This is a genomic window from Pseudomonas lyxosi (genome assembly GCF_047758685.1).
Classification (GTDB): Bacteria; Pseudomonadota; Gammaproteobacteria; order Pseudomonadales; family Pseudomonadaceae; genus Aquipseudomonas; species Aquipseudomonas lyxosi.
Genome location: NZ_CP180481.1, coordinates 3,299,099 through 3,414,441 on the forward strand (window position 1 = coordinate 3,299,099; position 115,343 = coordinate 3,414,441).

Below are 115,343 nucleotides of genomic sequence, written 5' to 3' on the forward strand. Positions count from 1 at the left end.
CGGGCATTTTTTTTTCGCTGTGAAAACCCGGGGGTTTAGCCGCGGTATTCGCACAGGTAAGCGGTGTCGACGGCCACTTTCAGCTGGAACTTGCTGTTGGCGGGCACGTTGAACTGGCTGCCGGCGGCGAAGGTTTCCCAGTCGTTGCTGTCCGGCAGTTTGACGGTCAGGGCGCCGGACACCACGTGCATGATTTCACGCTGGCTGGTGCCGAATTCGTATTCGCCCGGTGCCATGACGCCAATGGTCGCAGGACCTTCAGCGGTGCCAAAGGCGATCGACTTGACGGTGCCGTCGAAGTACTCGTTGACTTTAAACATGGGCGATTCCTCGAAAAGGGCTGAAAAGGGCCGGCCAGTATGCACAAGGCCCATGCCGGCGTCACCTCTCTAAAGTGGAAGAACCAGTGGCAATAATCGCGCGGTATTGCGCGCATCTTCCAGCGCCCGATGCTGTTGGCCACTGAACTGCATGCCCGCCAGTTGCAGCGCGCCGTTGAGCCCCAGCGGGCGTTCCAGCCGGCGAGCCTTGGCAAAGCGCTGTTTGAGGTTCATGTGCGGTACCCGGCTCAGGGCGCTGTCGAGTTGCAGGCGCTCCCACTCCTGAACCAATTGTTTGCGATCGTAATCACCCCAGCTGACCCAGCCTTCGAGGCGCGAGTGATGCAGGCCGAGCCAGTGCTCGAACGACGCCCAGACCTCACTCAGAGGCTGCGCGGCGTCGATGTTGGCCTGGGTGATGCGGGTCAGTTGCCGGCAAAACGGCGTCAGCAAGGGCCGACGCAGCGGCCGCACGAAACGCTGGAACGAGTCCAGTTCTCGCCCTTTGCGATCCACCAGGGTGGCGCCGATTTCGATGATTTCCATTTCCGTTACTGGCCAACCGCCCTCATCGGTGGTGGCTTCTAGATCAATGACCAGCCAGTGAGGCATCGCAGGGTTCCTGGTATCCGCGTCCTGATAGGGCTTGAGCGTAGCCAAACCCGGCGGATCCGCCTAGCGGCTTATTCGACCTCCAACAAAATCTGACGATTTTTCACCTGGTCACCGACCCTGACCTGCAAGCGTTTGAGCACGCCGTCGATGCCCGACTTGAGCGGATGCTCCATTTTCATGGCCTCCAGCACCACCAACAACTGGCCTTTACTGACCGGGCTGCCCTCAGTTACCAGCACGTCGACGATCGCCCCGTCCATCGGGGCCTTGAGGGTGCCGGTGCTGACGCTGGACTGACTGCTGACCAACGCCTGGGTCCGATCCACCAGCCGCACACTGCCGGGACGGGTGTACAGCCAGAGTTGCCCGGCCTCGAGACGGTAGGCGTGACGTTGGCGGATGCCGTCTATTTCCAAGGTGGCCCAGCGCCTATCGCACTGGATGATCGCTAATTCAAGGTTTTGCTCAACGACTTGAATCCGGTAGGGCGCGCCAGGCACAGCGTTCAATTGCACCGGCCAATCTTGCTCACCCAGACCGATGCGATAGTTCAACGGCACGCTGGCGTTATTGCGCCAACCGGCCAGTGGCGCGTGATGAACCTGCGCCGAGGCCTGATAGAACAGCGCAGCAGCGATGGCCAGTTCTTCGGCGCTCGGCACATGCGCATGCAGGCAGGGATGCTCGGCGAAGTGTGCCGGGATGAACCCGGTGCTGAACTCGCCACTGATGAACTGCGGGTGTTCAAGCAGGCTGGCGAGCAAGCGCTGATTGCTCTGCACGCCGAGCAGTACGCTGTCCTGCACCGCCCGCAGCAACTTACGCCGGGCTTCTTCGCGGGTGGCGCCGTGGGTGATGATCTTGCCCAGCATCGGGTCATAAAACGGGCTTATTGTCTGGCCTTCGATCAGGCCATGATCTATCCGCACACCGCCCTGCAACGCAGGCTCCCAGGCGGTGATGCGACCGGTTTGTGGGAGAAAACCCTGTGTCGGATCTTCGGCGTATAAACGGACTTCCATGGCATGGCCGCTGAGCTGCACCTGCTCCTGGCGCAACGGCAGAGGCAGTCCTTCGGCGACGTGCAACTGCCAGGCCACCAGATCGAGGCCGGTGATCAACTCGGTCACCGGGTGCTCCACTTGGAGTCGGGTGTTCATCTCCAGAAAGTAAAACTGCCCACGCGCATCCAGCAGGAACTCGACGGTGCCAGCGCCGACGTAATTCACGGCGCGACCCGCCTTGAGCGCCGCTTCACCCATGGCCTGACGCAACTCGGCGTTCATCACCGGGCAGGGCGCTTCTTCGATGACTTTTTGATGGCGACGCTGGATCGAACAGTCGCGCTCGCCAAGGTAGATCAGGTTGCCGTGCTGGTCGCCGAACAGTTGAACTTCGACGTGACGCGGGTCGATCAGCGCTTGCTCGAGAATCAGTTCGTCGCTGCCAAACCCATGCAGCGCTTCGGAGCGGGCGGTGCGCAGTTGTTCGAGCAAATCATTGGCCTCGTGCACCAGGCGCATGCCACGCCCGCCACCGCCGGCACTGGCCTTGATCATCAGCGGATAGCCGATGCGTGCGGCTTCGCGGCTCAGGGTTGCATCGTCCTGTTCTTCGCCCTGATAACCCTTGATGCACGGCACACCGGCATCGAGCATGGCGAGTTTCGACAGGCGTTTGCTGCCCATCAGTTCGATGGCTTCGGGGCTGGGGCCGATGAAGGTGATGCCGGCATCCTGGCAGGCGCGGGCGAACCCGGCGTTTTCCGAGAGGAAGCCGTAGCCCGGATGGATCGCGTCAGCGCCGGTGCGCCGGGCGGCGTCGAGAATGGCCGGAATATTCAGATAGGACTGCTGCACCGGGGCCGGGCCGACGTTCACGGCTTCGTCGGCCATCTGCACATGCAGCGCATCGGCGTCGGCATCGCTGAAGATTGCGACCGTGCGATAGCCCAGGGCCTGTGCGGTGCGCTGGATGCGGCAGGCGATTTCACCGCGGTTGGCGATCAGGATTTTGCTGAATCCGGGCATGGGGGTTTCCCTTTTGTTTTGCGGTGGATGTGATGGCCTCTTCGCGAGCAAGCCCGCTCCCACATTTGAAATGCATTCCCCTGTGGGAGCGGGCTTGCTCGCGAAGCTTTTAAGAGGCCCACCCCGGTTTACGCTTTTGTACGAAGGCCATGGTCCCCTCAATACCTTCAGCCCCGGTCACCGCCTCGCTGAACCACTCGGCCGCTTCATCCAGCAACGCATTCGATGGCTGCCCGGCACTTGCCAGCAACAGCTTTTTGGTCGTCGCATTCGCTTCCGGCGCGCAGCACAACACATGGGCCAGAATTTCATCGAGACGCTCGGCCAACGCTTGCGCGTCATGCTCGACAAAATGCACCAATCCCATGCGCCGTGCGTGTGTGCCATCGAAACGTGCCGCGGTCAGCGCCAGTCGGCGAGTCTGAGTCAGGCCGATGCGCTGCACCACGAACGGCGCGATTTGCGCTGGCAGCAGACCGAGGCTGGTTTCCGGCAGACCGAACTGCGCATTGTGATCGGCCAAGGCGACGTCGCTGACGCAAGCCAAACCAAAACCACCGCCGAGCACCGCGCCTTGCAGCACCGTGATCACCACTTGCGGCGCGTGTTGCACCTCTTGCAGCAGCGCACCGAACGCGCGATTCAAGTCGCGATAGGCGCTCGGGCCTTGAGCGCGTGCGTTGGCCATGTCCTTGATGTCGCCACCCGCGCAAAAATGCCCGCCGGCACCACCGATCACCAGCGCGCGAATGGCTCGGTCGTCACGCACCGCCGCCAGCACCGCGCGCAGCTCAGCGACCATCTGCAAGCTCATGGCGTTGCGGCTTTCGGGGCGGTTGAGGGTGATGTGCAGGACACCGTTATGCGATTCGAGCAGCAAGGTCTGGCAAACCGGCAGGGTGCTCATTTCTTTTTCCCCGGCAGGATGCCCATGAGTTTGCAGATGATCCCCAGCATGATCTCGTCGGCACCGCCGCCGATCGACACCAGCCGCACGTCACGGTAAGCGCGGGCCACCGGGTTATCCCACATGAAGCCCATGCCGCCCCAATATTGCAGGCAGCTGTCGCTGACCTCGCGGCCCAGACGCCCGGCCTTGAGTTTGGCCATCGACGCCAGACGGGTGACGTCCTGGCCTTTGATGTACTGCTCGGTGGCCTGATAGACCAGTGCCCGCAGGCATTCGATTTCGGTTTGCAATTCGGCCAGACGGAAGTGGATGACCTGATTGTCGATCAGCGCACTGCCGAAGGTTTTACGCTCCTTGCAGTACTCGATGGTGCTGTCGACGCAGTACTCCAGGCCCTTGATCATGTTCGCCGCACCGAACAGCCGTTCCTCCTGGAACTGCAGCATCTGCATCATGAACCCCGCGCCTTCATGGCCGATGCGGTTGCGTTGCGGCACGCGCACGTTGTCGAAAAACACCTGGGCGGTTTCCGAACTGCGCATACCGAGCTTGTCCAGGTGCGAGCTGAGGCTGATGCCCGGCGTGTTCATCGGCACCATGATCAGCGACTTGTTGATGTGCGGTTTGTCGTCCGAGGTGTTGGCCAGCAGACAGATGAAATCGGCGCTCGGCGAGTTGGTGATCCACATCTTGCTGCCGTTGATCACGTAGTCGTCGCCGTCCTTGCGGGCGGTGGTTTTCAAACCGGCCACGTCGGAACCGGCGCCGACTTCGGAAACACCGATGCAGCCGACCTGCTCGCCAGTGATGGCGGGACGGAGAAATTCTTCACGCAATTCATCGGAGCCGAAACGCGCCAACGCCGGGGTGCACATGTCGGTCTGCACGCCGATGGACATCGGAATGCCGCCGCAGTGGATGGTGCCGAACTCTTCAGCCGCGACGATCGAATAGCTGTAATCGAGCCCCATGCCGCCAAACTTTTCCGGTTTTGAAATCCCCAGCAGGCCGAGGTCCCCGGCCTTGCGGAAGATCTCGTGGATAGGAAAGCGCCCGGCCTTTTCCCATTCCTCGACATGAGGATTGATCTCGTGATCGACGAATTGGCGGACGGTGCGGCGCAGTGCTTCGTGTTCCTGGGTGAAGATCATTTTTATTGTTCTCCTTATCGTCCTTAGACGCGGGCTACACCAAAACTGTTGGATTGCAGCGGCCGCACTTCAGCCTCATGACAGATATCCAGCAAGTACCCGAGCAAGGTCCGGGTATCCCGAGGATCAATCAACCCGTCGTCCCACAAACTGGCGCTGCCATAGAGTGCGGTGGACTGACTGTCGAGTTTCTGCGCGGTGACCTGTTCCAGCATGTCGAGCGTTTTCGGGTCGGGCACCAGACCGTCCTTGGCCTGTTTGGCCTCGGTGACGATCCGCAGCACTTTGCCGGCCTGGGCGCCGCCCATCACCGCCGTGCGGCTGTTGGGCCAGGCGAAAATGAAGCGTGGGTCGAGGCCGCGGCCGCACATCGCGTAGTTGCCGGCGCCGTAGGAGCCACCGACGACGATGGTCAGTTTAGGCACGCGGGCATTGGCCACTGCTTGAATCATTTTCGCGCCGTGTTTGATCACGCCTTGCTGCTCTGACTCGGTGCCGACCATGAACCCGGTGGTGTTGTGAAAAAACAGCAGTGGCGTCTGGCTCTGGTCGCAGAGCTGAATGAACTGCGCCGCCTTGCTCGCACCCTTGGGCGTGATCGGTCCATTGTTGCCAATGAACCCACAGGCGCGGCCCTGAATCTGCAGATGACCGCAGACGGTTTGCTGATCGAACTCGCCCTTGAATTCGAGAAAGTTCGAGCCGTCGGCAATCCGCGCGATGATTTCGCGTACGTCATAGGGTTTTTTCGGGTCATCGGGAATCAGCCCGAGCAATTCTTCGATGGGGTAGAGCGGTTCTTCCCACCGACGTTCGGGTACCCAGGGCAACTGATCATTCCACGGCAAAAGGCTGACAATCTCGCGCACCTGGCGCACGCCATCGGCATCGTTCTCGGCCAGGTATTCCGCGGTGCCGGCGATTTGCGCATGCATCTCGGCGCCGCCCAGTGCTTCATCGGTGGCGACTTCGCCGGTGGCCGCCTTGAGCAGCGGCGGGCCGGCCAGAAACAGCTTGGCCTTGCCACGCACCACCACCACGTAATCCGACAACCCTGGCTGATAGGCGCCGCCCGCCGTGGCCGAGCCATGGACCACGGTGATTTGCGGCAGGCCCATGGCCGACATCCGCGCCTGATTGGCAAAGCTGCGGGCACCTTCGACGAAAATCTCCGCCGCGTAATTGAGGTTGGCGCCACCGCTTTCGGCCAGGGTAATGATCGGCAGTTTGTTCTCCATGGCGATCTGTTGCAGGCGCAGGGATTTTTTCAAACCGCTGGGGGAAATGGTCCCGCCCTTGATCGCACTGTTGTTCGCCACCACCAGCACCCGCACGCCGGACACGTAGCCGATTCCGGCGATCAAACCGCCGCCTGCCGAGCTGCCGTCCTTGTCGTCATGCAGTTTGTAGCCGGCCAGACTGGCCAGTTCGAGGAACGGGGCGCCGGGGTCCAGCAGCAGATTGAGGCGTTCGCGGGGCAACAATTGGCCGCGCTTGTCGAACCTGGGCTTGGCCTCGGCCGCCTTGTTCAGCAGGTTCTGTTCGAGCTGGCGGACCTGTTCGATGCCGACCAGCATCGCCGCGCGATTGCGGGCGAACTGTTCGCTGAACGGGTCCACTTGCGACTGAATCACCGGCATGACTTATTCCTTATCCTTGAGCACGTCCGGCAAGTAGGCACGGTGAAAACCGTTATACGACTCGCTGATCTGCGCCTTGTGTATCGGCCAGGCGCGCCCGCCCAGGCTGGCGGCGCCGTCGATGCGCAAGGTGCTGCCACTGATAAACGCTGCGGCCGGGCTGAGCAGGAAAACGATCGCCGCGCTGACTTCCGATTCGGTGCCGATGCGTTTCAGTGGAACGTGCTCGCGCAGCGTCGGGATCACCGCTTTGAACGCGCCTTCGTAGGTGTCCATGCCACTGGACGCGATCCAGCCCGGCGCCACGGCGTTGACCCGCACTCCGGCATAACCCCATTCGAACGCGGCGGTCTTGGTGAGGTTGTCCATGCCTGAACGCGCCGCGCCCGAGTGGCCCATGCCGGGCATGCCGCCCCACATGTCGGCGAGCATATTGACGATGGCGCCACCGTGCGTGCTCATGGACTGGTTGAACACTTCCCGGGCCATCAGGAAGCCGCCCATCAGGTTGGTGCGCAACACCGTATCGAAGCCTTTTTGATTGATCGACGCCAGCGGCGACGGGTACTGCCCGCCGGCATTATTGACCAGACCGTGAATCGGTCCGTACTTGCGGATCAACTCGCTGACCACATGCTTGACCGCTTCTTCCTCACGAATATCGCAGACCATCCAGTCAGCCTTGCCGCCATCTTCGGTAATCTCGGCCACGACGTTTTTCAGCTTGTCGGCCTTGCGCCCGAGCAGCAGCACATGGGCGCCGAGGGCCGCCAGTTCGTGAGCGGTGCAACGACCGATGCCGCTGCCGCCACCGGTGACGATGATGTTTTGGCCTGCAAACAAATCGGCTTTGAAAATCGAATCGTAAGCCATGGCGACAGTCCTCTAGTTGACCTGGTCGGCGATGCGCTGAGGCACCGGTATCTGGATTTCCAGCAGTTGCTGGGCGAAGGCTTTGCCTTGCGGATCGATCCGCAGGCTGGCCACGCCACCGCCTCCCAGGGCGTTTTCCAGCAGAAAATTAAGGCTGTGGGTGCCCGGCAGGTACCAGCGTTCGACACGGCCGTGGATCGGGTCGAGGACATGACTCATCCAGTCGACGATCACTTCCGGCGTCAAGGCTTCGGCAATCCACGGCAGGTACTCCGGCTCGCGGGCCATGACGCCGATGTTGCTGTGATTGCCCTTGTCACCGGAGCGCGCCACGGCGAGTTTGACCAGGGCCACGCTGGCATCGGCCCGGTCTGAGGGTTTCGGTGGGGCGCACGCCACGGGCAAGTCGGCGGTGTCGAGCACATCAACGGCGGGCAGGGTGCAGGGGTGGCGCTGGCCCTTGAGATCAATTTCCAGCGTGCAGGCGGTTTTGTCGATAAGGAACGAGAACAGCCGGATCAGCGGATACACCGTCGGCCGTCCCCCGACAATCCCGGTCAGTCCCGGCGCCATGCCGGTGGCGGCCTGGGCGATCTCACGGGAGAACACAATCAACGCCTGTTTGCCCGGATGGCGCACCGCGAGTTTGATCACCACTTCGCGGCTGTCCTGACGCTGACCGTGGGGGCCGTAAGTGGCCTCGCTGCCGAGCAGCTCGATGTTCACTTCGCTGTAGGGTGGCCAACCGCGCTGGCTGAAGATTTCCGATGTCTTGTTGATGATGGCTTCGCTGACTCGACGCGCCTTGTCGACCGCATCGATCCCGGCGATCAGGCAACTGGCGGTGCAGCGGAAACCGTCCGGGTACGTCGCGCTGACCTTGTACTGATCGGTCGGCGGCAAGCCTTTTGCGCCGTGCACCTGAACCGCATTTTTGCCTTGTTGCACAAGTTTGACTTCAGTGAAATCGCAGACCACGTCCGGCAGCAGATACGCCTGCGGGTTACCGATTTCATACAGCATCTGCTCGCCGACCGTCAGGGGTGTGACCAGTCCGCCGGAGCCTTCGGGTTTGCTGACGATGAACTGGCTGTCGGCGCTGACTTCGACGATGGGGAAGCCGATGTGTTCGTAGTCGGGCACCTCGCGCCAATCGGTGAAGTTGCCGCCGGTGCATTGGGCACCGCATTCGATGATGTGCCCGGCCAATGCGGCCTGGGCGAGGTTGTCGTAGTCGTGCCACGACCAGCCGAACTCATGCACCAGCGCGGCGCTGACCACGGCGCTGTCGACCACGCGGCCGGTGATGACGATGTCGGCGCCCAGACGCAGGGCTTCGACGATGCCCGGTGCGCCGAGGTAGGCGTTGGTCGAGACGCACATCGGCGGCAAGGGCACGCCGCTGAACATTTCATGGATACCGCTGCTGCTCAGCTGTTTGAGCTGCGGCTGCAGGTCATCGCCCAGCAGCACGGCGATTTTCAGCGTTACCCCGGCCTTGTCGCAGGCCGCTTGCAGGGCGGCGGCGCAAGCTTGCGGGTTGACCCCGCCGGCGTTGCTGATGACGCGGATTTTCTGTTCGGCGAGTTGACCGAGCAGTGGGCTGAGGACTTCGATGAAGTCGCTGGCGTATCCGGCCTGGGGATCTTTCATCCGCGCGCCGGCCATGATCGACATCGTGATTTCGGCCAGATAATCGAAGACCAGATAGTCCAGGCGCCCACCTTCCACCAGTTGCGCGGCGGCGGTCGAGGTGTCGCCCCAGAAGGCGCTGGCGCAACCGATGCGGATTGTTTTTGGCACAGTCAACTCCATAACCACCCCCGACAGAAGTACATCGAGACTACCAAGCAAGCGCTTGGTTTGTAAACGGCTGAAATATCTTCTTCCCGAGCGCTTGCTTGGTTGCCCTCGCCAGCTTAAATTGCCCGCGCAACCCCGCAGTTTTAGCGGCGAGCGGCGTATTTGATTGATCGACTGTAGGAGAGAACGGGTGGACGAGCAAAAAGCCCTGAGGGTGATGCGCGAATTGGTCGACAGCGGCCAATTGACCGACCCGGACAGCGCCCGCGGCAAACTGCTGCAAGTGGCGGCTCACCTGTTCCGCAACAAAGGTTACGAACGCACCACCGTGCGCGATCTGGCCGGCGCCGTGGGGATTCAGTCAGGCAGCATTTTTCATCACTTCAAAAGCAAGGACGAGATCCTGCGGGCGGTGATGGAGGAAACCATTCGCTACAACACCGCGTTGATGCGTGCAGCCCTGGCAGAAGCCGGCAGTGTGCGCGAGCGGGTACTGGCGCTGATTCGTTGTGAGTTGCAGTCGATCATGGGCGGTAGCGGCGAGGCCATGGCGGTGTTGGTGTATGAATGGCGCTCGCTGTCCGCAGACGGGCAGGCGCAGGTGCTGGCGCTGCGTGATATTTATGAAGAACTCTGGCTGCAAGTGTTGGGTGAAGCCAAGGATGCCGGTTTTATCCGCGGCGATGTGTTCATTACACGTCGTTTCCTGACCGGGGCGTTGTCCTGGACTACCACCTGGTTTCGCGCCGGCGGCAGCATGAGCCTCGATCAATTGGCCGATGAGGCGTTGATTCTGGTGCTGGAAGAGAAACAATAGCTTTCCAAGTCAAAAGGAAACTGGCTAAGTAGCCGAAACCGCCTAGCTTGAATGCATTGAAGCGTATTTTTTTGGGGAGTGGATTGTTTTGATGTCTTCGCCAATTCGGACGGCTTCGCGGCTTTTGCTGGCGACGCTTGCGGTGTTATGCGTGGTTCCATCCCAGGCCGCACAGCAGGTGCGGGTCGGTGCCGCACATTTTCCCCCTTATACCGTGCGCCCGGAATCCGGTGCCGACACCGGTTTGCTGCCGCAGCTGGTCGAGGCGCTCAATGCCTTGCAGAGCGACTATCAGTTTGTATTGGTTCCCACTTCCATTCCCCGGCGTTTCGGTGACTTCAAGCAAGCCCGGGTGGATATGGCGATTTTCGAGAACCCGGACTGGGGCTGGAAGGACATCCCGCACACCACTGTCGACATGGGGCTGGAAGACGCCGAGATTTTTGTCGCACAACGCCAGCCCGATGGCCAGCCGGTTCGTCAGCAGAGTTATTTTGCCGACCTCGCCGGCAAGCGCCTGGCGCTGTTCAGCGGCTATCACTACGAATTCGCCAACTTCAATGCCGATCCAAAATTCCTCGCGCAAAACTACAACGCCACGCTGACGTATTCCCATGACAGTAACCTGCTGATGGTGCTGCGCGGGCGTGCCGACGTTGCCCTGGTGACACGCTCGTACCTAAGCGATTACCTGCTGCGCAACGAGAAAGTCGCCGATCAGCTGCTGGTGTCCCAGCGTATCGATCAGGTTTATCACCACTACGCCATCCTCAGTCCGGCCGCGCCCATCAGTGGTGAGGCGTTCGGCAAGTTGCTGCAAGGGTTGCGGGACAATGGCCAGATGCTGAAGATTTTCGATCCCTACAAGATCGCCGTGGTGCCGGTCCCGGGTAGCTGAGATCGCGCGACAGGTCGCGTATTTGCCGACTTCTCTTAAATTTCCCGCACTGGCTCACGTCACCTCGTTGAACTGTCGACGATTAACGTGAGCCCGACCCATGTCCAATCTGAATCACCTGACTGCCCTGGCCTTGCCGACAGGAAGCCGTCTTGTAGCTGATGAAACCGAAAGCCGCCTGTGCCTCAGCCTTGAAGGGCAGCCGCTGATTCGGTTGCGCCTGACTCGCGAGCCCGCGCTGCAAGTGCAAGTAGAAGAGCGCTTCGACCACGCCGACAATCAGGCCGTCTGGGCGGCCTGTTATTGGCTGTTTGCCCGTGACCCGGCCTGCCAGCGCCTGACCTGGCATCTCGATGAAGCCCCCACCGAAGCATTGCTCAGCGGGTTGCTGATCCCTACCGAAGTCGTCGGCCTGTATCGCTGCGAGCGCACGTTGTTCTGGCAGTTGCCTCAGCCTTGGCTTGGCGTGTCACAGACATCGAGCTATCCGCAGCAAATGGTCATCAGTGGCGGCAAGCGTCATCCGCTGCGGCCGGTGAAACCGCGGGGTGAAGTCTATCGGCGTTTTGATGCGTGCCTCGGTGCCTGGGTTTCCCTGCGCACAGTGGACATCGACCTGGACCTGGCGCGTTTCAATCGTTGGCAGAACAGCCCGCGCGTGGCGAGTTTCTGGCAGGAGGAGGGCAGCCTCGAGCAGCATCACGAGTACCTGAGCAAACTTGAAGCCGATCCCCACACCCTGACGCTGATCGGTTGTTTCGATGACCAGCCGTTCGCCTACTTTGAAGCGTATTGGGCCAAGGAGGATCGCATCGCGCCGTTCTATGACGCCGGCGATTACGACCGCGGTATTCACATGCTGGTGGGTGAAGAAAATCACCGTGGCCCGCATAAGGTGGCGAGCTGGTTATCGGCGTTGACCCATTACCTGTTTCTCGACGATCCCCGCACTCAGCGAGTGGTTGCCGAGCCTCGCGCCGACAACGCGAAGATGATCGGGCATATGCAGAACCAGGGCTTCCACTGCGAGAAAGCGTTCGACTTCCCGCACAAGCGCGCGGCGCTGATGGTGTTGGGGCGTGAGCGGTTTTTTGATCGGTGTGCGTTGGCTTGATGCGTAAGACTCAAGATCTGCTTCGATCTTGAGTGCCCCATCGCGAGCAAGCTCGCTCCCACATTAGATCTTCTGTGAACACACTTTTTGTGAATGCCAGTGATCAAGTGTGGGAGCGAGCTTGCTCGCGATTGGGGGCGACGCAGATTTCAGATCTTAGCGACGGGCAAAGGTATCCACACGACTGCCCGACACCTTGCGGCAGTGCACCAGCGCATCGCGAATCATGAAGTTCACCAGGGTCGGCGAGACGCCAAGCTCCTTGGCGATGTCCTTTTGCGGCACGCCGTGCAGGCGGTACATCTCGAAGGCGTAGCGGGTGCGGCTGGGCAGCTCGGTCAGCGCGTCGGCGATGTGTTCCAGCGTCGAGAAGTTGATGTGCGAGGTTTCCGGCGAAGCACCTTGAATCACCACGTTCAGGCCTTCCTCTTCAGGGCCCGAGTACTTTTGCTCCAGCGCCTGTTTGCGGTAGTGATCGATCGCCAGGTTGCGCACGATCTGGAACAGGTAGCTGAGCTGAGCCTTGAACGAGGACGTGATCTGCGGCGCGGATTGCAGCCTGAAAAACGCATCCTGCACTACGTCTTCAGCACGCGACCGGCAACCGGTAATGCGGGCTGCAATCTTGACCAGAATCAGTCGATTGTCGACGAATGCCTGAAGTAGCGGTGAATCGCACCTGCTTGTGGACACTTGTTCCGTCATGGAAATCACCTTGCTGCCAATAGGTTCGTGGGACGGCAAGCGGGGGCTGGCCGTCCAACACATCGAGCGACAAATTATTCTTAATGATAATGATTGTCAAATGAGAAAGAGAACTAATGCTCCGCAAAGGTGCAGAGTGAGAACTGCGACACGCTGCCGCACCGCAGTCCCATTGGCGATCAGGCCTTCCGACTAATTATTTCAAGAGGTCAACCGTTCTCATTGGTGAATGGTTCCGGCTAGCGGCTGCGGCCAAAACAGTATTCCCAAGCCTTGCGCGGTCGGCGAAGACCGCGCCCTGCACGCCCTCGAAGGGGCGTGACGTCAGAAAACCGATTCCACTTGCAAGCCGAATTCAGGCAGGAAACCTCATGACCGACGCGTTCGAACTCCCCAGCACACTGGTCCAAGCCCTTCAGCGCCGAGCGGCCCTGACGCCGGACCGGGTGGCCTTGCGTTTTCTCGCCGAAACCCAGGATCAGGCTGTGGTGCTCAGTTATCGCGAACTGGACCAGCGGGCGCGGACCATTGCTGGCGCGTTGCAGGTCGAGGCTGCGTTTGGCGATCGCGCGGTGCTGCTGTTTCCCAGCGGCCCGGATTACGTCGCGGCGTTCTTCGGCTGCCTGTACGCCGGTGTGATCGCGGTGCCGGCCTATCCGCCGGAGTCGGCCCGCCGTCATCATCAGGAGCGTTTGCTGTCGATCATCAGCGATGCCGAACCGCGTCTGCTGCTGACCAGCGCCGGTCTGCGCGATGCGTTGCAGCAAATAGAGGGCGCGCCACCGTTGCTGTGTGTCGATACGCTCGACAGTGCATTGGCCGAACGTTGGGTGGCGCCGGAACTTGCAGACGACCACATCGCGTTCCTGCAATACACCTCCGGTTCCACCGCGTTGCCGAAAGGGGTGCAAGTCAGCCACGGCAACCTGGTGGCCAATGAACTGCTGATTCGTCACGGCTTCGGCATTGATCTGAATCCTGACGACGTGATCGTCAGCTGGTTGCCGCTGTACCACGACATGGGCCTGATCGGCGGTCTGTTGCAGCCGATTTTCAGCGGCGTGCCGTGCGTGTTGATGTCGCCGGCGTATTTCCTTGGCCGGCCGTTGCGCTGGCTGGAAGCGATCAGCGAGTACGGCGGCACCATCAGCGGCGGGCCGGATTTTGCCTATCGGTTGTGCAGCGAGCGGGTCAGTGAATCGGCCCTGGAACGCCTCGACCTGAGTGGCTGGCGCGTAGCGTATTCCGGTTCTGAACCGATTCGCCTCGACACGCTGGATCGCTTCGCCGAGAAGTTTGCGGCCTGCGGATTCACCCCGGACAGTTTCATGGCGTCCTACGGGTTGGCCGAAGCGACGCTGTTCGTGGCCGGCAGCCCTCGCGGTCAGGGCATTGGCAACCTGCGCGTGGACGATCAAGCCCTGGCACAAAACCGTGCGAAGCCAGGCGAAGGCAGCGCGATCATGAGTTGCGGCATCAGTCAGCCGGATCACGCGGTGCTGATTGTCGATCCAACAGCCCTCAACGAGTTGGCTGACAACGCGGTCGGCGAAGTATGGGCCGCCGGGCCAAGTATCGCCCACGGTTACTGGCGCAACCCGGAGGCCAGCGCTAAAACCTTCGTTCAACACGCTGGCCGTACTTGGCTGCGCACCGGCGATCTGGGCTTTATGCGCAACGGTGAACTGTTCATCACCGGGCGCCTGAAAGATATGTTGATCGTTCGTGGCCACAACCTTTATCCACAGGACATCGAGCAAACCATCGAGCGCGAAGTGGAGGTGGTGCGCAAAGGTCGTGTCGCCGCATTCGCCGTCAACATCGAGGGTCAGGAAGGCATCGGCATTGCGGCGGAAATCAGCCGCAGCGTGCAAAAAATCCTCCCGCCCGACGCCCTGATCAAAGCCATCCGCCAAGCCGTGGCCGAGGCGTATCAGGAAGCGCCAAGCGTGGTGGTGCTGCTCAATCCGGGTGCGTTGCCCAAGACCTCCAGCGGCAAACTGCAACGCTCGGCATGCCGCAATCGTCTGGCGGACGGCAGCCTCGACAGCTATGCACTGTTCCCGTCGGCAGACATCGAAAGTAAATCCGCAACTCAATCAGGTTACGAACTGCAAACCCTGATCGGCCAGATCTGGTGCGAGCAACTGCAGGTCAAACAGATCAGCGCCGACGATCACTTCTTCCTGCTGGGTGGCAACTCCATTGCCGCCACTCAGGTAGTCGCACGTCTGCGCGAATCACTCGGTCTGGAGCTGAACCTGCGCCTGCTGTTTGAAGCGCCGACCCTTGGCGCGTTTGCCGCCGCAGTCGCTCAGCAACAACAGGACGGCGGACTCGCCCAAGGCGCGATCACCTCGTTGTCGCGCACCGAAGCCATGCCGCAATCGCTGGCGCAAAACCGTCTGTGGATCACCTGGCAACTCGACCCGCAGAGCAGCGCCTACAACATTCCCGGCGCCTTGCGCCTGCGCGGCGAACTGGATGAAGACGCCTTGCGCGCCAGTTTCCAGCAGCTGATCGAGCGTCACGAATCCCTGCGCACGCGATTCTTCGAACGTGATGGTGTGGCGCTGCAACAGGTCGATGCTGCGAGCGAATTCAACCTGCAGCTGATCGACATCAGCGACCTGCCGGTGGCCGAGCGTGAAGCTCGCGCGCAGCAGATTCGTGAAGATGAAGCCCGCACTCAATTCGATCTGGAAAAAGGACCGCTGCTGTGGGTGACCTTGGTGCGCCTCGATGAAGAGGACCATCAATTGTTGGTGACGCTGCATCACATCATCGCTGACGGCTGGTCGCTGAACGTGCTGATCGACGAGTTCTCCCGCCTGTATGCCGCCGCGTCCCAGGGACAAAAGGCGACGCTCGCGGAATTGCCCACGCAATACGCCGACTACGGCAGCTGGCAGCGTCAATGGCTGGCGCAAGGGGAGGGCGAGCGTCAGCTGGCTTACTGGAAAGCGCAATTGGGCGTTGATCATCCGACCCTGAGCCTGGCCACCGACCATCCGCGTTCGGCGCACCACATTCACACGGCTGCCCGCCATTCTGTGAAGCTGGGCGCGACTCTGAGCGATGCCATTCGCCAGACCGCCCAGGCCCATGAATCCACTTCGTTCATGCTGTTGCTCGCCGCGTTCCAGAGTCTGCTGCACCGCTACAGCGGCCAACGCGACATCCGCATCGGCGTGCCGAACGCCAACCGTCCGCGCCTGGAAACCCAAGGGCTGATCGGCTTCTTCATCAACACCCAGGTGCTGCGCGCCGAACTGGATTCGCAGCTGCCATTCGTCGAGCTGCTGGCGCAAACCCGTCAGGCCGCATTGGGCGCACAAGCTCATCAGGATCTGCCGTTCGAACAATTGCTCGAAGCCTTCCCGCAAGCCCGCGGACAAGGTTTGTTCCAGGTCATGTTCAACCACCAGCAACGGGACTTGAGCGCATTGCGTCGCCTGCCTGGGTTGCTGGCCGAAGAGCTGCCGTGGCACAGCCGCGAAGCCAAGTTCGACCTGCAACTGCACAGCGAGGAAGACCAAAAGGGTCGCCTCAGTCTGTCCTTCGACTACGCCAACGAACTGTTCCACGTGGCGACCATCGAGCGTCTGGCCGAGCATTTCAGCAACCTGCTGCGAGCCGTTTGCGAACAACCGAAAACCGCCATCGGCGATCTGCAATTGCTGACCTCGTCCGAGCTCGATCAGCAAGCCTCGTGGAGCTCCGTGCCGTGCACACCGGCCAGCGTTTGGCTGCCCGAATTGCTCAACGAACAAGCACGCCAAACCCCGGAGCGCACCGCCTTGACGTGGGACGGTGGCGCCATGGACTTCGCCGAACTGCACACCCAATCCAACCGCCTGGCCCATTACCTGCGCGACAAAGGTGTCGGCCCGGACGTCTGCGTGGCCATTGCCGCCGAGCGTTCGCCGCAGTTACTGATCGGCCTGCTGGCGATCATCAAGGCCGGTGGCGCCTACGTGCCGCTGGACCCGGACTACCCGGCCGAGCGCCTGGCCTACATGCTCAGCGACAGTGGCGTCGAAATGCTGCTGACCCAAACCCAATTGCTTGAGCGCTTGCCGGCCACCGATGGCGTCAGCGTGATCGCCATGGACGCCTTGCATCTGGAGAGCTGGCCGAGCCACGCACCGGGCCTGCACTTGCACGGCGACAACCTGGCGTACGTGATTTACACCTCCGGTTCCACCGGCCAGCCGAAGGGCGTCGGCAACACCCACGCAGCCCTCGCCGAACGCCTGCAATGGATGCAGAACACCTATCGTTTGAACGACACCGACGTGCTGATGCAAAAGGCACCGATCAGTTTTGACGTGTCGGTGTGGGAGTGCTTCTGGCCGCTGATTGCCGGTGCACGCTTGCTGATTGCCGGTCCCGGCGAACACCGCGATCCGCACCGCATCGCGCAACTGGTTCAGCAATTCGGCGTGACCACGCTGCACTTCGTACCGCCGCTGCTTTCGTTGTTCATCGACGAACCGCTGACCGCCGAATGCACCAGCCTGCGCCGTGTATTCTCCGGTGGCGAAGCCTTGCCTGCCGAATTGCGCAACCGCGTGCTGGAACAACTGCCAGCCGTGCAATTGCACAACCGCTACGGCCCGACCGAAACCGCGATCAACGTCACTCATTGGCACTGCACAGCGGCCGATGGCGAACGCTCGCCGATTGGTCGTCCGTTGGGCAATGTGCTGTGCCGCGTGCTCGATGAGGCACTCAATCCCGTTCCGGCCGGTGTGCCAGGTGAACTGTGCATCAGCGGTATCGGCCTGGCCCGTGGCTATTTGGGCCGTCCGGGCCTGACTGCAGAACGTTTTGTCGTTGATCCATTGGGCGAGCAGGGCGCGCGTCTGTACCGCACCGGCGACCGCGCACGGTGGACCGCCGATGGTGTGATCGAATACCTCGGCCGTCTCGATCAGCAGGTCAAACTGCGTGGCTTCCGCGTTGAACCGGAAGAAATCGAAGCACGATTGCTGGCTCAGGACGGCGTCGCTCAAGCCGTGGTACTGGTGCGCGAAACGGCGGCCGGCGGACAGTTGATCGGTTACTACACCGCAACCGATTCCACAGAAGATGTTGATGCTCAAACCGCACGCCTGAAAACCGCGCTGGCGGCTGAGTTGCCGGAATACATGGTCCCGGCGCAGCTGATGCGCCTGGACGAAATGCCCCTGAGCCCCAGTGGCAAACTCGATCGTCGTGCCTTGCCGGAACCGCAATGGCAAGTCCGCGAGCACGTCGAACCAGTCACTGCCCTTGAGCAACAAATCGCCGGCATCTGGCGTGAAGTATTAGGCCTGGCGCAAATCGGTCTGCGCGACGACTTCTTCGCCCTCGGCGGCCATTCCTTGCTGGCCACGCAAATCATTTCCCGCACCCGTCAGGCCTGCGACGTCGAGTTGCCGCTGCGCGCGCTGTTCGAAAACAGTGAGCTGGGCGCCTTCGCCGAACAGGTTCAACTGATCCAGGCCAGCGGCAAAACCAACCAGCAACCGGCCATCGAGAAAGTCGACCGCAGCCAACCGGTGCCGTTGTCCTATTCCCAGCAGCGCATGTGGTTCCTCTGGCAGATGGAACCGGACAGCCCGGCCTACAACGTTGGCGGCATGGCGCGGCTGCGCGGGGTGCTCGATGTCGGGCGCTTCGGAGCCGCGCTGCAAGCACTTATCATGCGTCATGAAACCCTGCGCACCACGTTCCCGAGCATCGACGGTGTGGCGCAGCAACGGGTTCACCCGGAAACGGGGATGCGCATGGGCTGGAAGGACTTCTCCGCGCTCGACGTTGATCGCCGCGAACAACGCGTCCAGCAACTGGCCGACGACGAGGCGCATAAACCCTTCGATCTGGAAACCGGACCCCTGCTGCGCGCCTGCATGGTCAAGACCGCCGAGCACGAACATTATCTGGTGCTGACCCTGCACCACATCGTCACCGAAGGCTGGGCGATGGATATCTTCGCCCGGGAACTGAGCGCGCTCTACGAGGCTTTCGTCGATGACCACGAATCGCCGCTGCAACCGCTGCCGGTGCACTACTTGGATTACAGCGTCTGGCAGCGTCAGTGGCTGGAGTCCGGCGAACGTCAGCGCCAACTCGATTACTGGACCGCGCAATTGGGGCGTGAACATCCGCTGCTGGAATTGCCCGCCGACCGTCCACGTCCGCCCGTGCAAAGTCATCAGGGCGAACTGTTCCGTTTCGACTTGAGCGATGAACTCGCCGCTCGCGTTCGTGCCTCCAATGCACAAAACGGTCTGACCCTGTTCATGACCATGACCGCCGCGCTGGCCGTGCTGCTTTACCGCTACAGCGGCCAGACCGACCTGCGCATCGGCGCGCCGGTGGCCAACCGGATTCGTCCGGAAAGTGAAGGGCTGATTGGTGCGTTCCTCAACACTCAGGTGCTGCGTTGCCAGCTTGACGGGCAGATGTCCGTGGGCGAATTGTTCGAGCAGGTTCGCCATACCGTGATCGAAGGCCAGTCCCACCAGGACCTGCCGTTCGATCATTTGGTGGAAGCCTTGCAGCCACCGCGCAGCGCCGCTTACAACCCGTTGTTCCAGGTGATGTGCAACGTGCAGCGCTGGGAATTCCAGCAGAGCCGCACACTCGCTGGCATGACCGTCGAGTACCTGGTCAACGATGCTCGCGCAACCAAGTTCGACCTCAACCTGGAGGTCACCGACCTCGACCATCGCCTGGGTTGCTGCCTGACCTACAGCACCGATCTGTTCGATGAACCACGCATTGCGCGGATGGCCGGGCATTGGCGCAACCTGCTGGAAGCGCTGCTGGCCGATCCGCAACAGCGCCTCAGTGAGCTGCCGCTGCTGGAAGCCAGCGAACAACAAAACCTGCTCGACAGCCTCGGCGTCGAGCCGGGCGAACATCGCCTCGACCAGTGCATTCATCACCTGTTCAGCGAGCAGGCGCTGGCACGCAAAGACGCACCGGCACTGACCTTCGTCGGGCAAACCCTGAGCTACGCCGAACTCGACAGCCGCGCCAATCGCCTGGCCTGGATGCTCCGCGAGCGGGGCGTGGGACCACAGGTTCGGGTCGGTCTGGCGCTTGAGCGTTCGCTGGAAATGGTCGTCGGCCTGCTGGCGATCCTCAAGGCGGGCGGCGCCTACGTGCCGCTGGACCCGGAATACCCGCTGGACCGTTTGCACTACATGATCGAAGACAGCGACATCGGTTTGCTGCTCAGCGATGCAGCAATGTTCGAAGCGCTCGGCGAATTGCCATCGACCGTTGCGCGTTGGTGTCTGGAAGTAGATGCCGCCACACTGGCCAACTACCCGGCCACGGAGCTGCCGTTTATCAGCCTGCCACAGCATCAGGCGTACCTGATTTACACCTCAGGCTCCACCGGTAAACCGAAAGGCGTGGTGGTGTCCCATGGTGAAATCGCCATGCATTGCCAAGCGGTCATTGAACGCTTCGGCATGCGTCCGGACGACTGCGAGCTGCACTTCTACTCCATAAACTTCGACGCCGCGACCGAGCGTTTGCTGGTGCCGCTGTTAAGTGGTGCTCAAGTCGTTCTGCGCGCTCAAGGCCAGTGGGACGCGGAAGAAATCTGCGGTCTGATTCGCCGTCACAACATCAACATCCTCGGCTTCACCCCAAGCTACGGCAGTCAATTGGCGCAGTGGCTGGCGACCCAGGGCGAAATTCTGCCGGTGCGCATGTGCATCACCGGCGGTGAAGCACTGACTGGCGAGCACTTGGCGCGGATTCGTGCGGTGTTCAAGCCGAGCCTGTTTTTCAACGCCTACGGCCCGACCGAAACCGTGGTCATGCCGCTGGCCAGTCTGGCGCCCGAGCAGCTTGAAGAGGGAATGGGCAGTGTGCCGATCGGCAGCGTGATCGGCGCTCGCGTGGCCTACATCCTCGACGCTGATCTGGCGCTGGTGCCGCAAGGCGCGACCGGCGAGTTGTACATCGGCGGCGCTGGTCTGGCGCAGGGTTATCACCAGCGTCCGGGTATGACGGCCGAGCGTTTTGTGGCTGATCCGTTCGCCGCCAATGGCGGGCGTCTGTACCGCACCGGCGATCTGGTACGCCAGCGCGCCGATGGTCTGGTGGAATACCTCGGACGTATTGACCATCAAGTGAAGATTCGTGGCTTCCGCATCGAGTTGGGCGAAATCGAAACCCGTCTGCTGGAACATGAATCGATCCGTGAAACCGTGGTGCTGGCGCTGGACGCCCCGAGCGGCAAACAACTGGTCGGCTATCTGGTAACTGAAGTCGCCGAGCAGGATGAAGCGCAACAACACGCACTGCGTGAGGCGTTGAAGGCGCACCTCAAATCCCAGTTGCCGGATTACATGGTGCCAACGCATTTAATCCTGCTGGCCAGCATGCCGCTCACCGCCAACGGCAAACTCGACCGCCGCGCATTGCCGGCGCCGGACCCGGAGCTGAACCGTCAGCATTACGTGGCACCGAGCAACGAGCTTGAACTGACGCTGGCCGCCATCTGGTGCGAAGTGCTGAACGTTCTGCAGGTCGGCCTCAACGACAACTTCTTCGAACTGGGCGGCGATTCGATTCTGTCGATCCAGGTGGTCAGCCGTGCACGGCAGCAGGGCATCCACTTCAGCCCGCGTGACTTGTTCCAGCACCAGACCGTGCAGACCCTGGCTGCCGTGGCGACCCGCACCGAGCAGGTCACCGCCGAACAAGGTTTGCTGACCGGCGAATCGCGTCTGACGCCGATCCAGCACTGGTTCTTCGACACCGATATCCCCGAGCGCCAACACTGGAACCAGGCATTGCTGCTGGAACCGACCGTGGCGCTGGAGCCCCATCGTCTGGAGCAAGCGCTGCTGGCGGTGATCGAACAGCACGACGCCTTGCGTTTGCGCTTCTCTGAAATTGCAGGCCAATGGCAGGCCGAGCACCAGGCGGTTTCCGACACGCCGGTGCTGTGGCAAGTGCGTGTTTCGTCCATGGACAAATGCGCGGCACTGTTCGCCGATGCCCAGCGCAGCCTCGATCTTGAGGAAGGGCCGCTGATGCGCGCGCTGTTGGTCGATGGTCCTGAGGGGCAACAGCGGCTGTTTTTCGCCATTCACCACTTGGTCGTGGATGGGGTTTCGTGGCGGGTGTTGCTGGACGATTTGCAAACGGTGTATCGCCAACTGGACGCGGGGCAGTCGGTAAAACTGCCGGCGAAAACCAGTGCCTTCAAGGACTGGGCGGCACGTTTGCAGGCATATGCCGGCAGCGAATCCCTGCGTGAAGAACTGAGCTGGTGGCAGTCGCATCTGGCCGGTGAAAGCGCCGAATTGCCGTGTGATCGCCCCGAGGGTGGCCGGCAGAATCGTCATGTACAAACCGTCAGCGTGCGCCTCGATAGCGAGCGCACTCGCCAACTGCTGCAACAGGCGCCGAGCGCCTACCGCACTCAGGTCAACGACTTGCTGCTGACCGCATTGGCCCGCGTGCTGTGCCGCTGGAGCGGTCACGAATCGGCGCTGATTCAACTCGAAGGTCACGGCCGCGAAACGCTATTCGACGAGATCGACCTGACCCGCACCGTCGGCTGGTTCACCAGCGCTTATCCGCTGCGGCTGATGCCAGCGGACGGGCAGGGCGCCTCGATCAAGGCGATCAAGGAACAACTGCGCGCGGTGCCGCACAAAGGTCTGGGTTATGGCGTGTTGCGTTATCTCGCCGATGACTCGAGCCGGCAGACCATGGCGGCCTTGCCGGTGGCACCGATCACCTTCAACTACCTCGGTCAATTCGACCAGAGCTTCGGCGCGGACGCCTTGTTCCGTCCTCTCGATGAAGCGGTCGGCGCGGCCCATGATCCTCGTGCGCCGCTGCCCAATGAGCTGAGCGTCGACAGTCAGGTCTATGGCGGTGAGCTGGTGCTGCGTTGGACCTTCAGCGCCGAACGTCACGACCCGCAGACCATCACCGACCTGGCGGACGCCTACCTCGGCGAATTGCAGAGCCTGATCGAACATTGCCTGCGCGACGATGCGGGTGGCCTGACGCCGTCGGACTTCCCGTTGGCGAAACTGACCCAACTACAACTCGACGCGCTGCCGATCCCGGCCGCCGTCATCGAAGACGTCTACCCGCTGACGCCGATGCAGGAAGGCATGCTGCTGCACACCTTGCTGGAACCGGGCACCGGCCTCTACTACATGCAGGATCGCTACCGCATCAACAGCGAGCTCGACCCGCAACGTTTCGCCCAGGCCTGGCAAGCGGTGATCGCCCGCCACGAAGCCTTGCGCGCGTCGTTCTGCTGGAATGTCGGCGAAGACATGCTGCAAGTTATCCACAGGCCGGGCAGCACGCCGATCGAGTACCTGGACTGGACGGCAATCGCCGAAGTCGAGCAGGAGCCGAAGTTGCAGGCGCTGCTCAAAAGCGAGCGCGAGGCCGGGTTCGATCTGATCGACCAGGCACCGTTCCACCTGCGCCTGATCAAGGTCGGCGCGGCGCGATACTGGTTCATCATGAGCAACCACCACATCCTCATCGATGCCTGGTGCCGTTCGCTGCTGATGAACGATTTCTTCGAGATCTACACCGCACTGGGCGAAGGCCGGGAAGCACAACTGGCCGTGCCACCGCGTTATCGCGACTACATCGGCTGGCTGCAACGCCAGAGCCTGGCCGAGGCGCGGCAGTGGTGGAAAACCAACCTGCAAGGCTTCGAGCGGACCACGCCGATCCCGAGCGACCGGCCGTTCCTGCGTGAACATGCCGGCGAAAGCGGCGGCATGATCGTCGGCGATCGCTACACACGGCTCGATGCCTGTGACGGTGCGCAACTGCGCGATCTGGCTCAGGCTCATCAGCTGACCATCAACACCTTTGCCCAGGCGGCGTGGGCGCTGGTGCTGCGACGTTTGAGCGGTGATCGCGACGTGCTGTTCGGCGTCACGGTGGCCGGGCGTCCGGTGGACATGCCGGAGATGCAACGCACGGTCGGGCTGTTCATCAACAGCATCGCGCTAAGGGTGAAAATGCCGGAAGACCATCAGCGTTGCAGCGTTCGTCAATGGTTGAGCGGCTTGCTCGACAGCAACATGCAACTGCGCGAGTACGAATACCTGCCGCTGGTGAGCATTCAGGAAAACAGCGAACTGCCCAAGGGCCAGCCGTTGTTCGACAGCCTGTTCGTGTTCGAAAACGCCCCGGTGGAAGTCTCGGTGCTGGACCGTGCGCAAAGCCTCAACGCGACCTCGGATTCGGGCCGCACCCACACCAACTTCCCGCTGACGGCGGTCTGCTATCCGGGCGATAACCTGGGCTTGCACCTGTCTTACGACCAGCGTTATTTCGATGAGTCGACCGTCGAGCGCATGCTCGGCGAGTTCAAGCGGTTGCTGCTGGCACTGGTCGAAGGTTTCCACGGCGACATGGCCGATCTGCCGTTGCTGGGCTTTGATGAGCAAGACTTCCTGATTCACGGATGCAACCAGAGCGAGCACGATTACCCGCTGGAGCAGAGTTATGTCTCATTGTTTGAAGCGCAGGTTGCCGAGCATCCACAGCGCATTGCAGCCAGTTGCCTCGATCAGCAGCACAGTTACCTTGAGCTGAACCAGCGCAGTAACCGTCTCGGTCATGCCTTGATCGCCGCTGGCGTGAGGCTGGATCAACCGGTGGCGTTGCTGGCTGAACGTAACCTCGGTCTGCTGGGCATGATCATCGGCAGCTTCAAGGCTGGCGCGGGTTATTTGCCGCTGGACCCGGGCCTGCCGAGTCAGCGTCTGAGCCGGATCATCGACCTGAGCCGCACGCCATTGCTGGTGTGTTCTCAGGCCTGCCGCGAACAAGCGCTGGCGCTGCTGGATGAGTTCGGTTGCGCCAACCGGCCCACGTTGTTGGTCTGGGAAGAGGTGCAAGCGAGCGATGTTTCGGTTGCGAATCCGGGCATCTACAGCGGCCCGGACAACCTCGCCTACGTGATCTACACCTCGGGCTCGACCGGTTTGCCGAAAGGCGTGATGGTCGAACAGCGGGGCATGCTCAACAACCAGTTGAGCAAGGTGCCGTACCTGAACTTGAGCGATGTCGATGTGATCGCCCAGACCGCCTCGCAAAGTTTCGATATTTCGGTCTGGCAGTTCCTCGCCGCACCGCTGTTCGGCGCTCGGGTGGACATCGTGCCGAACACCATCGCCCATGATCCGCAAGGGTTGCTGACGCATGTGGCGGCCCAGGGCATCACCGTGCTGGAAAGCGTTCCGTCGCTGATTCAGGGCATGCTCGCTCAGGAACGCATGAGCCTCGACGGCTTGCGCTGGATGCTGCCGACCGGTGAGGCAATGCCGCCGGAGCTGGCGCACCAGTGGCTGCTGCGCTACCCGGAGATCGGGTTGGTGAATGCTTACGGTCCGGCGGAATGCTCGGATGACGTGGCGTTCTTCCGCGTCGACATGGCGTCGACTCGTGGCAGTTACCTGCCGATCGGTACGCCAACCGACAACAACCGCTTGTACCTGCTGGATGGCGCGCTGGAACTGGTGCCGCTGGGGGCGGTGGGCGAGTTGTGTGTCGCCGGCACCGGGGTAGGGCGCGGTTATGTGAGCGATCCGCTGCGCACCGCGCAGGTGTTTGTGCCGAATCCGTTTGGTGAACCGGGTGATCGTCTGTATCGCACCGGCGACCTGGCCCGTCGGCGCGGTGACGGCGTGCTGGAATACGTCGGGCGGATCGACCATCAAGTGAAGATCCGCGGTTACCGCATCGAACTGGGTGAAATCGAAGCGCGTCTGCATGAGCAACCGGAAGTGCGTGAAGCCGCAGTCGGCGTGCAGGAAGGCGTCAACGGCAAGCACCTGGTTGGCTATTTGGTGGCGGCTGATTCTTTGATCAATCCAACGGAGCGACTGGAACGCATCAAGCAACGCCTGCGCGCTGAACTGCCGGAATACATGGTGCCGCTGCATTGGTTGTGGCTGGAGCGGATGCCGCTGAATGCCAACGGCAAGCTTGATCGCAAGGCTTTGCCGGCGCTGGAGATCGGCCAGTTGCAGAGCCAGGACTATCAGGCACCGCGCAATGAGCTGGAGCAGACGCTGGCGGATATCTGGGCCGAGGTGCTGAAGGTCGAGAAGGTCGGTATTCGCGACAACTTCTTCGAGCTGGGCGGGCATTCATTGCTGGCGACGCAGATCGCCTCGCGGGTGCAGAAAGCCCTGCAACGTGATGTGCCGCTGCGGGCGATGTTTGAATGCAGCACGGTGGCGGAGTTGGCCGAATACATCGACGGATTGGCGGCGAGCGATATCACTGAGGAGAAGGTGGATCGCCTCAATGACCTGATGGCAGAGTTGGAGGGGTTGTAGTTCTCTAGCGTCTGTCATGTCCCCATCGCAGGCAAGCCAGCTCCCACATTAGTCCTGCGTAAACAGATCAAATGTGGGAGCGGGCTTGCCCGCGATGGGGCCATCACAGACGCCACAGGGTTGACTTGCTGACCGCCGGCGGCACAGTCTTCCCGCTCCAGTTTTCACAAAGGAGATAGTCGATGCCCTTTGCAACGGTCGACGGACAACCCCTTCACTACATTGATCAAGGCACCGGCCCTGCCGTTCTGCTGGCCGGCAGTTATCTGTGGGACCAGGCCATGTGGGCGCCGCAGATCGCCACCCTGTCGCAGCAATACCGGGTGATTGCTCTGGACCTCTGGGGCCACGGTGAGTCCGGGCGGATGCCCGAGTGCACGCACTCGCTGGATGACGTAGCGCGCCAGGCACTGGCGCTGCTTGATCATCTGGACATCGACCGTGTCACGCTGGTCGGTCTATCGGTCGGCGGCATGTGGGGCGTGCGTCTGGCGCTGTCGGCACCGCAGCGCATCAACGGTCTGGTGCTGATGGACACCTACGTCGGCGTCGAACCCGAACAGACTCGCCAATACTATTTTTCGCTGTTCAAACAGATCGAAGACACCGGCGTGATTGCGCCGCAGTTGCTCGATATCGTTGTGCCGATCTTCTTCCGTCCGGGCATCGATCCGCAGTCGGCGCTGTATCAGGACTTCCGCGCCAAACTGGCTGCATTGCCGCCAGAGCGCCTGCGCGAGAGCATCGTGCCGATGGGGCGGATTACGTTTGGGCGTGATGATCTGTTGCCGCGTCTGGGCGAGTTGAATCCTGATACCACGCTGCTGATGTGTGGCGATCAGGACAAACCGCGGCCGCCGTCGGAGACAAGAGAGATGGCCGAACTGATCGGTTGCCCATCTGTTCTGGTGCCGGAGGCGGGGCATATTTCCAATCTGGAAAACCCCCAGTTCGTCACCGAAGCGTTGCTTAAGTTTCTGGCAACACTCAAGTAAAGATCGTTCCCACGCTCTGCGTGGGAATGCATCCTGTGGCGCTCTGCGCCACGCTCTTTGGTCACTTCGGCCCGAGAATTTGCACCAACTTGTCCGGTGAAGGCGCGCCTTGTTGTTGTTGCAGCTCGCCCTTGTCGTCCATGTAGAAAATCGCCGGGGTGGCCTGCAGCTCCAGGTCTTCCATCAGCTGCATGTTCGCCGCCAGCTTCGCCTGAATTGCCGGTGGCACGTTTTTCAGGGCTTTTAGCGAGCTTTCCTTGCCTGACTTTTCATGGTCTTCCAGCGCTTTCTGCGGATCCTTGGCGGCCAGCAGTGCAGCTGATTTCCCCGGACTGTCTTCGCGAATGATGCCGACCATGATGTGCCGCAACTGCACCTTGCCAGCCTTGACCCATGGCCGCGCCTGTTCCCAGAACACGTTGCAGTAAGGGCAGTTCGGATCGCTGAACAGGTACACGATCCGCGGTGCATCTTTCTTCCCGTCGCCGATCCAGTTGCTGGCTTCCATCTTGCCCCAGACTTCCTTGGACATCGGTGCGTAAACCAGCTTCTGCAACGGCGCGCTGCTCAGGTCGTTGCCGTCGGCGTCGTACAGATTGCCGAGCAGCACATGCTTGCCATCCGGGGTCAGGTACAACGCTATGCCACGGTTCTGGTACTGCGCCGCATAACCGCGCAAGCCGTCGGGAGCGTCGAATTGGCCGACGATTTTCGCGCCCTTGGCTTCGATTTTCTTGATCGCTTCGGGCAATTCTTCAGCGGCCTGCACCGACGGTAGATGCAGCAGGGCAGCGCCCAGGGTCAACGTCAGCAGGTGGCGGAGGCGGGGCATGGCAATTTCCTTGAAGAGGTGGCCGGTACGGCAGGATTCGGGGTGTCGAAGTTTTCCAGGGCGCGGGCCAGGCTGGCTTCCGACAGCTCACCCAGATGGCTGCCCAGCAGGCGACCGTCGGGGCTATAGAACAGCGTAGTCGGCAACGCCATGGAGCCGACGGCCTGGCCCAATCGGCCACTGCCGTCAAAAAGTACGTTGGACAGGCTCAGGCCCTGGGTTTCCAGAAAAGTACTGACGCTCTGCATGCTTTCAGCCTGGTTGACGAACAGGAACGTCAGGTCCGGGCGGTGTTGCTGGGCGTTTTCCAGCACCGGCATTTCCCGACGGCACGGCGGACACCAGGTGGCCCAGAGATTGATCACCAACGGGCCGCCCTTGTAATCAGCCAACTGCACGGTTTCACCGGCGGCATTGCGCAGGGTGATTTCCGGCAGGCGTGTGCCTTGTTCGTAGATGGTCAGTGAGAAGGTCGCCAGCAGCCAGAACGCCAGGCCGCTGGCCACGCCAAAGCCCAACGGGCGGCGCAAGCCCGGACGACGCCAGCCTCGATACAACGCGGCGAGCAGCAGCACGATCACACCGGGCCAGGCGAGGAAGCCGCCGTCGCGCAGGTCGATGATCTGCCAAAGGTCATCGCGATAGTGCGCCCAGTAAACGGCCACGAAGCCGACCCGGGCGGCCAGCATGCCCAGCAGGAACAGGCTGAACAGCACCGACTCCGGATTCTCGCCACCGCGCTTGGCCACCCGCCAGCCGACGAAGGTCGCCAGCGCCAGGGCACTGATCAGCAGCAGGTGATTAAGCGCGATGGCAAAAGTGCCGAGGGTAAAGGTCAGCATTAACGGGCGTCTCGGGTGGTGGTCCAGCGTTGCAGGAAAGTGTCGGCATCGACCTCACCGGTGATGCGCTGGCTGCGACGCTCGATGCCGTCGGCGCCGATCCACAACAAGCTCGGTGGCCCCGGCACTTTATAACGGCCGAGCAGTTCGCGGCTGGCGGCATTGTCGGCGGTGACGTCCAGCCGTAGCAAGCGCACATCGCTCAACGCTTGCAGTACGTGGGCTTTGCCGAACACCTGTTTTTCCATGACCTTGCACGACACGCACCAGTCGGCGTAGTAGTCCAGCAGCACCCATTGGCCCTGAGCCTGTGCCGCGTCGAGCTCCCGTTGCAGAGCTGCCGGGTCTTTGATCGTGGTGAACGCGTCGTGGCCGACCGGGTTTGCGGCGCTGCTCGAGTTTGAAGCGCTGTAGACCTGCAAAGGCTTCAACAGGTCGTCGCCGCCGCCAGCGGCACCGACCAAAAGCAGGCTGCCCCACACACCCAGCAACAGTGAGCTGGCGCCGAACACATGGGCGACGCGACCGAAACCTTCCGACTGCTTCCAGGCGCTGTACGCGGCAACCAGCAGTAACGCACCGCACAAACCAATCCACAGTGATTCATCCAGCACCGGACGCAGCATCAGCAACGCGGTGGCGAGGAACAGGAAGCCGAATACGCCCTTGAGCAGGTTCATCCACGCGCCGGGTTTGGGCAGGAAGCGATTGCCAACGGTGACCAACAACAGCAGCGGCACACCGATGCCGATGCCCATGGCGAACAAAATCAGCCCGCCATGCAGCGCATTGCCGCTTTGTGCGATGTAGAGCAAGGCGCCCGCCAGCGGGGCGGTCATGCACGGACCCACCAGCAAACCGGACAAGGCCCCCAACACACCGGCGCCGAACAGACTGCCGCCGCGTTGATTGCGCGAGACATTTTCCAATCGATCACGCACGGCCACCGGCAGTTGCAACTCGAAAAAACCGAACATCGGCAACGCCAGCAACACAAACACCGCAGCGAAACTGCCCAGCAACCAAGGGTTCTGCAACAACGCCTGCAGATTCGCCCCGAGCAGCGCGGCCAGCACGCCCATCGCCGCATACACCAGCGCCATGCTCACGACATAGCTGGTGGCCAAGGCGAAACCGCGCTTGGGCGTGGCGCCACTGCCGACGATCAAACCGCCCAGAATCGGCAGCATCGGCAGCGAGCAAGGCGTGAAGGCCAGCAACAGTCCCAGGCCGAAGAACACCAACAAGCTCCAGCCCAGCGCTCGTTGTTGCAGGCCGCTGGCCAGGGCTTGGTCCGGTGCTTCGTTTGTTGCCGCAGTAGTCGATTTGCCGCCCAGATTTATCACCTGAGTTTGCGGCGGATAACACAACCCGGCATCGGCACAGCCCTGGAATCCGACCTTGATCTGGCCAGTCGCACCTGCCGGGATCTTCAGTTCCAGACCCTGACGATAGACCTGCTGTTCGCCAAAAAACTCGTCGCTATGCGCTTCGCCTTCAGGCAATGCGGGCTTGTGTTCCGCGGGCAAGCCATCGAATTTCAGGCGTTGCTGGTAAAGGTAATAACCGTCGGCGATCTGCCAATAGAGCTGGGTTTCACCGGAATCAAGGCGTTCGGAGGTGAAGATGAACGCCTTGCCGACGGGAAGAAATTCGGGTTTGGTCGCGAACGGATCAGTCCCAGCCTGGGCCAGACCCGAGATCAAGAGAACAAAAAATAGAAACAGTCGAAGCATGGGTAAGCCTTATCCCTGTGCAAGTGAGGTGCACAGTGGCGGGCGGCGATTAACCGATGATTAACCACAGTGGCCTTGTGGCAATGGCGCTTGCGGCATAATGTCCGCTTAATCGGCCACCGGCCTAATCACCTTTTTTCAACAGGTCTCACCATGCACGTACTGGTTTGCGAAGACGACGAGCTGATCGCCAGCGGCATTGTCGCCGGCCTCACCGCTCAGGGCCTGACGGTAGAGCATGTCGCCACCGCATCCTCGGCCCGGGCGATGCTCAAGGTTGCCGAGTTCGATGTGATGGTGCTCGACCTCGGTCTGCCCGATGAAGACGGTTTGAAGCTTCTGCAGCAGTTGCGACACAGCGGTCTGGAAATCCCGGTGTTGATCCTCACCGCCCGGGATTCAGTCACCGACCGCGTCGATGGCTTGCAAGCCGGCGCCGACGATTACTTGCTCAAGCCGTTCGACCTGCGTGAACTGGCGGCGCGTCTGCACACGTTGCTACGACGAGTGGCGGGGCGCAGCGTCAACCTGATCGAACATGGCCGTCTGACTTATGATCCGAGCAGCCGCGAAACGATGCTCGGGGGCCAGCCGGTGGACCTTTCCCGTAGAGAACAATCGCTGTTGCAGGCCTTGCTGCATAATCGGGGACGGGTGCTGTCCACCGAGCAATTGAAAGACAGCGTTTATGGTTTTAACGATGAGCTGGAAAGCAACGCTCTCAATGTGCATATCCATCACCTGCGGCGCAAACTCGGCAATGGCATTGTCGAGACGGTGCGCGGCCTGGGCTATCGCCTGGGGCCGGCCGATGGCGCAGAGGAATTGAAAAAGTGATGAGCCTGCGTTTGCGCCTGAGCCTGACACTCGGCGCCGCTTTTGCCCTGATCTGGGCCTTGGCTGCGGCCTGGATGCTCAGCGACCTGCGCAATCAAATGATGTTTTCCCTCGACCAGCGGCTGGTGGCCTCGGCGCGCATGGTCGCGGGCCTGATGGAGCAATTGCCGCCATTGCCGAGCAAGGGCGAGGGCACCCATTTCAGCGCTGAACAACTGAACCTCCCCGGTGGCATGGCCTGCCAGGTCAGTTCATTACGCGGCGAAATCCTCGCCCGCAGTCACACCGATCCGCAACAAACCCTGGAAGCCGAGAAAATGGGCTTCCACGACCAGATGATCGACGGCGCACCGTGGCGCAGTTTCACCCTGGCCCGCGGCGACGTGCGCATCACCACGGCCGACCGGCAGATCGAGCGTGAGGCCTTGAACATGTCGATCCTGCTGGCGGCTTCGGTGCCGGTGGGCGTGGCGTTGCTCGGTTGCCTTTGCCTGCTATGGCTGGGGATCGGCCAGGGGCTGGCGCCACTCAACCGTATGCGCGATGCGTTGATGCGCCGCAGCGCCGATTCTCTCGAACCCTTGCAAATCCAGCCGCTGCCCAGCGAGCTGCAACCGTTGCTGGACACCCAGAATCAGTTGTTCCAACGGATCGGCAAGACCATCGAACGGGAACGCCGTCTGACCGGTGACGCGGCCCATGAATTGCGCAGCCCGCTGACGGCGATCAAGACTCACCTGCAAGTGGCGCGCATGACCGACGGTGCGGCCCGGGATCAATCCCTGGCCCGGGCCGAAGAGGGCGCCGATCGCCTGCACCGGACCCTTGAACAATTGCTGCTGCTGGCGCGGGTCGAGGGCAGTCTGTCGTTCGATGACGGCGTGCAATGCAGCGCCGAGCAGGTGGCGAAACTGGCGATTCAGGACGCCGCCAGCGGTGATCGTCAGCGGATCAAATTTCAGATGCCGCCGAAAATCTCCCACGCCCCGGTGCAAATGCCCGCGGTGCTGTCGATTGCCGCGCTTCGCAACCTGCTGGACAACGCGCTGCGTCATACCCCGGGCGACGGCGCGGTGGAGCTGAGCCTGGAAACCACTGGCAGTCGTGTGCACTTTTTGGTCCGCGACCACGGCCCGGGGATTGCCGAAGACGATCTGCAACACCTGACCCAACGCTTCTGGCGTAACGGCCAGAGCACCGGCTGCGGCCTGGGTCTGGCGATTGTTCAGGCGATCGTCCAGCGCTGCGGTTGTACGTTGCATTTCGACAGTCGGCCGGATGGGTTGCGAGTCGAACTGACCATGCCGTTGCAACCGGTCTAACAAACAACACATCAAATGTAACTTCTCTCCATTGGCATTCGAGCCACCACCGGCGCTATCGTCCCCGGCAGCTTTTTCTCAATGGATTGAGGTAACAGCGCCATGGATGCACCCCTACACATCTGCAAGGCAACCCCCGCCGACGCCGGCATCATCAGCCGGATCGTCGAGCGCTCCATTCGCGTCGGTTGCGCGCTCGACCATCGCAACGATCCGCTCACCGTCGCCACCTGGACCCACAACAAAACCATCGAACACGTGCAGCCCTGGCTGACCGACGAGCGGTTGTACCTGAACATCGCCCTGTTGCAGGACAAACCGGTCGGCGTCGCGATGGCTGCGATCAGCGGCAAGGTCGCGTTTTGCTACGTGCAACCGGAATGGTTTCGTCGCGGCGCCGGGCAAGCGCTGGTGCGCGACCTCGAAGGCTGGTTGACCGATCGGGGTTTGCGCCAGGCCCGACTCAACAGCACCCGCACCAGCGAAGCGTTTTACCGTCATCTGGGGTACCAGCCTTGCGCCGAAACCTTCGCCGTCGCCGGGCTCCACGCCATTCCCATGCACAAAGCGCTGACACCCCCTTCATAGAAAGCTGATCGAGGGTCTAAATCCTCGGCGCCCTGATGCGTTTCCAGAACAGGAAAACCTTATTGAGGGGTCGAGAGATGTCAGTCGCTACCAGCCTTATGGAAGATCAGTCGGCCCGGATCACTCCGGCGCCGACCGAGACGCTTTATCAGTTCAACGAATCGCCACTGCTGGCCCGTCAAAACCAGCAGGAATCGAATGCCCGCAGTTATCCGCGACGCATTCCCCTGGCCCTCAAACGTGCCAAGGGCATTTATGTCGAAGACGTCGAAGGCCGCCGTTTCATCGACTGCCTGGCCGGCGCAGGGACGTTGGCCCTTGGGCACAACCATCCGGTGGTGATCGAAGCGATCCAGCAAGTGCTGACGGATGAACTGCCCCTGCACACCCTCGACCTGACCACCCCGGTCAAGGATCAATTCGTTCAGGACCTGTTCGGTCTGCTGCCGTCGGCTTTGGCCGCTGAAGCCAAGATCCAGTTCTGTGGCCCGACCGGCACCGACGCGGTGGAAGCCGCGCTGAAACTGGTGCGCACCGCCACCGGGCGCAGCACCGTGTTGTCATTCCAGGGCGGTTATCACGGCATGAGCCAGGGCGCGCTGAGTCTGATGGGCAGTCTGGGGCCGAAGAAACCCTTGGGCGCCTTGCTCAGCAACGGCGTGCAGTTCATGCCGTATCCCTACGATTACCGCTGCCCGTTCGGGCTCGGCGGCGCGCAAGGCGTGCAGGTCAATCTCAACTACCTGGAAAACCTGCTGAATGATCCCGAGGCGGGTGTGCAATTGCCCGCAGCGGTGATCGTCGAAGTGGTGCAGGGCGAGGGCGGGGTGATCCCGGCCGATCTCGATTGGTTGCGCGGCCTGCGGCGGATTACCGAAAAGGCCGGCGTGGCGCTGATCGTCGATGAAATCCAGAGCGGTTTTGCCCGCACCGGCAAGATGTTCGCCTTCGAACACGCTGGGATCATCCCCGACGTTGTGGTCATGTCCAAAGCCATCGGCGGCAGTTTGCCGCTGGCCGTGGTGGTCTATCGCGACTGGCTCGACACCTGGCTGCCGGGCGCCCATGCCGGGACCTTTCGCGGCAATCAGATGGCCATGGCCGCAGGTTCTGCGGTGATGCGTTACCTGACCGAACACAAGGTCTGCGAGCACGCCGCCGCCATGGGTGAACGCTTGAGCGAACACCTGCGCATCCTGCAACGGGACTTCCCGCAACTGGGTGATATCCGCGGTCGCGGCTTGATGCTGGGCGTTGAACTGGTCGATCCAACTGGCGAGCCGGATGCACTGGGTCATCCGCCGATCTTCGGTCGACTGGCGCCGCTGGTGCAGCGTGAATGCCTCAAGCGCGGCTTGATCCTTGAACTGGGCGGCCGTCATGGCGGCGTGGTGCGTTTCCTCCCGCCGCTGGTGATTACCGCTGCGGAAATTGATCAAGTGGCCGAGATTTTCGGCAGGGCCGTGGCTGCTGCCACCGCCAGCCTCTAAATTTCTCAGCCTCTGACACGTTCCTTCTACATAACGGCTGCGCACGCAGTGCAGCCCACCCTACAGCGATGGAGAAACACCATGACTTCAGTATTCGACCGCGAGGACATCCTCTTTCAGGTCGTGGTCAACCACGAAGAGCAGTACTCGATCTGGCCCGACTACAAAGCCGTGCCTGCAGGCTGGCGCACCGTGGGCAAGAGCGGTTTGAAGAAGGAATGCCTGGCTTACATCGAAGAAACCTGGACTGACATGCGTCCGCTGAGCCTGCGTCAGAAGATGGAAGAGCAGGCGGCTGTGGCTCACTAAGTCACCGCGCAAAAAGAAGCCCGCTGAACCGGAGACGGTCAGCGGGCTTTTTGCTAGTGATCGTTCCCACGCTCTGCGTGGGAATGCCTCAATGGACGCTCTGCGTCCGCTTTGGGACGCGGAGCGTCCCGGGCTGCATTCCCACGCAGAGCGTCACTAGTGTCCGGTAAAACCTTTTCAAAGCTGAAGGCTGCCTTGGGCAGCCTTCAGCTTTGTTCGCTTTTGCCTTCGCTGTTCAAGGTGTTCAATGCTTAATGGGCGTTCGAACAAGCTGTGGGTTAGCCGAATGGCAAAGTCTGAAATAGATCCCGAGCAACCTGAACGGCGCTGATAAAGATGCAGCAAAAGATAGGTAATCAAGGCGCTGTAGATCTGCAAACGAACGGCATTTTCAGAGAAGCCGAAATACCGTTTGAGCTTGAGGTTTTGCTTGATCCACTTAAAAAACAGTTCGATCTGCCAACGTTGTTTGTACAGATCGGCGATCTCCTCCGCTGAGCGAGAGAAGTCGTTGGTGACCAGAATCAATGGCGTTTCGTGGTCCTCTCGGCGGATCTGAACCCGACGCACAGCCTGATTTTGGTAGAGATTCGGACGTCGAGTGTTCAGGTATTTCTTCCCGAACAATACCGATTCGTCCGCCTCAATGAATTCGGGTGCATCCTTTTCCCTCAAATTTTCTACCGGCTTTAGATTGGCGTTTTTCTTCAGTCGGGTGACGAAGAAAGAACCCATCTGATCAATCTGGTGCCACCAGTTGTAGTCGCAGTAACCCTTGTCGAAAACGTACGTCATACCTGCTTCAAGCGGCATGGTCAGGGCATCGCTCAGATCGTTGACGTTGGCGGCGGTGATGTTTACGTAAGTCGGGGCTGTTTGCTGTGGATCGATGGCCACATGTACCTTCAAGCCTTGGGTTATGCGGGTTTTCGTCGCGGTGGTCCATTCGTCAAAACCGGGTCCGCGCAGGCTGATCGAGGTCGAATCGATCAGGGTGATCATGGCTTCGAGCGACTTGCGCTGCTTGCGGCCAATGCCTTGAAGCAAGTGCTCACAGGCCAGCCGAAACGGCTCTGAGCTGCGCTTGTTCAACGCATCACAAAGGGTCGAACGCACCATGTTCTTGGCGTTGAGGTGGTGGCGATGGGGTTGCAGCGACTGCGAGGCTGTCGCCAACGTACGCAAGCTTTTGGCTTGCGTCAGCTGACCGTAAATCAGCGTGACGAGCAGATCCCAGGACGTGAATTGTTTGGCGTAACGATCAGCGCCACAGCGTTTGACGGCGGCTTTGAAGAGCTGATGAGGAAGGGCTTGAAGCATTTGCGCAAATCGAGTGCTGCTGAACATGGGCGAAAATCAAGTCTGAAAACCTGATTATTGCTTACGAAGCAGGCACAGCAAGGGGGAGCAAGCTCCCCCTTCGGTTTTTACCGGACACTAGTGACGCAGAGCGTGGGAACGATCTTCCTAGGCGGCAGGTTTACCGTTCAATCCCTTGATCACCAAATCCACATTCCCTTCCAGTTCGGCCACCGGATCCGCCGCATCCACACTCAACACCACCAACCGACTCCCAGACTCGGCAATCACCGCTTTCACCGCATCCGACGGCTGTCGATGGTGCAACACCACCGCCACGTCATTTTCCTTCAGCGTCGCACCCAATTGCTTGAGCGCTTCAGGTGTCCACTCGGCATCCGGCCGCGCATCGAGGCCGATCAGTTCCAGATTTAGACCGCCGATCAGATAGCCAAAGTGATCGCTCAGGCTCATCACGCTGAGGTTGTCGGCACTGGCCAACCGCGCTTCGCTGTCAGCGCTGAGCTTGAGCAAGCGCTGTTTGAGCGTCGCCAGGTTAGCCTCGATCTTCGGCTTGGCCTCGGGCGCCAGGCGCACCAGGTCCGCCGCCATGACGTCCGCCATCCGCCCCATATTGTTGCTGGAAAACCACGGATGACTGTTCAACCCATCAACCTTGTTGCCAGGTTGCACGGCGATGCCGGGCAGGGCGCCGTCCACCGGGCGGGCGGCGTCGACTTCGACGATGCGGATGTTGCTACGTCGGGAGATCGGGTAAAGCGGATCATCCGCCCACAGCGAACGCAGACCAATCACTGCATCGGCGTCGGTCGCCAGTTTGGCCAGCGCCGGCGCGCCACGACCCGTGAAGTACGCGGTCTGCCGACTACCGGGTAGGTTCGCCGGCGCGGCACGTTCAAGGTTGATGTCGGTGCCTTTGAGCAAGACTTCGCCCAGACCATAAGTGATCGGCAAGGACGCCAGCACGCGCAGCGGTTTGGCGCTGTCAGCCGCAAAAGTTGTGTTCACCAGCCCACACAGGGCAACGGCCAGGGTCAATTGACGCAAAGTAAAAGACATTTATCCGAGATTCCCTTTCAGACTGGGGACAACACCACGCGCAATGGCGGCGAGAGCGAAGGCGATACCGGCCACCAGAATGATCGCGGCGCCGGACGGGATAGGCAGGTCGAAGACAATCGGTGCAAGGATCCCGCACAGCGTGCTGACCGTGGCGATCAGCACCGAGCACCAGAAGAAACCCTTCAGCGACTGACTCAGCAATCGCGCCGCAGCCGCCGGAATCACCAACAGTGCACCGACCAGAATCGCGCCGATGACTTTCACCGCCGCCACAGTGATCAGGGTCACCAGAATCACAAACAGATAATCCAGCGTCTTCACCGCCACACCACGGACCGCCGCCAGTTGTGGATTGAAACTGGCCAGCATGATGCGGTTGTACAGCGGCAAGGCCAGCGCCATGACCAGCGAACCGACGATGGCCAACACCAGCAGGTCATTGCCGTTGACGGTCAGTACGGAACCGAACAACACGTTTTCGAGGATGTGCACGTTGATCTTGCCCGCCAGAATCAGCAGCAAACTGGCACCCAGCGCCAACGACACCGACAGAAACACACCGATCAAGATATCCGGCGCCAGCCCCGTGCGGTTGCGCAGGTAGTTCAGCAAGATGCCGAACAACAAGCAGTAGCCGAACAGGCTGCCGTAAGGCCCGGTGTACGGTTCGCCCAGCAGAATGCCGATGGCTACGCCGGTCAGCGCCGCGTGCCCTACCGCTTCAGAGAAAAACGCGAAACGCTTGACCACCACCAACGTACCCAAACCGCCCAGCACCGGGCCGATCAGCAAGCCGGCGAGCAATGCGTTGACCACAAATCCATAGGCCAGCGCCTCGGGCAAGTAACCCGACGAGGCCCAACCCTGGACCATCAAACGAAAGGCTTCATAACTCATCAGGCAGCGCTCCGTGGATGGGTCGAGAACAGGGGCAGCAAGCGTTCCGGGGTCAGCGCCTGTTTCGGCGTGGCATCGAACAACACTCTGCGATTAAGCCCGGTGACCCGATCCGCCAGACGACCCACGGCTTCCAGATCATGCTCGATCCACAGCACGGTGATGCCGCTCTGGCGCCAGTCGCCGAGCAGCCGTTCGAACACCTGAATTCCCGCCTCATCCAAAGCCGACATCGGTTCATCCAACACCAACAATTGCGGCGCCGGAATCAACCCTTGAGCCAGCAACACACGCTGACGCTCACCGCCGGACAACGCACCCATGCGCCGCTTGCGTTTGTCCTGCATGCCGACCCGTTCCAGTGCTTCGCCAATCGCGGCGGCGTAGTGCTTGCTCAAGCCGAGGAACGCGGGACGCCGTTGGCACATCGCGGCCATGAAATCGTCGACGGTCATCGGTAAACCGCGATCGAACTCGAGAGCTTGAGGCACGTAACCGATGGTCCCCGGTGTGCCGGGCCATTGCAGGCTCAAGCGACCCTGATGCGGCATCTGCCCGAGCAGGGTCTTGATCAGCGAACTTTTACCACCGCCGTTGGGGCCGACCAGCGCATGCACGCTGCCGGGCTGGACCTGAAAAGTGACGCTGTCGAGGATCGTCGTGCGCCCGAGGGTCAAACTGACCTCCGCAAAATCCAGCGTCGGCCCCGAAACCTGTGGGAGCGACGGTGCGACGATTCGACTTGCTCGCGATTGCGGAGTGTCATCGAACATTGATGGCGACTGATCCACCGCTATCGCGAGCAAGTCGAATCGTCGCACCGTCGCTCCCACAGGGGATTCGGGGTTGGTCGAACGAATGGTTTCTTTAGCGGTCATTGGCCCGACTCCTGAATCGCCCGGACGACGGTGTTGAGGTTGCCGGTCATTTCTTTTTCATACTTGTCGGCGGTGTACTCGCCATAGGAAATGTGCGACAGCGGGTACAGCTTCACCCCGGATTCACGCTGGATGGTCTCGACGTAGGTGGACGGGAAATCCATCTCCGAGAAGATCACTTTCACGTCCAGTTCGCGCAGTTGATCGATGGTCTTTTTCAGCTGGCTCGGGCTCGGTTCGATACCGTGCGCCGGCTCGACCACAGCGGTCACTTCCAGGCCGAATTCGCGCAGCAAATAGTCGTAAGCCGCGTGAACCGTGGCCACTCGCAGTTCCGCGTTCGGCGCCTGGGTCAGTTTCGCCAGGGCGTTGGCGCGCATCTGCCGCAATCGTTTGCCGTAGGCGCGGGCGTTTTGGGTGTAGGTCTTGGCGTTGGCCGGGTCGAGCTTGCCCAGTTCCCGGGCGATGTTGTTGACCTGGGCAATCGAGGCGCTGATCGACAGGAACGTGTGCGGGTTTACGACCTTGCCGGCGCCGCGAGCGGCGACGCCGGTGGCGGCCAGCAACGGTACGTTTTCGTTGGCTTCGATCACCGGGACGTTCGGCGTTTCGCTGGCGGCGATCATGCGGTCGGCAAAGTCGTCATGGCCGACACCGTTGAGCACGACCACGTCCAGCCCGCTGATGCGCTTGATGTCTTCGGCGCGCGGCTCGTAGGCATGCGGGTTGAAACCGGCCGGAATCAGCGGCACCACCTCGGCCTTGTCACCGACGATGTTGGCCACGTAGCTGTAATAAGGGTGCAGGGTGATGCCGATGCGCAGGCGCTTGGCCTCGTCGGCACTGGCCAGCGGGGTCAGCAGGCAAGCCAGTAAACCGACCAAGATCAGGCGCAAGAAAGAACGTTGAGATGAAATAGGCATGGGAAAGCGGTCTTCTCTCGGGTGAAGGCGAGGGTTCAGTGCCGGTGCTGGCGGGTCACGCCGGCATCGAATTGCGCGACGATCTGCTGCCAGCCAGCGCTTTCGAGCGCGGCGTCGGTGAGGTCGGTCGGGGCCGCGAGGGCGTTGCCGCGGTTGAGCCAGACGTCCGGAGCATTGTCGTCAGCGGTCAAACGCATCAGAAACGAACCCGCCACGGTGGGCGTCTGGCTCTGGCCGAAGTAAGCCTTGGCGTCGAGCAATTGCCAGGCATGAGCGCCGCGGCTGACGGAACTGGCGTCCTGGGCGAACGGCGCAAAACCTTCATCGGCAAGGGCTGCGGGGGCGGGTAGGGCCTGTTGCTCCTGACGCAGCAGATGAATTTCGTCGAGCGTCACCCGCAGGTCGGCGTAGATGCCTTGCTCGGACGCGCTCAAGTCACGGCGGGCATCCAGTTGATGGCTGCCCACGCTGCTGACTTCCTGAGGCTCACCGCGCCAGGCGACCACCGAGCCGGCCACCGCCAGGATCATCAGGCACAACAGCAACACATAAAGGGTTTCATGGCCGGCACCGGTCGGGCGGACGATTTGCGTAGTTGGCGTACTCATGGGGCTTCGATGTCCGCTTGGTCAATCTCGACGACGTGACCGGGACCTGCGTCGAACAGCACGTAGAACTCGGTGCCGGGCTTCTTGAAGGTCAGGGTCGAATCGGCGCCGAGTTTGCCCGGTACCAGGATGGTTTCGTCGTAGCCGATCACGTCCAGGGTCACCCCCGGCGCGCCGCTGCCGTCGGAGAAACCGCCGGTGCATTTGATCTGCTCGGCGTCGATGGCTTTGCATTCGCACATCGGGTTGTGGGCCAGGGCGCTGGCGCTGAAACCGGCGCAGAGCACCAGCAGCACGGCGCTTAGAGGACGTATCACGTTGATCATGGTTTGCCTCCTTGTTGGTTCAGCCAGGCGAGGGTGGCCGGGGATGCCTGGCTCAGGGGGACGGAGGCCTGATGCATGGCGCCGTCCCAGCCTTCCATGGTGATCCACAGCTCGGCGTCGGCTTTGGTCTTCTCGGGGATCGGCAACATCGCGCCCATGCGGTACGGCGTGCCGAAGAAAATCACCCCGGCAGCGCGCAGGCTGCGCGGTTTGCCAATGCGCAGGTACGTCGCCTTGACCTGATCGCGGCAGCTGTCGCACAGCGCCGCGTTGAAGCTCTTCATGTAGCCGGCCGGACCATCGAGCGTCGGTGCTTCGTTGCGCAACTCGGCCAGACGCAGGCTCCAGGGGCCCACCTGAACCTCTCCGATCTCCCGCTCGCCCAGGCCGGTGTCACCGCGAAACAGTGCAGCGTCGGCGAAGTACTTGGGCATGAACCCCAGCGGCACCAGCAACAGCAGAACGTTGATGTGGAAGCGCCATTTGTGCCAGAAACGGCTCAGTTTCGAAGCCGGTTTATCAGCGATGAACAGACTCATTGGCTGACCTCCGTGGTTTCACGGCTGTTGGCCGGAGCGGCCTGACTGCGCGGGCGTTTATGGCTGCGCTTGAGGGCGTTGGCCGTGGCCAGAGCGGTGCGTTTGGTCCAGATCAACAGGCCGCTGAGAACCATCATGCTGAGGATCAGGCCGAAGAAGAACCAGATCAGCTTGATCCAGATGCCGCCGAAATCGCCGGTGTGCAGCGGACGCATGGATTCGGTCACCAGCTCCAGGCCGGAACGGTCCGACAACAGGCGGGTGGCGGCGATGTCGCCGGTGTAGGGGTTGATGTCGGCGGTCTGGAACATCAGCGGATACCAACTGCGCCCGCCCACCGAAAGGTAGCTGTAGGCGTTGGCGGGCATGCTGACAAAGCTGTCGTCCAGTCCGGGAATACGTTCCTTGGCTTCGCGGATCGCCGTCTCCAGGCTGATCATCGGCGCCGGCGAACCGTCGGCAGTCAGCGGGACACTTTCACGCGGGACCACGGCAGCGACCGGCGCGGTGGAAATCGAAATCTGGTTATCGAACATGAACGCTTGAATCAGAAACCAGGTGCTGGTGATGGAAATCACCGCGATAAACCAGATCGACCAGATGCCGCTGAGGCGGTGAAAGTCGCCCCAGAAAATCCGTGCACCGTGACGAATGCGCAACGTCGGGCGCAAGAAACCTTTCCAGAAGCGCTTGTAGACCACCAGTCCGGTGACCAACGAAGCCAGCAGCGGCAAGCTCAGGAATGACACCAGGTACCAGCCCCAGCTGTAACCGTTGGTGAACGGCACCAGCCACCAGCCATGCAGTGCGCGGGTAAACGCCTTGAAATTGAACTGCGGCGCCGTGCCCTGAATCACGCCGCTGTAGGGATTGACGTAAACCGTCACCGAGCGACCGTCGGGGTAGCTGACGTCCACGTCGAGGGCGAAATGCGATTCATCAGGCCGACTGATGGCCTCGACCAGAGTGTTGGGCTCAGCCTTCTTGATGGCGGCGATGATCTGGTCATAACTGAGCAGCGGCGCATCGTCAGTAGGTTGACTGGCGCGCATTTGCGGGTTGGCCAGCCAGACGATTTCCTGGCTGACCACCGCCAGGGTGCCGGTCACGCAGACGATCAGTACGAAAAACCAGATCGGCAAAGCCAGCCAGCTATGGACCAGAAACCAGAGTTTTGAACGGGATTTCTTCGACATGATTAAAGGTCTTGTTTCGATGTTAGGGCCTCTGCTGCGGGCTTCCCTGCGATGAGGTCCATGAAAGGCCGGGCCGTGGCTTTTGCCTACGCGGGCCGACTGCATCTAAATAAGACGGATGAGCATCGAAAATCCCGAAGGGGGATATGAAAGAAAATGTTTCGCGGCGACTGGTGCGGTGCAGCAGGCGAGTGATCCACGATCGTTCCCACGCTCTGCGTGGGAATGCCTCAACGGACGCTCCGCGTTCGGCTCTTGAAGGGACGCGGAGCGTCCCGGGCTGCATTCCCACGCAGAGCGTGGGAACGATCATTAGCCTAACCCTGTTTGAACATCTCCTTCGCCCGCTGCTCGATCTGCTCCTGAGTCAGATCTTCCTTGCGCGTGGCCAGAAACCACAGATGCCCATAGGGATCCTTCAGGGTTCCCGAGCGGTCGCCATAAAACTGATCCTTGACCTCGGACACCACTGTGCCGCCAGCCGCAATCGCCTGTTTATAAGACTTGTCCACATCGTTCACATACAGATGCAGCCCTACGGACGGCGACTTGTCCGGATTGCTCAATGGCCCCTGATCGCACGGCGTGCCAAGCATGATCGGGCAATCGCCGATGCGCAGTTCAGCGTGGCCGATGCCGCCATCGGGCATGGACAGGCGCATGACTTCGGTGGCGCCAAAGGCTTTTTTGTAGAACTCGATGGCTTCGGCCGCTTTTTGAATGCCCAGATACGGGGTGATGCTGTGATAACCCTCTGGAATGGGTTTGACGCTCATGGCTGTTCTCCCTGTTTTTTGTTGTCAGTCGAGAAAGATCCTGTGCCGTTATCCGGCCGGATAACTATAGGTCGGCCTCTTTTCTGCAACCGAGTGTCCGACGAGCAGCAGCACCGCTGTTCAGCCATCAACAGCGAAGCAGCAGATTGCTCTTGCTCGTTATCTTGAGATCGCGAAAATACCGCTGAACTCCGCGAAAACATTGGCTCGCACGGTCAGGCACAAAAGCTGCAATGCCCTCTGGTAAACACTGGTCCCGAGAGCCTTGTATGCCTGAATCTGCCGTTTATCCGATCAACCCGCCGGCCGCCCATCGGATTGCCAACGAAGCCGAAGCCTTGCGCGTCGCCGAACGCGTTGCCGCGGTGTTGCTGGAACAAGACGCCGAGCGAGACCGTACCCGCCAAGTGCCCGCCGAGATCGTCGATCTGTATTCCAACAGCGGTTTGTGGGGCATCAGCGTGCCGAAGGAGTTCGGCGGCGCGCAGGTGTCCTATGCGGTGCTGGCGCAGGTCATTGCGATCATCTCGGCGGCCGATCCGTCCCTGGGGCAAATCCCGCAAAACCACTATTGCCTGCTTGAAGACATTCGCCTGCAAGGTACGCCAGAGCAGCAAGCGCACTTCTTCGGGCTGGCGCTGCAAGGTCACCGATTTGCCAATGCCTTGTCGGAAACCGGCGGCAAGAACGTGCAGGACATTCAGGCGACCATTCGCCGTTACGGCGACGGCCATGTGATCAACGGCCGCAAGGGTTATTGCACCGGTTCGCTCTACGCCCACTGGCTGGCGGTGCTGGCGCTGGACGAAGAGCAGAAGGGTCAGTTGGCCTTTGTCGAGCGCGGCACCCAAGGGTTGGTGATCGTCGACGACTGGGACAGCATCGGTCAGCGCACCACCTCCAGCGGCACGGTGCTGGCTGAGGACCTGCACGTCTCGGCGTTCAATCTGTTCCCGACGTATCGCTCTTATGAAACACCCACCCTGGCGGGACCGTTCGCGCAGTTGACCACCGCCGCCATCGACGCCGGCATCGCCCGTGCGGCCCTGCGTGACACCATCATATTCGTTCAACAATTCGCTCGGCCGTGGATCGACGCGGGTGTGGAAAAGGCCAGTGAAGATCCGCTGACCATCATTCAGGTCGGTGGCCTGGAGATTCGTCTGGAAGCGGCCGAAGCCTTGCTGGAGCGCGCCGGTTGGGCGCTGGATGCCGCACGTTCGGCACCTGACGAAGACAACGTCGCGCTAGCCTCCTTGGCAGTCGCCAAAGCCAAAGTGCTGACCACCGAAATCGCCATCGAAGCCAGCAACAAGCTCTTCGAACTCGGCGGCACTCGCTCGACCCTGAAGAAGCACAACTTCGACCGTCATTGGCGCAACGCCCGGGTCCACACCTTGCATGATCCGGTGCGCTGGAAGTACCACGTGGTCGGCAACTGGCTGCTCAATGGCGTCAAACCGCCGCGTCACGACTGGTCCTGACCATGGCCGAGCTGCTGAAAAATATTTATTGGGCCGACATTGCCCAGGCCTGCCTCGACACCCTGAGCATGCTCGGTGCCGCCCTCGGTTTTACCGTGCTGCTGGGGTTGCCGCTGGGCGTGGTGCTGTTCCTCACCGGCAAGCGCCAATTGCATGAAGCGGTCGGGGTTTATCGGGTGCTGTCGGTGATCGTGAACATGCTGCGTTCGCTGCCGTTCATCATTTTGCTGATCGTGCTGATTCCCCTGACCACGCTGTTGGTCGGCACTTCGCTCGGCGTGCCGGGGACGATTCCGCCGCTGGTGGTCGGTTGCACGCCGTTCTTCGCGCGACTGGTTGAAACCGCCTTGCGCGAAGTCGATCGCGGGGTCGTGGAAGCGACTCAGGCCATGGGCGCCAACACGTGGCAGATCATCCGCCACACCTTGTTGCCCGAAGCGCGGGGAGGATTGCTGGCGGCGGTCACGGTGACCGCGATTGTGCTGGTGGATTACACGGCAATGGCCGGGGTGATTGGTGGCGGTGGCCTTGGTGACCTGGCGATCCGCTACGGCTATCAGCGTTTTCAGACCGATGTGATGGTGGTCACCGTGGTGCTGCTGCTGATCCTGGTTCAGGCCCTGCAAATGACCGGCGACCGACTGGTGGCTCGCTACAGCCGACGATAAAAACTCGATTCAACCCTTAAAAATCGGCCCAACGTCCGCCCCACGACGGCCACTCAATCTGCCTAGGAGCACAGCATGAAAAAGACCCTGGCCATTCTGGCTGCCGTCCTGTCGTTCAACGCTCACGCCAACGAAAAACTCATCGTCGGCGCCACCCCGGTGCCGCACGCGGAAATCCTCGAATTCGTCAAACCGACCCTGGCCAAGGAAGGCGTGGACCTGGACATCAAGGTCTTCACCGACTTCATCCAGCCCAACCAGCAATTGGCGTTGAAGAACCTCGACGCCAACTATTACCAGTACCGGCCATTTCTCGATGACTTCAACAAAACCCGCCATACCGATCTGGTGCCGGTGGTCGGCGTGCACATTGAACCGTTTGGCGCTTACTCGACCAGGATCAAAAGCATCGCCGAACTGAAGGATGGCGCCACGGTGTCGATTCCCAATGACCCGGTGAACACTGGCCGTGCGCTGGTTCTGCTACACGAAGCCGGCCTGATCAAACTCAAGGATCCGAGCAACACCCTGGCGACTCAACGGGACATCATCGAAAACCCCAAGCACCTGAAAATTCGTGAACTGGAGGGAGCACTGCTGGCCCGTTCGGTGAGCCAGGTGGACCTGGCGTTTGTCTTCGCCAACTACGCATTGGAAGCGGGGATTGATACCAACAGCGCGTTGATTGTCGAGAAGGGGAAAAGCTTATACATCGAGTTTCTGGTTGCGCGGCCGGACAACATCAATGATCCAGGCTTGCAGAAACTGGCCAAGGCGTTGAATTCCGATGAGGTTCGCCAGTTCATTTTGACCCGCTACAAAGGACAAATTGCGCCGGGGTTCTGACCACACTGATCGTTCCCACGCTCTGCGTGGGAATGCCTCAACGGACGCTCCGCGTCCGCTTCGGCAGGGACGCGGAGCGTCCCGGGCTGCATTCCCACGCAGAGCGTGGGAACGATCATTACAACAGCTGCGCGCCGGGCCCTCGCTCCCCGAGCACATCGCCAAAGTTGCGCAACGGGCATGCCTCCATCGACAGACACCCACAGCCAATGCAGCCATTGAGCTTGTCCCGCAGCAAGGTCAGCTGACTGATCCGCTCATCCAGATCCCGACTCCACTGCGCCGACAACACCTTCCAGTCCGCCGCCGTCGGCGCCCGATTGTCCGGCAGCGATTTCAATGCCTCGCCAATCTCCGCCAACGGAATACCCAATCGCTGAGCCACTTTGATCAACGCCACCCGCCGCAACACTTCCCGGGGATAACGCCGCTGGTTGCCTTGGTTGCGATTACTTTTGATCAAACCCTTGGATTCGTAAAAGTGCAGCGCCGTGACCGCGACGCCGCTGCGCGCAGCCAATTGGCCGACGGTGAGTTCTTTATGCAGAATTTCCGAGGTGATCATTTAAAAAATGCCCCTTGACCTAAAGTTAACTCGAGGTTTTACCCTGCAAGCCTTCGGATCGCAAGATCCGGCTTACAGGTGAGTGGGGACTATTCATGCAACTGTCAGAGAAAAATCGCAGCTTCACCCAATTGATCGAATTCGAGATCGAACCGCATCAACAGCCCGCACTGGTGTCGGCACTGTCGAAGCAGACCGAGCGTCTCGCCCAGGGTTACAGCGGTTTTTTGAGTGCCAGCATCCAGGCCAGCGCCGATGGCCGGCGGGTGCTCAACTACCTGCAATGGCAAACACGCGAGGCGGGAGAGGCCGCGTTTCAAAGCTTTGAAAGCGGCGAGCAGGATTTCTGGCAACTGATCCGCGCCCATCAGGCGAAAACCGTGACCTTCGGCTCGTTCCAGGTGTTGCACAGCCTGGAACGCAGCCACGACGACGCGCTGCACTGCAATCTGGTGGGTTAGATTGACAGCTGCATGACACGCTCGCCCTGAAGGTTTTCCGTGGGCCGGCGTTTGTTCACGGCCAGTTCGCCGATCTTGATCAGTCGCGTGCGCGTTACGTTGCGGCTCAACCCCAGCAACGCAGCGGTGTGCACCTGGTTGTAATGACTGAAACGATAAGCGGCTCGCAGCAACGCGTCTTCGACTTTCTCGTGCAGCGCACCGGCCTGTTCTTCGAAGAGCTTTTGAAAGGCGCGATCGAGCAGCGCTTCCGGTGAATCGTCGACGGTGTTGTGGTAATCGTCCTGACGCTCGATGCGCATGTTCGACAGGCGCAGGTCGTCGCGTTCGATCACGCCGTTGCGGCAGATCAGCAGGGTGTGGTGAATGACGTTTTCCAGTTCGCGGATGTTGCCCGGCCAGCTGTAGCTGCGCAGTTTCAGTTCGGCGTCTTTGCTGATGGTGATGGTGCCGTAGCCGAGGCGCTGGCTGTAGGCTTCGACGAAGTGTCGGGTCAGCGGCAGGATGTCGCCGGGGCGGTCGCGCAGCGGGCTCAATTCCAGGCTGACCACGTCGAGGCGGTAGTACAAATCCTCACGGAAATGCCCGGCGTTGATGGCTTTCTCCAATTGCACGTTGGTCGCCGCCAGCACGCGCACATTGATAGGAATGCTCTTGCGCGAACCCAGTCGCACCACCTCGCGCTCCTGCAATACCCGCAATAACTTGACCTGAATTGCCATCGGCAAATCGCCGATTTCGTCGAGGAACAACGTGCCGCCGTCGGCTTCCTCGAACCATCCGGCCTTGGCGCTCAACGCACCGGTGAAGGCACCTTTTTCATGGCCGAACAACTCGGCCTCCACCAGGGATTCGGAGAACGCGCCGCAGTTCACCGCCACGAATGGCCGGTTACGGCGGGCGCTGAGGTTGTGGATATGTCGCGCCACCAGCTCCTTGCCGGTGCCGGTTTCGCCGATGATCAGCACGCTGGCTTCACTGGGTGCGACTTGTTGAATGTGGGCGAGCAAGGCCTGGGATTTAGGGTCTTCGAACACCTGCGCCGTGGCGCGGATAGAGGTGGCCAGAGCGGGCGAGGGCGGTAAGGTCAGCAGTTGCATGGGCAGGCTCCATGAATAGAAGGCTATGAATAGAAAGTCGGAATCGGCAGGGACTGGTTGAGCGCCCAGTCACCCAGTTCATGGAGTTTGTAATCCACCGGGTCGTGCAGGGTTTGCGTGCGCAGGTTGCGCCAGTGGCGGTCCAGTCGCAGTGAGGCATGAGTTGAACGGGCGCCGGTCACTTCGAACAACCGACTACAGAGTTCCAGGCCGTTGCGGGTGGCAGCGACCTTGGCCGTGGCGATGGCGGTAGCGAGGTGTCCACGTTCTTCGGCGCTGAGGTTCGGGCCTTTGGCCCAGGCCTTGTCGAGCAACCCGGCAGCGCGCTCCACCAGCAGTCGAACACTTTCGAGAGCGACCCAGAATTCGCCGTAGTGGCCGAGTACATAAGGATCCTGACGCACATCCTGAGCGCTGGATTTGTGCCACGGACGGGTCTCTGTGAGGGTGTATTGCCGCGCTTCTTCGAAGGCACCTTCGGCGATGCCAAGGAACATGTGGGTGAAGGTCAGCTGGGCAATCAACGGCCGGAGGCAGGCGAATGGCGTACTCAGCGGACCCGGATCGAGCAGCAATTCCGACTCTTCGACCCGCACCCGTTCGAACGTCGCACTGCCGCTGTCGGTTTGGCGCTGGCCCATGTTGTTCCAGTCGTTGTGCAAGGTGATGCCGCTGCGGCCGCTGGGAATCGCGGCGATCAACAGCTTGCCGCCATTGCTTTCGTCGACGGCCGAGGCGATCAGCATTTCCGAATCGCTGGCACCCGAGCAGAAACTTTTCTTGCCGGAAAACTCACGCCAGCCACCGAGGTTTTTCACCACGGTGCGGGTGTCCAGCGGGTTGAGGGCATTGCCCCAGAACCAGTTCTTGCGCGCGGTCTGTTCGAACCATGGCTGCCACTGCTCGGGCCGGGCGAACAGGCGCACAGTGGCAAGCATCAGGTGATGGAAACCGAAGACATGGGCAATCGAGCTGTCGACCTTGGCGAACTCGCGCACGATGGTCAGGGTGTCACTCCAGCTGGCGCCGAGGCCGCCGTACTGGGTGGGAATGCTTAAGGCGAGCAAACCACTGTGGCGCAAGGCATCACGTTCGGCTTTGGGCGTACCGCCACGTTCATCGCGCTCGACAGCGGTCAGGGCAAACTCGGCGGCCAATCGGCGGGCGGTTTGCAAGGGGGATATCAGGGCGCTTTGCGGTTTGGCAGTCACACGGGGTTCCTTCTTTCTGGCGACATACGCGTTGATCGTTCCCACGCTGTCTGATCGTTCCCACGCTCTGCGTGGGAATGCAGCCCGTGACGCTCCGCGTCACTGGACGCGGAGCGTCCCTAGAGGCATTCCCACGCAGAGCGTGGGAACGATCAGCAGGGGAGGTTTTCAGGCCGTGGCTTTAGCCGGCAGCACATCATTGGCAATCATTTCGCCAAACGGCCCGGTGAGATTGGTAACCCCACGTCCGGCCAGGCTTGCGTACGGCTCAGGCAACAGCGGGAACACCAGCTCGGCAAAACGATAAGCCTCTTCGAGGTGCGGATAGCCGGAGAAGATGAAACTCTCGATTCCCAGGTCCGCGTACTCCTTGATTCGCGCCGCCACTTGCTGCGGATCGCCCACCAGCGCCGTCCCGGCACCGCCGCGCACCAGACCGACACCGGCCCACAGGTTGGGGGATATTTCCAGGTTGTCACGACGCCCGTCATGCAACGCCGCCATGCGCCGCTGACCTTCGGAGTCGAAACGCGAGAACGACTTCTGCGCGGCCGCGATGGTCTCGTCGCTGATGTGCTCGATGAGTTTGTCCGCGGCTTTCCAGGCCTCTTCAGCGGTCTCGCGGACGATCACATGCAAGCGAATCCCGAACTTCACCGTGCGACCGTTTCGCGCTGCACGCTCACGCACATCGGCCAGTTTTTCCGCTACGGCGGCGGGGGGTTCGCCCCAGGTCAGGTAGACATCAACTTGCTCGGCCGCCAGTTCATGCGCGGCTTCGGAGGAGCCACCGAAGTACAGCGGTGGATAGGGTTTTTGCACCGGCGGATACAGCGCCTTGGCATTCTGCACTTGCAGGTGTTTGCCTTCGAAATCCACTGATTCGCCTTGCAGCACCCGGCGCCAGATTTTCAGGAATTCGTCGGTCACTTCGTAGCGTTCGCTGTGATCGAGGAAGATGCCATCGCCACGGTTTTCATCCGGGTCACCGCCCGTGACCACGTTGATCAGCAAGCGGCCATTGGACAGTCGATCCAGTGTCGCGGCCATGCGCGCCGAGACCGTCGGCGAGATGATCCCCGGCCGAATCGCTACCAGATAACGCAGGCGTTCGGTCAATGGCACCAGCGCCGAAGCAATCACCCACGAATCCTCGCAGGAGCGCCCAGTGGGAATCAGTACGCCGTGGTAGCCGAGGCTGTCGGCTGCCTGGGCCACTTGTTTCAGGTAGTTGAGTGTCACCGGGCGAGCGCCCTGAGTGGTGCCCAGGTAATGGCCGTCGCCGTGAGTCGGCAGAAACCAGAAAACATCCATGAAGAAATCCTTAGGCGATTTTCAGCAGATTTTTGGGGTGCACGCCAAACAACGGCGCGGCGCGTTCTGCAGCAAGACGAATGCGGGCCTTCAAGGGCTCACTGGTTATTTGATAATTGGAGAAATCGGCCTCGGTTGCGTAGACGCCAATCGGCAAGGTCAATGCCTGGAAGAAGCTGAACAGCGGCCGCAACTGATGATCGAGCACCAGTGCATGACGTTCGCTGCCACCGGTGGCGGCCAGCAATACTGGCGTGTCGATCAATGCATTGAGGTCGATCAGGTCGAACAGATGCTTGAGCAATCCAGGGTAGGAACCGCGATAAACCGGCGCGGCGACGATCAGCAGGTCGGCGTTCTCGATCGCTTGCAGCTCGGCTTCGATCTCGGCGCTCAATTCCTGACGGGACAGTGCGGCGCCCAACGGTCGGGCGATGTCGCCCAGTTCGATCAGCTTGCTTTCAATCGGCAATTGCTCGGCCAGTTGCGCCAACAGCGCCTGGGTCAGCACCAACGTGCGGGACGGACGCCAGGTACCGCCGGAGAGGGCAACGACTTTCAATGGACGCGACATGATCAGTTCCTTTTTAAACAGTTGCTCAGGGAGCAGTGAGTAGTCACTGACAGAGAGCAAGAGCTGTACCAATCCCTCGGATCCCCTATTTACGGGGCTTTCAGCGCATTGGCCGCTAGACGCTGTACGAATGGCAGAGCTGTTTGTTGAATGACTGTTGCCTGGTAAACAGTTGCTTGGGCAACAGTGCGTGAAGCGATGACAGTTGTTATAAAGCCTCGTTGTTATTCCGCAAAAGACCTTAAATTAATATTTATAGATCTTTTAGAGATATAAGGCGCTCTATCTGAGTGACGTCAGGAAAAGTCGATAGCCACTATCGAGAGCGTTGATTTCTGCTGATCGGATGCCCGGCGTAGCCTGTGTTCATTGCCCGAACCCAGATACACCAGGACGCTCACCATGAAACCTCTAATCGCTACTTTCTTGCTGCTTGCAGTCTCCGTACTCGGCGGATGTGCCAGCCATGTTTCCCCGGAACTACGGCCCTACACCGCTGAAGAAACCAGGGAACTGGCACTTGAGGCGTTGAATCGTCGCGGATTGTCCTTCGACGAATACCACGCGAAAAAAGCCGAATTGCTCGGCCAACCGAAAAAATCGTTCAGTTTCGACAAACAAGGCGAGATGAACGCCGAACGTGCTGTACAGCTTCACGGTCGTCCTAGCTGATCAAAAACTGTACCGCTTGAAGTTTCACGTAACTGTCCATGGGTTTCCCTTAAGGGGTGCGATAGGGTCAACACCTGACTGACCCCAATGGACTGCCACCCATGACGCTCTCGCTCGATTTGCTGCTGGGCTTTGCCCTGTTTGCGCTTGTCACCTCAATAACTCCCGGCCCCAACAACACGATGTTGCTGGCATCCGGTGTGAACTTCGGCTTTAACCGCACCATTCCCCACATGCTTGGCATCACCTGCGGCTTCTTCGTGCTCGTCGTGGCAGTGGGTTTCGGCTTGGGCGCAGTGTTTCAAACCTATCCTTTGCTCTACAGCGTGCTGCGTTACGTCGGCGCGGCGTATTTGCTGTATCTGGCGTGGAAGATTGCCCATTCGGGACCGGTTTCCGAGAGTGATAAGGGCGAGAGTAAGCCGATCAGCTATTTGGGCGCCGCAGCGTTTCAGTGGGTTAATCCCAAGGCGTGGATCATGGCCATCGGTGCCATCAGCACCTACACGCCAATGCAGGGTTATTTCACCAACGTGATCGTGATTGCGGCCGTGTTCGCCTTGATCAACCTGCCGAGCGTCAGTGTCTGGGCGGGCTGCGGCACGTTGTTGCGCAACGTGCTGAAGGATCGCCGCTGGTTGCGGCTGTTCAACTGGGGCATGGCCTTGCTGCTGGTGGCTTCGCTGTATCCGTTGTTGCTCGAAAGCTTTAGCTGACGCATTGCTTCAACCGGTTGCCCGATGCCTGTTAAGCTCGACTTCAGGAGCGTTCCTACGCACTTTTAAATGAAGTTGTTCTTCTTTAACGGCCTCCGATCAGGTATTTCTAACGCTCTGCACATCGGCGCAGCTCACGAGGCTGCGCTTCGACGTTTCAGTGACGAGCTTCCTGATCCCGGAACATGCTCTGCGAGTCTTTTATGAATAAACGTCCGTTGTATTTCGACTACGCCGCCACCACGCCGGTGGATGAGCGAGTCATCAAGGTCATGGTCGAGTGTCTGGGTTTTACCGGCAACTTCGGCAACCCGGCGTCCAGCTCCCATGCGTTCGGTCAACAGGCCCGGCAAACGGTCGAGCAGGCGCGGCGTCAGGTCGCCGAACTGGTCGGCGCCCAGGCAGAGCAGATCGTCTGGACCTCCGGCGCCACCGAATCGAACAACCTTGCCCTCAAGGGCGTGGCCCAGGCTCGTGGCGTTTCTGGCGGCCACATCATCACCAGCCAGATCGAACACAAAGCGATTCTCGACACGGCGAAGCAGTTGCAGGACGCCGGTGTTGCGGTGACTTATCTGGTACCTGACGCCGAGGGTTTGATTACCCCGCAAGCGGTCAGCGAAGCGATGCGCGAAGACACCTTTCTGGTGTCGTTGATGCTGGTCAACAACGAGCTGGGCACGGTCAACGACATCTCGGCTATCGGTGAGGTCGTGCGTGCTCGCGATGCGTTGTTCCATGTCGACGCGGCTCAAGGTGCAGGCAAAGTGGTGATCGATCTGGCCCGGTTGCCAGTGGATCTGATGTCATTTTCCGCCCACAAGATTTACGGCCCCAAAGGCATCGGCGCGCTGTACGTCGGGCCGCGCGCGCAACAGCGTTTGCAGGCGCAGATTCACGGTGGTGGTCACGAAGGCGGTTTGCGTTCCGGCACCCTGGCGACTCACCAGATCGCTGCCATGGGTGTGGCGTTCGAATTGGCGGCCTCTTCGTTCGATGAAGAGAAAGCCACGATCGTCCGGTTGCGCGAGCGCTTGCTTGAACAGCTGCTGAGTATTCCAGGGGTTCGCCTCAATGGCAGTCCGACCCAGCGCATCCCTCATACCTTGAGCCTGACCTTCAACGAAGGCGAGTTCAATTCCGCGGCGTTGAGCACCTCGATCGCGTTTTCCGCGACCTCGGCCTGCAACTCCGCCAGCAACGCGCCCTCCCATGTGCTGCTGGCCTTGGGGCATGACGCCCGCTCGGCGAGTCGCACCATTCGCTTGAGTCTCGGCCGGTTCACCACCGAGCAAGACATCGACCAAGCGGTACACCTGATTAAAGCGGCCTGCGCCAGTGCTCCGGCATTTTGGCAATAAGGTCTGTAAGTGCCGGCGTTGATCGGCACTCAACAATAATGATGAAGTGATTAGCAGGAGACATGATGAGTACGCAGCCTTCGATCAATGGATCGGTGCCCCAACGCCTGGCGCAAACCCGCGAACTGATGAGCCGGGAGGGCATTCATGCTCTGCTGGTGCCGTCGGCCGACCCGCATCTTTCGGAATACCTGCCGGGTTACTGGCAAGGGCGACAATGGTTGTCGGGATTCCATGGCTCGGTCGGCACGCTGATCGTTACGCCGGACTTTGCCGGCGTCTGGGCCGACAGCCGTTATTGGGAACAAGCGACCAAGGAACTCAAGGGCAGCGGCATTGAACTGGTCAAGCTGCAACCGGGTCAGCCCGGCCCGCTGGACTGGCTGGCCGAGCAAACCCCTGAAGGCGGCGTCGTCGCGGTAGATGGTGCGGTAATGGCCGTGGCTTCGGCGCGTACGTTGGGTGGCAAACTCGAAGAACGCGGCGCACGTCTGCGCACTGACATCGATGTGTTGAACGAAGTCTGGAGCGACCGTCCGACGCTGCCAAATGAACCTATCTATCAACACCTGCCGCCTCAGGCGACGGTCAGCCGCGGCGAGAAACTGGCCAAGCTACGTGAGGTTTTGAAAGATCGCGGTGCCGACTGGCACTTCATCGCCACCCTTGATGACATCGCCTGGCTGTTCAACTTGCGCGGCGGTGACGTGTCGTTCAACCCGGTGTTTGTTTCCTTTGCGTTGATCAGCCAGCAGCAAGCAACTTTGTTCGTTGCGTTGAGCAAGGTCGATGCCGAATTGCGCGCGATCCTCGAAAAGGACGGCGTGACACTGCGCGATTACAGCGAAGTGGCCGCCGCCTTGCGCGCCGTACCGAGCGGCGCGAGCCTGCAAGTTGACCCGGCGCGCGTCACCGCTGGCTTGCTGGATAACCTGGATAGCGGTGTGAAGCTGGTCGAAGGCCTGAACCCGACCACGTTGGCCAAGTCGCAGAAAAGCCTGGCCGATGCCGAGCACATTCGTCAGGCCATGGAGCAGGATGGCGCAGCGTTGTGCGAATTTTTCACCTGGCTGGACACCGCGTTGGGGCGTGAGCGCATCACCGAACTGACTATCGATGAACACCTGACGGCTGCGCGTACCCGACGTCCGGGTTATGTGTCGCTGAGCTTCAACACCATTGCCGCGTTCAACGCCAATGGCGCGATGCCGCACTACCACGCCACCGAAGAAGAACACGCGGTGATCGAAGGCGATGGCCTGTTGTTGATCGACTCCGGCGGCCAGTACCTGGGCGGCACCACTGACATCACGCGGATGGTGCCGGTCGGTACACCGACCGATGAACAGAAGCGCGATTGCACGCGGGTGCTCAAAGGTGTGATTGCGTTGTCCCGTGCGCAATTCCCTCGTGGCATTCTCTCGCCGTTGCTCGATTCGATTGCCCGTGCGCCGATCTGGGCTGAAAGCGTTGATTACGGTCACGGCACCGGTCACGGCGTCGGCTACTTCCTCAACGTGCACGAGGGCCCACAGGTCATCGCCTATCAGGCCGCCGCGGCACCGCAAACCGCGATGCAACCGGGCATGATTACTTCCATTGAACCGGGCACTTACCGTCCGGGCCGCTGGGGTGTGCGGATCGAGAACCTGGTGTTGAATCGCGAGGCGGGCAAAAGCGAGTTTGGTGAGTTCCTGAAATTCGAAACCCTGACCTTGTGTCCGATCGACACTCGCTGCCTGGAGCCGTCGCTGCTGACCGATGACGAAAAGCAGTGGTTCAACGCCTACCACGCCGAGGTGCGCCAGCGCTTGAGCCCATTGCTCGACGGCGCAGCCCTTGAGTGGTTGAACACCCGGACTGCGGCTATTTGATCGGTTGGAGTTCAGGCGCTTCTTCGAGCGCCTGGCTCATGTAGTCGACAAAGGCTTTGACCCTGGCGGATTGACGACGATTCGCCGGGGACACGGCATGAATCGGCAGCGACTGCGCGCTGTATTCCAGCAAAATCGCGGTCACGCGTCCCGCCTTCAAGTCCTCGCTGAACAGCCAAACCGGCGACAGCGCAATCCCCAGTCCCCCCAGTACCATCTCGCGGATTGCCTCAGAGTTGTTGCTTTGGGCGTTGCCCTTGATTCGCACTTCGTGACGTTGGGCATCTTTCTCGTAAACCCATAGGTTCTGACTGTTCAGCAGGTTGAACAGCAGGCAGTTGTGCTCGCTCAGTTCTTGCGGTGTTTGTGGGTGGCCGTGTTGCGCAAGGTAGTCGGGCGTTGCGACGGTCACTCGGTGGGTGGTGCCGATGCGGCGGGCAATCAATCCGCTGTCGTTCAAGTCGCCGATCCTGAACGTGACGTCCAGTCCTTCACTGACCAGGTCTTGATTTTGATCGCTCAGTTGCAGATCAATTTGCACCTGGGGATGTTTTTTGAGGAATGCCGGCAGTCGCGGGGCAATCTGCAAGCGCCCGAAACTCACGGAAGATCCGACTTTCAGGTTTCCAGCAACAGCTTCGCGGCCGGAGTGAAAACTGTGTTCTGCGGCGTCTACGGCCGCCAGAATTTGTCGACATTCGCTGTAGTACCGCTGACCTTCGTCGGTCAGGGACAGTTGTCGGGTGCTGCGGGAAATCAGCTTTCCACCCAGCTCGGTTTCCAGTGCTCGCAGCACTTTGCTGATGGTCGGCTGACTGGTCTGCAATTCCCGGGCGACGGCAGAAAAGCTGCCACGTTCGACAACGCGGACGAAGATCGCCATTGCATTGAGTTTGTCCACGGGGTTTCTCATTGATGCCAAATGGGCATGGTCACTATAGCTATATAGCGTCTTATCGGCATGAGTGAGGGGGAGGAAGATTTATCCCATAGCCACCTCTGACGGGAAATTGCGAAATGACTGACTCACTTGAAATGCGCGCTCTGATTGTTGATTCGGCCAATGGGCCTTTACGCTTGGCTTCCATTCAACGCCCCGTGCCTGGAGCCGGTCAGGTATTGGTCAGGATCAAGGCCAGTGGGGTGAACCCTTTGGATGGAAAGATTCGATCGGGTCAGGCTGCTCATGCGCGCCAGCCGTTGCCGGCGGTGTTGGGGATGGATCTGGCGGGAACGGTGGAGGCATTGGGGGAGGGTGTCAGCGGATGGCTATTGGGTGATGAGGTCTATGCGATGGCCACCGGCATTGGCGGCGCGCAGGGTTCACTGGCTGAATACGCCGCCGTCGATGCACGGCTGCTGGCGCGCAAGCCAGTCAATCTGAGCATGCGGGAGGCGGCAGGGTTGCCGTTGGTACTGATCACAGCGTGGGAAGGATTGGTGGATCGTGCGCGGCTGCGGGCGGGGCAGAAAGTGCTGATTCATGGTGGTGCGGGTGGTGTCGGGCATGTGGCTGTGCAAATTGCTCGGGCTTTCGGTGCTGACGTGTTTGCCACCGGGGCGGCTGGGCAGCAGGCGATCATTGAAGGGTTCGGTGCGACGTTTATTGATTACCGCAAATCTTCGGTTGAGGAGTATGTGGCTGAGCACACGGCGGGGGAGGGCTTCGACATTGTCTACGACACAGTGGGTGGTGAGACGCTGGACGCTTCATTCAAGGCTGCTCGCGTCTACGAGGGGTATGTCGTGAGTTGTCTTGGATGGGGGCAGCACAGTCTTGCGCCGCTCTCGTTTCGTGGGGCGACTTATTCTGGAGTGTTTACGTTGTTGCCGTTGCTGACTGGCAAGGGGCGCGAGCATCACGGGGAGATACTTCGGGAGGCTGCGCTGTTGATCGAGACGGGTCAGTTGAAACCGCTGCTCGACCCTCGGCAGTTTACGCTGCAAACCGCCGAGGCCGCCCATGAGCTGCTCGTTTCGGGAGCTGCGCAGGGGCGGTTGGTTGTCGAGATTTAACTCAGGGCTTCAAGGACGAAGTCCAGGCGGTCCTGGCCGAAGAACAGCTGATTATCGACAAACATGCTTGGGGCACCGAATACGCCCCGTTGCACTGCTTTCTCTGTGTTGTCCTTGAGCGCGGCTTTGACTTCCTCGTCGGCGGTCAGGGCCAGCACCTCATTGGGATCGAAACCGTTCTGTGTCAGTACTGACGCGACGGTTGCGAGGTCATCGAGGCTGCGGCCTTCAACCCAGAGGGCGTGAAACAGGCAATCGATGAATGCCTGAAAGCGTCCGGGATGGCGTAACTGCATGCCGGTGACGGCGCGCATCAGCATCAGGGTGTTGATAGGGAATTGGGGATTGAACTTCAGTGGCACGCCATAGCGCTTGGCGTAGCGGTCCAGGTCTTGAAACATGTAGCGGCCCTTGACGGGGACGTTCGCGGGGGAGGCGTTACCTGTGGCTTTGAAGACGCCGCCCAGCAAGATGGGTATGTAGATCAACTGGCTGTCGGTCTGTTCGCAAATCTTCGGCAGTTGGGTATAGGCCAGGTAGGTGGCGGGGCTGCCAAGGTCGAAATAGAACTCCACGGTTTTGCTCATGGTCAATGCGCTCTGCTTATTGTTTTTAGGGGGGTTACCAGCGTTCGCTCCAGGGGCGCAGGTCCAGCTCGAAGGTCCATGCGTCACGGGGCTGGCTGTGTAGGTACCAATAGTTCTCGGCAATATGTTCTGGATTGAGAATGCCGTCCTGGTCCTTGGTCGCGTACTTTTCGGGGAAACTCTCGCGGATAAAATCGGTATCGATGGCACCGTCGACTACAACATGGGCAACGTGAATGTTCATCGGCCCCAGTTCACGCGCCATGCTTTGCGCCAGGGCACGAATCCCGTGCTTGGCGCCGGCGAACGCTGCAAAACCTGAGGCCCCGCGCAGGCCGGCGGTAGCACCGGTAAACAGGATTGTCCCGCGTTGACGCTTGGCCATGCGCTTGGCCACTTCACGAGCGTTGAGAAAACCCGAGAAGCAGGCCATTTCCCAGATCTTGAAATATTTGCGCGCGGTTTCTTCGAGAATGCTGCAAGGCACATTGGCGCCGATGTTGAAAACGAACGCTTCGATTGGGCCGATCTGGCTTTCGATCTGCTCAACCAACGCAATCACGTCCTCTTCCTTGCGCGCATCGCAGGCAAACCCGTGGGCTTCACCGCCGTCGGCCTTGATGGCGTCCACCAGCGGCTGGAGTTTGTCCGCGCTGCGGCGGGTGACACACGCCACAAATCCTTCCTGCGCAAAGCGTTTTGCAATTGCGCCGCCGGTGGCATCCCCTGCACCTACAACCAGTACGACCTTCTTGTTATTCATGGGTAGATCCCTTTGCTAAACGATCGTTAACTAAACGAACGTTATGCTACGATTCGGCAAGCGTCAAGGCGATCAATCCTGAGGGCAAGGCAATGCGTTACTCGGCCAATCACAAACTGGAAACCAAAGAGAAACTACTTGAAAGCAGTGCGGTGTCGGCCAAGAAGTCTGGTTTTTCAACGGTGGGTGTCGACGGTTTGATGAAGGCGATCGGCTTGAGTGGCGGAGCGTTCTACAGTCACTTTTCATCGAAGGATGAGCTGTTCGCTTCAATCGTCGAGCGTGAGCTGTCTCAAAGCCTGGAGCGTTTAGGGGCGGACCAGAATCGTGACAAGCTCCAGCGCTGCCTGAAACACTACCTGAGCATGGCTCATGTCGAGCACCCGGAATCCGGTTGTGCATTGCCGGCATTGGGGGCTGAGATTGCACGCTCAGACGTGATGATTCGTCAGCAGGCGGAGAACTGGATTTGTCGGCTTCAGAAGAGTTGGGCGCAGGTTCTGGAAAGCGACAGCCTGGCATGGGCGATTCTGTCGCAATGTATCGGTGCGTTGGTCATTGCGCGAATGCTGGCTACACCGGACATCCAGCGCACGGTGCTGAAGTCCAGTTACGATGAGATTGGCCGCCAGATCGCAGGTTCACGAACCTGACAAGGCGGCATCAATCTATTTGCAGATGACGATCATGCTACGGCTGGTATAGCCGGCAGGGTTGAGGCCGAACGGGTAATCACCTGGTTCTTCCACAGCGTCCCCTGACTTGGCGATGACCTTGTAACCTTTGGGAGCGCACGAGTTGGCAGCGCTGGTGTAGCACTTGTCCCAGGATGACGACAGCCCGGAACAGTTGATATGCAGCCCTCTCTTGCCGTGTTTTACCTGGGTTTTCGATGTCGCCGCGCAGCCTGCAACCGCAAGTACGGCGATCAGTATCAAAATTCGTTTCATTACTGTCCTTATAGCGTCCCCGGATCTTTGCGCCCGGGTCTGGCTGCATTCGCTTTCGCTTGAAGCGTTCTGATATCCCTATCTGAAAAATCCATGTCTGACACTGGGTTACGGGCCTAAACATGGCCTAATTGCGCGGTAAATACCAGACCCTCGTCAAATCCTGTCTCAATCTGCAGCGACAGCGGGCTTGGTTGCGCTCCCCATGGTCATGGTTGCGCCTATGGAAGCCAGAATGATGCACATGATGGCCATCCATTGTGACAGTGAGAGGTACTCATGGAGAAACAACAGGCCTGACAGTGCGCCGATCGCAGGCTCAATGCTCATCAACGTGCCGAATGTCCGGGTCGGGATTCGGGTGAGGGCGACCATCTCCAGCGTATAGGGCACGGCGGTGGACAGAATGGCTACAGCGATGGCCACGGGGATCAGTGAGGGAGTGAGCAGCGCGGCGCCAGCATGGACGATGCCGATAGGGGCTACAAAAAGTGCCGCAATCATCACCCCCAGTGCCGCGGTCTGCACGCCATTGTCGGCGCCGGCCTTTTGGCCGAACAGAATGTACAGCGCCCAGCAGACACCCGCGCCCAATGCATAACCGGCGCCTACCAGATCGATTCCCGCGGTGGTTTCTCCCGTAGGTATCAACAGCAGCAAACCGATGGCTGCCAGGGCGATCCACAAAAAGTCGATCGCGCGACGTGAGGCGTAGATGGCTACCGCCAGTGGACCGGTGAATTCCAGCGCAACCGCGATACCGAGGGGGACGGTTTGCAAGGACATATAGAAGAGGAAGTTCATGCCGCCCAACGCCATTCCGTAGACGATGACGGTGCGCAGGGATTTTGCGGTGAGCTTCGCTCGCCAGGGGCGCAGTATCAGCATCATGATCACGCTGGCGAAGATTAGCCGCAGGGTGGTGGTCCCCTGCGCGCCGATAATTGGGAACATGCTTTTAGCAAGGGAGGCTCCTGACTGGATTGATGCCATGGCTATCAATAGCAGGCCAACCGAAAACAGGGTCGAGGCAAGGCTGCGAGGTTGGTCATTCATGGCGTGGCATCGTCCGAAGTAGGAAGCGAGAGTGTTATTGGGCAATATACTGCGCATTCATGGCGGGCGCGTCTATATATAAGCAGCGATTTTGAGCATCCTTATAGAAAAGCATAATTAAGAGTTGACGGCAGATGCTGGAAGTCTATAATTCGCCCCACTTCCGGCGCAGTCGAAACGGAAAACTCCTTGGTAAACAATGAGTTAAGCAGTTTTCGACAGCGGGTTGCTTCAGGTCATCGAAGCCCAGAAGGAGTTGAAAGAGCGAGGTTGTTTGGCTCTTTTAACGGTTCGATCTTCTCGGTCGAAAGCGGGGTAAAAGAGGTGTTGACAGCAGCGAGTAACGCTGTAGAATTCGCCTCCCGCTGACGAGAGATCGCAAGCGCAAGTGGTTGAAGTTGCAAAGGAAACTTTGAAAACTTCGGAAAATAACCGCTTGACAGCAACAGAGGCTGCTGTAGAATGCGCGCCTCGGTTGAGACGAAAGCTCTTAACCAACCGCTCTTTAACAACTGAATCAAGCAATTCGTGTGGGTGCTTGTGGAGTCAGACTGATAGTCAACAAGATTATCAGCATCACAAGTTACTCCGCGAGAAATCAAAGATGTAACCAACGATTGCTGAGCCAAGTTTAGGGTTTCTTAAAAACCCAAAGATGTTTGAACTGAAGAGTTTGATCATGGCTCAGATTGAACGCTGGCGGCAGGCCTAACACATGCAAGTCGAGCGGCAGCACGGGTACTTGTACCTGGTGGCGAGCGGCGGACGGGTGAGTAATGCCTAGGAATCTGCCTGGTAGTGGGGGATAACGCTCGGAAACGGACGCTAATACCGCATACGTCCTACGGGAGAAAGCAGGGGACCTTCGGGCCTTGCGCTATCAGATGAGCCTAGGTCGGATTAGCTAGTTGGTGAGGTAATGGCTCACCAAGGCGACGATCCGTAACTGGTCTGAGAGGATGATCAGTCACACTGGAACTGAGACACGGTCCAGACTCCTACGGGAGGCAGCAGTGGGGAATATTGGACAATGGGCGAAAGCCTGATCCAGCCATGCCGCGTGTGTGAAGAAGGTCTTCGGATTGTAAAGCACTTTAAGTTGGGAGGAAGGGCATTAACCTAATACGTTGGTGTCTTGACGTTACCGACAGAATAAGCACCGGCTAACTCTGTGCCAGCAGCCGCGGTAATACAGAGGGTGCAAGCGTTAATCGGAATTACTGGGCGTAAAGCGCGCGTAGGTGGTTTGTTAAGTTGGATGTGAAATCCCCGGGCTCAACCTGGGAACTGCATTCAAAACTGACAAGCTAGAGTATGGTAGAGGGTGGTGGAATTTCCTGTGTAGCGGTGAAATGCGTAGATATAGGAAGGAACACCAGTGGCGAAGGCGACCACCTGGACTGATACTGACACTGAGGTGCGAAAGCGTGGGGAGCAAACAGGATTAGATACCCTGGTAGTCCACGCCGTAAACGATGTCAACTAGCCGTTGGGAGCCTTGAGCTCTTAGTGGCGCAGCTAACGCATTAAGTTGACCGCCTGGGGAGTACGGCCGCAAGGTTAAAACTCAAATGAATTGACGGGGGCCCGCACAAGCGGTGGAGCATGTGGTTTAATTCGAAGCAACGCGAAGAACCTTACCAGGCCTTGACATCCAATGAACTTTCCAGAGATGGATTGGTGCCTTCGGGAACATTGAGACAGGTGCTGCATGGCTGTCGTCAGCTCGTGTCGTGAGATGTTGGGTTAAGTCCCGTAACGAGCGCAACCCTTGTCCTTAGTTACCAGCACGTCATGGTGGGCACTCTAAGGAGACTGCCGGTGACAAACCGGAGGAAGGTGGGGATGACGTCAAGTCATCATGGCCCTTACGGCCTGGGCTACACACGTGCTACAATGGTCGGTACAGAGGGTTGCCAAGCCGCGAGGTGGAGCTAATCCCAGAAAACCGATCGTAGTCCGGATCGCAGTCTGCAACTCGACTGCGTGAAGTCGGAATCGCTAGTAATCGCGAATCAGAATGTCGCGGTGAATACGTTCCCGGGCCTTGTACACACCGCCCGTCACACCATGGGAGTGGGTTGCACCAGAAGTAGCTAGTCTAACCTTCGGGAGGACGGTTACCACGGTGTGATTCATGACTGGGGTGAAGTCGTAACAAGGTAGCCGTAGGGGAACCTGCGGCTGGATCACCTCCTTAATCGACGACATCAGCTGCTCCATAAGTTCCCACACGAATTGCTTGATTCATTGAAGAAGACGATAAGAAGCAGCCCTAACAGGTTGTAGCTTAGTTGGTTGGAGCGCACCCCATGCTCTGTGGTAAAGAGCAGGGTGAGGTCGGCCTTAAAGCTCGAAATTGGGTCTGTAGCTCAGTTGGTTAGAGCGCACCCCTGATAAGGGTGAGGTCGGCAGTTCGAATCTGCCCAGACCCACCAATTTTGTGTGGGAACCTGTAGAAATACGGGGCCATAGCTCAGCTGGGAGAGCGCCTGCCTTGCACGCAGGAGGTCAACGGTTCGATCCCGTTTGGCTCCACCACTACTGCTTCTGTTTGTTGAAAGCTTAGAAATGAGCATTCCATCGTGATGATGGTGAATGTTGATTTCTAGTCTTTGGATTAGATCGTTCTTTAAAAATTTGGGTATGTGATAGAAAGATAGACTGAACAACACTTTCACTGGTGTTGGATCAGGCTAAGGTAAAATTTGTGAGTAGCTCTTAATTGAGCAAGCATGCGAATTTTCGGCGAATGTCGTCTTCACAGTATAACCAGATTGCTTGGGGTTATATGGTCAAGTGAAGAAGCGCATACGGTGGATGCCTTGGCAGTCAGAGGCGATGAAAGACGTGGTAGCCTGCGAAAAGCTTCGGGGAGTCGGCAAACAGACTTTGATCCGGAGATGTCTGAATGGGGGAACCCAGCCATCATAAGATGGTTATCTTAAGCTGAATACATAGGCTTAAGAGGCGAACCAGGGGAACTGAAACATCTAAGTACCCTGAGGAAAAGAAATCAACCGAGATTCCCTTAGTAGTGGCGAGCGAACGGGGACTAGCCCTTAAGTGGCTTTGAGATTAGCGGAACGTTCTGGAAAGTACGGCCATAGTGGGTGATAGCCCTGTACGCGAAAATCTCTTAGTCATGAAATCGAGTAGGACGGAGCACGAGAAACTTTGTCTGAATATGGGGGGACCATCCTCCAAGGCTAAATACTACTGACTGACCGATAGTGAACTAGTACCGTGAGGGAAAGGCGAAAAGAACCCCGGAGAGGGGAGTGAAATAGATCCTGAAACCGTATGCGTACAAGCAGTGGGAGCCCACTTTGTTGGGTGACTGCGTACCTTTTGTATAATGGGTCAGCGACTTATTTTCAGTGGCGAGCTTAACCGAATAGGGGAGGCGTAGCGAAAGCGAGTCTTAATAGGGCGTCTAGTCGCTGGGAATAGACCCGAAACCGGGCGATCTATCCATGGGCAGGTTGAAGGTTGGGTAACACTAACTGGAGGACCGAACCGACTACCGTTGAAAAGTTAGCGGATGACCTGTGGATCGGAGTGAAAGGCTAATCAAGCTCGGAGATAGCTGGTTCTCCTCGAAAGCTATTTAGGTAGCGCCTCATGTATCACTGTAGGGGGTAGAGCACTGTTTCGGCTAGGGGGTCATCCCGACTTACCAAACCGATGCAAACTCCGAATACCTACAAGTGCCGAGCATGGGAGACACACGGCGGGTGCTAACGTCCGTCGTGAAAAGGGAAACAACCCAGACCGTCAGCTAAGGTCCCAAAGTTATGGTTAAGTGGGAAACGATGTGGGAAGGCTTAGACAGCTAGGAGGTTGGCTTAGAAGCAGCCACCCTTTAAAGAAAGCGTAATAGCTCACTAGTCGAGTCGGCCTGCGCGGAAGATGTAACGGGGCTCAAACCATACACCGAAGCTACGGGTATCACTTAGGTGATGCGGTAGAGGAGCGTTCTGTAAGCCTGTGAAGGTGAGTTGAGAAGCTTGCTGGAGGTATCAGAAGTGCGAATGCTGACATGAGTAACGACAATGGGTGTGAAAAACACCCACGCCGAAAGACCAAGGTTTCCTGCGCAACGTTAATCGACGCAGGGTTAGTCGGTCCCTAAGGCGAGGCTGAAAAGCGTAGTCGATGGAAAACAGGTTAATATTCCTGTACTTCTGGTTATTGCGATGGAGGGACGGAGAAGGCTAGGCCAGCTTGGCGTTGGTTGTCCAAGTTTAAGGTGGTAGGCTGGAATCTTAGGTAAATCCGGGATTCTAAGGCCGAGAGCTGATGACGAGTTACCCTTTGGGTGACGAAGTGGTTGATGCCATGCTTCCAAGAAAAGCTTCTAAGCTTCAGGTAACCAGGAACCGTACCCCAAACCGACACAGGTGGTTGGGTAGAGAATACCAAGGCGCTTGAGAGAACTCGGGTGAAGGAACTAGGCAAAATGGCACCGTAACTTCGGGAGAAGGTGCGCCGGTGAGGGTGAAGCATTTACTGCGTAAGCCCATGCCGGTCGAAGATACCAGGCCGCTGCGACTGTTTATTAAAAACACAGCACTCTGCAAACACGAAAGTGGACGTATAGGGTGTGACGCCTGCCCGGTGCCGGAAGGTTAATTGATGGGGTTAGCTAACGCGAAGCTCTTGATCGAAGCCCCGGTAAACGGCGGCCGTAACTATAACGGTCCTAAGGTAGCGAAATTCCTTGTCGGGTAAGTTCCGACCTGCACGAATGGCGTAACGATGGCGGCGCTGTCTCCACCCGAGACTCAGTGAAATTGAAATCGCTGTGAAGATGCAGTGTATCCGCGGCTAGACGGAAAGACCCCGTGAACCTTTACTATAGCTTTGCACTGGACTTTGAATTTGCTTGTGTAGGATAGGTGGGAGGCTTTGAAGCGTGGACGCCAGTTCGCGTGGAGCCAACCTTGAAATACCACCCTGGCAACTTTGAGGTTCTAACTCAGGTCCGTTATCCGGATCGAGGACAGTGTATGGTGGGTAGTTTGACTGGGGCGGTCTCCTCCTAAAGAGTAACGGAGGAGTACGAAGGTGCGCTCAGACCGGTCGGAAATCGGTCGTAGAGTATAAAGGCAAAAGCGCGCTTGACTGCGAGACAGACACGTCGAGCAGGTACGAAAGTAGGTCTTAGTGATCCGGTGGTTCTGTATGGAAGGGCCATCGCTCAACGGATAAAAGGTACTCCGGGGATAACAGGCTGATACCGCCCAAGAGTTCATATCGACGGCGGTGTTTGGCACCTCGATGTCGGCTCATCACATCCTGGGGCTGAAGCCGGTCCCAAGGGTATGGCTGTTCGCCATTTAAAGTGGTACGCGAGCTGGGTTTAGAACGTCGTGAGACAGTTCGGTCCCTATCTGCCGTGGACGTTTGAGATTTGAGAGGGGCTGCTCCTAGTACGAGAGGACCGGAGTGGACGAACCTCTGGTGTTCCGGTTGTCACGCCAGTGGCATTGCCGGGTAGCTATGTTCGGAATAGATAACCGCTGAAAGCATCTAAGCGGGAAACTAGCCTCAAGATGAGATCTCACTGGGACCTTGAGTCCCCTGAAGGGCCGTCGAAGACTACGACGTTGATAGGTTGGGTGTGTAAGCGCTGTGAGGCGTTGAGCTAACCAATACTAATTGCCCGTGAGGCTTGACCATATAACACCCAAGCAATTTGCTGACCTGAAGAGGCACCAGATTGCGGTGTGTGAAGACGACAGCAGTCGAAAATTCGCAAGGCAACACACAAATCTATCACCTACCCATTCGCTGGAGCGTGAACCTGCAAAGGCCCACGACCTGGCTACCGAATTTCTTGACGACCATAGAGCATTGGAACCACCTGATCCCATCCCGAACTCAGCAGTGAAACGATGCATCGCCGATGGTAGTGTGGGGTTTCCCCATGTGAGAGTAGGTCATCGTCAAGATTAAATTCCGAAACCCCTATCTGCGTATGCAGGTAGGGGTTTTGTTTTGTCCGCAGGAAAGTGGCGTGGCGAAAAAGGGATAGTCCATTGGCCATCCCAGGTTCCAGCAGCATCGTTAGTGAAACTTCGGCAGAACGTATTCAGCGATCTCTTCAATAACCTCGGCAACCGGTCGCTCGCTACGACGCAGATGCAAGCCAACGTGCTGCACACCGGCCTCACGCAGGGCCTGAAGCTCATCGATCAACGCCAGCCTCCCGCAGCTGCCGCCAAAACGTACACGTCGCATCGGTGCATGAGGATTGGCCGCCAGATCCAGGTGAACGAAGCTGATGTAGGGTTTATTACCACCGACCTCCCGCCACAGTCCCACTCGGCGCCGATGTTCATCTGGAGTGCCGGGGTAGGCGAGCCAGCCGTCCATGTGTTGGCCGATCCACGCTGGGGATTGCTGACCAAGACCTGCAACCAGCAATGGCACCGGCTGATCTCGCTCCGGTAACAGGCGAGCACCTTCCGGCAAGCGTCCTTCACCTTGGCTGCGCAACAACTCAACCGTATCGCGAAAGATCTCTCCCCGCTGATCGTAGTCCACACCAAATAACGGATACTCCATAGGTCGGTCGCCACTGGCCACCCCCAGTAGCAAACGTCTATCACTCAGTTCATCAACACTGTTGGCTGCCTTGAGCGTTAGCCAAGGCTGACGCAACGGCAATACAACCGCCGCTGTACCCAGCATGATGTTGTCAGTGATCCCGGCCAGGTAGCCAAGGTGGGAAAAGGTTTCGAACACCTGCGCTGCATCACCAAAATTGGGGTCATAAACCGGTACATCGCGCACCCACAGGGCGCGGAAACCAGCCTTGTCTGCGAGGCGCGCCATAGCGGCGTGCTGCTTCAGGTCCGGAACACCAAAAGGCCGGTCTTCGGCAATCCGCAACCGCTGCCCATCGCTGGACCAATCGTTATCCAGTGGCAGTTCCAGCCCAATGGAAAATCCAGCTGAGCCCAGTAAACGTTGAAATCGTGGATGCATGAAAGACTCCAAAAAAACAAAACGGAATGACATGCACCCAGTATCTACAGGCCCTCCTTCAAGAAAAATGCATGAATGGGAATATCAATCTTGAGCAAAACGCACGAGTCATAAAGAAACCGAACGTCGTTTTGGCCCTCAAGGACAACCGTTAGAGGAATTCGCACTAAAGTGGCCGTCCGGTTTTTGGTATGGTGCAGCTCGTTTTTTAACGGACTGATTTCAAGCCTACGGATCGGCGCCCCCTTTACAGTCAAAGAGCTGCTGCAGAAATGCCCCAACCGATACCGATCAAGGACCACGAAAAAGAGACGCGCCTGGTCAACAAAAGACTGATGGCTTGCGCCCTGTTCGTTGTCGCCATTACCTGCGCGCTGGTCGTGCGCATGTATGTCCTGCAGGTGGTCGAATTTGACTATCACTCGACGATCTCAGAAAACAATCGCGTCCATGTCCTGCCGATCACCCCCACGCGCGGATTGATCTACGACCGCAACGGCGTAGTTCTGGCGGACAACCGCCCCAGCTTCAACCTGACCATCACCCGCGAACGCGCCTCTGATGTCAAAGAGGAACTGGATGAAGTAATTACCCTCCTGCATTTGCCGACAGAAGATCGAGCGCTGTTCGACAAGGCAATGAAGCAGACCCGACATCCATTCGTGCCGGTCACCTTGTTCTACGAGCTCAGCGAAGAGCAGATCGCCGTGTTGGCGGTCAACGAGTTCCGTCTGCCGGGGATCGACGTAGAGCCACAATTCGTTCGCCATTACCCGATGGGCGCGCACTTTGCGCATTCGATTGGCTACGTTGGTCGCATCAACGAGAAAGAATCCAAAGCCCTGGACACGGTGGAATACCGTGGCGCTCAGTCCATCGGCAAGACTGGTATCGAAAAATTCTACGAGTCGCAGTTGCATGGCCAAGTGGGTTACGAAGAAGTCGAAACCAACGCTCAGGGACGGGTCCTGCGAGTGCTCAAGCACACCGATCCGATCCCCGGCAAAAACATCGTACTGAGCCTGGACGTCAAACTTCAGGAAGCCGCCGAGGAAGCCTTGGGTGATCGTCGCGGTTCGGTGGTCGCTCTCGATCCTTCGACCGGCGAAGTGCTCGCGATGGTCAGCAAGCCGAGTTTCGACCCGAACCTGTTCGTCACTGGAATCAGCTTCAAGGAATACGCAGCGCTACACGATTCCATCGACCGGCCGCTGTTCAACCGCGTACTGCGCGGCCTCTATGCACCGGGTTCGACCATCAAGCCGGAAGTAGCCATTGCCGGTCTGGACGCCGGCGTCGTTACCCCGCAGACCCGCGTCTTCGACCCCGGTTACTACCAACTGCCGGACTTCGATCACAAATACCGTAACTGGAACCACAGCGGCGATGGCTGGGTAGACATGGACGCGGCGATCATGCGCTCCAACGACACCTATTTCTACGACCTGGCCCACAAGCTGGGTATCGATCGCCTGCATGACTACATGGCCATGTTCGGTCTCGGCGAGAAAGTCTCGCTGGACATGTTCGAAGAGTCTGCCGGCCTGATGCCATCGCAAGCCTGGAAGCGTGCGACGCGCCGTCAGGCATGGTTCCCCGGCGAGACCGTGATCCTCGGCATCGGCCAGGGCTACATGCAGGTCACGCCGCTGCAGCTGGCCCAGGCGACTGCACTGATCGCCAATAAAGGTGTGTGGAACCGCCCGCACCTGGCCAAGACCGTGGATGGTGTTGCGCCAGTGGATGAGCATCCAATGCCAAACATCCTGTTGAAAGACCCGCGTGACTGGGAACAGGTCAACCACGGCATGCAAATGGTGATGCACGATGCTCGCGGGATTGCCCGAGCGGCGGCGCAGGGCGCTCAGTACCGTATCGCCGGCAAGAGTGGTACGGCGCAAGTGGTGGCGATCAAGCAGGGCGAACGTTACAACCGGGCGAAAACCCTGGAGCGTAACCGCGACAACGCCTTGTTCGTCGGTTTCGCCCCGGCCGAACATCCGAAGATTGTCATCTCGGTGATGATCGAAAACGGTGAGGCCGGCGGTCGTGTCGCAGGTCCCGTGGTGCGGCAGATCATGGACGCCTGGCTACTCGATCAGGACGGTCACTTGAAGCCGCAATACGCCACACCTAGCAAAGCACCGGGCGACCCTCACGTCTAAGCGATCAAGGCTTCACAGCACAGGCTCACGAATACTGAGCATGTGCTGGAAGCTTTCAAGGAACACGGTTTCAGCCTGACTCATCTTCTGCTCACGATTCCACAGCAGCTGGATATCGAAATCCACCACCCCATCTTCCGGCGGCAAACGCCAGAGCAAACCTTGCTCGACATCCCTTCGTACCAAGTGCGTCGGCAGGCAGCCAATGCCGAACCCTGAACAGATCAAGCGATAAATCTCTTCGAAACTCGTCGATGAAGCGACGATCTTGCCGGTAAAGCCTTGCTGGTCGCGGAACAATGTCAGGGGCGAAAGATTGCCCCCCAGTTGATCGCTGGTGAAGCTGACAAAGTTCTCCGCGGCGAGCTGTTCCAGGGTCAGATTCTCTTGCCCGAACAGTCGATGACGCTGCCCGCAGAAGTACGCATAAGTCTCACGAAACAGTACTCGCTGCTCCAGCCGCGGCTGCGGTAAACGGCACAGGCCGACGCCAATGGTCGCCGTCTTTTGCAGCAGCGAACTGATGATGTTCGAGCTACCCATCACCTCGACTTCAAACTCGATTTTCGGATGGGTTTCGTGGAAATCGGCGAGAAAGTCGTCGTAATGTCGTGCCTGCACGCCGCTGACGGTAAGGATGCGGATCTTGCCGACCACGTCGTCGTTACGACTTTCCACCACCGTGCCCAGTCGTGAAATATCGCCGTAAATGTCCGCCGCAATGCGCAGGACTTCCTCCCCGGTTTCGGTCAGATCAAACCGCCGCCCGCTGCGGGCAATCAACACACATTCCAATTGTTCCTCCAGCCGTTTAAGCGCCTGGCTGACGGCTGACTGCGTGATGTGCAATCGCGCGGCGGCCCGGCTCATGCTGCCTTCCTGGCCGATCACCAAATAGGTGCGAAGCAGGTTCCAGTCGAGGCGGTCATTCAGAAAGCGGCGACCGACCCAAGGGTTAGAAGTGGAGGGCATAAAAACTCCATGTAGTAGCAAGGCTAATAGTAAAGATAAGAATTTGAAAATTGACTAATCCTGACACGGAAGCGATAAAGCTAACAAGCGCCACAGAGTGCAACCCGTAAACAGCCTTCAGTAGCTGCCCAAAACTATAAATACACAGGGTCCTTGCATGCACACTACCCCTCAACCTCGTCGAGCGGCGGCGGCAGCCTTCATTGGCACGACCATCGAGTTCTACGACTTCTACATCTATGCCACGGCGGCGGCGCTGGTGCTCGGGCAAGTGTTCTTTCCCAGCCACGACCCGGTGATGAGCACCCTGGCAGCGTTCGGCAGTTTCGCCGTCGGCTTCATCGCTCGCCCGATGGCCGGCATGGTTTTCGGTCATCTGGGTGATCGCCTCGGTCGCAAGAAAATGCTGCTGGTGACCATGGCGCTGATGGGGCTGGCCACCGCCGGCATCGGGATGTTGCCGAGCTACGCCAGTGCCGGCATCTGGGCACCGGTCGGTCTGATTGTGCTGCGTTTGATCCAGGGCATTTCAGTCGGTGGCGAGTGGGGCGGGGCGGTGCTGATGGCCAGCGAGCACGCGCCGGCCAAGCGCAAGACTTTCTATGCATCGTTCGCTCAACTCGGCAGCCCGGCCGGTTTACTGCTGGCGTTAATTGCCTTTCGTCTGGTGACTTCCCTTGAGCCAGAGGACTTCCTCGCCTGGGGCTGGCGTCTGCCGTTTCTCGCCAGCGGTGTGCTGATGATGGTCGGCCTGATGATCCGTTCCGGTGTCCACGAGTCGCCGGAGTTCGCCAAGGCCCGGGACAACAACGAGACTTCCAAGTACCCGGTGAAGGACGTGATCCGCACCTGCTGGCGGCAGATCCTGTTTGCTGCCGCCGCCGTGACCATCGGTTCGGCCGGGTTCTTCTTTACCAATACCTTCATGATCACCTACGTCACCCAGTATCAGGGCATCGCGCGCTCGACGATTCTCGATTGCTTGTTCCTGGTGACCGTCATTCAGCTGCTCTCGCAACCGCTCTCCGCGCTGCTGGCCGAGCGCATCGGCGAAGGCCGCTTCCTCAAACTGGTCGCGCTGCTGTGCATGGTCACGCCGTACCCGATGTTCATGCTGGTAGGCACACAGAACATTGTGCTGATGACCGTCGGCATCGCTCTGGCAGTGGTGATTCTCTCGGCGCTGTACGCAGTGATCGCCGGTTACATGACCCAGGCGTTCCCGGTGCACCTGCGCTACTCGGGCATTTCTATCGCCTACCAACTCAGCTGCGCGCTGGCCGGCGGTACGACGCCGCTGATCGGCACGCTGCTGGCGAGCAAGTTTTCCGGACAATGGTTGCCGTTGGCGGTGTTCTTCACCTTGCTCTCGGCCCTGTCCTTGATCGGTGTTTGCGGCCTGGCCCGTCTGCGCGCCAACCCGGTCGTCACCCACGCTGCTAAAGAGGTGTATTCGTGAGTAAACCTGAACACATCGGCCCGGTTGAATGGCAAGCCCGCTGCGAACTGGCTGCGCTGTATCGCCTGGTCGCGCACTTTCGCATGACCGACCTGATCGACACCCACATCACCTTGCGGATTCCTGGGCCGGAACACCATTTCCTGATCAACCGCTACGGGGTGATTTTTGACCGTATGCGCGCTTCGGACCTGGTGCGTATCGATCAGGACGGGCGAGTCGTCGATCCGGAATATGAAGGTCATCGGGTCAACGCCGCCGGCTTCGTCATTCACTCGGCGATCCATATGGCCCGCCCGGATCTCAACTGCGTGATCCATACCCACACAGCCGCCGGCATGGCGGTCGCCGCACAGAAGCACGGCTTGCTGCCGATCACTCAGCACGCGCTGAAGTTCTACGGCAAGTTGGCGTATCACACCTATGAAGGCATCGCGCTGTCGCTGGACGAGCGCGAGCGTTTGATTGCCGACCTGGGCCCGCACCGGGCGATGATCCTGCGCAATCATGGACTGTTGGTCGGTGGTTCCGGCGTGGCCCAGGCGTTCCAGGAGATTCACTTTCTGGAGCGTGCCTGTCAGGCGCAAATTGCGGCGTTGTCCGGTGGTTCGGCGTTGCATTACCCGTCTCCGGACGTCTGTGCACACACCGCCGAGCAGTTTGACCGCGATGAGCAGGACAACATCATCGACCTGGCCTGGGAGGCCGCCCTGACCCTGATCGAATCCCAGCGCGAGTCCTATCTGTCATGAACACCGTGGTTCTGCTGTCCCGCGACACCCTGCTGCTCAAGCAATTGCAGGCTGCATTTGCTCGCAGTGCGCCGCAACTCAAAGCAGTCCTGGCCGATGATCCGCAGGCGGCCAACGCGCAGATTGCCGCCTGCTGGTTTCCCTTGCCAGGCAGCCTCGCCGCGTTGCCGAACCTGCAAGTCATTCACTCGGTGGCCGCCGGCATCGATCACCTCGATCACGACCCGTTGTGCCCGGACTTGCCGATCTGCCGAGTGGTCGATCCCGGCCACCGCCAAGGCATGACCGAGTACGTACGCTGGGCGGCGATTCACTATCACCGCGGCTTCGATCAGGTGCTGTTGCAGCAACAGGACCAGCGCTGGGAGCGACCACTGCAACGCGCGGCGGGGCAGTTCAAGGTCGGGGTGATGGGGCTTGGGTCGTTGGGCAGCGCCATTGCCCAGGACCTGGCCGCCGCCGGTTACGACGTTCGTGGTTGGGCGCGCCGCAGCAAGGACTTGGCGGGCGTACAGACGTTCGCCGGTGCGGAAAAGCTGAACCCGTTTCTCGATGGATTGGAGTTGCTGATCAACCTGTTGCCGCTGACCAGCGAAACCCGCGGCATCCTCGGCAGCGCAACGTTCGAGCGGCTCGCCAATGGCGCCGCGCTGGTCAATTGTGGTCGCGGCGGTCATCTGAATATCGACGACCTTGAACAAGCCCTGGCCCGAGGAAAACTGCGCGGCGCTTTGCTGGATGTTTTCGAACAAGAACCGCTGCCGGTCGATCACCGTCTCTGGACGATGCCCGGCGTCACCATCACCCCGCACATGGCGTCCGCGGCCTCCCACGACTGTATCGCCGAACAAGTAGCAGAGAACTTTCGCCGTTTAAATAGCGGTGAACCGTTATTGAATTGTGCGGACCGAACACTCGGTTATTAATAAGAAAGCGCCTTGCAAACTCGCCCATTTAATTGGGCGATCTATAACAATAATCCCTCACTTCGAACGTTTTACTGCCAGTTAAAACAATTAAATATGAGTTCTTGATGAACTCCTGGAGACAGTAATGAGCGATCTATCGCCTGTAGAAAAGTCCGGCGCACCTCCGGAAGTTGCAGTCAGCATGAAAAAAGTGGCCGTGGCCAGTGTGATTGGCACCACGGTGGAATGGTACGACCTGTTTGTTTTCGCCACGGCTTCGGCGCTGGTGTTCAACAAAGTGTTCTTTCCGGATTTCGATCCGTTGATCGGTACATTACTGGCGTTCGGTACGTTTGCTTCGGCCTACCTGGCCCGGATTGTCGGCGCGGCACTGTTCGGTCATTTCGGTGACCGCCTGGGACGCAAGTCGATGTTGTTGGTTTCGCTGTTGACGATGGGGGCCGCTACTTTCGCCATCGGGTTATTACCCAATTACGCGGCCATTGGTATCTGGGCGCCGATCCTGTTGTTGCTGCTGAGGGTGATTCAAGGCCTGGCGTTGGGTGGCGAGTGGGGCGGTGCGGTGCTGATGGCGGTGGAACATGCACCCGCCAACAAACGCGGCTTGTACGGCTCGTGGGTACAGATCGGCGTTCCGGCCGGGACGATGATTGCCAACCTGGCCTTCCTGCTGATTGCCGCGTGGCTGTCCCCTGAAGACCTGTTGGCCTGGGGCTGGCGTATTCCGTTCCTGGCCAGCGTGCTGCTGATCGCCGTGGGCTTGTACATCCGCTTGAACATCTCTGAAACCCCGGCCTTCAACAAGGTCAAGGAAGCCGAGGTGCAGGTGAAAATGCCGCTGGCGGAAGTGTTTCGCAAGTACTGGAAACAAGTGGTGCTGGGCGGGATCGCCACCATGTCGACCGGGGCGTCGTTCAACATCATCGTTGCCTTCGGCCTGACGTACGGCACGCAGAATCTGGGGTTCAGCCGCAGCGTGATGCTCGGCGTGGTGTTGCTGTCCTGCGCCTGGTGCATCGTGATGTTGCCGGTGTTCGGCGCGCTGTCGGACCGTTACGGACGCAAGCCGATCATCGTTGCCGGCATCGTGGCCGAAGCGTTGGTCGCGTTCCCGATGTTCTGGTTGATGGACACCAAAGAGTTGCCCTGTGTGATCTTCGGCTACCTGCTGTTGATGACTGCCTTCGCGGCCAATTACGGGCCGATCGCGACCTTCCTCGCTGAACTGTTCGGCACTCGGGTGCGCTATTCCGGGTTGTCGATCAGCTACATGTTGTCCGGCCTGCTCGGCAGCGCCGCGACGCCCATCGTCACCACCGCACTACTGGCGGCGACCGGCAAAGGCTCTTCGGTGGCCTGGTACATGATCGGCGCCGCATTGATTTCGCTGGTGGCGTTGTTGTTGCTGACCGAGACCTTCAAGCGCGACATCAGTGAAGTCCCAGCAGCAGTGCCGGCCAACGAGCCAGCCCTCGGCAAACCTGTCAAATCGGCCGCCGCCTGATTAATGGAGTTCAACAACATGCGCAGAATTCAGTCAGCCCCAGGCTTCATCGGCCCGGTCGGCCCTTACTCCCAGGCAGTGGTCAGCGGTCATCTGGTGTTCACCGCCGGGCAGATTCCGGCCCAAAGCGGGCTCGATGACCAGCCCGCCAGTTTCACCGAACAAGTGCGACAAACCTTGCGCAATCTGGAGGCGATCCTGATTGAAGCCGGGTCCGATTTCAGCCACGTGATCAAGGTTAATGCGTACCTCACCGATCCCGCACAACTGGAGCCGTTCAACGCGGTGTATCGCGAGTTCCTCGGCCATGCGCCACCGGCACGCACCACCGTGTGTGTAGCGCTGTGGGGCGTGTCGCTGGAAATCGACTGTGTCGCCGAGTTGATTGCCAAGGAGGCGCAACATGGATGATTCGCAGCTGATCGAGCAGCTCAACACGGTGAGTTTTCCGACCCTCGGGCATTTTCTCGAGGAAGGCTTTGCCGATTCGCAACTGCGGGCCATGGTGCCCAATGTGAAACTGGTCGGCCGTGCGCTGACCCTGAAACTGGTGGGCGCCGATGCCATCGCGGTCAACCAGGCCCTGGCGCTCATCCGGCCCGGCGATGTGCTGGTGATCGACACCGACGGTGACTGGCAACACGCCCCGGTGGGCGCGGTCACCAGTTGCGCGGCGCGTTGCGCTGGTGCGGTGGGCATTGTGGTGGACGGGGCGGTGACCGACTTGCTCGAACTGCGCGAGACCGGCCTACCGGTCTTCGCCCGCGGCACCAGCCTGCTGACCACCAAGCTGCATGGCCGCGGCGACAGCCAGATCAATCAGCCGATTCACTGTGCCGGCGTCACGGTACATCCCGGGGATTTCGTGCTGGCGGACGACAACGGCGTGCTGTTTCTCGATCCGGCCACAGCGCAAAACGTCATCGAGCGCGCGCTGGCATCGGACCGGGCAGAACCGCAACTGCTGACCCGGTTAATGGCGGGCGAGCCGGTGTCCAGTGTCTTGAGTAACAAACTCTCCTAATGACCGGCAGCCAGTGCAAAAGCTGGCTGCTCAGGAACTTCAAAATCAATGAACAAACAACCGTTGGCACTTATTGCGATCGGCAGTGCGCTATTCAGTCCGTTAAGCATGGCGGACTTTATTAAAGACAGTAAAGCGACCCTCGGGATGCGTAACTATTACTTCAATAACGATAATCGCGATGGCGCCGCGAACCCTTCCAGAACCGAAGAATGGGCGCAGGGTTTCATGCTCAACTATCAGTCCGGATTCACCGAAGGCACCGTCGGTTTTGGTGTCGATGCGCTAGGGTTGCTAGGTATTCGCCTGGACAGCGGTGACGGTCGCCATGTCGGCAGTTCGATGATCCCCGACGATGGCAACGGCGCAGCCGAGCAATGGTCGCGTTTCGGTGCGACGGCGAAGATGCGCTTTGCCCAGACTGAAATGCGTTACGGCACGCTGACGCCGAAGTTACCGATTCTGCAGGCCAACGACGGCCGGCTGCTACCGCAGACATTCGAGGGTGGGCAGATCGTCTCCAATGACTTCGAGCACCTGACCCTCACCGGTGGTCATCTCGAACACGCCACGGGGCGCGGTTCCAGCGACAGCACCGGCCTGGCCGTGGCCAGCGGCACCCGGGAAAGCAACGCGTTCAATTTTGCCGGTGCCGATTACAAAGTCACCGATGCGCTTCTGGCGCAGTACTACTACGCCAACCTCGAAGACTATTACCAACAGCATTTCGCCGGTCTGGTTCACAATCTGACACTGGGGGATTTCGGCGCGCTGAAAACCGATCTGCGCTACTTCAAGACCTCCGCCGACGGTGCCAATGACTCGGCCTCCGGGCGGGCCAGCGGCTACCGCACCAGTGGCTTTACGCAGAACGGCGACGGCAAGATCGACAACAACACCTGGAGCCTGGCGTTCACCTGGAGCATCGGCGCTCACGCGTTGATGGCCGGTTATCAGCAGGTGTCCAGTGACAGCGGATTCGTGCAGCTCAACCAGGGTGGCTTACCGGACAAAGGTGCTGGAGGCGCAAGCGTCTACCTGCTGACCGACCGCTACATCCAGAACTTCACCCGCGCCGGTGAACGTACCGGTTTCGCCCAGTACAGCTACGATTTCGCCGCCCTTGGCGTGCCGGGGCTCAAGGCTTCGGCGATGTACCTCTCAGGCAGCGGCATTAAAACGGTGGCCGGACCTGAGCAAGAGGAATGGGAGCGGGACCTGAGCCTCGACTACGTGATCCAGAGCGGGCCGTTGAAAAACGTCGCACTGGGTTGGCGCAACGGCATGTCGCGCAGTGAAGCATCGCGCGATGCGGACCAGAACCGCCTGGTGGTCAGCTACAGTCTGCCGTTGTTCTGATCGGGCCACTCAGTCCAGCAAGCACTGTTGCAGGCTCTCGAGGAAGATCGTCTCGGCCCGGCTCATGCGCTGTTCGCGGTTCCACAGCAAATGAATGTCCACATCGGCAATCCCTTCGTGGGGCGGCAGGCGCCAGAGCAATCCGGCGTCGACGTCCGCCGCCACCACGTGCTCGGGCAAACAGCCGATCCCGTACCCGGCGATCACCAGTCGCCGGACTTCTTCCAGGCTCGGTGATGAGGCGACGATGCGTCCGCTGAAACCTTGCTGATCACGAAAAATCGTCAGCGGCGAGAGCATGCCGCCGATCTGGTCGCTGGTGAAACTGACAAAGTTCTCCCGCTGCAAATCCCCTTCGGCAACGTTCTGTTGGCCGAACAGTGCATGGTGTTTGCCGCAGAAAAACGCATAGCGTTGACGCAGGAACAGCCGTTGTTCCAGGCGCGGTTGCGGGCGACGATTGAGGCTCAGGCCGAGGGTCGCGGTTTTTTCCTGAAGGGCGCTGACGATGTCGGAACTACGCATCACGTCGACTTCCAGATCCACTCGCGGGTGCTGCCGATGAAAGTCCGCGAGGAAGTCATCGAAGCGCTCCGAAAAGATCCGGCTGATGATCAGCAAGCGAACCTTGCCGATCACTTCGTCGGCCGGTTGCTCCAGCACGCTGCTGACCTGGGACATCTGTCCGTAGATTTCCCCGGCCAGTTCGAAGATCTGCTCGCCGACTTCGGTCAGGGCAAACCGTGGCCCGCGCCGGGCGATCAGTTGTCGGCCCAGTTGCTCCTCCAGACGCTTCAGCGCCTGGCTCACCGCCGGTTGCGTCAGGTGCAGGCGGGCGGCGGCGCGGCTGATGCTCAGCTCCTGACCGATCACCCGGAAGGTGCGCAGCAGGTTCCAGTCCAGACGGTCATTGAGCAGGCGTTGTACATCGCGTTCGGCCATGGCGGCTCTCGATTATAAGCTGGCGTAATAGTCCGCATAATAAATAGAAAATTGACTAATCATAGCCCCAGGACGATAAATCATCTCCAGACAGGCGCCGTCAGAGCGCCTTGATTTAGCCGTTTCACTCCTGCCAAAAAAATAACCAAAGGAGCCTGACCATGAAGCCTAACGCTTCGCCCCAGCCTCGCCGTGCTGCGGCTGCCGCATTCATCGGCACCATGATCGAGTGGTACGACTTTTACATCTACGCGACCGCCGCCGCGCTGGTATTCGGCGCGCTGTTCTTCCCCTCCGACGACAAACTGTTCAGCACCATGGCCGCCTTCGGCACCTTCGCCGTGGGCTTCTTTGCGCGGCCGTTGGGCGGGATTATCTTCGGCCATATCGGCGACCGCATCGGCCGCAAAAAGTCGCTGATCATCACGTTGCTGATGATGGGCGTGGTCACGGTCTGCATCGGCTTGCTGCCGACCTACGCACAAATCGGCGCAGCGGCACCGGTGCTGCTGATTCTGCTGCGCATCGTCCAGGGCATCGCCGTCGGTGGCGAGTGGGGCGGGGCGGTGTTGATGGCCGGCGAGCATGCGCCGAAAGGTCGACGCAATTTCTTCGCGTCCTTTGCGCAGCTGGGCAGCCCGGCCGGTTTGATCCTGTCGTTGCTAGCCTTCAGCGCAGTCACCCGTTTGCCGGAAGAAGACCTGATGAGCTGGGGCTGGCGCCTGCCGTTCCTCGCCAGTTCGTTGTTGCTGCTGGTGGGCCTGGCGATTCGCCTGGGCGTGAATGAGTCGCCGGAGTTTCTCGCCAGCCGCGAACTGGCCCGCAAAAGCACACGCAAGGAGCAGGCACCGGTCATGGAAGTGCTGCGCACTGCGTGGCGCCCGTTGCTGCTGTGCATCGGCGCCAACACCCTTGGGATTGCCGGGGTGTATTTCACCAACACCTTCATGATCGCCTACACCACCCAGCAACTCGAACTGCCGCGCTCGCTGATCCTTGAGTGCCTGTTTGTGGTGGCGATCATTCAGTTCTGCATTCAACCGCTGGCCGCGTGGGTCGCCGAGAAAATGGGCGCCACCCGATTCCTGTGCCTGGTGTCGTTGCTGGCGATGGCCTCGCCGTACCCGATGTTCGTGCTGGTCAGCTCGGCCCAGGCGCCGCTGATCATCCTCGGCATCGCCCTGGCGGTGGTGTGCATGGCGTCGTTCTACGCGGTGATCGCCGGTTACGTCAGCGGCATGTTCGAGACCCGTGTGCGCTACACCGCGATTTCGTTGGCCTATCAGATTTGTGGCGCCGTAGCCGGTGGCCTGACGCCGCTGATCGGCACCTTGCTGGCGCATAAGTTCGCCGGTCAATGGTGGCCGATGGCGGTGTTCTACAGCCTGATTGCCGCGACTTCGCTGATCTGTGTCCTGTCCCTTGCCCGTCGCCATGCCAGCGCTGAACGCCTCGAAATGGCCAACGCTTAATTAACGTATTCCCTGGAGTAACGCATGTTGAAAATTAATGGTGAACGCCTCTGGGCGAGTCTGATGGACATGGCCGAAATCGGCGCCACCGCACGTGGCGGTAGCTGCCGCCTGGCCCTGAGCGATGAAGACAAGGCCGGCCGCGAACTGTTTTCCCAGTGGTGCCGCGAAGCCGGCATGACCCTGAGCGTGGATGCCATCGGCAACCTGTTCGCCCGCCGCGCCGGCACCGACCCCGATGCCGCGCCCGTGATGATGGGCAGTCACCTCGACACCCAGCCTGAAGGCGGGCGTTTCGATGGCGTCTACGGCGTACTCGCCGGCCTGGAAGTGGTCCGTTGCCTGAATGACCTCGGCATCCAGACCCGCAAGCCGCTGGAAGTGGCGGTCTGGACCAACGAAGAAGGCGCACGCTTCACCCCGGCGATGTTCGGCTCGGCGGTGTTCACCGGGATCATGCAACTGGACGCGGCGCTGGCGGTGCGTGACATCGACGGCATCAGCGTTGCCGAGGCGTTGCAACGCACCGGTTACGCCGGCCAGCGTCCATTGGGCGATGCGGTGGATGCGTACTTTGAAGCGCACATTGAGCAAGGTCCGATCCTCGAAGACAACGCCAAAAGCATCGGCGTGGTCAGCGGCGGCCAGGCGATTCGCTGGCTCGACGTGCGGGTCGAAGGCATGGCCGCACACGCCGGCACCACGCCGATGCCGCTGCGCAAAGACGCCTTGTATGGCGTGGCGCGGATGATCCAGGCCATCGAAAGTCTGGCTACCGATTTCGCCCCTGAAGGCCTGACCACTGTCGGCGAGTTGAGCATCAACAAGTCTTCGCGCAACACCATTCCGGGCTTGGTGAATTTCACCGTCGACCTGCGTCATCACCGCGACGAAGCGATTGAGGCGATGGAGCAGCAGGTCCGTGAGCGGCTTCAGGCGATTGCCGATAGCCGAGGCTTGAACCTGACGATTACGCCTCACTGGATCAGCCCGGCAACACCGTTCGATGCCGATTGCGTGGCGGCGGTGCAACAGGCGGTGGACGCGCTGGGCTACGCTCAGCAATCGATTGTCAGCGGCGCCGGGCATGATGCGATTCATCTGGCGCGGTACTGCCCAACGGCGATGGTGTTCATTCCTTGTGTGGGCGGTTTGAGTCATAACGAAGCCGAGGATGTGGTGCCCGAAGACGTGCGTCAGGGCACCGATGTGTTGCTTAACGCCGTGCTGGCCCGCGCCGGTAAAGTCGAATAAGGAGAGCCCGATGCGCAGTTTTTTCCACCCCGAACAGTTGCTTCACCATCCGCGCAGTTACTACTCCCGTGGGCAGATGCGCACGCCGCAGGAAGTGCCGGAGCGCGCTCAGCGGTTGGTGCAAGCGTCTCGTTCATTGGGCTTTACGGTTGAGCAACCGGTCGATGCCGGGCTCGATCCGCTGCTGGCGGTCCACGGCGCGCCGTACCTGGCGTTCTTGCAGGAAGCACATCAGCGCTGGAAAGAGATCCCCGAGGATTGGGGCGACGAGGTGATGTCGAACATCTTCGTGCGCGAGCCCAATGCCTTGCGCGGGATTCTCGCCCAGGCCGCGCGCTATCTGGCGGACGGCAGTTGCCCGGTGGGCGAGCAGACCTGGCGTTCGGCCTATTGGTCGGCGCAAAGCGCGATCGCCGGGGCTCAGGCGTTACTCGATGGCGAGTCGGCTGCGTATGCCTTGTGTCGTCCTCCGGGGCACCATGCCCGGGCCGAAGCGGCGGGCGGGTTTTGCTATGTGAACAATGCGGCGGTGGCAGCGCAGGTTCTGCGGGGCGGGTTTGCGCGCGTCGCGGTGCTCGACACCGATATGCACCACGGTCAGGGAATTCAGGAGATTTTCTACGACCGCGATGACGTGCTCTACGTCTCGGTGCATGGCGATCCGACCAACTTCTATCCGGGGGTTGCCGGGTTTGCTGATGAGCGGGGTGTCGGGAAGGGCGAGGGCTTCAACCTCAACTTGCCGATGGCGCATGGCGCCAGTGAGGTGGACTTCCTGGGTCAATTGGACGTGGCATTGGAGGTGGTGAAAGACTTCGGCGCCGAGGTGCTGGTGTTGTCCTTGGGGTTCGATATTTTCGAGCTGGATCCGCAGAGCAAGGTGGCGGTCACCCGTGAAGGATTTGCGCTGCTGGGCGAGCGGATTCGCAGCCTTGGGTTACCGTGTTTGATTGTGCAGGAGGGCGGGTATCACCTGGAGAGTCTGGAGGATAATGCGCGGGCGTTTTTTGTGAATGCCGAGGTGTGGCAGCTCTGAATCTGATGTTGCCGGATAGATCGCTATCGCGAGCAAGCTCGCTCCCACAATGGGACTGAGTTGAACAGAATATTTGTGTTCAACACCGGCCACTGTGGGAGCGAGCTTGCTCGCGATGAACGATAACGCAGTCCCCCGGATGAAACACAAGCGCCGTAAGGCACTTGCCATCGCCCTGACGTTAACGTAAAGATTGCGGCAGGGCGCTGATCTTAAAAAAGCGCAGGGCGGACCGATCCGGAGCGCTTGATGACGCTAATAAAAACAACTCCTCCCAAGCTGCACCGCGAAGCCCGGCTGGCCCGGGAAAAACTCCATCTCGAGGGCGAAGTCCCGGATGGCGTGCTGCGGGCGGAAATCGATGCGTCGTGGCGGCGTAGCCTGAGCCATGGCGTACATTTCAATGCCAAGCACGAGCTGGCGCTGGAATCGAGCGCGAGCCTCGACGTGCTGTTGGCGAGCAATCGGCTGCTGATCGACGCGGCATTGCCGGCCATCGATTACCTGGCCGAGCGTCAGGGCAAGGAAGGGCTGATCATCCTCGCCAATTCCGACGCCACCATCCTCGCTGTCGAAGGCCGCGCCGATCGCCTCAAGGGCAGCGGCCTGCAAGACATCACCCTCGGCGCCTGCTGGAGCGAAGCCGCTCGCGGCACCAACGCGTTGGGCACTGCACTGGTGGAAGCCCGGCCAACGATGATCGATTGCGGCGAACATTACCTCGATCGTCTGACCGATTTCTCCTGCACCTCGGTGCCCATCTATTGCCCCCAAGGCGACATCCTCGGCGTACTCGACCTGACCCGCGAAGGCCCGCTCGGTCGCGTTCACGACAGCACCGCGTTGCTGGCGATGGCCGTCAGCCAGATCGAAAGCCGGGTGTTCAACGCCAGTTATCCGGACGAGATCGTCCTTGCCTTCCACAGCCGTCGGCAGTACCTCGAATCCCCTTGGCAAGGCCTGTTGGCGGTGAGCCTTGGCGGGCAGATTCTCGCGGTCAGCGCCCAGGCCTGTCAGTTGCTTCACGCCGAACGCTCGGCGCTGGTCGGTCGACGCTGTGAAGAGTTTCTGGGCGTCGATGGCCTGCAACTTCTGTCGCGTCTGCATCAGGGCGGAGTCGGCAGTTTGCAAACGGCCAAAGGCGAGTTCTTCTACAAAACCCTGCGTGCGCCGCAGCGTTTGATCAATGTCAGTACGCCGCCACGCAGCACAGCGAAAACCGCCAAAGCACAACCGGATCTGGAATCCCTGGCCGGCAGCAATGTCCGTTATGCCCGAGCCTTGCGCATGGCCCGTCAAGGCCTGGCCAACGAGCTGCCGGTGTTGCTGCTGGGTGAAACCGGCACCGGTAAGGAAGTCATCGCCCGCGCCCTGCACATGGCCGGCACCCGCTGCGACAAACCCTTCGTCGCGGTGAACTGCGCGGCGATCCCCGAAGGCCTGATCGAGTCGGAATTGTTCGGCTACCGCGAAGGCGCGTTCACCGGCTCACGCCGCGGCGGCATGATCGGTCGGCTGCAACAGGCCCATGGCGGCACCTTGTTTCTCGATGAAATCGGCGACATGCCGCTGGCCTTGCAGGCCCGTCTGTTGCGGGTGTTGCAGGACCGCAAAGTGGCACCGCTGGGCGCCGGTGAAGAGCAAGACATCGACGTCGCATTGATCTGCGCCACGCACCGTGACCTCAAGCGACTGGTCGAAGAAAAACACTTCCGTGAGGACCTGTTTTATCGGGTCAACGGCATCAGCGTGATGCTCCCGGCCTTGCGCGAGCGTGAGGATTTCAGCGGTCTGGTCGCTCGTCTGCTGGCCAAGCTGGATGCGCCGACGATGGTCCTGCATGACGATTTGAACCGTTTGCTCGGCGGCTATCACTGGCCGGGCAATATCCGCCAACTGGAAATGGTTTTACGAACGGCGCTGGCCATGCGTGAGCCGGGGGACACCGTACTCACCCTCGACCACTTGCCCGACAGCATGCTCGACGAGTTGACCGCCACCGAACGCCCTCAGGCCGGCAGCATTCGCGAAAATGAACTGGAGCTGATTCGCCAATCTCTGGACACTCATCAGGGCAACGTCTCGGCCGCCGCCGACGCCTTGGGCATCAGCCGCGCGACCTTGTATCGCAAGCTCAAACAGTTGCGCTCGTGATGCAGCGCCTGATCGTTCGGCTGATCGACAGCCAGAACCCCGAAGCCCTGCAAGCGGCATTGCGCTGGCTCTACAGCTTCGTGCGGCCGCACCGTCTGGCGATTGCCGGGCTGCTCGGGTTATCGGTCTGCGCCTCGTTGCTGGTGTTGGTCCAGCCTTGGCTGACCAAATTACTGATCGACGATGGTTTGCTCGCACGCAACTTCCCCATGCTGGTGCTGATCGCCGGGCTGATGATCGTGGCCGGGCTGCTCGGAACGGGGCTGTCGGGGATCAACCGTTATCTGCACACGCGACTGTCCGGGCGGATTCTGTTTGCCCTGCGCGATGACCTTTATCGACATCTGCAAACGCTTTCGCCGAGTTTCTACGGACAGCGCCGAATCGGCGACTTGATGTCGCGCCTCGATGGCGACGTCGCAGAGATCCAGCGCTTTGCTGTGGACTCCCTGTTCTCCGCGGTGTCGAGCGTGATCGGCCTGGTCTGCGCCGTGGCGATGCTGCTGACCCTGTCGTGGAAACTCTCGTTGCTGGCGCTGGTGCTGATTCCCCTCGACGTGATCTGGTTGCGCTGGATGCGGCGCAAGGTCGAGCGCGATGTGCGGCAATTGCGCGAGCGTTCGGCGGACATGTCCTCGTTCATGGTCGAGACCTTGCCGGTGATGAAATTCATCCAGTCTGCCGGCCAGCAACAGCGCGAATCGCGGCGCCTGGAGACACTGGGCCAAGGCTACATGAGCCAGTTACTGCGCCTGCAAGTCACCGAGTTTTTCACTCAGGCGGTGCCGGGCACACTGACGTCTCTGTCCCGTGCCTGCGCGTTCCTGATCGGCGGATATTGGGTGGTGCAGGGGACCTGGCAACTGGGCGCGCTGATCGCGTTTTCCACCTATCTGGGCATGGCCGTCGGGCCGGTGCAGAGCCTGCTCGGGCTCTATGTCGCGGTCCAACGAATGACCGTCAGCCTCGGGCGCGTCATGGAGTTGCGCGGCGAAGAGCCGACCGTTCTCACCCCGGTCACGCCGCAGCCGATGCCGACTTCCGGCGAGCTGCGTTTCGACGATGTGCACTTCAGCCATCCCGGTCGCCCAACGACCCTGCGCGGGATCGAAGCGCGAATTCCCTACGGTTTGAAAGTCGCCCTGAGTGGCGGCTCTGGCGTCGGTAAATCGACCCTGATCGACCTGCTGCAACGGCACCACGATCCGCAGTCGGGCCGGGTGTTGCTGGGAGAGGTCGATCTGCGTGAACTGGACCTGTTCCAGTTGCGTCGGCGGATTGCCGTGGTCAGTCAGGACATCGTGCTGTTTCGCGGCAGCCTCGCCGACAACCTGGCCTACGCGGTGCCGGACGCCAGCCGTGAAGCGATTGCCGAAGTCGCACGGCTGGCGCAACTCGATAGCCTGATCGAGTCATTGCCCGAAGGCCTCGACAGTCCGTTGGGCGAACGCGGTCAGCAGTTGTCCGGCGGGCAGAAACAGCGCATCGCCATCGCCCGGGCGCTGTTGCAGGATCCATTGATTCTTGTGCTGGATGAAGCGACTTCGGCAGTGGATGAAGCCACCGAACGCGAAGTCATTGAAGCCATCGATCGACTGTTTGCCGGGCGTACGCGGATCCTCATCAGCCACCGTCCTTCAACCTTGGCCGATGCCGATTTGCGCTTTGAATTGCTCGACGGCGTACTCACTTCAAAAACGGTGCTGCATGAAGCCTGAGCTGCGGATTGGCGTGGTGGACAGCGGTCACTCGGCGGCACAGCGGGTGCAAGTGGTCGCCGGGCGGCGCTTCTCGTTGCTAGCGGATGGCCTGACCGAAAGCGACTTGCGTGACGATCCGCTGGGCCACGGCAGCGCGGTGGTCGAGGCCATCGGTCGGCGGGCGCCTTCGGCGGTATTTTGCGTGGCTCAGGTGTTCGACCAGCGTGGAGTCACCAGCGCTTTGCAGATCGCCACGGCGATTGATTGGCTGGTGGCGCAAGACGTTCGGCTGATCAATTTGAGCCTCGGTCTGCGTCAGGATCGCAGCCTGTTGCGTGAAGCCTGTGCCGCGGCGGTAGCGCGAGGGGTTTTGCTCTGTGCGTCCAGTCCGGCGCAGGGCGAGGGCGTGTTTCCGGCGAATTATCCACAGGTGCTGCGAGTCACCGGTGATGCGCGTTGTGCCGAACAGGAATGGTCGTGGCTCAACAGCACTCAAGCGGATTTCGCCGCGTGTGTGCATGGCACCTATCCGGGGCAGTCCGGCGCCAGTCTCGGCTGTGCGGCGTTGAGCGGGCACATTGCGGGTTTCCTGGTGGCACATCCCGATGCGAGCAACGAACACATCATCGAATGGCTTCGGGAGAATGCCCGTTATCGCGGCCCTGAACGGCGCGTCGGACCATGATTTTGATTCTTGGCGCAGGGCCTGCGGGAGCGGCGGTTGCCTTGGGTTTGCGTCGGCTCGGTTACCCGGTGACGCTGGTCAGCGAATGGCGGCGGTTTGCGGCGCTGGAAGGCGTTTCCATTCGGGTGCTGGAGGCCTTGCGTAGCGCGGGGCTTCATCAGGCGCTGGCGGATGCAGCGCTGCCGTCCCAACGACAGGTGTCATGGAACGGCCAGCAGCATGCGCAAAACATCGAATTTTTACTGGATCGCCCGAGCTTTGATCGAGGCTTGCGCGAGGATCTGCGCCTGGCTGGTGTTGAGCTGATCGAAGGCCGAGTGCTGACCGTTCAGGCATCGGCTTCGGGGCATCGGATCGAGGTCGAAGGGCGCGAGGCGCTGCTGGCGGATTTTCTGGTTGAGGCGCGGGGGCGTCAGGCACCGGCGCTTGGCAAAGGCCTGCGCGGGCAGGAGACGGTCAGCCTGCTCAATCGCTGGCAAGGCACGCCGGGCAGCACCGCCAGTGCGGTGGAAAGTCTTGAGGACGGCTGGGCCTGGATGGCTCGGCGAGCCGACGGTCAGTGTTACTGGCAATGGACCGTGGACGTGGCCAGTGCTGAATTGCCGGGCAAGGCGCAGTTGCTCGATTACTGTCGTGAGCGACGTCAGGGTTCGGCGTTGGCGCGGGCGTTTTTCGGTGCCGGGCCGGAAATTGACCTGCAACTGCATGCTCGCAGCAGCACCGCGATTTTGTGCCCGCAGGTGTGTGGCGATAACTGGATTCGGGTAGGGGATGCGGCGATGGCGGTGGATCCGCTGTCGGGCAACGGGATTTTTCAGTCATTGTCCTCGGCGTTACAGGCGCCGACGGTGATTAACACGTTGTTGCGTAAACCCGAGCGAGCGGCGTTGGCTCAGCGCTTTCATCAGCAACGGGTGGAGCAGTTGTTTTTGCGTTTTGCGCGAATCGGGCGGGATTTTTATGCCGATGAGCAGCGTTGGTTGCAGCAGCCATTCTGGCTTGCGCGGCGACAGTGGCCGGATGCTGAGGTGGCGCATGCCGAGGCGGATTTTTCCTCGCTGAGGATTGAGCGCGCGCCGGTGTTGAAAGAGGGTTTTGTGGATGAGGCCGAGGTGGTGATTACGGCGGATCAGCCGCTGGGGATCTGGCATGTGCAAGGGGTTGAGCTGGCGCCGTTGGTGCGGCGGTTGGGCAGCGAACCTGCGGATCAGGTGTTGGACGGCTTGACGGTGGAGCAGGGGCGGGTGGTCCGGGGTTGGTTACTGTCGCAAGGCTTCAAACCCTAACCGATCGTTCCCACGCTCTGCGTGGGAATGCATCCCGTGACGCTCTGCGTCACCTCCAGAAGCGGAACGCGGAGCGTCCGTGGCGGCATTCCCACGCAGAGCGTGGGAACGATCAGCGTGTCATAGTTTGATCAACACCGACTTCAACTCGGTGTAATGCTCAATCGCCGCATACCCCATCTCACGCCCAACCCCCGACATCTTGTACCCACCAAACGGCAACGCCGGGTCCAGCGCGCTGTGGCAGTTGACCCACACCGAACCCGACTTGATCCGCGGAATCATCCGGTGCACCGCCGCCAGATCGTTCGACCAGATACTCGCCCCAAGCCCATACGGACTGTCATTGGCCATGCGCAACGCATCAGCTTCATCATCGAACGGAATCGCCACCAGCACCGGCCCGAAGATCTCCTCCTGCACCAGCGAGTGCTTCTGATCGACATCCACAATCACCGTCGGTTTAACGAAGAACCCCGGCCCGAACTGCTCGCCACCGCAAGCGATGGTCGCACCACTTTCCCGTCCTTTTTCGATGTACCCGTAAACCCGTTCCTGCTGACGCGCGGAGATCAGCGGCCCCATCTCGACACTTGGGTCCAGGCCGTTACCCAGTTTCATGGCATTGGCGATGTCGGCGATGTCCGCCACCACATTGTCGAAATGCTTACGCTGCACATACAGCCTGGAGCCTGCGCAGCACACCTGACCCTGGTTGAAGAAAATCGCGCTGGCGGCACCGGCTGCGGCGCTCTTCAGGTCGGCGTCGGCCATGACGATGGTTGGCGATTTGCCGCCCAGTTCCAGGGTCACCCGGGTCATGGAATCCATGGCGATCTTGCCGATCTGCTTGCCCACGGCGGTGGAGCCGGTGAAGGTCAGCTTGTCCACCAGCGGATTGTGGGTCAGGGCGGAACCAGCAGTGATGCCGGTGCCGGTGACCACGTTGAACACGCCTTCGGGGTAACCGGCTTCCAGCACCAGCTCGGCGAGTTTCAGCGCGGTCAGCGGGGTTTCGTCGGCGGGTTTGAGCACCACGGTGCAACCGGTGGCCAGGGCCGGGCCGAGTTTCCAGCAGGCCAGCAGCAACGGGAAGTTCCAGGCGACGATGGCGCCGACCACGCCCACCGCTTCGCGGCGGATGAAACTGTGGAATTGATCGTTGGGCATCAACGGCAATGACACTTCAACGCTGGAGCCTTCGATCTTGGTCGCCCAACCGGCCATGTAGCGCAGGAAGTCGATGGACAGTTGCACGTCCATCACCTGGGCCACCACCGCACTTTTGCCGTTGTTCAGGCATTCCAGTTGCGCCAGCAGTTCGGCGTCGCGCTCCATCAGGTCGGCGAGTTTCCACAGCAGGTTCTGCCGCTCCCGAGGCCGGGTGCGGGTCCAGGCGGAATCATCAAAGGCCTGACGGGCGGCGAGCACGGCGCGGTCGACATCCTCAGGTGTGGCCCGTGGCACGACGCACAGCACTTCGCCGGTGGCCGGGTTGTGCAGGGGCATGGTCTGGCCGTCGGCGGCCTCGACCCGGTCGCCGCCGATGAGCATGCGCGGGGCGCGCTGGATGAACGCCGAGGTGGCGGGAAGCAAATAAGGGAGGGGCATGACGAAACCTCTTGTTGTTCGTGAGAACAAGGCTTTCGCAATGGCTGTGCCAAGTGCCCGAAAAGGCAGGACCGTCCTTTGTCGGCGAGGTTTTTGGTCAATCGGGGGAATCGCGAACGCTGTGAGATTGTTGCAAATTGCGACAGCTATGAGACGACGAGCAACCGGGTTGCGACCTTGAGGTACCCATTATTGAGGACTAGAATTTTCAGGACCGGTGGGTGAAGTGACGGACCGTTCATCCGGCAATACATCTGGCGTGAGGGAGGTAACGATGTTCCTTTCAACCCTGGAAATTCAAAACATCATTGAACACAGTTTTCTGCCCTCCGTGTGCACCTGCACCATGGCGGCGGACCAGTCCCTGACGATTCGGGTCTGCGACTGCATGACCGGCAAAGTGGATATAGTGGCCACCCACGTTCCCCTGTGGACACTGGACAGTCCCCATGCGATCGCGTCGCTGGTGGCCGACATGCAGCACGAGATCGACGTACACAAAAGCGTTCCCCCCACCTATGACATCTGAACCGGCGTCACGCCGCACCGTGGGAAATCGGTGCGGCCCGCGCCGATTATTCAGGCTGCAAACTTAAGGGAAATTTCTTCGAACGTGTTGCCATCCACGGCAGCCAACAGCTTTCTGTCGTCCTTGAGTGTCGCCAGAAAGGTCACTTCGGTTTCCTTGCCAGCCAGCATGAACCCGGCGATTGCGCCGATGGGCCCCAACAGCATGGCCCCGGCCACGCCAAAGCCGATGGCATCCTTGATGTTGTTGATCGAATCCTCGTTGGCCACTTCCACGCTCTTGAATGATGAGAGCGGAAGGGTAATGCCGGGCCATGGGTGAAGCGACGTTCTGAGGGTGAAAACGCCGTCTCTGTACTCTCCATCACCCTGCAGAAAGTCCCCCGCCAGGACAGTGATGCTTGCCATTTTTTTATCCCCTGGTGGCAATCGGTGAACGACCATTTCGCGCTTGCAGGGGGGCGGCGTCAATCGCCGGCCGATGAGCTGTTCCGGTCTGGCCATCTATGCTTGTCTCAGAGTGCAACAACTGTCGCGATATTAGACGCTGGCGATCTCGTTCAGCGATGGCGAAAAGCAGTAATCTTCACACAACATCTTGATTTAAAAGGTAATCGGCAAGCTGGCACGCTCCGTGTATTGCTCATCGCAGACGTTTCTCTTGCCTCCGTCAGCGGTGCGCCGCCGACGGCAGAAACCATAAAAACGATAAGCCACAAAAATAAGAAAGCACCGTGCGAGGTTCGACGTTGATGAAGAGAAAACTCCGATCAGGCCTGAGTGCCAGTCTGCTGGCCGTGGCCGCTTGTGTGGCGCTGCATTCGCCTTACAGCCTGGCAGCCCGCGACGCTCAGACCATCCTCAAGGAAACCTGTCAGGGCTGTCATACCCCCGAAGCCGATAACGCCCTGAGCCGCATCAGCCACCAGCGCAAAACCCCTGAAGGCTGGCTGATGAGCATCGCCCGCATGCAAACCATGCACGGTTTGCAGATCAGCGATGACGACCGCCGCACCTTGGTCAAATACCTGGCCGACACCCAAGGCCTGGCCCCAAGCGAGACCGATGGCGTACGTTATGCGCTGGAGCGTCGACTCAATACCGTCGAGAAATTCGACGACCAGACCAGCCAGATGTGCGGCCGCTGCCACTCCGGTGCGCGGGTCGCCCTGCAACGCCGTCCCGCTCAGGAATGGGAGCGTCTGGTGAACTTCCACCTCGGCCAATGGCCGTCCCTGGAATACCAGGCGCTGTCTCGCGACCGCGACTGGTTCGACCTTGCTCGAAAAGACATGGTGCCGCTGCTGGCCAAGCGTTATCCGCTGGACAACCCGGCCTGGAAAAAATGGCTGAGCACCGCGCCAAAAGCCGAAACACTGGTGGGCGACTGGAGCTTCAGCGGCCACTTGCCGGGCAAGGGTGGATTGGCCGGCGTGATGAGCGTCACGGCCGATGGCAGTGACACGTTCAAGGTCAGCGTCAAAGGCCAATACGCCGATGGCAGCCCGTTCAACGGCGATGGCAGTGCGATTCTTTATACCGGCTACGAATGGCGCGGCAACGTGACCATCGACGGCGTGACCATGCGCCAGGTGTTCACCGCCCAGGGCAACGCGATGCAGGGTCGGATGTTCGAGGCCGAGCACGATGAGAGGGGGCTGGACTTCGTCGCCGCCAAGCAGGGCAGTAGTCGTTTGCTGGCGGTGCAGCCGGGTTACCTGAAGGCTGGCGCTGAAACGGAAGTCACCCTTGTCGGCAGCGGTCTCACCGGCAAACCGAACTTCGGCAAAGGCGTGGAAGTGGTCGAAGTCATCGAGCAAAGCCCGGGTCGGATCAAGGTCAAACTCAAGGCCGCCGCCAATGCCCAACCGGGTCTGCGCAATGTCACTGTCGGCACGCTGAAAGGCCCGACCCTGTCGGTCTACAGCAAAATCGCCGAAGTCAAAGTCGTGCCCGAGTTCTCGGTAGCGCGGATCGGCGAGGGCGGTGGTTCGACGCCGAAAGTGCAGGGTCGTTTTGATGCCGAAGCCTGGGGCAAGGGCGCCGACGGCAAGCCATATCGTATCGGCGTGTTCCCGGCGCAGTGGTCGGTCGAAGCCTTCGACGACCGCGCCAAGGAAGACGAGGACGTCAAGTTCGCCGGCACCATGCAGGCTGACAGCGGCGTGTTCACACCGGGCGATGCCGGGCCGAACCCGCAGCGCAAAATGTCTACCAACAATGCCGGCAACCTCAAGGTGATCGCCGCCGTCGACGATGCAGGGAAATCCCTGACCGGCGAAGGCCACATGATCGTCACCGTGCAACGCTGGAACAATCCACCCATTCCATGAGTTGGCTGACCGTTAACCGTTTCAGACATCTTTTCGGAATGACCGCAGGCCCCGTCAAACGGGGTTTGCACAGGAGGTTGCAATGGGCGCTATTTTGAATCTGGTTGAGCGGAATCTGCACGAAGTGCACGTCGATGCCGACCGCATGCTGTTTCACATTCCCAGCAGTTCGCTGTTCGCCAGCGATGAGCTGACCGGCACCATCATCGATACCTTGCGCGGTCCGGGCTGTTCGTCGGACGACCTGATCCAGCGCCTGGCCGCACGCTTCAACGGTGAAGAAATCACCGAGACCCTGCGCGAGCTGATGGCCCTGGAACTGGTCAGCGACGGCTCGCCGCTGACCCCCGACATCGGCACCAAACGGGTCGAGCGCACGGCGATCAATACCGTGGTGCTCAACGTCAACACCGGCTGCAATCTGAGCTGCACCTACTGCTACAAGGAAGACCTGGACAAGCCGTCGGCCGGCAAAAAAATGGACGTCGAAACCGCGGTCGCCTCGGTGGAAATGCTGCTGCGCGAATCCCCGGACGAAGAGCGTTTCACCGTGGTGTTTTTTGGTGGTGAGCCGCTGAGCAATCGCAAGCTGATCGAGTACATGGTCGATTATTGCGAGAAGCGTTTCCGTGAGGCCGGCAAGTTCGTCGAGTTCGTCATGACCACCAACGCGACGCTGCTCACCGAAGAGACCGTGGACTACCTCAACGCCCACCGTTTCGGCCTGTCAGTCAGTATCGACGGACCGAAAACCGTGCACGATCGCAACCGCATCACCGTGGGCGGGCAGGGCACTTACGACGTGGTGCGGCGCAAGGCTGAAATGCTGCTGTCGCGCTACAACAGTCGTCCGGTCGGTGCCCGCGTGACCCTGACCACCGGCGTCACCGACGTCGAAACCATCTGGGATCACCTGTTCAACGAACTGGGTTTTGCCGAGGTTGGCTTTGCCCCGGTGACCTCCGGCGACATCAGCACCTTCAACCTGTCCAGCGACGAGCTGATCGAAGTCTTCGCCAACATGAAGAAACTCGGCCGACGTTATCTGGAAGCGGCGTTGGAACACCGCAACATCGGTTTCTCCAACCTGCACCAGCTGATCACCGACATCCACGAAGGCCACAAAAAAGCCCTGCCATGCGGCGCGGGCCTGAAGATGCTGGCGGTGGATCACAAGGGCGAATTGAATCTGTGCCACCGTTTTACCGGCTCATCGTTGCCGACGTTCGGCAACGTCCACAGCGGTGTGAAGCAGGTCGAGTTGAACGACTTCCTGTCCCAACGCCTCGACCGTACCAACACCGGTTGCGAGGACTGCCAGATCCGCAATCTCTGCTCCGGCGGCTGCTACCACGAGAGCTATGCCCGTTACGGCGACCCGACCCACCCGACCTATCACTACTGCGAACTGATGCGTGACTGGGTCGACTTCGGCATCGAGGTCTACACCCGGATCATGGCCCACAACCCTGCGTTTATCAGCAGCTACATCACTCCGCGCAAGGCTCACTGATATGAAACATCTCAAGGCAATCAATAACAAAGCGCTGAAACTGGATGAGGCCGCGGCCGAAAACCGCATCGAAGAAGTGGTGGCGATGAGTTCCGTCGCCGGCTGCGCCTCGACCACCGACCCGGGCTGGGAAATCGACGCCTTTGGCGGTGTGTCGTCGCTGTGCCAGCCGATGGAAGCGGACCTTTACGGTTGTTCCGACCCTTGCTGGTGGCCGGCCCAGGTGCCCGACATGATGAGCACCTACCCGGACTGGAACAAGGATGCCCAGGCGTCCAACGACAACTGGCGCAACCTTGGCACTGTCTTCCCTAAAGACAAGTGATCGAACAGAGAAGAAGGATTCCAGCATGCCTAGCATCAAAGCCTGCGGCCTGGCCGCGTTCGCCGTCCTGAGCGCCTGTTCGCTCACCGTTCTGGCCGATGAAAACACCGCTCTCGAAACCGGTCACGAGTACATGGTGACCACCAATTACCCGAACAACCTGCATGTCATCGACCTGGCCACCGACACCTTGTTCAAGACCTGCAAGATGCCGGATGCCTTCGGTCCCGGCACCGTTCAGTTGTCGCCGGACCGCAAGACCGCTTACGTGCTGAACAACCACTACGCGGATGTCTACGGCGTTGAACTCGACAGCTGCAAGCAGGTGTTCCACGCCAGCATCGCCCAGAAACCGGGGGAGAAAGCGCGGTCCATGTTCGCCTTTACCCTTAGCCACGACGGCAAGGAATTGTTCACCATTGCCAACCCGACGTTGATGCTCAACGACCGCTACGAAGTGCAGCAACCGCGGCTCGATGTGTACGCCACCGACGCCGGCATGAACGCCAAACCCGTGCGCAGTTTTCCGGCACCACGGCAATTGACGATCATGCAGAGTGGTGACGACGGCACGCTGTATGTGGCCGGGGCGGATGTCTACAAGGTCGATGTGAAGACCGGCAAGTTCGACGTGCTGATCCCCAGCCGCCACTGGAAGCGCCCGAACTACAGTGCGCCGGATGTGCTCTACGTGTGGAACCAGCAGACTTATCGCCATGACTTGTCGCTGCTCTACACCGCGGCGAAATTCAAGGACAAGAAGCAGGATCCAGCGACCGCCGAGTACCTCTACGGGCTGTTCAGCATCGACTTGAAAACCGGTAAGACCGAAACCACCGACTTCGGTCCTCTGACGGAAATCTACTTCAGCGGCATGCGTTCGCCGAAGGATCCGAACCTGATGTTCGGCGTGCTCAACCGTTTGGCGAAGTACGACCTCAAGGAGAAGAAAATGCTCCAGGCGGCGACGCTGGATCATTCCTACTACTGCATTTCGTTCAACAAGGACGGCAGCAAGATTTACCTGGCCGGGACGTTTAATGATGTGGCGATCTTTGATCCCGAGAGCATGAAGCAGATTGGCAGCATCAAGTTGCCGGGTGGGGATATGGCGATCACGACGGCGCAGGTTTTTGTCCGGTAATCGCTTCGCCTGTGCGGACGCCATCGCGGGCAAGCCCGCTGCCACATTTAACTGCATTCTTTCTGAAAGAACTCGGTCGAATGTGGGAGCGGGCTTGCCCGCGAAGAGGCCCTCAAGATCACCGAATCATCAAGCCCCAGGCACCGGACAACTCAAATCCCCCTCCTGGCACTTCAAATAATTCTTGAAAGTCTCAACCCGCGCCTTGGTCAATTCAGTCACACAGCTGCTGTAGACCAGCGGATACACACTCCCGCCTTCCACCCCGGCGCTCGAGAACTTGCACTCGGCATCCCGAAACGCAATCCACGAACGCTGCGCCCCGATCAGCAGCTTTTTGCTTTCCGGGTTGCTCTTCAAGCGCTCGTTGATCTGCTGGTAAAGCGCATTCAACTCCTTGTCCGCCGCCTTGTGCTGCTGCGCCGCGCACTGATTCATCGTGGCCTGATCGGCGGCGTTGTCGCAGTCCACCGCATAAGCAGCGGTAGTGAACAGCAGAGGCGTCAGAGCCAGAAGAAAGCGTGGGTGCATGGGGATTCTCGCTTTGACGTGGAAGTTGGGGGGCAGTGTAGCGCTACGTATTGGCCTGGCTATGCCTGCCATTCAGGGTGACTTTCGACCGACTCATATTTGAGCCATGGCACATCATGTGATGTCCAGATATGCGCTTGCGGCGTCACTTTCGGGTCATCGTCCAAAGTCGCCACACGAACAATGACGTGGGGTTGGGCCAAGCGCTCAGCCATCAAGTGTGAACCGCAGACCGAACAGAAATACCGAAGCTTGCCCGGCGACGATTCGTAGCTATTCAGATGGTCCTGACCTTTGGTCCAGCGAAAATGTTGGCGCATGACCCCGGCTGTCGAGGCGAATGCCGCCGCGTGTGCCTTGCGACAGGTTTGGCAGTGACAATGACTGATGGGCACGTCGAGGCTATCGACTTCGTATTCGATGGCTTTACACAAACAGCTGCCATGCAGGCTATTCATCGCGTGCTCCTGATTGCGTGAGGGTGCCGCAGGCCAAGCCCAGCAGGGCTCCGCGATAACGCTCCGTAAGTGAAAGCTGCATGAATCGTCCTTGTCTGAGTCAATTTCGTTTTTAACGTTAGCAGTTTCGGTCTACTCGTTTTGTTTTCAAACCAGCAGTTACACTTGGAAATGCAGCGGAATATTTCGTACAGGGTTGATTGCGATACCCGATTGATACAACTTTAGGGTTGGTCTTGTGGTCTTACAGGCCTACTGTTCAGTACAGGAGGTGACTTATGAATCCAGCATCAGATCGCATAGAAAGGAAGATCCTGCTCAAAACTCCGCGCTCGCAGGTCTGGCGTGTGCTGGCCAATGCCGAAGCCTTCGGACAGTGGTTTGGCGTGGCGCTGGAGGGCAAGCGTTTTGTCGCCGGTGAATGGACCCAGGGGCAGATTACGTACCCGGGTTATGAACACTTGCTGTGGAACGTACTGGTGGAGCGGGTCGAGCCGGAACGGGTGTTTTCGTTTCGCTGGCACCCTTATGCCGTGGAGCCAGAGGTCGATTACTCCCAAGAACCCACCACTTTGGTGAAGTTCGAGCTCGAAGACATGGATGAAGGCACGTTGCTCAAGGTCACCGAGTCCGGTTTCGATCACGTCCCTCAAACGCGGCGGCTCAAGGCGTTCCGCATGGACAGCCGCGGTTGGGATGAACAGATGAACAACATCGAAGAATTTCTCAAAGACACTGCCAAGAAACGCGAGCGTCAGGAAGAGTGATCGCTTGATGTTCGAACCTTGGCTGAAACGCTGGGCGTTTCTCGAGGACGATACCCTGGTGACCGAAGGTCAGCTGCAGGCCGCTAAACTCGCGGGTTCAATGCTTGAAGCCTTACCTGTCTAAGGGTTTTCGGAAGGGCGGCTATAGCGAATGTCCTACACGCGATGGTAGCTATGTCGTCTATTGCACATTGGATCCGAAGCGTAATCTAGCCTCATCAACCGAAGCACAGGAAGTGCTCGGGATCACGGATGATCGACCATAAGCAAGGAATCGCTGCCGACAGGGAGTCGTAATGGTCTTGGGAAAAACCCGCTTCGGCGGGTTTTTTTTCGCCTGTCGAAAAGGACTTGGCAGATGAGTTTCCTGTAGCAGCTGCCGAAGGCTGCGTTCGGCTGCGCAGCAGTCGTAAACCATGCAAACACGGTGTGCCTGAAAGACCGCAGTGTCTGTTTCTGCGACTGCTGCGCAGCCGAACGCAGCCTCCGGCAGCTGCTACAGGAGAGGGCTTCAAGGCTGGAATGGTCAAAGGCTTACGCCAGAGCGCTGGTATGTCCTCTGTTTACGCTTCACCGATGTGTTTAATCTGGATCCATCAACTGAGTCGCAGGAAGCGCTCAGGATCACGGATGATCGACCATTGGCCAGGATGGCTGCCGACAGGATGTCGAAATGGTCTTGAGAAACCCGCTTAGGCGGGTTTTTTTATGGGCGATGGAAAATCCTCGGCGCGTCATTTTGGCCGGAGGGAACGGCAGCCAGGCACTGGCTGCCGGTCGGGATGGATCAGCGTGCTGACAATTGATCGAGTTTCGCCGCTGCACGTTCAGTGATTTCCGAGCGCAGTTTCAATGACCCGGCGGCACGTTTGCGGGCTTCCTCCAGCACACTCACCGGAGCCGTCTCAGGGCTGCCCGACGCAAACGGCGGTGCCGGGGCATATTCCAGCTGTAACTGCACCAGCTCTGCCGTGTCCTTATCGAACAGCTCCGCGGCCAGGGTCAGGGCAAAATCGATGCCCGCCGTGATCCCGCCACCGGTCAACAGATTGCCGTCGCGCACCACCCGATCCTTCACCGGGATTGCCCCCAAAGGCACCAGCAATTCGTGATAGGCCCAGTGAGTGGTGGCGCGTTTACCCTTCAGCAGACCCGCCGCACCGAGCACCAGCGCACCGGTACATACCGACGTGACGTAACGCGCGGTGGCGGCCTGCGCCTTGATGAAGGCCAGTGTCTCTTCATCTTCCATCAACGGCCCGACGCCACTGCCGCCGGGAATGCAGATCACATCCAGCTGCGGGCAATCGTCGAACGTGGTGGTCGGTTTCAGCACCAGGCCCGTGCTCGCGGTGACCGGCACCAGATCTTTCCAGATCAAATGCACCTTCACGTCCGGCAGCGAGGCCAGTACGTCGTAAGGGCCGGTGAGGTCCAGTTGCTGAACCTGTGGAAACAACAGAAAACCGATCTGCAACGTCATGGCATTTTTCTCATGAAGTGGGTGGACGACTTCACTTTAGGCTCGTAGGATTTGGCGTATACGCCAATAACCCAACGAATTACGCCAATCATGCCGAAAACCATTCACGTGCTCGCCTTTGCCAATGTGCAATTGCTCGACGTCACCGGGCCGTTGCAGGTGTTCGCCTCGGCCAACGATATTTCCCGCCAGCAAGGTTTTCCGCCACCTTATGCGCCGTCGGTGATTGCCAGCGGCGGCGGGGCGGTGATGTCGTCGGCGGGGCTGGCGCTGTTGGCCGAGCCGTTGCCCGAAGAGGGTAGTGACACATTGATCATTGCCGGTGGCTGGGGCGTTTACGACGCGGCGCGAGATGAACCGCTGGTGGCGTGGGTACGTGAACACGCGACGGGGTGTCGGCGGGTAGCGTCGGTGTGCACCGGCGCATTTTTGCTGGCGGCCAGCGGCTGGCTCGATGGCCGGCGGGTGGTCACGCACTGGACCCGTTGCGAGCAGTTGGCGCAGCAGCATCCGCGGCTGCAGGTTGAACCCAATCCGATTTTCATCAATGACGGTCCGGTCTGGACCTCGGCCGGGGTCACCGCCGGTATCGATCTGGCGCTGGCCATGGTCGAAGAAGATCTTGGCCGCACGATGGCCCTGGAAGTCGCGCGGCAACTGGTGGTGTTCCTGAAGCGTCCCGGCGGCCAGTCGCAGTTCAGCGTGACCCTTTCTTTGCAAAAGGAAGGCAACCGTTTCGACGAACTTCATGCCTGGATCAGTGAAAACCTCACCAAGGATTTGGGCATCCCGACCCTGGCCTTGCAGGCCGGCATGAGCGAACGCAGCTTCGTCCGCCACTACCGCGCCGACACCGGCCAGACGCCGGCCCGGGCCATCGAACTGATTCGGGTCGAGACCGCCCGGCGTTTGCTCAGCGATACCGGCGTGCCGATCAAACGGGTGGCGGTGCAATGCGGATTCGGCAGCGAAGAGACGCTTCGACGCAGTTTTCTGCGGGCCATGGGCGTTACCCCGCAGGCCTATCGCGAGCGTTTCAGCGTCAGCCCTCCAGCAGATCCAGTAACGCTCTGACCGTCGCCTCGGGCGCTTCTTCGGGAATGTTGTGCCCGACGCCCGCCAACACTCGCCGCTCATAACGCCCGGTGAAATGGGGAATGTCTTCGTCTGTCTCCGGTGCCGGTCCGACGCCATCGTCGGCCCCGCACAGGGAAATCGTCGGTACGCTGATTGGCGGCTGTCGGGTCAGCGCTTCTTCGATCCACTCCAGCGCCGGGTCGCCGGGCGCGTACATGAACCGGTGGCGGTAGGAATGAATCACCACCTCGACGAAATCCGGATTATCGAAGGCCGGTGCACTTAACGGATACAACTCAGGACCTTTGGCCCAGGTGGGTGACCACAGCTTCCAGAGTAATACGCACAAAGCCCGGCGATTTTTCGTCAGGCCTTCGACGCCGCGTGGCGTGTGGAAGTAGTACTGATACCAGAGGCGGTGCTCGGTTTTCGGGTCCAACGGTTCGGTGGAATGGGGAATGTCCTGAAGGTTGTAACCGTCGCCGGTCACCAGGCAACGAACCCGCTCGGGCCATAGCGCCGCCACAATACACGCCGCCCGACCGCCCCAGTCGTAGCCGCACAGGACGGCTTGTTGAATGGCCAACGCGTCCATCAGATCCAGCAAATCCTGAGCGAGGGCGGCTTGTTGTCCGGAGCGCAGGGTGTCGGGATGGTTGAAACGGGTCGGGCCGTAACCGCGCAGGTACGGGACGATGACGCGGTAGCCCTTGGCGGCGAGGACTGGGGCGATTTCGTCGTAGGCGCGCGGGGAGTAGGGGAAGCCGTGGAGGAGGATGATCGGGTCGCCGGTGGTAGGGCCGTGTTCTTCGTAGGCGAGCGACAGACTTGGAGTTTTGGTGAAGTGGATCAGCGCTTCATTGTTCATTCGACACTCCAGTAAGGGTTGTTTTTCACCTGTTTTCTAGGCTTCGATTTCCGCCACTTGATTGAAGTACTTCGACCGATCCGGCGTAAACGTCACCACCATGTTGGTCCGCGAACAGGTCAACGCCCGTTCTTCACCCAAATCGATATCCAGATCTTCCCCGCGTAACCCTTGCCACTGAGCGAGGTACTTGAGGGATCCGTATTTTTCGAGTTTTTTCAGGCTGCGGCTGACGCCACCTTTCCAGCCCAGCACCGGCAGTTCGCCGACAAGGCATCGTTGGGCGAGTTCGGGGAAACGGGCGGCGCGTTGGCGGCCGATTTCCCAACATTTGATCAGGCCCTTGTCCTGGCCTTCCCACAGTTCATCGCGGTTTAGTCCGGATCTGAGAGGGGTGTCAATGTTGCGGTGGATGCGCTGGGTCATTCTGGTTCCTTGAATTCGGGTTTTGTTGGACAGCTCCGCTGTACCCGTTGACGGACGATGGTAGGGGGGGATGTAACGGCTTGCAACAAAGGATTTTCCGGTGGTGGATGCGGGTTTTGTTTAAACAATGCAGGACTTCGGACTACACAAACCTGTGGTGAGATGCTCTCAAGGCTGCCAGAAACTCTTCTCCCCACTCAATTTCCGATCCAGAAAACACGCCGCACTGATCAGGGCCAAATGCGTCAGCGCTTGCGGTGTATTGCCCAGATGCCGCGCATGGCTGTCGAACTCTTCGGCGTACAACCCCAGCGGGTTGGCGTACCTCAGCAACTGTTCAAATTCCAGATGCGCCTTTTCCACCCGGCCGGCGCGGGCCAGGCATTCGACGTACCAGAACGAGCACGCGGCGAAGGCGCCTTCGGTGCCGTCGAGGCCGTCGATTCGGGTGTCGTCATTGCGATAGCGGCAAACCATTCCGTCGCGCACCAGATTCTTTTCGATGGCGTCGAGGGTCGCAAGCCAGCGCGGATCTTTGGCGCTGACGAAACGCACCAGCGGCATCAGCAACATTGAGCCATCAAGCGCGGTGCCGCCAATGTACTGGACGAAATGCCCGCGTTCTTCGTTCCAGAAATTTCCCCAGATGTCAGCGTAGATCGCCTGTCGGGTCTGGTCCCAGCGGGCGAACGGGGCGGGCAGTGAGCGTTTTGAGGCGAGGCGAATGGCTCGATCCAGTGCCACCCAGCACATCAGCCGCGAGTGCAGGAAGTGATGCTGCTCGCCACGCATTTCCCAGATGCCGACGTCCTTTTGCTCCCAGGTTTCGCAGACCTGGTCGACCACTTCCACCGCGTGTTTCCAGCCTTCATGGGAGATGGCGTCGCCGTATTTGTTAACCAGGTACACCGCGTCCATCAGCTCGCCGAAGATGTCGAGCTGGACCTGGTCGTAAGCCTGATTGCCGATGCGCACCGGTGTCGCACCGCCATGGCCGGACAGATGCGAGAGTTCGGTTTCCGGCAGTTCCTGGCGGCCGTCGATGGCATAGAGGATGTTGAGTTTCATCGATTTGCCGTGGCAATCGCTGACTCTCCCGCGCAGCCAGCGCATGTAATCGTTGGCCTCTTGAACGAAGCCCAGGCGCATGAACGCGTAGACGGTGAACGAGGCGTCGCGGATCCACGTGTAGCGGTAGTCCCAGTTGCGCTCGCCGCCAGGCGTTTCCGGCAGGCCGAAGGTCGCGGCGGCGAGGATTGCGCCATGCTTGCGCGAGGTCAGCAGCTTCAGCGCCAGGGCCGAGCGATTGACCATCTCCCGCCAGCGGCCGCGGTAGTTGGATTGGCCGATCCAGTCGCGCCAGAACTTCAGGGTCCGTTCCAGGCAGATCGCGGCGGCGCCTTCCTTGAATCGCGGATCGTCGATACCGCCCAGCATGAATTCGGCGCTCTGGTCCTGTTCGAGGGTGAATTCAGCGACTGCCGCATGGCCGTCCATACGCAAAACCTGATCCGAAGACAGGCGCAGGGACGGCTGATTGGCGGCCTCGAAGGTCACGTCTTCTTCATCCATGCGTGCTCGGGTCTTGGCGCGAGCGTAGTCATGGCGCACGGCGCAGCGCATGTGAAACGTTGCCTGGCCGCTGACCACACGAACCCGGCGCATCAGCACCGGCGTGGCATCTTCGCTGTCGCCGATGGGCAGCAGGTCGGTGACTTCGACGACTGCGCGGTCGCTGAGCCATCGGGTTTGCAGCACATTGGTGTCGGGCAGGTAAATCTGCTCGCGGCGAGCGTCGGGTAGATCCGGGGACAGTTGGAAAATCCCGGCCTCGGGCGTGTCCAGCAGCGAGCAGAAGATCGACGGGCTGTCGAATTCCGGCCAGCAGAAAAAGTCCACACTGCCCTTGTCGTTGACCAGTGCCGCGCTGCGCATGTCGCCGATGATGCCATGGGCATCGATAGCGCTTTGTCGTTCGGGATGATGATCAGCCATTGCCGCGAAACTCCGGATAAAGGCTCATGCCGCCGTCGATGAACAGGGTGGTACCGACGATGTAATCGGAGGCATCGGAGGCGAGGAAGACCACCGCGTTGGCGATGTCCTCGACATCGCCGACCCGGCCATAAGGAATGAGTTTGAGCAGTTCCTGCTCGTGGTCGCCTTCGGTGGCGGCGCGATTGATCGCTGTGCGAATGGCGCCCGGCGCGATGCCGTTGATGCGGATCCGCTGGTGGCTGACTTCCTGGGCGAGGGTTTGCATCAGCATGTCCACGCCGCCCTTGGACGCGGCGTAATTGACGCGACCGGCCCAGGGAATGCGCTGGTGCACCGAACTCATGTGGATGATCTTGCCGGCGGCCCGCGAGACACCTTCACGAACACCTTGCCGGTTGAAAATGCGCAGGGCGGCGCGGGCGCAGAGGAACTGGCCGGTGAGGTTGACGCCGATCACCTGGTTCCAGTCGGCGAGGCTCATGTCCACGGCCGGTGCGTCTTTTTGCATGCCGGAGTTGGCGACCAGAATGTCCAGAAAACCGAAGGCGTCGAGGGTTTGTGCGAATAACCGTTCGACGTCTTCTTCTTTGGAGACGTCGGCGCCAAAGGCGATGGCGCGACCGCCTTCAGCATTGATCTGGCGGGCGAGCTCCTCGGCGGGGCCGGCCTGAGCGTTGTAGTTGATCACCACGGCGGCACCGGCGGCGGCCAGGGCCTTGGCCGCGCCGGCACCGATGCCGGAACTGGCACCGGTGATCAGGGCGACTTGTTGGTCGAGGGAAATCTGCATGAATGTCAGCGCCTTGAGTTGAGGGCTTAATTAGCTGACTGGCGTTCGATGGCGGGAGTTCACGTCGAAAAATTAAAAGATCCTCACTGGCCGATGTATGCAAACCACGATAGACCCCTCCCGGGCCGGCGCTCGATGCGGATCAGCGCTCGGCACAATTCTGCGAAATCCGTTCAACGTGGTATCGCGCGCTGGTTTTGTGCCATTCCCAGTTTCCAGCGATCCACGCTTTCAGTCCTGTGAGGTAGCGTTTGAGCAAGGGTGATGCGTTGGTCAGCAGTTTGTGCTCGGCGGCTTCGTAATCGCACATGACGTCGTCGTGAATATCGGCAATGTGATCGATCGCCTGTTGTAGGGTGCAATTGTGTTGGGTGGCAAGCAGGTACGGCAGCTTGAATTCTCCCACCTCGTTCAAGTGCTCTTTGTAAGCAGAATAAAGGTCGTTGACCAGCGTCGTAGCGAGGGACGCCAGTGCGGTGATGTGATGGACCTCGGGTTGAGAATACAGGTTGGCCGGTATCTCGTACCCGCCAATAGGATCGATCAAAACCAGGCACGGCCAGAAGCTGTTGACCTGCCTGCTGGCCAGGTATTCCGCAATCGTCGGTTTGGTGCCATAGATGCGCCAGGCCCCCTCGGCGGCCATGGTCACAAACATGGCAATGCTTATCTGGCGAACCCGGGCGACTTGTGATGGCGAGCAGAACTGTTCGACCCGCTTCATATAAGCGCGCAGCCCCACCAAAACCGGGTCACTGTTCAGTTGGCGCTGCAGTTCGGTGTCGAATGGCCGAGGCAGGTAAACCGGGTCCATGGCTGCGATGGCAAACGAAAGGCGAGGGGCGACCGTTTCGGGGCTACAGCCGAGCGAACGGTCATCGCAATAATGATCATCGACTGCGAACAGCGCCGCGAGGCACTGGCCCTGTAGCAAGAGTCGATCAGGATCGTTCGTATCCACGTGACAGAGCATGGCGTAGCGACCGAAATTCGAATCGCGGATCTTGTCGAGCTTGCCGGCAAAGATCCCGATGTCCTTGACCCATGACATCAACCGATCATTGACCTCTTTTCCGAGTGCTTCGTCGATTCGCCGTGGCGCTGGACAGCGGAGCGGGCGCACCATAAACGGTGCAATCGTCCGCGGGTGAGCACTGGCAAGTAGGGGCGGCTGATGAGTCATGGGGTTCTCCTTTCTTCAATGGCTGTTTACATGAGTAACCAGGTTCAAAGTGCTTGAGTGAGTTGCAGTAAGCATCGCGTCGAGTCTTTGCTCAATTTTCGGCAAAGGCGTAGTCGAAACCATCCGAGGGCTATTGGCGGGTTTCTCGTGATCGGGAGGGGTATGGCCTGGCGGCCGCTTCTGCGAGTTCTTTCCAGGCGCTTATTCCGGCAAGTCCGGTGGTCTCGACTATCCGACGGAACCAGACCGTGAAGGTATCGGGGGCAGCGGCGATGCACGCGGGGATTTGCGAGAGCTTCATCCATTGCCAGGCATGGGCTTCTTCGGGATTGGCGATGGGGTCGCAGTGGCTGATACCGACGAACACGTGGTCGAATTCGTGCTCGATCAGCTGGTTCGAGACCTCTTCGCGATAGAGCAGGGTGGAAACCTTGCGCAGAGAACACGTCATTCCCATCTCTTCCTGCAAGCGGCGTTTTGCGGCTGACGCCGTCCGCTCACCAGGCCGGGGATGGCCGCAGCAGGTGTTGGTCCACAAGCCTTGAGAATGGTATTTGCCGAAGGCGCGTTGTTGTAGCAAGAGACGGCCAGCGTCATCGAAAATGAAGATCGAGAATGCTCGATGCAGAAGACCGTTTTGATGGGCCAGCAGTTTGGGCGCGCAGCCCTTTTTGCGATCGCGTTGGTCGACCAATACAAGTAATTCTTCCATAGCAAGACTCCAGTGTGTCTTCGCTACTGGGCGTTACTACTGACCAGACTACGTAGGAAAATTCAGACGTGTGCATGTGCTTGTTGAAACTTAGTGGGTGGTTTTGTCAATTGCAAATTTTATTTTGAATTTTGTTAGAGTGTTCGGCGCTACACATTTTTAATGTGTACAGCTCTAGGCGGTTTGTATGAGTTTTGTAAAAGGCTATATGTTTTCTGTGGTGATGGTTATAGCCAGATTCCATAGGTGTTGGCATTGTAAATGCCGGGTGGAACTATGGTCATTTTTCAAGTTGATTGTTTTTGTAGTTATGTGTGTTCTTGGTTCTGCCGGGTTTATTGGTGGCGGTGCTTTAGATGGGGTCGCACGTAATTCGGATGCAGTTGTTGTGTATGCATTAAGTGCGCGTCCCAATACTTAAAAATATTTTCAACAATGCCTCAAGTTAAAACCGGTATTGGCAATTGTCAGCGAACCTCATCACGCAATTGAACTTCAAGCTCATCTTTAGTTGGCACAGTTGGGCGTCTGTGCTTGCCCGCGATGGGGTCTTCACATTCGACTAACAATTCGACCCTTTCCCCTAAACCAGCCTTATGGCAACTTGCAGACCCTTGTTGAGACCTGCACCTATGGCAAACCCCTACCGCGAGCTGTTCAAAGCCCCTGGCAGCAGCGCTTTTGTGCTGGCCGGGATGATCGCGCGCATGCCGATTTCCATGACCGGCATCGGCCTGATCACCATGCTCTCGCAATTGCAGGGTGGCTACGGACTGGCTGGCGCAGTGGCGGCGACGTTTGCCCTGGCCACGGCGTTTTGCGCGCCGCTGGTCTCGCGGCTGGTGGACCGTTTCGGGCAGCGTCGGATCTTGCCGGTGTCGGCGCTGATCGGTGGCGGGGCGCTGTTGCTGGTGTTGCTATGCACTCGTTTGCAGGCGCCGCAGTGGACGTTGTTTGTATTCGCCGCGCTGGCCGGCTGCATGCCGAGCATGTCGGCGATGGTCCGGGCGCGCTGGACCGAGGTGTATCGCGGCCAGCCAGAGCTGCAAACCGCTTATGCGCTTGAGTCGGTGCTGGACGAGGTCTGTTTTATCGTCGGACCGCCACTGTCGGTGGGATTGTGCGTGGTGGCGTTCCCTGAGGCGGGGCCATTGGCGGCGTTGCTGATGCTGGCGATCGGGGTGACGGCGTTTGTGCTGCAACGTGACACCGAGCCGGCGATTCATCCTCATGAAGACCATCATCAGGCCTCGATCATTCGTTCCAGCGAGATTCAATTGCTGATGCTGTTGATGGTCGCCATGGGCACCATCGTCGGCGTGGTGGACGTGGTCAGCGTGGCGTTCGCCCAGCAGCAGGGCCAGCCGGCGGCGGCGAGCATTGTGTTGTCGGTGTATGCCATCGGCTCGTGCCTGACCGGTTTGGCGTTCGGGGCATTGCGCTCGAAACTGCCGTTGCCGCAACTGTTTCTGTATGGCGGGGTGGCGACGGCGGTGACCACGTTGCCGTTGCTGCTGGCGACGAACATTCTCGGGCTGTCGCTGGCGGTGTTTGTCGCCGGGCTGTTTTTTGCGCCGACGCTGATTGTTGCGATGGCGTTGGTGGAGCGCATTGTGCCGCCGGCCAAACTTACTGAAGGCCTGACCTGGCTGGTGACCGGATTGAGCATCGGCGTGGCGATTGGCGCGGCCAGTTCCGGGTGGCTGGTGGATGCGTTTGGGGCGCGCAGCGGGTTTTGGGTGGCGATTGCGGCTGGCGCGGTGGTGCTCGGTTCGGCGGTCCAAAGTTTTCGCCACTTGAAATGAAGATTAATTGTGGGAGCGAGCTTGCTCGCGATAGCGGTGTGTCAGGCCCATTAAGACCAACTGACACTCCGTCATCGTCGGAACGCCGCCCGGAGCAAGCTCGCTCCCACAGGGTTATCTGTACGACTAATTCCCCGTGCCCCTCATCCGTTCTTTTATACAGACAACTTTTCGAGGTAAGCCCGGTGACCCAGCTGACATTGCTCTGCCTGCCCTATTCGGGCGCGAGTGCCATGGTCTATAGCCGCTGGCGGCGCAAACTGCCGGAGTGGCTCAAGCTGCAACCCGTGGAATTGCCGGGGCGTGGCGCCCGGTTTGGCGAACCCTTGCACACCGACATGCGACGCTTGGCGCTGCAACTCGCGCAGGAACAAAAAGCCACGCTCAAGACGCCATACGCGCTGTTTGGCCATAGCCTTGGCGCGTTGCTCGCCTGTGAGATGGCCCATGCGTTTCGCTCCCTGGGCTGTCCGGAACCGGTGGCGCTGTTCGCTTCGGGCACCGCCGCACCGACCCTGCGTGCCGACTACGACCGGGGGTTCGCCGAGCCCAAAACCGATGCCGAATTGATCGAGCAATTGCGCACCCTCAACGGCACCAGTGAAGAGGTGCTGGCCAACGACGAGCTGATGAGCCTGACGCTGCCGGTCCTGCGCGCGGATTTTCTATTGTGCGGGCGCTTCGAGCCGCAGCAGCGTCCCTTGCTCAAGTGCCCGATCCATGTGCTCGGCGGCAAGGCTGATCGCGCCACCACCGAGCAGTTGATCGGCTGGAGCAAGGAAACCCACGGCAGTTTCTCGGTGGACATGCTGGCTGGCGGACACTTCTTTATCCATGAGCACGAAGCCAAGGTATTGCGGGTGATCAAGGATCAGCTGGAAGTTCATCATCGGCGGCATGCCATGGAAGTCAGCGCCTGACCCGATCTCAGCATCACTCAACACCTGTGGGAGCGAGCTTGCTCGCGATAGCGATCTTACATTCAACATCAATGTTGACTGGCAGGGCCTCATCGCGAGCAAGCTCGCTCCCACAATGATTTTCGACACCCTGACACTCCGCGTTCTACCTCCTTTCTGATAGTTGTTCTCATTCGCTAATTTTTCCGGTCTGCATTCGTTTTATAGGGACGACGTGCCTTTGTGCTTCCCGCCACTGATCCGGATGCTAAGAAATGAATGCTGAAGACTCCTTGAAACTTGCTCGCCGGTTTATCGGGTTGCCCCTGGAAAAGCGCCAGATGTTCCTTGCGGCCTTGCAAAAGGAAGGCGTTGATTTCGCCCGGTTTCCGATTCCCGCCGGCGTCGAAGCCGAAGATCGCCAGGCGTTGTCGTACGCCCAGCAGCGCATGTGGTTTCTCTGGCAGCTGGACCCGCAAAGCGGCGCGTACAACCTGCCGGGCGCGGTGCGTCTGACCGGACGTTTGAACCTGCCCGCGCTGGAGCAAGCGTTCGCCAGCCTCGTTGAGCGTCACGAAACCCTGCGCACCGTGTTCCAGCGCCAGGCCGACGACACTTTGCTGCAAGTCCCGGCCAGCGCGTCGCTGGTGATCGATCAGGTGGATTTCGGCGCATTACCGGCCATGGAGCGTGAAAGGGCCGTCGCCCAAGCGGCCGAGCAGCAATCCGTGCTGCCGTTTGATCTGGCAACCGGCCCATTGTTGCGCGTCACCTTGCTCAAACTCGCCGAGCAGGAACACGTCCTCCTACTGACCCAGCACCACATCGTGTCCGACGGCTGGTCGATGAACGTGTTGATCGACGAGTTCATCCGCTGCTACGACGCCTTTGAGGCGGGTGAAGAACCGCAACTCGCGCCATTGCCGATCCAGTACAGCGACTATGCGTTGTGGCAACGCCGCTGGCTGGAGGCGGGCGAGCAGGCGCGTCAACTCGACTACTGGCAGGCGCAACTGGGCGACGAGCACCCGGTGCTGGAACTGCCCACCGATCATCCGCGCCCGGCGATGCCGAGCTATCGCGGCACCCGTTACGAGTTCACCGTGAACGGTCAGTTGGCCGAACAACTGCGGGCCACGGCGCAGACGCACAACATCACCCTGTTCATGCTGTTGCTCGGCGCCTTCAACGCGCTGTTGCATCGCTACACCGGGCAGACCGACATCCGCGTCGGCGTGCCGATTGCCAACCGCAACCGCGCCGAGATCGAAGGCCTGATCGGCTTCTTCGTCAACACCCAAGTGCTGCGCACCCAGCTCGACGGCCAGACCCGCGTCGACGACTTGCTACGTGCCATCAAGGAAACCGCCCTCGGTGCCCAGGCCCATCAGGACTTGCCGTTCGAGCGCCTGGTCGAGGCGCTGAAACTGGAACGCAGCCTCAGCCACACGCCGCTGTTCCAGGTGATGTACAACCACCAGCCACAGGTCGCGGACATTTCTACGGTCAGCACCGCGTCCGGTCTGGCGCTGGGCGTGATCGAGTGGAAAGGGCGCACCACCCAGTTCGACCTGACCCTCGATACCTACGAAAAGGGCGGCAAGCTGCACGCCGCGCTGACCTATGCCAACGACCTTTTCGACGCCGCGACCATCGCGCGCATGGCGCAGCACTGGACGCATTTGTTGCAGGGCATGGTCAGTGATTCGCAGCAGCGCATCAGTGATTTGCCGCTGCTGGAGAACGCCGAATATCAGCGCATCGTGCATGACTGGAACCGTGCTGACGAAAGCTTTGCGCAAGACCTGTGCATTCATGAGCTGATCAGCCAGCAAGTCGTCGCGAACCCGACGGCATTGGCGGTGACCTTCGGCACCCAACATCTGAACTACATCGAACTCGACAGCCAGGCCAACCGCCTGGCCCACAAGCTGATCGAGCTGGGCGTTGGCCCGGAAATCCGCGTTGGCGTGGCGATGCAACGTTCCGACAATCTGTTGGTGGCGCTGCTGGCCGTACTCAAGGCCGGTGGCGCTTATGTGCCGCTGGACCCGGATTACCCGGCCGAACGCGTGGCCTACATGCTCGATGACAGCCGCGCCTTGGTGCTGCTCACCGAGCAATCGGTCGCCGCGACATTGACCGTCACCGCCGACACCCAAGTGTTGCTGATGGACGAAAGGGCGTGGGCCGCTTACCCAAGTAGCGCGCCGGTCACCCGCGTCACGCCGGACAACCTCGCCTACGTGATCTACACCTCCGGTTCCACCGGCAAACCCAAAGGCGTGGCCATCGCCCACCGCAACGTGCTGGCGCTGATCGACTGGTCGAAATCGGTCTATAGCTGCGAAGATATCCAAGGTGTGTTGGCCTCGACGTCGGTGTGCTTCGATCTGTCGGTGTGGGAACTGTTTGTCACCCTGGCCAACGGCGGCTCGGTGATCATCGCCCGCAATGCCCTGGAATTGCCGCAGCTGCCGGCCCGGGATCAGGTGCGCCTGATCAACACCGTGCCGTCGGCGATCAACGCCTTGCAGCGCGACGGGCAGATCCCGCAGAGCGTACGCATCATCAACCTCGCCGGCGAACCGTTGAAGCAGAGCCTGGTGGAGGCGTTGTATCAGCAGTCGACGGTCGAGCATGTCTACGATTTGTACGGTCCGTCCGAAGACACCACCTATTCCACCTGGACCCGCCGCGAGGCCGGTGGCCGTGCAAACATCGGCCGGCCACTCAAACACACCGCCAGCTATTTGCTCGATGCTGACCTGCAACCGGTACCGCAAGGCGTGTCCGCCGAGCTGTTCCTGTCAGGCGCCGGCATCACCCGCGGTTACCTGGCGCGTCCGGGCATGACCGCCGAAAAATACGTGCCAAACCCGTTCTCCAGCACCGGCGAACGCCTGTACCGCACCGGCGACCTGACCCGTTATCAGGCCGACGGCACGCTGCAATACGTCGGTCGCATCGACCATCAGGTCAAGGTCCGTGGCTTCCGTATCGAACTCGGTGAAATCGAAGCGCGGCTGTTGCAGCAAGAGGCCGTGCGCGAACTGGCGGTGTTGGCGCAGGACGGTGTCAATGGTCAGCAACTGATCGCGTACATCGTGCCGGCCGATCTGGCGTTGCTGGGCAATGTCGATGCTCAAGCGACCCAGCGTGAAACCTTGAAAGCCGCGCTGCGTCAACACCTGCCGGACTACATGGTCCCGGCGTTTCTGCTGTTCCTCGAACGCCTGCCGCTGACCCCCAACGGCAAACTCGACCGCAAGGCCTTGCCAGCGATTGACGGTTCGCAGCAACAACGCGAACACGTCGCGCCGCGCACGGCGATGGAAAAATCCCTCGCGGCGATTTGGCAGGACGTGTTGGCCATCGAAAATGTGGGTCTTGAAGACAACTTCTTCGAACTGGGCGGCGACTCTATCGTTTCCATGCAAGTGGTCAGCCGTGCGCGTCAGGCCGGCATCGTGTTGAGTCCGAAAGACCTGTTCCAGCATCAGACCATTCGCAGCCTGGCCCAGGCCGCCCGCAGCGGTGAGCAGCCATTGATCGACCAAGGTCAGGCGGTTGGCGCGGTGGCGCTGGCGCCGGTGCAACAGTGGTTCTTCGAGCAAGCGATCCCTGAGCGTCAGCATTGGAACCAGTCGCTGCTGCTGGTGCCGCGTGAGGCGTTGAACGTTGAGGCGCTGGATCGCGCTATAGAACAATTGCTGACCCATCACGACAGCTTGCGCCTGCGTTATGAACAGACCGCCGAAGGTTGGTTGCAAACCTACGCCGCGCCGACCACTGAATCAGTGTTGTGGCAACGTCAGGTGCAATCACTCGCGGAGCTGAATGCCTTGTGCGATGAAGCGCAGCGCAGTCTCGACTTGCAGAACGGCCCGTTGATGCGGGCGCTTCTGGTGGCGATGGCTGACGGCACCCAGCGTTTGCTGCTGGTCATTCACCACCTGGCGGTGGACGGTGTTTCCTGGCGTGTACTGCTGGAAGATCTTCAGCAGTTCTACAGCGGCAGCCATGTTTCGATGGCGAAAACCAGCAGCTATCAACGCTGGGTCGCCCGTCTGCAAGCTAACGTTCCAGCCTTTGAAAACAGCCTCGGTCACTGGCAAACCCAACTGCGCAACGCATCGAGTGATCTGTCGTGCGACCGTCCGAACGGCGCGCTGGAAAACCGTTTCGAACAGAAACTCGAACTCAAACTCGACGCCGAGCTAACCCGCAAACTACTGCAACAGGCCCCGGCGGCCTATCGCACCCAGGTCAACGACCTGCTGCTGACCGCCCTGGCTCGGGCGGTTTGCCGCTGGAGCGGGCAGGGCAGCACGCTGATTCAGCTCGAAGGCCATGGTCGCGAAGACCTGTTCGATGACATCGACCTGACCCGCACCGTCGGTTGGTTCACCAGCCTGTTCCCGGTCAATCTGATGCCTTCCGGCGATCTCGGCGCGTCGATCAAATCCATTAAAGAACAGCTGCGCGCCGTGCCGGACAAAGGCCTCGGCTATGGCGCGCTGCGCTACCTCGGCACCCCAACGATTCGTGCCGAACTGGCGGCGTTGCCGCAACCGCGCATCACCTTCAACTATCTGGGCCAGTTCGACCGTCAGTTCGACGACGCTGCGATGTTTGTCCCATCCACCGAAGGCAACGGCATCGCGCAAGATCCATCGGCACCGCTGGGCAACTGGCTGACGGTCGAAGGCCAGGTCTACGGCGGCGAGTTGTCGCTGAGCTGGGGCTTCAGCCGCGAGATGTTCGACACCGCGACTATCCAGCGTCTGGCGGACGATTACGCGCTGGAACTCAACGCGTTGATCGATCACTGCTGCGCCGTTGAAGCGCCGCAAGCCACCCCGTCAGACTTCCCATTGGCGCGCATCAGTCAGGCGCAACTCGATGCACTGCCGGTAGCTGTTTCGACCCTCGAAGACCTTTATCCACTGTCGCCGATGCAGCAGGGCATGCTGTTCCACACCCTGTACGAACCCGAAGTCGGCGCCTACATCAGTCAGTTGCGCCTGGACATTCAGGGCCTCGATCCGCAGCGATTCGCTCAGGCCTGGCAAACCGCGCTGGAACGTCACGACATCCTGCGCAGCAGTTTCCACTGGCAAGGCCTCGACACCGCGCACCAGGCAATTGTCCGCCACGTCGCGTTGCCGCTTGAAGTGCTTGAAGCGACCGACACCGATGCGCTGGCCGACGCTGAACGCGCGCAGGGGTTTGAACTGGGCACCGCGCCGCTGTTCCGTTTGAAACTGGTCCGCAC

Annotated in this window: 92 protein-coding genes, 2 tRNA genes and 3 rRNA genes (1 of these 97 cut by a window edge); 50 read left to right on the forward strand and 47 right to left on the reverse strand. The window is 59.9% G+C overall.

All coding sequences use genetic code 11. The features are described 5' to 3' along the window. Positions 1-35: 35 nt before the first annotated feature. The 8 genes from ACMXYI_RS15225 to ACMXYI_RS15260 all read right to left on the reverse strand — a co-directional run bounded on the left by ACMXYI_RS15225 (position 36) and on the right by ACMXYI_RS15260 (position 9,342). Positions 36-320: a pyrimidine/purine nucleoside phosphorylase gene (locus tag ACMXYI_RS15225; RefSeq protein WP_007973461.1), complete on the reverse strand. Its 285-nt coding sequence runs from the start codon at positions 318-320 to the stop codon at positions 36-38. 69 nt (positions 321-389) lie between these two features. Further along, complete coding sequence (locus ACMXYI_RS15230) at positions 390-932, reverse strand: exonuclease domain-containing protein (protein ID WP_415773797.1); 543 nt, start codon at positions 930-932, stop codon at positions 390-392. A 71-nt stretch (positions 933-1,003) separates the two neighbouring features. After that, positions 1,004-2,965, reverse strand: a complete 1,962-nt coding sequence (locus ACMXYI_RS15235; RefSeq protein ID WP_415773798.1) for an acetyl-CoA carboxylase biotin carboxylase subunit — start codon at positions 2,963-2,965, stop codon at positions 1,004-1,006. A 109-nt stretch (positions 2,966-3,074) separates the two neighbouring features. Then, the gene (locus ACMXYI_RS15240) at positions 3,075-3,872 is read right to left on the reverse strand and encodes an enoyl-CoA hydratase/isomerase family protein (protein ID WP_415773800.1); all 798 of its coding nucleotides are present in this window, start codon (positions 3,870-3,872) and stop codon (positions 3,075-3,077) included. After that, positions 3,869-5,026 carry a citronellyl-CoA dehydrogenase gene (gene atuD, locus ACMXYI_RS15245; protein WP_415773801.1) on the reverse strand — a complete coding sequence of 386 codons (1,158 nt, stop codon included), beginning with the start codon at positions 5,024-5,026 and terminating at the stop codon, positions 3,869-3,871. Before atuD ends, ACMXYI_RS15240 begins: the two co-directional genes overlap by 4 nt. 23 nt (positions 5,027-5,049) lie before the next feature. Beyond that, positions 5,050-6,666 carry a geranyl-CoA carboxylase subunit beta gene (gene atuC / locus ACMXYI_RS15250; protein WP_415773802.1) on the reverse strand — a complete coding sequence of 539 codons (1,617 nt, stop codon included), beginning with the start codon at positions 6,664-6,666 and terminating at the stop codon, positions 5,050-5,052. Between the two features lie 3 nt (positions 6,667-6,669). Then, positions 6,670-7,539: an SDR family oxidoreductase gene (locus ACMXYI_RS15255; RefSeq protein WP_415773803.1), complete on the reverse strand. Its 870-nt coding sequence runs from the start codon at positions 7,537-7,539 to the stop codon at positions 6,670-6,672. 12 nt (positions 7,540-7,551) lie between these two features. After that, positions 7,552-9,342 (reverse strand): acyclic terpene utilization AtuA family protein, encoded by a 1,791-nt coding sequence (locus tag ACMXYI_RS15260; RefSeq protein ID WP_415773804.1) that lies wholly within the window; start codon positions 9,340-9,342, stop codon positions 7,552-7,554. Positions 9,343-9,532: 190 nt separating this feature from the next. Here ACMXYI_RS15260 and ACMXYI_RS15265 point away from each other — a divergent pair, with 190 nt between their 5' ends. From ACMXYI_RS15265 to ACMXYI_RS15275, 3 genes are all read left to right on the forward strand, one after another. Further along, the gene (locus ACMXYI_RS15265) at positions 9,533-10,159 is read left to right on the forward strand and encodes a TetR/AcrR family transcriptional regulator (RefSeq protein WP_415773805.1); all 627 of its coding nucleotides are present in this window, start codon (positions 9,533-9,535) and stop codon (positions 10,157-10,159) included. A 91-nt stretch (positions 10,160-10,250) separates the two neighbouring features. Further along, positions 10,251-11,057, forward strand: coding sequence for a substrate-binding periplasmic protein (locus ACMXYI_RS15270; RefSeq protein WP_415773806.1), 807 nt, complete (start codon positions 10,251-10,253; stop codon positions 11,055-11,057). A gap of 100 nt (positions 11,058-11,157) precedes the next feature. Next, entirely contained in the window at positions 11,158-12,171 is a 1,014-nt protein-coding gene (locus ACMXYI_RS15275) for a GNAT family N-acetyltransferase (protein ID WP_415773807.1), read from the forward strand. Between the two features lie 156 nt (positions 12,172-12,327). Here the strand turns inward: ACMXYI_RS15275 and ACMXYI_RS15280 are convergent, their stop codons facing one another. Beyond that, complete coding sequence (locus ACMXYI_RS15280) at positions 12,328-12,876, reverse strand: RNA polymerase factor sigma-70 (RefSeq protein ID WP_008145913.1); 549 nt, start codon at positions 12,874-12,876, stop codon at positions 12,328-12,330. A 371-nt stretch (positions 12,877-13,247) separates the two neighbouring features. On the opposite strand from ACMXYI_RS15280, the gene ACMXYI_RS15285 reads away from it, so the two are divergent. Next, a complete protein-coding gene (locus ACMXYI_RS15285) occupies positions 13,248-26,231 on the forward strand; it encodes a non-ribosomal peptide synthetase (protein ID WP_415773808.1) in 12,984 nt (4,327 codons plus the stop codon). A gap of 182 nt (positions 26,232-26,413) precedes the next feature. Then, positions 26,414-27,226: an alpha/beta fold hydrolase gene (locus tag ACMXYI_RS15290; protein ID WP_415773809.1), complete on the forward strand. Its 813-nt coding sequence runs from the start codon at positions 26,414-26,416 to the stop codon at positions 27,224-27,226. A gap of 61 nt (positions 27,227-27,287) precedes the next feature. On the opposite strand, the gene dsbG is transcribed toward ACMXYI_RS15290, so the two are convergent. From dsbG to dsbD, 3 genes are read right to left on the reverse strand one after another with little or no spacing between them, the layout of a single operon-like run. Further along, positions 27,288-28,058, reverse strand: coding sequence for a thiol:disulfide interchange protein DsbG (gene dsbG / locus ACMXYI_RS15295; RefSeq protein ID WP_415773810.1), 771 nt, complete (start codon positions 28,056-28,058; stop codon positions 27,288-27,290). Then, positions 28,034-28,900, reverse strand: a complete 867-nt coding sequence (locus ACMXYI_RS15300) for a prolipoprotein diacylglyceryl transferase family protein (RefSeq protein ID WP_415773811.1) — start codon at positions 28,898-28,900, stop codon at positions 28,034-28,036. The genes dsbG and ACMXYI_RS15300 overlap by 25 nt, the downstream gene beginning before the upstream one ends. Continuing rightward, positions 28,900-30,636 (reverse strand): protein-disulfide reductase DsbD, encoded by a 1,737-nt coding sequence (gene dsbD / locus ACMXYI_RS15305; protein WP_415773812.1) that lies wholly within the window; start codon positions 30,634-30,636, stop codon positions 28,900-28,902. Before dsbD ends, ACMXYI_RS15300 begins: the two co-directional genes overlap by 1 nt. A gap of 153 nt (positions 30,637-30,789) precedes the next feature. Between dsbD and ACMXYI_RS15310 the strand changes: the two genes are divergently transcribed. The 5 genes from ACMXYI_RS15310 (at position 30,790) to ACMXYI_RS15330 (ending at position 35,182) form a co-directional block, all read left to right on the forward strand. After that, complete coding sequence (locus ACMXYI_RS15310; RefSeq protein ID WP_074878741.1) at positions 30,790-31,473, forward strand: response regulator; 684 nt, start codon at positions 30,790-30,792, stop codon at positions 31,471-31,473. Then, a complete protein-coding gene (locus ACMXYI_RS15315; protein ID WP_415773813.1) occupies positions 31,470-32,795 on the forward strand; it encodes an ATP-binding protein in 1,326 nt (441 codons plus the stop codon). Before ACMXYI_RS15310 ends, ACMXYI_RS15315 begins: the two co-directional genes overlap by 4 nt. 102 nt (positions 32,796-32,897) lie before the next feature. Continuing rightward, positions 32,898-33,383: a GNAT family N-acetyltransferase gene (locus ACMXYI_RS15320; RefSeq protein WP_415773814.1), complete on the forward strand. Its 486-nt coding sequence runs from the start codon at positions 32,898-32,900 to the stop codon at positions 33,381-33,383. 77 nt (positions 33,384-33,460) lie between these two features. Next, positions 33,461-34,873: an aspartate aminotransferase family protein gene (locus ACMXYI_RS15325; RefSeq protein ID WP_415773815.1), complete on the forward strand. Its 1,413-nt coding sequence runs from the start codon at positions 33,461-33,463 to the stop codon at positions 34,871-34,873. A gap of 81 nt (positions 34,874-34,954) precedes the next feature. After that, entirely contained in the window at positions 34,955-35,182 is a 228-nt protein-coding gene (locus tag ACMXYI_RS15330; RefSeq protein ID WP_008152757.1) for an MbtH family protein, read from the forward strand. Between the two features lie 177 nt (positions 35,183-35,359). Here ACMXYI_RS15330 and ACMXYI_RS15335 read toward each other — a convergent pair whose 3' ends face one another. From ACMXYI_RS15335 to ACMXYI_RS15380, 10 genes are all read right to left on the reverse strand, one after another. After that, positions 35,360-36,529 carry an IS4 family transposase gene (locus ACMXYI_RS15335; RefSeq protein ID WP_415768078.1) on the reverse strand — a complete coding sequence of 390 codons (1,170 nt, stop codon included), beginning with the start codon at positions 36,527-36,529 and terminating at the stop codon, positions 35,360-35,362. Between the two features lie 120 nt (positions 36,530-36,649). Further along, positions 36,650-37,561, reverse strand: a complete 912-nt coding sequence (locus tag ACMXYI_RS15340) for a metal ABC transporter substrate-binding protein (protein WP_415773816.1) — start codon at positions 37,559-37,561, stop codon at positions 36,650-36,652. Beyond that, on the reverse strand, positions 37,562-38,461 hold the full coding sequence (locus ACMXYI_RS15345) for a metal ABC transporter permease (protein WP_415773817.1): 900 nt from the start codon (positions 38,459-38,461) through the stop codon (positions 37,562-37,564). It lies immediately after the preceding gene. Next, a complete protein-coding gene (locus ACMXYI_RS15350) occupies positions 38,461-39,339 on the reverse strand; it encodes a metal ABC transporter ATP-binding protein (RefSeq protein WP_415773818.1) in 879 nt (292 codons plus the stop codon). The genes ACMXYI_RS15345 and ACMXYI_RS15350 overlap by 1 nt, the downstream gene beginning before the upstream one ends. Then, entirely contained in the window at positions 39,336-40,262 is a 927-nt protein-coding gene (locus tag ACMXYI_RS15355) for a metal ABC transporter substrate-binding protein (protein ID WP_415773819.1), read from the reverse strand. The genes ACMXYI_RS15350 and ACMXYI_RS15355 overlap by 4 nt, the downstream gene beginning before the upstream one ends. 35 nt (positions 40,263-40,297) lie before the next feature. Next, a complete protein-coding gene (locus ACMXYI_RS15360; protein WP_415773821.1) occupies positions 40,298-40,870 on the reverse strand; it encodes a DUF6162 family protein in 573 nt (190 codons plus the stop codon). Beyond that, positions 40,867-41,196 carry a hypothetical protein gene (locus tag ACMXYI_RS15365; RefSeq protein ID WP_415773822.1) on the reverse strand — a complete coding sequence of 110 codons (330 nt, stop codon included), beginning with the start codon at positions 41,194-41,196 and terminating at the stop codon, positions 40,867-40,869. The genes ACMXYI_RS15360 and ACMXYI_RS15365 overlap by 4 nt, the downstream gene beginning before the upstream one ends. Then, positions 41,193-41,735, reverse strand: coding sequence for a thiamine pyrophosphate-binding protein (locus ACMXYI_RS15370; RefSeq protein WP_415773823.1), 543 nt, complete (start codon positions 41,733-41,735; stop codon positions 41,193-41,195). Before ACMXYI_RS15370 ends, ACMXYI_RS15365 begins: the two co-directional genes overlap by 4 nt. After that, positions 41,732-42,931, reverse strand: a complete 1,200-nt coding sequence (locus ACMXYI_RS15375) for a PepSY-associated TM helix domain-containing protein (RefSeq protein WP_415773824.1) — start codon at positions 42,929-42,931, stop codon at positions 41,732-41,734. Before ACMXYI_RS15375 ends, ACMXYI_RS15370 begins: the two co-directional genes overlap by 4 nt. A gap of 317 nt (positions 42,932-43,248) precedes the next feature. Next, a complete protein-coding gene (locus tag ACMXYI_RS15380; RefSeq protein WP_046054450.1) occupies positions 43,249-43,707 on the reverse strand; it encodes a VOC family protein in 459 nt (152 codons plus the stop codon). Between the two features lie 269 nt (positions 43,708-43,976). On the opposite strand from ACMXYI_RS15380, the gene ACMXYI_RS15385 reads away from it, so the two are divergent. The 3 genes from ACMXYI_RS15385 to ACMXYI_RS15395 all read left to right on the forward strand — a co-directional run bounded on the left by ACMXYI_RS15385 (position 43,977) and on the right by ACMXYI_RS15395 (position 46,705). After that, positions 43,977-45,191, forward strand: a complete 1,215-nt coding sequence (locus ACMXYI_RS15385; protein ID WP_415773825.1) for an SfnB family sulfur acquisition oxidoreductase — start codon at positions 43,977-43,979, stop codon at positions 45,189-45,191. A 2-nt stretch (positions 45,192-45,193) separates the two neighbouring features. After that, complete coding sequence (locus ACMXYI_RS15390) at positions 45,194-45,859, forward strand: methionine ABC transporter permease (RefSeq protein ID WP_415773826.1); 666 nt, start codon at positions 45,194-45,196, stop codon at positions 45,857-45,859. A 75-nt stretch (positions 45,860-45,934) separates the two neighbouring features. After that, positions 45,935-46,705 carry a MetQ/NlpA family ABC transporter substrate-binding protein gene (locus tag ACMXYI_RS15395; protein ID WP_415773827.1) on the forward strand — a complete coding sequence of 257 codons (771 nt, stop codon included), beginning with the start codon at positions 45,935-45,937 and terminating at the stop codon, positions 46,703-46,705. Positions 46,706-46,823: 118 nt separating this feature from the next. On the opposite strand, the gene soxR is transcribed toward ACMXYI_RS15395, so the two are convergent. Next, positions 46,824-47,270, reverse strand: coding sequence for a redox-sensitive transcriptional activator SoxR (gene soxR / locus ACMXYI_RS15400; RefSeq protein ID WP_415773828.1), 447 nt, complete (start codon positions 47,268-47,270; stop codon positions 46,824-46,826). 95 nt (positions 47,271-47,365) lie between these two features. Here soxR and ACMXYI_RS15405 point away from each other — a divergent pair, with 95 nt between their 5' ends. Then, entirely contained in the window at positions 47,366-47,731 is a 366-nt protein-coding gene (locus tag ACMXYI_RS15405; protein WP_415773829.1) for an antibiotic biosynthesis monooxygenase, read from the forward strand. Here the strand turns inward: ACMXYI_RS15405 and ACMXYI_RS15410 are convergent. The 4 genes from ACMXYI_RS15410 to msuE all read right to left on the reverse strand — a co-directional run bounded on the left by ACMXYI_RS15410 (position 47,728) and on the right by msuE (position 51,930). After that, entirely contained in the window at positions 47,728-48,831 is a 1,104-nt protein-coding gene (locus tag ACMXYI_RS15410; protein ID WP_415773830.1) for a sigma-54 interaction domain-containing protein, read from the reverse strand. The genes ACMXYI_RS15405 and ACMXYI_RS15410 overlap by 4 nt on opposite strands. A gap of 23 nt (positions 48,832-48,854) precedes the next feature. Beyond that, entirely contained in the window at positions 48,855-50,042 is a 1,188-nt protein-coding gene (locus tag ACMXYI_RS15415; protein ID WP_415773831.1) for an acyl-CoA dehydrogenase family protein, read from the reverse strand. 168 nt (positions 50,043-50,210) lie between these two features. Beyond that, positions 50,211-51,356: an FMNH2-dependent alkanesulfonate monooxygenase gene (gene ssuD, locus ACMXYI_RS15420; protein WP_218537743.1), complete on the reverse strand. Its 1,146-nt coding sequence runs from the start codon at positions 51,354-51,356 to the stop codon at positions 50,211-50,213. A 10-nt stretch (positions 51,357-51,366) separates the two neighbouring features. Continuing rightward, positions 51,367-51,930, reverse strand: coding sequence for an FMN reductase (gene msuE, locus ACMXYI_RS15425; protein ID WP_046049228.1), 564 nt, complete (start codon positions 51,928-51,930; stop codon positions 51,367-51,369). Positions 51,931-52,332: 402 nt separating this feature from the next. On the opposite strand from msuE, the gene ACMXYI_RS15430 reads away from it, so the two are divergent. The 4 genes from ACMXYI_RS15430 (at position 52,333) to ACMXYI_RS15445 (ending at position 56,553) form a co-directional block, all read left to right on the forward strand. Beyond that, the gene (locus ACMXYI_RS15430) at positions 52,333-52,602 is read left to right on the forward strand and encodes a hypothetical protein (RefSeq protein WP_415773832.1); all 270 of its coding nucleotides are present in this window, start codon (positions 52,333-52,335) and stop codon (positions 52,600-52,602) included. 101 nt (positions 52,603-52,703) lie between these two features. Next, positions 52,704-53,318, forward strand: a complete 615-nt coding sequence (locus tag ACMXYI_RS15435; protein WP_415773833.1) for a LysE family translocator — start codon at positions 52,704-52,706, stop codon at positions 53,316-53,318. Positions 53,319-53,521: 203 nt separating this feature from the next. Beyond that, positions 53,522-54,679 carry a cysteine desulfurase family protein gene (locus ACMXYI_RS15440; protein ID WP_415773834.1) on the forward strand — a complete coding sequence of 386 codons (1,158 nt, stop codon included), beginning with the start codon at positions 53,522-53,524 and terminating at the stop codon, positions 54,677-54,679. Positions 54,680-54,744: 65 nt separating this feature from the next. Further along, positions 54,745-56,553 carry an aminopeptidase P family protein gene (locus ACMXYI_RS15445; protein WP_415773835.1) on the forward strand — a complete coding sequence of 603 codons (1,809 nt, stop codon included), beginning with the start codon at positions 54,745-54,747 and terminating at the stop codon, positions 56,551-56,553. Here ACMXYI_RS15445 and ACMXYI_RS15450 read toward each other — a convergent pair. Next, positions 56,546-57,466, reverse strand: coding sequence for a LysR family transcriptional regulator (locus ACMXYI_RS15450; RefSeq protein WP_415773836.1), 921 nt, complete (start codon positions 57,464-57,466; stop codon positions 56,546-56,548). The two genes, ACMXYI_RS15445 and ACMXYI_RS15450, sit on opposite strands and share 8 nt — an antisense overlap. A gap of 104 nt (positions 57,467-57,570) precedes the next feature. On the opposite strand from ACMXYI_RS15450, the gene ACMXYI_RS15455 reads away from it, so the two are divergent. Beyond that, complete coding sequence (locus ACMXYI_RS15455; RefSeq protein WP_415773837.1) at positions 57,571-58,569, forward strand: zinc-dependent alcohol dehydrogenase family protein; 999 nt, start codon at positions 57,571-57,573, stop codon at positions 58,567-58,569. Here the strand turns inward: ACMXYI_RS15455 and ACMXYI_RS15460 are convergent. Further along, positions 58,566-59,156, reverse strand: a complete 591-nt coding sequence (locus ACMXYI_RS15460) for a 2-hydroxychromene-2-carboxylate isomerase (protein ID WP_415773838.1) — start codon at positions 59,154-59,156, stop codon at positions 58,566-58,568. The two genes, ACMXYI_RS15455 and ACMXYI_RS15460, sit on opposite strands and share 4 nt — an antisense overlap. A 34-nt stretch (positions 59,157-59,190) precedes the next feature. Further along, positions 59,191-59,919, reverse strand: coding sequence for an SDR family oxidoreductase (locus ACMXYI_RS15465; RefSeq protein WP_102616716.1), 729 nt, complete (start codon positions 59,917-59,919; stop codon positions 59,191-59,193). Positions 59,920-60,011: 92 nt separating this feature from the next. Here ACMXYI_RS15465 and ACMXYI_RS15470 point away from each other — a divergent pair, with 92 nt between their 5' ends. After that, a complete protein-coding gene (locus ACMXYI_RS15470; RefSeq protein ID WP_415773839.1) occupies positions 60,012-60,572 on the forward strand; it encodes a TetR/AcrR family transcriptional regulator in 561 nt (186 codons plus the stop codon). A 15-nt stretch (positions 60,573-60,587) separates the two neighbouring features. On the opposite strand, the gene ACMXYI_RS15475 is transcribed toward ACMXYI_RS15470, so the two are convergent. From ACMXYI_RS15475 to ACMXYI_RS15485, 3 genes are all read right to left on the reverse strand, one after another. Next, on the reverse strand, positions 60,588-60,869 hold the full coding sequence (locus tag ACMXYI_RS15475; protein WP_008156219.1) for a hypothetical protein: 282 nt from the start codon (positions 60,867-60,869) through the stop codon (positions 60,588-60,590). A gap of 168 nt (positions 60,870-61,037) precedes the next feature. Continuing rightward, the gene (gene rhtA, locus ACMXYI_RS15480; RefSeq protein WP_415773840.1) at positions 61,038-61,925 is read right to left on the reverse strand and encodes a threonine/homoserine exporter RhtA; all 888 of its coding nucleotides are present in this window, start codon (positions 61,923-61,925) and stop codon (positions 61,038-61,040) included. Positions 61,926-62,161: 236 nt separating this feature from the next. Further along, complete coding sequence (locus ACMXYI_RS15485; RefSeq protein WP_415767976.1) at positions 62,162-62,554, reverse strand: hypothetical protein; 393 nt, start codon at positions 62,552-62,554, stop codon at positions 62,162-62,164. Positions 62,555-62,586: 32 nt separating this feature from the next. On the opposite strand from ACMXYI_RS15485, the gene ACMXYI_RS15490 reads away from it, so the two are divergent. From ACMXYI_RS15490 to rrf, 5 genes are all read left to right on the forward strand, one after another. After that, positions 62,587-64,125 (forward strand): 16S ribosomal RNA (locus ACMXYI_RS15490). A 161-nt stretch (positions 64,126-64,286) separates the two neighbouring features. Continuing rightward, positions 64,287-64,363: transfer RNA gene (locus ACMXYI_RS15495), tRNA-Ile, on the forward strand. Positions 64,364-64,390: 27 nt separating this feature from the next. Next, positions 64,391-64,466: transfer RNA gene (locus tag ACMXYI_RS15500), tRNA-Ala, on the forward strand. 252 nt (positions 64,467-64,718) lie between these two features. Then, positions 64,719-67,610 (forward strand): 23S ribosomal RNA (locus tag ACMXYI_RS15505). 156 nt (positions 67,611-67,766) lie between these two features. Next, positions 67,767-67,882: ribosomal RNA gene (gene rrf, locus ACMXYI_RS15510) — 5S ribosomal RNA — on the forward strand. The 16S, 23S and 5S rRNA genes sit together here with 2 tRNA genes alongside, the layout of an rRNA operon. A 115-nt stretch (positions 67,883-67,997) precedes the next feature. Here the strand turns inward: rrf and ACMXYI_RS15515 are convergent. Beyond that, on the reverse strand, positions 67,998-68,921 hold the full coding sequence (locus ACMXYI_RS15515; protein WP_415767977.1) for a TIGR03571 family LLM class oxidoreductase: 924 nt from the start codon (positions 68,919-68,921) through the stop codon (positions 67,998-68,000). Between the two features lie 272 nt (positions 68,922-69,193). On the opposite strand from ACMXYI_RS15515, the gene mrdA reads away from it, so the two are divergent. Continuing rightward, positions 69,194-71,086 (forward strand): penicillin-binding protein 2, encoded by a 1,893-nt coding sequence (gene mrdA, locus ACMXYI_RS15520; RefSeq protein ID WP_415767978.1) that lies wholly within the window; start codon positions 69,194-69,196, stop codon positions 71,084-71,086. A gap of 12 nt (positions 71,087-71,098) precedes the next feature. Here mrdA and ACMXYI_RS15525 read toward each other — a convergent pair whose 3' ends face one another. After that, complete coding sequence (locus ACMXYI_RS15525; RefSeq protein ID WP_046055134.1) at positions 71,099-72,058, reverse strand: LysR family transcriptional regulator; 960 nt, start codon at positions 72,056-72,058, stop codon at positions 71,099-71,101. 157 nt (positions 72,059-72,215) lie between these two features. Between ACMXYI_RS15525 and ACMXYI_RS15530 the strand changes: the two genes are divergently transcribed. The 7 genes from ACMXYI_RS15530 to ACMXYI_RS15560 all read left to right on the forward strand — a co-directional run bounded on the left by ACMXYI_RS15530 (position 72,216) and on the right by ACMXYI_RS15560 (position 79,085). Then, on the forward strand, positions 72,216-73,517 hold the full coding sequence (locus ACMXYI_RS15530; RefSeq protein WP_415767979.1) for an MFS transporter: 1,302 nt from the start codon (positions 72,216-72,218) through the stop codon (positions 73,515-73,517). After that, positions 73,514-74,269 carry a class II aldolase/adducin family protein gene (locus tag ACMXYI_RS15535; protein WP_415767980.1) on the forward strand — a complete coding sequence of 252 codons (756 nt, stop codon included), beginning with the start codon at positions 73,514-73,516 and terminating at the stop codon, positions 74,267-74,269. Before ACMXYI_RS15530 ends, ACMXYI_RS15535 begins: the two co-directional genes overlap by 4 nt. Then, entirely contained in the window at positions 74,266-75,195 is a 930-nt protein-coding gene (locus ACMXYI_RS15540; protein WP_415767981.1) for a 2-hydroxyacid dehydrogenase, read from the forward strand. The genes ACMXYI_RS15535 and ACMXYI_RS15540 overlap by 4 nt, the downstream gene beginning before the upstream one ends. 127 nt (positions 75,196-75,322) lie before the next feature. Beyond that, on the forward strand, positions 75,323-76,702 hold the full coding sequence (locus ACMXYI_RS15545) for an MFS transporter (RefSeq protein WP_415767982.1): 1,380 nt from the start codon (positions 75,323-75,325) through the stop codon (positions 76,700-76,702). An 18-nt stretch (positions 76,703-76,720) separates the two neighbouring features. After that, positions 76,721-77,113 carry a RidA family protein gene (locus tag ACMXYI_RS15550; protein ID WP_415767983.1) on the forward strand — a complete coding sequence of 131 codons (393 nt, stop codon included), beginning with the start codon at positions 76,721-76,723 and terminating at the stop codon, positions 77,111-77,113. Next, complete coding sequence (locus ACMXYI_RS15555) at positions 77,106-77,726, forward strand: RraA family protein (protein WP_415767984.1); 621 nt, start codon at positions 77,106-77,108, stop codon at positions 77,724-77,726. Before ACMXYI_RS15550 ends, ACMXYI_RS15555 begins: the two co-directional genes overlap by 8 nt. 48 nt (positions 77,727-77,774) lie before the next feature. Further along, positions 77,775-79,085, forward strand: a complete 1,311-nt coding sequence (locus ACMXYI_RS15560; RefSeq protein ID WP_415767985.1) for an OprD family porin — start codon at positions 77,775-77,777, stop codon at positions 79,083-79,085. A 9-nt stretch (positions 79,086-79,094) separates the two neighbouring features. On the opposite strand, the gene ACMXYI_RS15565 is transcribed toward ACMXYI_RS15560, so the two are convergent. Continuing rightward, positions 79,095-80,027 carry a LysR family transcriptional regulator gene (locus tag ACMXYI_RS15565; RefSeq protein ID WP_033061190.1) on the reverse strand — a complete coding sequence of 311 codons (933 nt, stop codon included), beginning with the start codon at positions 80,025-80,027 and terminating at the stop codon, positions 79,095-79,097. A gap of 161 nt (positions 80,028-80,188) precedes the next feature. Between ACMXYI_RS15565 and ACMXYI_RS15570 the strand changes: the two genes are divergently transcribed. The 7 genes from ACMXYI_RS15570 (at position 80,189) to qhpG (ending at position 89,614) form a co-directional block, all read left to right on the forward strand. After that, complete coding sequence (locus ACMXYI_RS15570) at positions 80,189-81,499, forward strand: MFS transporter (RefSeq protein WP_415767986.1); 1,311 nt, start codon at positions 80,189-80,191, stop codon at positions 81,497-81,499. Positions 81,500-81,523: 24 nt separating this feature from the next. After that, complete coding sequence (locus ACMXYI_RS15575) at positions 81,524-82,753, forward strand: Zn-dependent hydrolase (protein WP_415767988.1); 1,230 nt, start codon at positions 81,524-81,526, stop codon at positions 82,751-82,753. 10 nt (positions 82,754-82,763) lie between these two features. Further along, positions 82,764-83,789, forward strand: a complete 1,026-nt coding sequence (locus ACMXYI_RS15580; RefSeq protein WP_415767989.1) for a histone deacetylase family protein — start codon at positions 82,764-82,766, stop codon at positions 83,787-83,789. A 249-nt stretch (positions 83,790-84,038) separates the two neighbouring features. Then, the gene (locus ACMXYI_RS15585) at positions 84,039-85,943 is read left to right on the forward strand and encodes a sigma-54-dependent Fis family transcriptional regulator (protein WP_415767990.1); all 1,905 of its coding nucleotides are present in this window, start codon (positions 84,039-84,041) and stop codon (positions 85,941-85,943) included. Continuing rightward, positions 85,943-87,661 carry an ABC transporter ATP-binding protein gene (locus ACMXYI_RS15590; protein ID WP_415767991.1) on the forward strand — a complete coding sequence of 573 codons (1,719 nt, stop codon included), beginning with the start codon at positions 85,943-85,945 and terminating at the stop codon, positions 87,659-87,661. The genes ACMXYI_RS15585 and ACMXYI_RS15590 overlap by 1 nt, the downstream gene beginning before the upstream one ends. Further along, positions 87,651-88,328, forward strand: a complete 678-nt coding sequence (qhpE, locus tag ACMXYI_RS15595) for a subtilisin-like serine protease QhpE (RefSeq protein ID WP_415767992.1) — start codon at positions 87,651-87,653, stop codon at positions 88,326-88,328. Before ACMXYI_RS15590 ends, qhpE begins: the two co-directional genes overlap by 11 nt. Beyond that, positions 88,325-89,614 carry a flavin-dependent monooxygenase QhpG gene (gene qhpG / locus ACMXYI_RS15600; protein ID WP_415767993.1) on the forward strand — a complete coding sequence of 430 codons (1,290 nt, stop codon included), beginning with the start codon at positions 88,325-88,327 and terminating at the stop codon, positions 89,612-89,614. Before qhpE ends, qhpG begins: the two co-directional genes overlap by 4 nt. 120 nt (positions 89,615-89,734) lie before the next feature. Here the strand turns inward: qhpG and ACMXYI_RS15605 are convergent, their stop codons facing one another. Further along, on the reverse strand, positions 89,735-91,225 hold the full coding sequence (locus tag ACMXYI_RS15605) for an aldehyde dehydrogenase family protein (protein ID WP_415767994.1): 1,491 nt from the start codon (positions 91,223-91,225) through the stop codon (positions 89,735-89,737). 274 nt (positions 91,226-91,499) lie between these two features. Here ACMXYI_RS15605 and ACMXYI_RS15610 point away from each other — a divergent pair, with 274 nt between their 5' ends. Next, positions 91,500-91,754, forward strand: a complete 255-nt coding sequence (locus tag ACMXYI_RS15610; RefSeq protein ID WP_046048402.1) for a DUF1652 domain-containing protein — start codon at positions 91,500-91,502, stop codon at positions 91,752-91,754. 50 nt (positions 91,755-91,804) lie between these two features. Here the strand turns inward: ACMXYI_RS15610 and ACMXYI_RS15615 are convergent, their stop codons facing one another. Beyond that, the gene (locus ACMXYI_RS15615; protein WP_415767996.1) at positions 91,805-92,161 is read right to left on the reverse strand and encodes a hypothetical protein; all 357 of its coding nucleotides are present in this window, start codon (positions 92,159-92,161) and stop codon (positions 91,805-91,807) included. A 344-nt stretch (positions 92,162-92,505) separates the two neighbouring features. Between ACMXYI_RS15615 and peaA the strand changes: the two genes are divergently transcribed. The 4 genes from peaA (at position 92,506) to peaD (ending at position 97,068) form a co-directional block, all read left to right on the forward strand. Beyond that, positions 92,506-94,086: a quinohemoprotein amine dehydrogenase subunit alpha gene (gene peaA, locus ACMXYI_RS15620; RefSeq protein WP_415767997.1), complete on the forward strand. Its 1,581-nt coding sequence runs from the start codon at positions 92,506-92,508 to the stop codon at positions 94,084-94,086. 82 nt (positions 94,087-94,168) lie between these two features. After that, positions 94,169-95,599 (forward strand): quinohemoprotein amine dehydrogenase maturation protein, encoded by a 1,431-nt coding sequence (peaB, locus tag ACMXYI_RS15625; protein WP_076028106.1) that lies wholly within the window; start codon positions 94,169-94,171, stop codon positions 95,597-95,599. Between the two features lies 1 nt (position 95,600). Then, positions 95,601-95,924 carry a quinohemoprotein amine dehydrogenase subunit gamma gene (gene qhpC, locus ACMXYI_RS15630; protein WP_008027961.1) on the forward strand — a complete coding sequence of 108 codons (324 nt, stop codon included), beginning with the start codon at positions 95,601-95,603 and terminating at the stop codon, positions 95,922-95,924. Positions 95,925-95,949: 25 nt separating this feature from the next. Further along, on the forward strand, positions 95,950-97,068 hold the full coding sequence (peaD, locus tag ACMXYI_RS15635; RefSeq protein WP_415767999.1) for a quinohemoprotein amine dehydrogenase subunit beta: 1,119 nt from the start codon (positions 95,950-95,952) through the stop codon (positions 97,066-97,068). 129 nt (positions 97,069-97,197) lie between these two features. Here the strand turns inward: peaD and ACMXYI_RS15640 are convergent, their stop codons facing one another. Beyond that, positions 97,198-97,599: a lysozyme inhibitor LprI family protein gene (locus ACMXYI_RS15640; protein WP_415768000.1), complete on the reverse strand. Its 402-nt coding sequence runs from the start codon at positions 97,597-97,599 to the stop codon at positions 97,198-97,200. A 59-nt stretch (positions 97,600-97,658) separates the two neighbouring features. Beyond that, positions 97,659-98,057 carry a GFA family protein gene (locus ACMXYI_RS15645; protein ID WP_415768001.1) on the reverse strand — a complete coding sequence of 133 codons (399 nt, stop codon included), beginning with the start codon at positions 98,055-98,057 and terminating at the stop codon, positions 97,659-97,661. A gap of 278 nt (positions 98,058-98,335) precedes the next feature. Between ACMXYI_RS15645 and ACMXYI_RS15650 the strand changes: the two genes are divergently transcribed. Next, positions 98,336-98,824 (forward strand): SRPBCC family protein, encoded by a 489-nt coding sequence (locus tag ACMXYI_RS15650; protein WP_415768002.1) that lies wholly within the window; start codon positions 98,336-98,338, stop codon positions 98,822-98,824. Between the two features lie 787 nt (positions 98,825-99,611). Here the strand turns inward: ACMXYI_RS15650 and inhA are convergent. Beyond that, on the reverse strand, positions 99,612-100,307 hold the full coding sequence (inhA, locus tag ACMXYI_RS15655) for an isonitrile hydratase (protein WP_415768003.1): 696 nt from the start codon (positions 100,305-100,307) through the stop codon (positions 99,612-99,614). Positions 100,308-100,397: 90 nt separating this feature from the next. Here inhA and ACMXYI_RS15660 point away from each other — a divergent pair, with 90 nt between their 5' ends. Continuing rightward, positions 100,398-101,381, forward strand: a complete 984-nt coding sequence (locus tag ACMXYI_RS15660; RefSeq protein ID WP_415768004.1) for a GlxA family transcriptional regulator — start codon at positions 100,398-100,400, stop codon at positions 101,379-101,381. Here the strand turns inward: ACMXYI_RS15660 and ACMXYI_RS15665 are convergent. From ACMXYI_RS15665 to idi, 6 genes are all read right to left on the reverse strand, one after another. Beyond that, complete coding sequence (locus ACMXYI_RS15665) at positions 101,350-102,252, reverse strand: alpha/beta fold hydrolase (RefSeq protein WP_415768005.1); 903 nt, start codon at positions 102,250-102,252, stop codon at positions 101,350-101,352. The two genes, ACMXYI_RS15660 and ACMXYI_RS15665, sit on opposite strands and share 32 nt — an antisense overlap. A 36-nt stretch (positions 102,253-102,288) precedes the next feature. After that, a complete protein-coding gene (locus ACMXYI_RS15670) occupies positions 102,289-102,678 on the reverse strand; it encodes a hypothetical protein (protein ID WP_415768006.1) in 390 nt (129 codons plus the stop codon). Positions 102,679-102,846: 168 nt separating this feature from the next. Continuing rightward, entirely contained in the window at positions 102,847-104,673 is a 1,827-nt protein-coding gene (locus ACMXYI_RS15675) for a glycoside hydrolase family 15 protein (RefSeq protein WP_415768007.1), read from the reverse strand. Beyond that, positions 104,666-105,466, reverse strand: coding sequence for a glucose 1-dehydrogenase (locus ACMXYI_RS15680; RefSeq protein WP_415768008.1), 801 nt, complete (start codon positions 105,464-105,466; stop codon positions 104,666-104,668). Before ACMXYI_RS15680 ends, ACMXYI_RS15675 begins: the two co-directional genes overlap by 8 nt. A gap of 142 nt (positions 105,467-105,608) precedes the next feature. Then, positions 105,609-106,649 (reverse strand): terpene synthase family protein, encoded by a 1,041-nt coding sequence (locus tag ACMXYI_RS15685; RefSeq protein ID WP_415768009.1) that lies wholly within the window; start codon positions 106,647-106,649, stop codon positions 105,609-105,611. 130 nt (positions 106,650-106,779) lie between these two features. Further along, a complete protein-coding gene (idi, locus tag ACMXYI_RS15690; RefSeq protein WP_415768010.1) occupies positions 106,780-107,361 on the reverse strand; it encodes an isopentenyl-diphosphate Delta-isomerase in 582 nt (193 codons plus the stop codon). 632 nt (positions 107,362-107,993) lie between these two features. On the opposite strand from idi, the gene ACMXYI_RS15695 reads away from it, so the two are divergent. From ACMXYI_RS15695 to ACMXYI_RS15705, 3 genes are all read left to right on the forward strand, one after another. Then, positions 107,994-109,166: an MFS transporter gene (locus ACMXYI_RS15695; protein ID WP_415768011.1), complete on the forward strand. Its 1,173-nt coding sequence runs from the start codon at positions 107,994-107,996 to the stop codon at positions 109,164-109,166. A gap of 185 nt (positions 109,167-109,351) precedes the next feature. Continuing rightward, positions 109,352-110,086, forward strand: a complete 735-nt coding sequence (locus ACMXYI_RS15700; protein WP_415768012.1) for a thioesterase II family protein — start codon at positions 109,352-109,354, stop codon at positions 110,084-110,086. A gap of 320 nt (positions 110,087-110,406) precedes the next feature. After that, positions 110,407-115,343, forward strand: the start of a protein-coding gene (locus ACMXYI_RS15705) for a non-ribosomal peptide synthase/polyketide synthase (RefSeq protein ID WP_432760532.1). It continues 5,971 nt past the right edge of the window; 4,937 of the gene's 10,908 nt are visible here — the first part of the coding sequence; it begins with the start codon at positions 110,407-110,409; its stop codon lies beyond the right edge, outside the window.

Coding starts and splice junctions, on each gene's coding strand:
- ACMXYI_RS15225 (WP_007973461.1), bottom strand. CDS start 320: ATGTTTAAAGTCAACGAGTACTTCGACGGCACCGTCAAGTCGATCGCC.
- ACMXYI_RS15230 (WP_415773797.1), bottom strand. CDS start 932: ATGCCTCACTGGCTGGTCATTGATCTAGAAGCCACCACCGATGAGGGC.
- ACMXYI_RS15235 (WP_415773798.1), bottom strand. CDS start 2,965: ATGCCCGGATTCAGCAAAATCCTGATCGCCAACCGCGGTGAAATCGCC.
- ACMXYI_RS15240 (WP_415773800.1), bottom strand. CDS start 3,872: ATGAGCACCCTGCCGGTTTGCCAGACCTTGCTGCTCGAATCGCATAAC.
- atuD (WP_415773801.1), bottom strand. CDS start 5,026: ATGATCTTCACCCAGGAACACGAAGCACTGCGCCGCACCGTCCGCCAA.
- atuC (WP_415773802.1), bottom strand. CDS start 6,666: ATGCCGGTGATTCAGTCGCAAGTGGACCCGTTCAGCGAACAGTTCGCC.
- ACMXYI_RS15255 (WP_415773803.1), bottom strand. CDS start 7,539: ATGGCTTACGATTCGATTTTCAAAGCCGATTTGTTTGCAGGCCAAAAC.
- ACMXYI_RS15270 (WP_415773806.1), top strand. CDS start 10,251: ATGTCTTCGCCAATTCGGACGGCTTCGCGGCTTTTGCTGGCGACGCTT.
- ACMXYI_RS15275 (WP_415773807.1), top strand. CDS start 11,158: ATGTCCAATCTGAATCACCTGACTGCCCTGGCCTTGCCGACAGGAAGC.
- ACMXYI_RS15280 (WP_008145913.1), bottom strand. CDS start 12,876: ATGACGGAACAAGTGTCCACAAGCAGGTGCGATTCACCGCTACTTCAG.
- ACMXYI_RS15285 (WP_415773808.1), top strand. CDS start 13,248: ATGACCGACGCGTTCGAACTCCCCAGCACACTGGTCCAAGCCCTTCAG.
- ACMXYI_RS15290 (WP_415773809.1), top strand. CDS start 26,414: ATGCCCTTTGCAACGGTCGACGGACAACCCCTTCACTACATTGATCAA.
- dsbG (WP_415773810.1), bottom strand. CDS start 28,058: ATGCCCCGCCTCCGCCACCTGCTGACGTTGACCCTGGGCGCTGCCCTG.
- ACMXYI_RS15300 (WP_415773811.1), bottom strand. CDS start 28,900: ATGCTGACCTTTACCCTCGGCACTTTTGCCATCGCGCTTAATCACCTG.
- dsbD (WP_415773812.1), bottom strand. CDS start 30,636: ATGCTTCGACTGTTTCTATTTTTTGTTCTCTTGATCTCGGGTCTGGCC.
- ACMXYI_RS15310 (WP_074878741.1), top strand. CDS start 30,790: ATGCACGTACTGGTTTGCGAAGACGACGAGCTGATCGCCAGCGGCATT.
- ACMXYI_RS15320 (WP_415773814.1), top strand. CDS start 32,898: ATGGATGCACCCCTACACATCTGCAAGGCAACCCCCGCCGACGCCGGC.
- ACMXYI_RS15325 (WP_415773815.1), top strand. CDS start 33,461: ATGTCAGTCGCTACCAGCCTTATGGAAGATCAGTCGGCCCGGATCACT.
- ACMXYI_RS15330 (WP_008152757.1), top strand. CDS start 34,955: ATGACTTCAGTATTCGACCGCGAGGACATCCTCTTTCAGGTCGTGGTC.
- ACMXYI_RS15335 (WP_415768078.1), bottom strand. CDS start 36,529: ATGTTCAGCAGCACTCGATTTGCGCAAATGCTTCAAGCCCTTCCTCAT.
- ACMXYI_RS15340 (WP_415773816.1), bottom strand. CDS start 37,561: ATGTCTTTTACTTTGCGTCAATTGACCCTGGCCGTTGCCCTGTGTGGG.
- ACMXYI_RS15345 (WP_415773817.1), bottom strand. CDS start 38,461: ATGAGTTATGAAGCCTTTCGTTTGATGGTCCAGGGTTGGGCCTCGTCG.
- ACMXYI_RS15350 (WP_415773818.1), bottom strand. CDS start 39,339: ATGACCGCTAAAGAAACCATTCGTTCGACCAACCCCGAATCCCCTGTG.
- ACMXYI_RS15355 (WP_415773819.1), bottom strand. CDS start 40,262: ATGCCTATTTCATCTCAACGTTCTTTCTTGCGCCTGATCTTGGTCGGT.
- ACMXYI_RS15360 (WP_415773821.1), bottom strand. CDS start 40,870: ATGAGTACGCCAACTACGCAAATCGTCCGCCCGACCGGTGCCGGCCAT.
- ACMXYI_RS15365 (WP_415773822.1), bottom strand. CDS start 41,196: ATGATCAACGTGATACGTCCTCTAAGCGCCGTGCTGCTGGTGCTCTGC.
- ACMXYI_RS15370 (WP_415773823.1), bottom strand. CDS start 41,735: ATGAGTCTGTTCATCGCTGATAAACCGGCTTCGAAACTGAGCCGTTTC.
- ACMXYI_RS15375 (WP_415773824.1), bottom strand. CDS start 42,931: ATGTCGAAGAAATCCCGTTCAAAACTCTGGTTTCTGGTCCATAGCTGG.
- ACMXYI_RS15380 (WP_046054450.1), bottom strand. CDS start 43,707: ATGAGCGTCAAACCCATTCCAGAGGGTTATCACAGCATCACCCCGTAT.
- ACMXYI_RS15385 (WP_415773825.1), top strand. CDS start 43,977: ATGCCTGAATCTGCCGTTTATCCGATCAACCCGCCGGCCGCCCATCGG.
- ACMXYI_RS15390 (WP_415773826.1), top strand. CDS start 45,194: ATGGCCGAGCTGCTGAAAAATATTTATTGGGCCGACATTGCCCAGGCC.
- ACMXYI_RS15395 (WP_415773827.1), top strand. CDS start 45,935: ATGAAAAAGACCCTGGCCATTCTGGCTGCCGTCCTGTCGTTCAACGCT.
- soxR (WP_415773828.1), bottom strand. CDS start 47,270: ATGATCACCTCGGAAATTCTGCATAAAGAACTCACCGTCGGCCAATTG.
- ACMXYI_RS15405 (WP_415773829.1), top strand. CDS start 47,366: ATGCAACTGTCAGAGAAAAATCGCAGCTTCACCCAATTGATCGAATTC.
- ACMXYI_RS15410 (WP_415773830.1), bottom strand. CDS start 48,831: ATGCAACTGCTGACCTTACCGCCCTCGCCCGCTCTGGCCACCTCTATC.
- ssuD (WP_218537743.1), bottom strand. CDS start 51,356: ATGGATGTTTTCTGGTTTCTGCCGACTCACGGCGACGGCCATTACCTG.
- msuE (WP_046049228.1), bottom strand. CDS start 51,930: ATGTCGCGTCCATTGAAAGTCGTTGCCCTCTCCGGCGGTACCTGGCGT.
- ACMXYI_RS15430 (WP_415773832.1), top strand. CDS start 52,333: ATGAAACCTCTAATCGCTACTTTCTTGCTGCTTGCAGTCTCCGTACTC.
- ACMXYI_RS15435 (WP_415773833.1), top strand. CDS start 52,704: ATGACGCTCTCGCTCGATTTGCTGCTGGGCTTTGCCCTGTTTGCGCTT.
- ACMXYI_RS15440 (WP_415773834.1), top strand. CDS start 53,522: ATGAATAAACGTCCGTTGTATTTCGACTACGCCGCCACCACGCCGGTG.
- ACMXYI_RS15445 (WP_415773835.1), top strand. CDS start 54,745: ATGAGTACGCAGCCTTCGATCAATGGATCGGTGCCCCAACGCCTGGCG.
- ACMXYI_RS15450 (WP_415773836.1), bottom strand. CDS start 57,466: ATGAGAAACCCCGTGGACAAACTCAATGCAATGGCGATCTTCGTCCGC.
- ACMXYI_RS15455 (WP_415773837.1), top strand. CDS start 57,571: ATGACTGACTCACTTGAAATGCGCGCTCTGATTGTTGATTCGGCCAAT.
- ACMXYI_RS15460 (WP_415773838.1), bottom strand. CDS start 59,156: ATGAGCAAAACCGTGGAGTTCTATTTCGACCTTGGCAGCCCCGCCACC.
- ACMXYI_RS15465 (WP_102616716.1), bottom strand. CDS start 59,919: ATGAATAACAAGAAGGTCGTACTGGTTGTAGGTGCAGGGGATGCCACC.
- ACMXYI_RS15470 (WP_415773839.1), top strand. CDS start 60,012: ATGCGTTACTCGGCCAATCACAAACTGGAAACCAAAGAGAAACTACTT.
- ACMXYI_RS15475 (WP_008156219.1), bottom strand. CDS start 60,869: ATGAAACGAATTTTGATACTGATCGCCGTACTTGCGGTTGCAGGCTGC.
- rhtA (WP_415773840.1), bottom strand. CDS start 61,925: ATGAATGACCAACCTCGCAGCCTTGCCTCGACCCTGTTTTCGGTTGGC.
- ACMXYI_RS15515 (WP_415767977.1), bottom strand. CDS start 68,921: ATGCATCCACGATTTCAACGTTTACTGGGCTCAGCTGGATTTTCCATT.
- mrdA (WP_415767978.1), top strand. CDS start 69,194: ATGCCCCAACCGATACCGATCAAGGACCACGAAAAAGAGACGCGCCTG.
- ACMXYI_RS15525 (WP_046055134.1), bottom strand. CDS start 72,058: ATGCCCTCCACTTCTAACCCTTGGGTCGGTCGCCGCTTTCTGAATGAC.
- ACMXYI_RS15530 (WP_415767979.1), top strand. CDS start 72,216: ATGCACACTACCCCTCAACCTCGTCGAGCGGCGGCGGCAGCCTTCATT.
- ACMXYI_RS15540 (WP_415767981.1), top strand. CDS start 74,266: ATGAACACCGTGGTTCTGCTGTCCCGCGACACCCTGCTGCTCAAGCAA.
- ACMXYI_RS15545 (WP_415767982.1), top strand. CDS start 75,323: ATGAGCGATCTATCGCCTGTAGAAAAGTCCGGCGCACCTCCGGAAGTT.
- ACMXYI_RS15550 (WP_415767983.1), top strand. CDS start 76,721: ATGCGCAGAATTCAGTCAGCCCCAGGCTTCATCGGCCCGGTCGGCCCT.
- ACMXYI_RS15555 (WP_415767984.1), top strand. CDS start 77,106: ATGGATGATTCGCAGCTGATCGAGCAGCTCAACACGGTGAGTTTTCCG.
- ACMXYI_RS15560 (WP_415767985.1), top strand. CDS start 77,775: ATGAACAAACAACCGTTGGCACTTATTGCGATCGGCAGTGCGCTATTC.
- ACMXYI_RS15565 (WP_033061190.1), bottom strand. CDS start 80,027: ATGGCCGAACGCGATGTACAACGCCTGCTCAATGACCGTCTGGACTGG.
- ACMXYI_RS15570 (WP_415767986.1), top strand. CDS start 80,189: ATGAAGCCTAACGCTTCGCCCCAGCCTCGCCGTGCTGCGGCTGCCGCA.
- ACMXYI_RS15575 (WP_415767988.1), top strand. CDS start 81,524: ATGTTGAAAATTAATGGTGAACGCCTCTGGGCGAGTCTGATGGACATG.
- ACMXYI_RS15580 (WP_415767989.1), top strand. CDS start 82,764: ATGCGCAGTTTTTTCCACCCCGAACAGTTGCTTCACCATCCGCGCAGT.
- ACMXYI_RS15585 (WP_415767990.1), top strand. CDS start 84,039: ATGACGCTAATAAAAACAACTCCTCCCAAGCTGCACCGCGAAGCCCGG.
- ACMXYI_RS15590 (WP_415767991.1), top strand. CDS start 85,943: ATGCAGCGCCTGATCGTTCGGCTGATCGACAGCCAGAACCCCGAAGCC.
- qhpE (WP_415767992.1), top strand. CDS start 87,651: ATGAAGCCTGAGCTGCGGATTGGCGTGGTGGACAGCGGTCACTCGGCG.
- qhpG (WP_415767993.1), top strand. CDS start 88,325: ATGATTTTGATTCTTGGCGCAGGGCCTGCGGGAGCGGCGGTTGCCTTG.
- ACMXYI_RS15605 (WP_415767994.1), bottom strand. CDS start 91,225: ATGCCCCTCCCTTATTTGCTTCCCGCCACCTCGGCGTTCATCCAGCGC.
- ACMXYI_RS15610 (WP_046048402.1), top strand. CDS start 91,500: ATGTTCCTTTCAACCCTGGAAATTCAAAACATCATTGAACACAGTTTT.
- ACMXYI_RS15615 (WP_415767996.1), bottom strand. CDS start 92,161: ATGGCAAGCATCACTGTCCTGGCGGGGGACTTTCTGCAGGGTGATGGA.
- peaA (WP_415767997.1), top strand. CDS start 92,506: ATGAAGAGAAAACTCCGATCAGGCCTGAGTGCCAGTCTGCTGGCCGTG.
- peaB (WP_076028106.1), top strand. CDS start 94,169: ATGGGCGCTATTTTGAATCTGGTTGAGCGGAATCTGCACGAAGTGCAC.
- qhpC (WP_008027961.1), top strand. CDS start 95,601: ATGAAACATCTCAAGGCAATCAATAACAAAGCGCTGAAACTGGATGAG.
- peaD (WP_415767999.1), top strand. CDS start 95,950: ATGCCTAGCATCAAAGCCTGCGGCCTGGCCGCGTTCGCCGTCCTGAGC.
- ACMXYI_RS15640 (WP_415768000.1), bottom strand. CDS start 97,599: ATGCACCCACGCTTTCTTCTGGCTCTGACGCCTCTGCTGTTCACTACC.
- ACMXYI_RS15645 (WP_415768001.1), bottom strand. CDS start 98,057: ATGAATAGCCTGCATGGCAGCTGTTTGTGTAAAGCCATCGAATACGAA.
- ACMXYI_RS15650 (WP_415768002.1), top strand. CDS start 98,336: ATGAATCCAGCATCAGATCGCATAGAAAGGAAGATCCTGCTCAAAACT.
- inhA (WP_415768003.1), bottom strand. CDS start 100,307: ATGACGTTGCAGATCGGTTTTCTGTTGTTTCCACAGGTTCAGCAACTG.
- ACMXYI_RS15660 (WP_415768004.1), top strand. CDS start 100,398: ATGCCGAAAACCATTCACGTGCTCGCCTTTGCCAATGTGCAATTGCTC.
- ACMXYI_RS15665 (WP_415768005.1), bottom strand. CDS start 102,252: ATGAACAATGAAGCGCTGATCCACTTCACCAAAACTCCAAGTCTGTCG.
- ACMXYI_RS15670 (WP_415768006.1), bottom strand. CDS start 102,678: ATGACCCAGCGCATCCACCGCAACATTGACACCCCTCTCAGATCCGGA.
- ACMXYI_RS15675 (WP_415768007.1), bottom strand. CDS start 104,673: ATGGCTGATCATCATCCCGAACGACAAAGCGCTATCGATGCCCATGGC.
- ACMXYI_RS15680 (WP_415768008.1), bottom strand. CDS start 105,466: ATGCAGATTTCCCTCGACCAACAAGTCGCCCTGATCACCGGTGCCAGT.
- ACMXYI_RS15685 (WP_415768009.1), bottom strand. CDS start 106,649: ATGACTCATCAGCCGCCCCTACTTGCCAGTGCTCACCCGCGGACGATT.
- idi (WP_415768010.1), bottom strand. CDS start 107,361: ATGGAAGAATTACTTGTATTGGTCGACCAACGCGATCGCAAAAAGGGC.
- ACMXYI_RS15695 (WP_415768011.1), top strand. CDS start 107,994: ATGGCAAACCCCTACCGCGAGCTGTTCAAAGCCCCTGGCAGCAGCGCT.